Origin of the sequence: Ancylobacter sp. VNQ12 (genome assembly GCF_049445835.1) — a bacterium.
Lineage (GTDB): Bacteria > Pseudomonadota > Alphaproteobacteria > Rhizobiales > Xanthobacteraceae > Ancylobacter.
In genome coordinates, this window is the sequence record NZ_JBMSDU010000008.1 from 55,627 (window position 1) to 167,205 (window position 111,579).

Below are 111,579 nucleotides of genomic sequence, written 5' to 3' on the forward strand. Positions count from 1 at the left end.
AGCGTCGCCGCCTCGCCGGCCCTGGGCAGCGCCTGCAAGGTGCGGGCGGAGCAGTGCACGAGATAGCCGACGCCCTGCACGTCGAGGATCACATGGTCGTCGCCATAGCTGTCGACGAGGCCCTTCAGTTTGCCGATCACTGCGCTGCCACCCGTGCCCTAAGCGCCGCCATGCCCCTATGCTGGGCGTGGGTGACGGCGACCGCAAGCGCGTCCGCCGCATCGTCGGTGGTAAAGTCGGCCTGCGGCAGCAGCACCTTCATCATCATGCGGATCTGCCCCTTCTCGGCCCGTCCGGCGCCGACCACGGTCTTCTTGACCAGCAGCGCCGCATATTCGGAAACCGGCACCCCGGCCAGCGCCGGGGTCAGCATCACCACGCCCCTCGCCTGGCCGAGCTTCAGCGTCGAGGCCGGGTTCATGTTGACGAAGGTCTCCTCCACCGCCGCCTCATCCGGCAGATGCGCGCGCAGCACGCGCGCCAGCTCGTCGTGCAGCACGGCGAGGCGCACCGCCAGCGCCTCGTCCTCCGGCGGCATGACGGTGCCGCACGCGATGAAGGACAGCTTGGTGCCCATGGCCTCGATCACCCCCCAGCCGGTGCGGCGGAGGCCGGGATCGAGCCCGAGAATGCGAATCGGAGCGGAGGCCATGTCCTAGGGCGTAGCCGAACAAAGGACGAACGCCTAGTACGCAGGCCGTGTATCCGTCCCGGCTTCGCCACGGAGCGCGAACATGGTGAAGGAGGCGTTAACGCCCGCGACAACACCATGCGCATGTGTGCCAACCGCAACGCGGGCGTTCACGCGCCCGCCTTGCGCTCGCTGTCGAGGTCGGCCATGGCGAAGGCCGGATAGCGCTCGCCGGCCGCCGCGCCCTTCGGCACCGCCTGCTCGATGGCCGCGAGGTCGGCGGCGGTGAGGCGAGCCTCGGCCGCCCCCAGCGCCTCGTCGAGCCGGTCGCGGCGACGGGCGCCAACCAGCGGCACGATGTCCTTGCCCTGCGCCGCCACCCAGGCGATGGCCGCTTGCGCGACGGTGATCCCGCGCGCTTCCGCAACCTTGCGCAGCGCCTCGACGAGGGCGAGGTTCGCCTGCGCATTCTCGCCCTGGAAGCGCGGGCTCATGGCGCGGAAGTCGCCCGGCGCCTGCGTGCCGGCGAAATGGCCGCTGATCAGCCCGCGCGAGAGCACGCCATAGGCGGTGACGCCGATGCCCAGTTCCCGCAGCACGGGCAGGATCTCGTCCTCGATGCCGCGCGAGACCAGCGAATATTCGATCTGCAAGTCGCAGATTGCGTGCACGGCGGCGGCGCGGCGGATGGTGTCGACGCCCACCTCGGACAGGCCGATATGCCTGATGTAGCCGGCCTTCACCAGGTCGGCGAGAGTGCCGATCACCTCCTCGACGTCGGTGCCGGCGGGAAGCCGCGAGGGGCGGTAGATGTCGATGACGTCGACCCGCAGCTTCTGCAGCGACTGCGCCAGCGCGTTGCGGATCGCGGCGGGACGCAGGTCGTAGCCGCCCCAGCCGCCGGCGGGATCGCGCAGCGCGCCGAACTTGACGCTGATCTGGTAGGCATCGCGCGGCACCTCGCGCAGCGCGTCGCCGATCAGGATTTCATTGTGGCCGGCACCGTAGAAGTCGCCGGTATCGATCAGCGTCATGCCGGCATCGAGCGCGGCGTGCAGGGTGGCGAGGCTCTCCACGCGGTCGGCCGGCCCATACATGCCGGACATGCCCATGGCACCGAGGCCGAAGGCGGAGACCTCCGGACCGGTGGCGCCGAGGCGGGTGCGCGCGAGCGTGGTGCGGGACGCGGTCATGTCTGCCCTCCATTGGGAAACGCCGGGCTGCCCGGCGGCTGGGGAAGATATGACGCGAAAGCCGACGTTCGATAATATGGCCATATCGAAACAAACTGTTCGGCTATTCGTACAATGAGCACGCCCGACCTCTCGCTGCTCGACAGCTTCGTCGCCGTCGCCCGTCATCGCAGCTTCCGCCGCGCGGCGCTGGAACGCGGCGTCTCGGCCTCGACGCTCAGCGAGGCGCTGCGGCGGCTGGAGGCGCAGCTCGGCGTGCGGCTGATGAACCGCACCACCCGCAGCGTGACCCTGACCGAGCCGGGGCGGAAGCTGCTCGACCGACTTACGCCTATGCTGGCCGATCTCGGCGAGGCGCTGGACGAGGTGAACAGCTTCCGCGACACCCCGACCGGCACGCTGCGGCTCAATGTGCCGGCGCCGGTGGCCCGGCTGGTGCTGGCGCCCATGCTCGCCGACTTCTTCGCCACCCATCCCGGCCTGACGCTGGAGGTGCATCTGGACGAGCGGCTGATCGATGTCATCGAGGCCGGCTTCGATGCCGGCGCGCGCTATGGCGAGAGCCTGGCGCAGGACATGATCGCCGTGCCGCTCGGTCCGGCGCAGCGCTACGGCATTTACGCCTCGCCCGGCTATCTCGCGCGGAACGGCACGCCATCCGTGCCCGAGGACCTGCTGCATCACCGCTGCATCTGCCACCGTTTCGCCAGTGGCGCGGTGCTGCCATGGGAGTTCGAAAAGGACGGTCGCGTGCTGCGCATCCAGCCGCGCGGGCAGCTCATTACCAACAGCGCCGACCTCACCATCGATGCCGCGCGCGACGGCGTGGCTATCGCCATGACCTTCCAGGGCTTCGCGAAGCCGGCGGTGGAGCGCGGCGAACTGGTCTCGCTGCTGGAGGAGTGGTGCCCGCCCTTCGAGGGGCCCTTCCTGTATTATACCGGCCGCCGCCACATGCCCGCGCCGCTGCGGGCCTTCGTCGACTTCGTCCGCACCCGCCATGCGCGGGCCGCTAGCACCCGCGGTTGAACGCCCCGCTCGCCAGCGCCACGCCGAAGCCGGTCGCCACCACGCCGATCATCGCCGCCGTGTCGGGGTGCTCGCCCAGCACCGGTACGGCGATGAGCGCCGCCAGCGCCGGTACCAGCCCGGTGAAGGCGGCGGCACGCGAGGAGCCGAGCTTCTCGATGGCAATGCCGAAGGCGACCAGCGCCACCACGCCCGACAGCAGGCCCTGCACGAAAAGCTGGATCAGCACCTCGCGGCCGTAGCCGGCGGACACCGCGTCGATGACACCCGGCAGGCCTGCCGGCGTCAGGATGATGGTGGACCACAGGCCGATCATGCCGACCGTCTCGGTCGCCCGCATGCCGGTGCGGCGGAAGGCGAGCGTGTAGGCCGCCCACATCGCCGCCCCGCACAGCAGCAGCAAATGGCCGCGCCAGGCGCCGTCCTCGGGAAACAGCACGCCGCGTCCGCCCAGCGTGACGACGCCGAGCGCGATGAAGCCGAAGCCGATGGCGCGTCCAATGCCCAGCCATTCCTTCAGGAAAAGCACCGAGATCAGCGCCACGATCAGCGGCATGGTGCCGGGCAGCAATGGGCCGACATCCGCCGCCGGCACGAAGCGCATGGCGTTGGCGACGACGAGGAAGAAGATCCCGCCCGCCCCGAGGAAACAGGCGAGGAAGGGCCAGACGCTCTCCCGCCGCGGCCAGAAGCCGATCCTGAACCAGGCGGGGGCGAGAACGGTCGCCGGCACGACGAAGCGCAGCCAGCCGACCGTGGCCGGCGTCAGATGGCCATGCACGGCATGGCGGGTGGAGACGATCCACGCCCCCCAGATGGAGATGGCGAGCAGGGCGCAGCCGATGCCGATCAGGCGATCGCTGACGGCGCCCTCCGCCGTGGCACCTGCCGCGGCGGGAGTGGGACAGTTGGACATGTGCTTTTCCGGCCGCCGCGGCGGCAATGGTCGAACGCCGCCGCGAGGACACCCGTCCGGCAGCTCAGTTGCCGCCAATCTGGTGGGTGCACGCCATGCATGCAAACGAGTTTTGCCGATGGGCACGTTCACCAAACGCGATGGAACCCGCGTTGACGCGGCATCGCGCGGGGTCTAGAGCGCGGGCTCGCGCCGCTTCCGCGCGCCTCTTCCGCGCGCAGTCTCCAGCGGTGCCCCAGGATTTTCCGATGTCGTTCGATGTGGCCCTGGTCTGGGCCGTCTTCACCGCCCTCGTCGCCGGCGTCACCCGTGGCTTCTCGGGTTTCGGCGGTGCGCTCATCTTCGTGCCGCTGATCAGCGCACTGTTCGGCCCGAAGGTGGCAGCGCCGACGCTGCTGGTCATCGATACGGTGCTGACCCTGCCCTTCGTCGCCACGGCGCTGCGCGCCTGCATCTGGCGGCAGGTGGCGCCGCTGGCGGTCGGCGCTGTGGTCGCCGTGCCCTTCGGCGTGGCGGTGTTGCAGCATGTCGATGCGATCGCGCTGCGCTGGTCGCTGGCCGGGCTGAGCATCGCGCTGCTGGCGCTGCTGGTCTCGGGCTGGCGCCATTCCGGTCGGCAGGGGCTGCCGGCCACCCTCGCGGTTGGCGCGCTGGCCGGCACGCTCGGCGGCGCGGCGCAGATGTCCGGCCCGCCTGTGGTGGCCTACTGGCTCGGCAGCGGCCAGCCGGCGGCGCTGGTGCGGGCCAATCTGTTCGGCTTCTTCGCGGTGGTGACGCTGGCGAGCGGCTCGGCCTATTTCCTCAACGGCCTCGTCACCGCCGAGGTCGGCCAATTGTCGCTGATCCTCGGCCCGGCCTATGCCATCGGCCTGTTCGCCGGCGCGCGCGCCTTCAAGGGCGCCAGCGACCGGCATTTCCGCCTGGCCGCCTACTGGATCATCGCGCTGGCCGCCGTCATCAGCCTGCCGCTGTTCGATCCGCTGCTGGGGCGGTAGGGCCGCCGCGATCCCGGATCGGCCCTGAGCGGCTGTCCGGGATGACGACGTCTGGAAGACGAATCCTCAGTCGCTCATCTTGGCGACGAAGGCATCCGACAGCTCGAAATTGGCATAGACGTTCTGCACGTCGTCATTGTCGTTCAGCGTGTCGACGAGGCGGATCAGCTTTTCCGCCACCTCGTCATCCACCGCGATGGTGTTCTGTGGGCGCCAGACGAGACCCGACTTGCGCGGCTCGCCGAACTTGGCTTCCAGCGCGCGGGCGACCTCGTGCAGGTTCTCGATCGAGGTGGTGACCTCGTGGCCATTCTCGTCGGACGTCACGTCGTCGGCGCCGGCATCGATGGCGGCTTCCAGCATGTCGTCCGCGGACGCCTTCGCCGCGTCGAACTCGACGGTGCCGATGCGGTCGAACATGAACGACACCGCGCCGGTCTCGGCCAGCGAGCCGCCCGACTTGGTGAAGTAGGAACGCACTTCCGACGCGGTACGGTTGCGGTTATCGGTCAGCGCCTCGACGATGACGGCGACGCCACCGGGGCCGTAGCCCTCATAGCGGATCTCGTCATAGTTCTCCGCATCGCCGCCCGACGCCTTCTTGATCGCGCGGTCGATATTGTCCTTGGGCATGTTCTCCGCGCGAGCCGCGAGGATGGCGGCGCGCAGGCGCGGGTTCATGTTGGGGTCGGGCATGCCGAGCTTGGCGGCCACGGTGATTTCGCGCGCCAGCTTGGAGAACAGCTTGGAGCGCACCGCGTCCTGCTTGCCCTTGCGGTGCATGATGTTCTTGAACTGCGAATGCCCGGCCATGGCCGCCTCCACGTCGTGCCGGCGAGCGGTGCCGCGCGGCATCTCAATTCTGAAGATTGGTGCGCGGCTTATAGGCGAGAGGGCATGCGCGCGTAAAGCGGGGCGTCGGCCTACCAGAAAGCCGGCACCACCTGTTCCAGCACCCCGCCCAGGCGCACCGGCGCCACCCGCAGCGCGCGCCCATTGGCATCCGTCTCCACCGCGAGGCCCGACAGCGTTCCCGGCCCCGCCGCAGGCTCGAAGCGCGAGGAGCCGATCTTGCGGGTGAAGCGGCGCAGCGGCTCTTCCTTGTCCATGCCGATCACCCCGTCATAGCTGCCGCACATACCGACATCGGTCATGTAGGCGGTGCCGCCGGGCAGGATACGGTGGTCTGCGGTCGGCACATGGGTGTGCGTGCCGATGACCAGGCTCGCGCGCCCGTCGCACCAATGGCCGAAGGCCTGCTTCTCGCTGGTGGTCTCGGCATGGAAATCGACGATCACCGCATCCGAGACGAGGCCCAGCGGGCCGGCGTCGAGCTCGCGGTCGATCGCGGCGAAGGGATCGTCCATCGGGTCCATGAAGGTGCGGCCCATCATGTTGACCACCAGCACCCGTGCGGCGTTCTGCGCCTCGATCAGCGCCGCGCCGCGTCCCGGCGTGCCGGGCGGATAATTGGCCGGGCGGATCAGCCGCGGGGCACGCTCGATGAACACCAGCGCCTCGCGCTGGTCGAAAGCGTGGTTGCCGAGCGTCACCGCATCGGCGCCGGCCTCGAGGAACTCGTCATGGATCGCCTCGGTGATGCCGAAGCCGCCGGCGGCGTTCTCACCGTTCACCACGACGAAATCGAGCGCCCATTCGCGCCTCAGCCGGGGCAGATGTTCGAGCACGACCTGCCGGCCGGGCCGGCCGACCACATCGCCGAGAAACAGCAGCCGCATCGATTACTCCTCCACCGGCCGCACGATACCGGCATCAGTGGCGATGGCGTCAAGCCGCTCGTCATGGGATTCGGCGGGCACGGCGGGCAGTTCCTGCACGGCGAAGGCGTAGCCGATGGCCTCGATGCGCTTGGCCCCGCGCAGCAGCGCCAGCGTGCGGTCGTAGAAGCCCGCGCCATAGCCGAGCCGGTTGCCGCGCGCATCGAACGCCGCCAGCGGCACGACCAGCACGTCCGGCACCACCGCCGGCGCGGTCTCCGGCGGGGCCGGTATCTTGATGTTCCCCGGCCCGGCCGAGGGCACCAGTTCCTCGCCCGGCTCCCACAGCCGGAAGGTCAGCGGCTTGCCGCAGTCGACGACGACCGGCAGCGCGATCTGCGCCCCCGCGGCGCGCAGCAGTCGCACCAGCGGTGTGGTGGAAATCTCCGAACCGATCGGCGCGAAGACGGAAACCACCTCGCCGCCGACCTCGCCCAGCCATTTCAGCGCCTGGATCGCGGCGGCCTCGGCCGCCTGCTCTCGCGCGACGGCGTCAAGCGTCGCCCGCCGCGCGAGCGCGAGGGAGCGGAGGCTGGCTTTCTCGGAGGCGCGTTCGGAAGAATGGGACATGATGATGAGTGCGGAGCCGCGATGGCCGTTGGAGGATCGATCCCGGGAACCTACAACGTAGGTGGGCGCCGTGTGTCCGAGCCCAGGGGCAAGGTCAGGGACAGCTCCCTTTGAGATCGATAAGGCCCCGGGGAATATGTTCTCCTGACGAACCTCACAGCCCCGCGTGACAAATCTAGGACGCCGCGCGGCAGATTGCCAGAGGCGACTCACCGAAGGTGAACAGCTTTCCGCGAGCAAGTCCCATTCGCCGTCCCGGACGGCCGACAGGCCGATCCGGGATGAGGCCGAGGTGGCCGGGGCGCCCTCAGCCCACCTTCAGCATGATCTTGCCGATGTGCGCGCTGGTTTCTATGCGGGCATGCGCCTCACCGGCCTTCTCCAGCGGGAAGGTCTGGTCCAGCACCGGCTTCACCTTGCCCGCCTCGATCAGCGGCCAGACCTTCTCGCGCAGCGAGGCGGCGATGGCGGCCTTCTCCGCCTTCGGGCGCGAGCGCAGCGTCGAACCCATATGCGACAGCCGCTTCAGCATCAGCCGCATGAAGTCGATCTGGAGCTTGGAGCCTTCCATGAAGGCGATCTGCACGATGCGCCCGAGCGGGGCGGCCGCCTCGTAATTGCGGGCGATGTAGGAGCCGCCGACCATGTCGAGGATCACATTCACCCCCTTGCCGCCGGTCTTCTCCTTGATGACCGCGACGAAATCCTCCGTCTTGTAGTCGATGGCGTAGTCGGCGCCGAGATCGCGGCAGACCTTGCACTTCTCGGCGCTGCCGGCGGTCGCGAAGACCGTGGCGCCATACGCCTTGGCCAGCTGGATCGCCGTCGTGCCGATGCCGGACGTACCCCCATGCACGAGAAAGCTCTCGCCCGCCTTCAGCCCGGCGAGGTCGAACACATTGGTCCATACGGTGAAGAAGGTTTCCGGCAGCGCCGCCGCCTCGACCAGCGACAGTCCCGCAGGCACCGGCAGCGCAGAGCCGGCGTCCGCCAGGCAATATTGCGCATAGCCGCCGCCCGAGACCAGCGCGCAGGCCTTGTCGCCCAGCTTCCAGCCGGTGACGCCCTCGCCCAGCGCGACCACCTCGCCGGCGATTTCCAGACCGGGGATGTCCGGGGCGCCGGGCGGCGGCGGATAGAGCCCCTTGCGCTGCATCACATCCGGGCGATTGACGCCGGCGGCCGCGACCTTGACCAGAATTTCGCCCGCACCAGGCATGGGCACCGCACGCTGCTCGGGAACCAGGGCTTCCGGTCCGCCGGGGGTCGGCAGGCCGATGGCGGTCATGCTGGCGGGCAGGTCGGTCACGGGCGTTTCCTCTTCCTTCGGACGGGTCGATGCTTCGTAGGTCATGCCGCCCGCACTGGCAACCGGCACGGCACCGACCTAGATTGACAAGCACGTGCAGCCACTTGCTGCTCGCCACTTGCCGCTTCATCGGAAATGGAGGAACCGCCCATGGCCATCGACGACGATCCCTTCGGCACTGCGCCGGTCAGGAAGCCCGCCGGCCACGAGGTGGGCGGCGATATCTCGATCCTGTCGGAGACCGAGATCGAGGAGCGCATCGAACTGCTCGGCGCCGAGATCGAGCGCCTGCGCGGCGCACTGGCGGCCAAACGCGCCTCCCGCCAGGCGGCGGAGAATTTCTTCAAGCGATAGGGAGCGCAGGCGGATTTAACCCCGCGTTAAGCTTTCCAGACTATTACTGACGGCGGTCAATTTGACCGTGAGTGGCCCCTGTCCACTCTGTTTGACGCATCCCTGTCTATGACTTTTGAGCCGCCCTTGGGCGGCTCTTTTTTCATTGGGCCGGGACTTCGCCCCTCCCCCGCCATCATCCACTGCCAATCCGCCAGGCAGGCATGTTCCCCCTTGCGCCGGCCGTCATGGCCGCGAGGGAGGGCATCGGAATTGGACGAATCGCGTACCGGGTCGGGACGATGGGATCTTCGGGCAAAGGCAATGACCGCGACGACGGTCCTCGGCATGAGCGGCGGGACGACCGGCCGATCAACCTCGCCGAGCGCCGGATCGCCTCGCAGGTTTTCGCGGAGCTGTTCCGCGAGGGGATGGAGCTGGTCGACGAGACCGCCGCCTATCTCGACGGCGCCGGTCGCGGCGACAGCCACACCCTGTCGCGCCCCGCGCTCGCCGCCTATGCCCAGCAGAGCATGCGCCTGTCGACCCGGCTGATGCAGCTGGCCTCCTGGCTGCTGCTGCAACGCGCGGTGACCGAGGGCGAGATGTCGGCCGAGACGGCGCAGCGCGAGCGGGGTCGGATCGACCTGCAGGGCCCGGCGCCCGATGAGGAGCAGGAAGCGCTGCTGCCGGAGCCGCTCGTCGCCCTGATCCGCCGCAGCTACGTGCTCCAGCGGCTGATCGGACAGCTCAACACCGCGCTCGACACCCCCGCCGAAACGCCGCCCAATGCGGTCGCCGGCCAGATCGGCCGTCTACGCACCGCCTTCGAGCGCCACTGAGCGCCGCCGTTCGGCTGCCGCACGGCAAATCGCCGCGCCCTTCGACGGCACGGCACGCAAACGAAAACCCTCGCGCGGGACGGTCTGCCCCAGGCGAGGGTCTCGAAACATCGCAGTCGCAGAAGGCGGGCGACGCCCGCACTCCGCCAAGACCAGCAGGCGGGCGCAAACCCGCCCGGCATCAGGCCTTGAGGAAGCCCGCGAACTTCTTCTGGAACTTCGACACGCGGCCCGCGCGGTCGAGCAGCTGCCCGGTGCCGCCGGTCCAGGCCGGGTGAACCTTCGAATCGATATCGAGCTGGAGGACGTCGCCGTCCTTGCCCCAAGTCGTCCGGGTCGTGTACTCGGTGCCGTCCGTCATCACCACCTTGATGAAGTGGTAGTCGGGATGGATGTTGCTCTTCATGGGTAGCATCCTCGCCGCCGCACGGTCGGCCCCTCGCGGGAACCACGCGGCGATCTACAAAACGATCCTGCCGGAAATCCGAGCGGCTCTATAACCGAGACATGCCTGTGACACAAGCCGCCCAGAACCAATCCTCCACGAGCCTCGAACTGCCCGCCCCCCGCCGCCCGCGCCTCAGCCCGCTGAAGGCGCTGTGGCCGCATATAAGCCGCTACCGGGGCCGGGCAAGCGCGGCGCTCGTGGCCCTGCTGGTCGCTGCCCTCGCGACGCTGGTGGTGCCGATCGCGGTGCGGCGGATGATCGACTTCGGCTTCGACGTGCAGCATGCCGGCTTCATCGACCGCTATTTCGGCGTGATGATCGGCGTGGTGGCGGTGCTGGCGGCCGCCTCGGCGGCGCGCTACTACCTCGTCATGACGCTCGGCGAGCGCATCGTCGCCGACCTGCGCGCACAGGTCTTCGAGCATCTGCTCACCCTCGACGGCGGCTTCTACGACCGGGCGAAGTCCGGCGAGCTGATTTCCCGTCTCACCGCCGATACCACGCAGATCAAGTCGGCGGTCGGCGCTTCCGCGTCCATCGCGCTGCGCAACATCGTGCTGTTCATCGGCGCGACCATCATGATGGTCATCACCAGCCCGTGGCTCTCCGCCATCCTGCTGATCGCGATTCCCGTCATCGTCGCCGCGCTGATCGGCTCCGGGCGCGGCGTGCGCAAGCGCTCGCGCGGGGCGCAGGACACGCTGGCGGAGGCCTCCGCCTATGCCGCCGAGGCCATCGGCGCCATCCGCAGCCTGCAGGCCAACACCGCCGAACCGGCCGCCACGCGGCGCTTCGACGGCGAGGTCGAGCATGCCTTCGATGCCGCGAGCAACGCCGTGCGGGCGCGCGCCCTGCTCACCGGCGTCGGCATCTTCCTGGTCTTCGCCAGCGTCGTTGGCATCCTCTGGGCCGGCGCGAACGCCGTGCTCGCCGGGACGATGAGCGCGGGCACGCTCGGCCAGTTCGTGCTCTACGCGGTGCTCGCCGCCAGCGGTCTCGGCCAGCTGAGCGAGGTATGGGGCGAGATTTCGCAGGCCGCCGGCGCCACCGAGCGCATCGCCGAATTGCTGGCCGAGAAGCCGGAAGTGACGCCCCCGGCCGATCCCCTGCCGCTGCCCGCGCCGCGCGGCGAGGTCCGCTTCGCCAATGTCGCCTTCACCTATCCCACGCGCCGCGATATCCCGGTGCTGTCCGGTGTCAGCTTCGCCATCAAGCCCGGCGAGCGCGTCGCCATCGTCGGCCCGTCGGGTGCCGGCAAGAGCACACTGTTCCAGTTGCTGCTGCGCTTCTACGACCCGATTTCAGGTCGCGTGGAGGTCGACGGCGTCGACATCGCCAAGGCGTCGCCGCAGGCGGTGCGTGCCCGCATCGCGCTGGTGCCGCAGGACGTGGCGATCTTCGCCAGCTCGATCCGCGAGAACATCCGCCTTGGCCGGCCCGATGCGACCGATGCAGAAGTGGAGGAGGCCGGCCGTCTCGCCGTCGCCGACGAGTTCGTCGCCCGCCTGCCGGAGGGCTGGGACACGCCGGTCGGCGAGCGCGGCGTCACCCTGTCCGGCGGCCAGCGCCAGCGTATCGCCATCGCCCGCGCCATATTGCGCCGCGCGCCGATCCTCCTGCTGGACGAGGCCACCTCCGCGCTCGATGCCGAAAGCGAGACGCTGGTGCAGCAGGCGCTCGACCGCTCGATGGAAGGGCGCACCACGCTGGTCATCGCCCACCGCCTCGCCACCGTACTCTCCGCCGACCGCATTCTCGTCATGGAGCATGGCCGGGTGGTGGAGGAAGGCACGCATCAGAGCCTCGTCGCGCAGGGCGGTCTCTATGCCCGCCTCGCGGCGCTTCAGTTCGGCGCGACCAACGGGGGCTGACGGGACGCCGCTTCAGCCGCCCGCGCGCCGCTCCATCCGCAGCGTCGGCCGGCCGGAGGTGGGGTTTGTCCCATGCGCGACAACGGCGAAGCCGGCCTTCTCGTAGAAGTGCACCGCCCGCCGGTTCTCCTCGTTCACGTCGAGCACCAGCGGATGGCGCGTGCACGCCGCCGCCACGTCCAGCAGGCGATGCGCGACGCCTTCGCCCCAATGATCGGGATGCACCACCAGCTGGTCGACATAGCCGGTGCGCGGATGCACGCAGACGAAGCCGAGCAGCGTGCCGGCGCCGGGCTCGACCGCCAGCTCGATCACCGCGCCCTCGTCCAGCAGCGCCTCGACGCGATGGCAGAGCCAGCCGCGCCGCGCCTCGAAATCGATCTCCGGCATGGCTTCCTGCCAGGCCTCGACCCAAAGGTCGGCCATGGCGGGCATTCGTCCCCACACGAAGCCTTCGAGCTCGGCGGGCGGGCGCTGGGTCATCGCCGTGCGGTCATCTCTCAGTCAGCTTCAGCTCGATGCGGCGATTGCGCGCCCGTGCATCGTCGCTGTCGGCCGTGTCGAGCGGCTGGTATTCGCCGAAGCCGGCGGCGACGAGATGACGGGGCGCGATCCCCCTGCCCGCCAGATACTGCACCACGGCGATCGAACGCGCGGCGGACAGCTCCCAGTTGGAGGGGAATTGCGGCGTCTGGATCGGCCGGTCGTCGGTGTGGCCGTCGACCCGCAGCACCCAGGCGATGTCGTCGGGTATCTCCTTCTCCAGCGTCGCCAGCGCCGTGGCGATGTCGTCGAGCGCGGGAAGCGCCTCGGGCCGCAGCTCCGCCGAGGCGCGGTCGAAGAAGATTTCCGACTGGAAGACGAAGCGGTCGCCGACCTGCCTTATCCCCGGCCGGTTGCCGAGAATGGCGCTGAGCCGGCCGAAGAACTCGGAGCGGTAGCGCGTCAGCTCCTGCACCCGCTGGGCCAGCGCCACATTGAGCCGGCGCCCGAGATCGGCGAGGCGCGACTGGCTCTCCTTGTCCTTCTGGTCGGAAATATTGAGCGCCTCCTCCAGCGCGGCGATCTGCCGGCGCAACGCGGCGATCTGCTGGTTCAGTATGGCGATCTGCGCCGCCGCCTGCGCGGCCGCGTCCTGCTCGTTGCCGAGCTGGCGCGCCAGTGCGCTGGCGCGGCGCTCGGCCTCGGCGATCTCCTCGGGGCTCGCCGTGGCGATTGCCGCCTCGCGCAGCACGTCGCGCTCCTGCTCCATGGCCAGCAGGCTGGCGCGCAGCGAGCCGATCTGGCTCTCCGATTCCGCCTCGCTGGCGCGTTCCAGGGCAAGAAGGTCGGTCAGTTCCCGGATCTGCGCCTGCAGCCGGGACATGGCGTCGTCCTTGTTGCCGATCTCCTGCGTCAGCACGAACTGCGCGAGCACGAACACCGACAGCAGGAAGACGAAGACCAGCAGCAGCGTCGACAGCGCGTCGACGAAGCCGGGCCAGTAGTCGATATGGCGATCACCGCGGCGCGAGCGTCCGAGAGCCATCACGCACGCTCGCGGTCGGCGGGCGTCGACGCGGCCCCTTGGGCGGCGATGCGCTCAAGCAGCTTCTTGATGTCCTTCTGCTGCTCGGCCTGCGCCTCCACCCAGTCGCGCACCATCTGCTGCTCGCCGCGCATGTGCTGGACAAGGCCCTGAAGGCTCTCGGCCAGATGCGCCATGGCAGTAGTCACGCGCTGCGAGCCGGCCTCGGTCATGGTGCGGTCAAGCCGGCTGACCGCCTCGGTGAGCTGGGCGAGGTCGGGCGGCGGCAGCAGTCCCGCGGGACCGATCGGAGACGCCGGCGCGGGCGCGGCGGCAGCGGCGGCATAGGTCGGCGGCACCGGCACGGGACGCGGGCGCTGCTGCGCTTCGTGGCTGAGGTCCTCCACCGTGGTCGACAGCCAGTCCTCGAGGTCGGTGTAGAAGCGGTTCTGCGCCTGGCCGGCCTGCAAATCGAGGAAGCCAAGCACCAGCGAGCCGGCAAGGCCGAACAGCGAGGACGAGAAGGCGATGCCCATGCCGCCGAGCGGCGCGGCAAGGCCGGATTTCATGGTCTCCAGCACCGAGGCGGATTCGGGGCCGACATCGAGCGCGCCGATCACCCCGGCGATCGAGGACACCGTGTCGAGCAGGCCCCAGAAGGTGCCGAGCAGGCCGAGGAAGATGAGCAGGCCGGTGAGATAGCGCAGCAGGTCGCGCGCCTCGTCGAGGCGGGTGCCGATCGATTCAAGGATGCCCCGCATCGTCGCCTGCGAGATGGACATGCGGCCGACGCGGTCGCCCAGCAGCGATGCCATCGGCGCCAGCAGGCGCGGTGCGCGGCGCACTTCGAGGCCGGGATCGGCCACGCGGAAGCTGTTGACCCACTCCACCTCGGGCAGCAGCCGCACCACCTGGCGGAAGGCGAAGATGGTGCCGATCAGCAGGACGCCGAAGATGACGCCGTTGAGGCCGGGATTGTTGAGGAAGGCGCGCCAGATCTGTTCATGCAGCACGGAAGCGAGCGCGATGCCGAGCAGGAGGAAGATGAACATCCGCACCAGAAAGATGCGCGGGGATGAGAGTTTGTGAAAAGGATCCGACGCGTCCATGCCCCAAGCCGTCTCGATGATGTGGCGGATTCTCCCGGCGCAGGGAGCCGCCCTGCGCCGGACTATGCCACAGACGGGGGGAAATGAAACCTTCGGTAGTGCCTAATCTTAGGGGCGTCCTAGGCCTTCCGCAGCACGGTCAGCAGATCGCGGCGAATTACCTCGTTACCGACGATGATGTCGCCCTTGGCGAGCATCTTGTCGCCGTCGTCGAGGTCGCTGACATAGCCGCCGGCCTCGCGCACCAGCACGATGCCCGCCGCCATGTCCCACGGGCTCAGGCCCCGCTCCCAAAAGGCGTCGAAGCGTCCGGCGGCGACCCAGGCGAGATCGAGCGCGGCCGCGCCGGTGCGCCGCAGGCCGGAGACCTTCGGCCCGATGGCAAGATATTCGCGGGCGAACTGGCCGAGATCGCCGCGCCCCATATGCGGCACGCCGCAGGAGATGACGCTGTCGGCAAGGCTGCGGCGGGCGGCGACGCGGATGCGCCGGTCGTTCATGAAGGCGCCGGCGCCCTTCTCGGCGATGAACAGCTCGTCGGTGACCGGGTTGAAGATCAGCCCGGCGATCGGCACGCCGTCGCGCACCAGGCCGATGGAGATGGCGAACAGCGGGATGCCGTGCAGGAAATTGGTGGTGCCGTCGAGCGGATCGATGATCCAGCGATGGCTCTCGTCAGTGCCGTCGATCTCGCCGCTCTCTTCGAGGATGAAGCCGAAGCCGGGCCGCGCCTTGGCGAGTTCCTCGTGCAGGATCTTCTCCGCCTTGCGGTCAGCGTTGGAGACGAAGTTCGCCGGGCCCTTCAGCGAGACCTGCAGGTTCTCGACCTCGCCGAAATCGCGGACGAGGGAGCGGCCGGCCTTGCGGGCGGCCTGGACCATGACGGTCATGAGCGGGGAGCGGATCATGCGGGAGGTCTCGACGAAGGCGTGAAGGGCGTACAGCGGAAGGGACGTGCGGCGGGAAAGCCTGCACCTGTGCCCGTGGCAGCCCGCGCCGTCAAGTCGGGACGTCGGCGCGCGGCGCGGGCGATGCCCCCGCTACCGCCGGCCGCAACCCCGTTTTCAGCCCATGCCGACGCCGCCGGAAGGGCTGGGGCCGAGCTCGCGCGCCAGCCGCTCCAGCCGCTCGGCGGCACCCGCCACCGTGCCGGCAAGCTCGCTCTCGACCTCGCCGAGCCGGCGCACCGCCGCATCGCGCCCGCTCCGGTCGGCAGCAGCCTCCTGTTCGAGCGCACGAATTTTCCGGCGCGCCTCGCTCAGCTCGTCGGCGATGGTGATCGCCGCCATGACGCTGAGCCGCTGGTCGCCGATCTCGCCAAAGGCGGCGCGCAGCTGGTCGATGCGCGCGTCGACCTCCTCGCCGAGACGGGTGAGGTGCTCCTCCTGCCCGTCGTCGCAGGCCATGCGATAAGCCCGCCCGGCGATGGTGACGGTAACATGTGCCATGGCCGAGCCTCTCAGCGCTGCTGCGCGGCGAGGACCGCGCGTATGGTCTCCATCGCGCTGCCGAGCCGGCGCGACACCTCTTCATTGGCGGTTTCCAGCCGGTCGGCCCGCGACTGCGCGCCGTCGAGCGCGTCGGCAAGGCGCGAGCGATCCGCTCCCAGGACGTGCAGCTGCTGCGCCAGCGCCGCCTCCTGGCGCTCGACCTCCAGCCGGCGCTGGATCGCCGCCTCGAGCGCCTCCACGGCGCTGTCGAAACGCCGCAAGGCCGCGTGAAGGGCCGAGGATTCGCCGGATGGCGGGTTCATGACACCATCGCTCCGCTCGCGGATGAATAAATCGGGCCGGCTCTGCCGGCGGGTCGTGCGAATGCCGTTTTGCATGTGATTCCGGCCACATTGAGCCTATCGCGGCTGCCAGCGTCAACCGAGCCTGCCCTTGGTGATCCGGTTGGCGGACAGAACCGGCGCGCCTGCGCCTTTGACAGGTCACAGCGTGGTGCTATCACTCGCGCCGGCCGGATCCCGCACTGCGGCAGGCCCAACAGCCTTGTGCCGCCCGAACCGGCGCGCAAGGTGCACGCCAAGAGCACATACACCTAGGACAACGTGTTCCCCTCGGAGACATCAGCCCTCATGTCGAACCGCGAAAAGCATGATCGCATGGCCAACGCCATCCGCGCGCTGGCGATGGACGCCGTCGAAGCCGCCAAGTCGGGCCATCCCGGCATGCCCATGGGCATGGCGGATGTCGCCACGGTGCTGTTCGGCAAGGTGCTGAAGTATGACCCGGCCGACCCGCACTGGCCGGACCGCGACCGCTTCATCCTTTCCGCCGGCCACGGCTCGATGCTGATCTACGCGCTGCTCTACCTCACCGGCTATGAGGGGATGACGCTCGACGACATCAAGAACTTCCGCCAGCTCGGCTCGCGCACGCCCGGCCATCCGGAATATGGCCACACGGTCGGCATCGAGACCACCACCGGCCCGCTCGGCCAGGGCCTCGCCAACTCCGTCGGCTTCGCGCTCGCCGAGCGCATGCTGGCGGCGCAGTTCGGCGCGGACCTCGTCGACCACCACACCTATGTCATCTGCGGCGACGGCTGCCTGATGGAAGGCATCTCGGAAGAGGCGATCGAGATCGCCGGCCGCCAGAAGCTCAACAAGCTCATCGTGCTGTGGGACGACAACCACATCACCATCGACGGCCCGACCTCGCTCTCCGTCGCTACCGACCAGCTTGCCCGCTTCGAGGCCTCCGGCTGGGCCGCGACCCGTGTCGACGGCCATGACCCGGACGCCATCCTTGCCGCCATCGAGCGTGCCAAGACGTCCGACAAGCCCTCGCTGATCGCCTGCCGCACCACCATCGGCTATGGTGCGCCCAACAAGGGCGGCACCAACGGCGTGCACGGCGCCCCGCTCGGCGCCGCCGAGATCGCCGCCACCCGCGCCTTCCTGAACTGGGAATACGACCCCTTCGTCATTCCGAGCGACGTGCTCGATGCCTGGCGCCTCGCCGGCCTGCGCTCGCGGCAGGCGCACAAGAGCTGGTCGGAGCGGCTGAAGGCTGCCGATCTCGACAAGCGTACCGAGTTCGAGCGCCGCATCCGCGGCGAGCTGCCGTCCAAGACCGGCGAGGTGGTTTCCGGCGTGATCGCCAAGGCGCGCGCCGACGGCGGCGCGGTCGCCACCCGCAAGTCGTCGGAGATCGTGCTGGAGGCGCTCACCGCCGCCCTGCCGGAAATGCTGGGCGGCTCGGCCGACCTCACCCACTCCAACAACACCAAGACCAAGGCGACCTCGGTCTATGTCGAGCCGCCGAAATATGACGGTCGCTATGTGAACTGGGGCATCCGCGAGCACGGCATGGCGGCGGCGATGAACGGCATCGCTCTGCATGGCGGCTTCATCCCCTATGGCGGCACCTTCCTGGTGTTCTCCGACTATTGCCGCCCCTCCATCCGCCTCGCGGCGCTGATGGGCGTGCGCGTCGTCTATGTGTTCACGCATGATTCCATCGGCGTGGGCGAGGACGGCCCAACCCACCAGCCGGTCGAGCAGATCGCCGCGCTGCGTGCCATCCCGAACCTTTTGGTGTTCCGCCCGTGCGACACGGTGGAGACCGCGGAAGCCTGGAAGCTGGCGCTGGAGCACAAGACCGGTCCGAGCGTGCTGGCGCTCACCCGCCAGAACCTGCCGCTGCTGCGCACCGACGCCAGCACCGAACGCTGCCTGTCTGCGCGCGGCGCCTATGAGCTGATCGCCGCCTCCGACGACGCGCAGGTCTCGCTCTTCGCCTCCGGCTCCGAGGTTTCGCTCGCCGCCGCGGCGCGCGAGCGGCTGGAAGCCCAGGGTGTGCCGACCCGCGTCGTCTCGGTGCCGAGCTTCGAGCTGTTCCTCAACCAGCCCGAGGAAAGCCGCAAGCAGGTGGTCGGCCAGGCGCCGGTGAAGATCGCCATCGAGGCCGCCATCCGCCAGGGCTGGGACGCCATCGTCGGCTCCGACGCGGCCTTCGTGGGCATGCACGGCTTCGGCGCCTCCGGCCCGGCGCCGGAAGTGTTCGCGCATTTCGGCATTACCGTCGAAGGCGTGGTCGCCACCGCCCTCGCCCGCCTGAAGCGCTGAGACTCAAGGCGAAAGCGACAAAGCCATGCAGCTGACGCATGAGAACTGCGTCAGCTGCGCACAGGACAGGCATCAGCCCTAAGAGCGACTGGTGTCGTAACGTCGACCGCGCTATGAGGCCCTTGGCGCGGTTTGGTTCGACATGAAGAAAGCTCATCTGGGGATAGACGCATGACGCTCAAGGTTGCCATCAACGGTTTCGGACGCATTGGCCGGAACGTGCTTCGCGCCATCATTGAATCGGGGCGCACCGACATCGAGGTCGTGGCGATCAACGATCTCGGCCCGGTGGAGACCAATGCCCACCTCTTCCGCTTCGACAGCGTCCACGGGAAGTTTCCGGGCACCGTCACCGTCGCCGGCGACACCATCGATGTGGGCCGCGGCCCGATCAAGGTGACGGCGGTCCGCAATCCCGCCGAGCTGCCGCATGCGGCGCTGGGCGTCGACATCGCGCTGGAATGCACCGGCATCTTCACCGCGAAGGACAAGGCGAGCGCGCATCTGACCGCCGGCGCCAAGCGCGTGCTGGTCTCCGCGCCGGCCGAGGGCGCCGACCTGACCGTCGTGTACGGCGTGAACCATGACAAGCTGACGAAGGACCATCTCGTCGTCTCCAACGCCTCCTGCACCACCAACTGCCTCGCGCCGGTGGCTAAGGTGCTCAACGACGCCGTCGGCATCGACCACGGCTTCATGACAACGATCCACTCCTATACGGGCGACCAGCCGACGCTCGACACCATGCACAAGGATCTCTACCGCGCCCGCGCCGCGGCGCTGTCGATGATCCCGACGACGACCGGCGCCGCCAAGGCGGTCGGCCTCGTGCTGCCGGAACTCGCCGGCCGGCTCGATGGCACCTCGATCCGCGTGCCGACCCCGAACGTCTCGGTGGTCGACTTCAAGTTCGTCGCCAAGAAGAAGGTGACGAAGGAAGAGATCAACGAGGCGATCAAGGCGGCGGCTTCGAGCGGCCCGCTCAAGGGTATCCTCGGGCTCACCGACCAGCCCAACGTCTCCACCGACTTCAACCACGACCCGCATTCCTCGATCTTCCACCTCGACCAGACCAAGGTGCTCGAAGGCAACTTCGTGCGGGTGCTGTCCTGGTACGACAATGAATGGGGCTTCTCGAACCGCATGTCCGACACGGCGGTCGCCCTCGGCAAGCTGATCTGAATGAGTTCCGGCCGGGCTCTCCCACAGGAGGTCCGGCCGTTTCGTATCAAGATCAACACTTCGAGGGAGAGAAACCCATGAGCGAGGAATCCGCCTTCCGCACGCTCGACGACGCCGATGTCTCGGCCAAGCGCGTGCTCGTCCGCGTCGACCTGAATGTTCCGGTCGACGGCGGCAAGGTCACTGACGACACCCGCATCCGCGCGGTGCTGCCCACCATCAGCGAAATCTCCGGCAAGGGCGGCAAGGTCATCCTGCTGGCCCATTTCGGCCGGCCCAAGGGCGAGGATCCGGCGCTGTCGCTGGCGCCCATCGCCGGCGAGGTCGCCTCCCGCCTCGGCAAGCCGGTCGCCTTCGCCCCCGCCACCATCGGCCCGGTCGCCGAAGCGGCCGTGGCGAAGCTCCAGCCCGGCGACGTGCTGCTGCTGGAGAACACCCGCTTCGACAAGCGCGAAGAGAAGAACGACCCCGACTTCGTGGCGGCGCTGGCCAGCCTCGGCGACCTCTATGTCAACGACGCCTTCGCCACCGCCCACCGCGCCCATGCCTCGACCGAGGGCCTCGCGCACAAGCTGCCGGCCTATGCCGGCCGCTGCATGCAGGAGGAGATCGAGGCGCTGGCCAAGGCGCTGGAGAAGCCGGAGCGGCCGGTGCTCGCCGTGGTCGGCGGCGCCAAGGTGTCCTCCAAGCTGGAACTGCTCGGCAATCTCGTCGCCAAGGTCGATATTCTGGTCATCGGCGGCGGCATGGCCAACACCTTCCTCGCCGCCCAGGGCAAGGCCGTCGGCAAGTCGCTGTGCGAGCACGACCTCGCCGGCACGGCGCTGGAGATCCTCGGCAAGGCCAGGGCCGCCGGCTGCGAGATCGTGCTGCCGGTCGATGCGCTGGCCGCGACCGAGTTCAAGGCTCATGCCCCGCACCGCGTCGCCTCGGTCGACGACATCAAGCCGGACGAGATGATGCTCGATGCCGGCCCGGTGTCTGTCGAGAACGTCATCGCCAAGCTGAAGACCGCGAAGACCGTGGTGTGGAACGGGCCGTTCGGCGCGTTCGAGCTGCCGCCCTTCGACACGGCCACGGTCGCGGTGGCGAAGGCGGCGGCGGATCTGACCGATGCGGGCAAGCTGCTCTCGGTCGCCGGCGGCGGCGACACGGTGGCAGCGCTGAACCATGCCGGCGTCGCGGACCACTTCACCTATGTATCGACGGCGGGCGGCGCCTTCCTGGAATGGCTGGAGGGCAAGGCCCTGCCGGGCGTCGAGGCGCTGCGGCGCTGAACTACCTCCGACCCGGCAAAGAAGCTCGATAATCGAGACAGCGCCGGGCCGGATGTTATAACTCAACCGGCTCGGCCCCGCGGACGAACCAAGTAGCGGGGCCGTGTCCATCTGTTTCGCGCGGGAGAGAGAGATGACGGCTAGCCTCGAAGAGGTTGCATTTAAACTGGCGGCAGGCGGCAAGGGCATCCTCGCCGCGGACGAGAGCACCAGCACCATCAAGAAGCGCTTCGACGCGATCGGCGTCGAATCCACCTTCGAGAACCGGCGCGACTATCGCGAGATGCTGTTCCGGTCCGACGAGGCCATGTCCAAGTACATCTCCGGCGTCATCCTGTTCGATGAGACCATCCGCCAGAAGGCCGTGGACGGCACGACGCTGGTCGAGCTGATCGAGAAGGCCGGCTCCATTCCCGGCATCAAGGTCGATGCCGGCGCCAGGCCGCAGCCGGGCTGCCCGGGCGAGACCATCACCGAGGGCCTCGACGGCCTCGGCGAGCGCTTCAAGGAATATTACGACCTCGGCGCGCGCTTCGCGAAGTGGCGCGCGGTGATCGATATCGGCGCCCACATCCCGAGCTACACCTCGATCCTCGCCAACGCCCAGGCGCTGGCCCGCTATGCGGCGCTGGCCCAGGCGGCCAACATCGTGCCGATCGTCGAGCCGGAAGTGCTGATGGACGGCGACCACGACATCGACCGCTGCTACGAAGTGACCGAGTGGGTGCTGAAGGAAGTCTTCCAGCAGCTGTTCTATGGCCGCGTGAAGCTCGAAGGCACCGTGCTGAAGCCGAACATGGTCATCGCCGGCAAGAAGTCGGCGAAGCAGGCCTCGGTCGAGGAAGTCGCGGAAAAGACCGTGCGCTGCCTGAAGAATTGCGTGCCGACCGCCATCCCCAGCGTCGCCTTCCTGTCCGGCGGCCAGTCGGACGAGGAGGCCACCGCCCATCTCGACGCCATGATCCGCGGCGGCGGGCTGCCGTGGAACCTCACCTTCTCCTATGGCCGCGCCCTGCAGGCCGCGCCGCAGAAGGCATGGTCGGGCAAGCCCGAGAACGTCGCCGCCGGCCAGGCCGCCTTTACCCACCGCGCCAAGATGAACTATCTCGCCGCGCTGGGTCAGTGGACGCCGGAAATCGAGCAGAAGAAGGCGGCCTGAGCCGCCTCTTCGAGAAGGCGGCATGAGCCGCCTCTTCCAAGCAGCGATGCTTCGCCGAGACTGAAAACGAGAACGCCGCCCCGAGGGGCGGCGTTTTTGTTTGCGTGGTGGCGCCGGAGCCGGGATCAGCGGCGGAAGCCGCCGCCGAAGCCCCCGCCGAAATGGCCGCCGCCAAAGCCGCCGCCAAAGTCGTGGCCACCGAAGTCGCCGCCGCCATAGCCGTGATAACCACCGAAATTGTCGGAATAGGCATGGTCGAAGCCGCTATAGCCGCCATAGCCGCCGGCGCGGGCGAAGCTGTCGACCCGCTGGTCGCCGTAGCTCTGGAACTGGCGCTGCTGGTCGAGACGGTTCACCTGCGCCTGGTCGGTATCCCCCTTCCAACCATCGATGGTCTGGTGCTGCCAGCCATTATTGGCGTCGTACTGGTGAATGCTGCCGTCGTGGTCGGTGTAGACGTTGCCGTTGTTCCAGGCGACGGCATTGCCGGTCTTGGCATTGCCGGCGACACCGCGGCTGTCGACGTTGACATGGCCGTTGGTGTCGGTGACGCCGGTTTCCGAGGCGTGGCCGATGCCGGTGGCGGGATTATAGGCTTCGGACTGCCGGCCGGCGGCGAAGTTGCCGGTATAGGCATTGCCGGTGATGCCCGCGCGCGCCGCCCCTTCTGCTCCCGTCGCCGGGTTGAAGAACGAGCCCTCGCGCCCACCGGCATAATTGCCGGTCCACGGGTTGAAGGCCGCGCCAGAACGGCCCTGGAACGCCGTGCCGTTCGCGGTCACCCCGTTCACCGCGCGGCCGGCCCATTCATTGCCGGTCCACGGATTGTAGCCATAGGCATGGTCGATCGTCGCGTAGTTGCCCCACTGGCCGTAGATGTTGGTCTGGTTGACGTTCACGCCGGCCCAGGGGCCGCCCCACGGACCGGGCCCCCAATAGGGCCCCCAGGCCGGCCCCCAGGCACCCCAGGGATAGCCCGCCGCGAAGCCGAAGGCGAAGCCGTCGGTCCAGCCGAAGGCGGCGTTGTAGCCGTAGGACGCCGGGCATCCGTACCAGTAGGTGCCGATATAGCCGGTGCAGTCATAGCCCGTGCCGTAGACCACGGTGCCGCCGGGCGCGACCACGACGCCGAGATAGCCGGGGGTGTAGCCGACCGTCACCGCGTCCGCCGTCGAGGCATAGACCTTCACATAGGTGACGTAGTGCAGCGGCGAGGAGGTGGGGATGGTGTAGATCGCCGCCGGCACGGTCGCGGTCACGTACCACGGCCCCTTCGGCGTGCTCGAGACGAACCACGCACCCTGCACGAGGGCATAGAAGCGCGTCGCATCGAGCTGGATCACCGGCGTGCGTGTGTTGATCGCGTAGGAAAGGACCGTGCCCTTGATGGGCTCCCACTTCGGCTCGCCGCCATCATACTGGATGGTCAGCTGGGTGTTGCGGGCGATGGTCGCCGTCTGCGGAATGGTGGCGGCAATGGCCGCCTCCTTCGCCTGCGGCGTGCCGGGCACGGCCACCAGCGCGTTGGCCACCGGATCGGTTGGCGCGATCTTCTTGAAGTCGGCCGGAAGGCTGGTGCCCGGCACGAAGCTCCACGGACCGGCGAAGCCGGGGCCGCGGAACCAGCGGCCGGAGATCAGCACGTAATACTGGTTACTGCCGGGATCGAGGATGATGGCGTGGTCGGCATTGCCCACGCGCAGCAGCGAGGTGCCGTTCACCGGCACCATCTGCGCCGCGCCATCGGTGATGACGAGTTCGGCCGGACCGGTGGAGACGACGATCGCCGGCGGCACCTTCGGCTTCTGGCCGTTCGCCGGCAGCAGCGAGGCGGCCTGCGCCTCATAGTTCGCCGTGCTGCCCGCCGCTTCCAGCGAGGGGTTGGGCGAAGCCGTGACGGTCCACGGCCCCTCGATCGTCTTGGCCTCGTACCAGGTTCCCGCCGCCTGCAGGTGATAGCCGCCCGCGGTGTCGACGAGGATGAGCGGGTGGGTGTTCACCACGCGCTGGAAGCCGGCGACGCCGTCGATCGGCTTGGCCACCGGCTGGCCGGCGATCAGCACCAGCAGCGTCGGCTTGTCGGCGAAGATGATGCGCGGCGGGGTATTGTCCACCGGCTGCGTCATTTCCTTGGTCAGCTCCTTGGACGCCGCGTAGCTGGTGAGGAGATGATCGAGCGCGAAAGTGATGCCGCTCGGCGGAATGTGCGCCTGCAGCGCGCTGAGCAGTGCCGTGTCCTGCGCCGGGTCGGTCGGCACGTCGACCTTGGTGATGACGACGTTGCTCAGCTGCGCGAGCTTGGCCGGCTTGTCGACCGCCACGCGCGCGGTGAAGCGGGCGATGCCGTAGGTCGGCGCGCCCCCTGCGGCATTCGAGCCGTCCGGCTTCGGTCCGATGGCGATGGCGGCGCGGCCGGAAAGCTGGTCGCCGTCCCAGGTCTCGACCAGCGGCTGGTAGATTTGCAGCAGCTTGTCGCCGAGGTCGAAACTGCGCGGCCAGGCAAGCGCCTGCGGAATGGCGGAGCCGGCGGCGGGTGCCGCGGCGGGCGTGGCAGGCGCCGGCTGCTGGGCGAGGACCGGCGACGCCACGAGCGTCGCGACGGCAAGCAGGGCAGCGATAGAAACGGAACGAAGGGCCATGTTTCCCCCAAAAGGCGGCGACAGCCGGGACGACAAGCCCGGCGCGGGTCGGCGCGAGCGAACTTCTAGCATTGCCGGGGGATGACGGTGAAGTCGGGTGGTCTACGAAGGACTGCCAATCCTGATCAACAAGGCAAAGGATGTATTGCCAGGTCGGGCGTCGCGCCATTTTTGCCGATACCGCCCGCGCTGGACCCGGACCGGACAGCCCGCTAGAGATGGCACCATACGGCAAGCACGCAACCGCCGCGCTTTCGCCGCCATCCTCCGACATGGCTTGCTCATGGCCCGCTCCGCCCCAGAACCCGCTCCCATCGCCCCCCGCCTCTATGTTCTCGTCAGGGCAACCGACGACCCGCAGGCGACGCGTGCCGCCGATGCGCTTCGCCACGCCGGCAACGTCGTCGACATCGCCGCCGTTCTCCTGCGGCCGGCCGGCAGCAATGGCGAGAAGCTGTCCGACCGCCTGCGTCCGCTGGTGGAAGCGAGCCACGCCATCGGCGCCGCCTGCCTGGTGGAAGGCAATACGGCGCTTGCCGCCGCGATCGAGGCCGACGGCGCGCATCTCGACGGCACCACCGCCCTGGCCGGCGCGCTGCCTCTGTTGCGGCCGCACGGCATCGCCGGAGCCGGCGGGCTGCGTACCAAGCACGACGCGATGACGGCGGCCGAGAGCGGCGCCGACTACCTGATGTTTGGGGAGCCCGACGCCAATGATCGGCGTCCGCCCTTCGACGCCACGCTGGAGCGTACCGAATGGTGGGTGCAGCTTTTCGAGCCGCCCTGCGTTGCCTATGCGCGCGACCTGGAGGAAGTGGCCGCGCTGGTGGCGATCGGCGCGGACTTCGTCGCCGTCGACAACCTGCTGCTAGACGACCCGGCGACGGGAGCGCCGGCGCTCGCCGCCTTGCTCGCGGGCGGGGCCGCCTGATGTCGTCGCCCCGCGCCGTCGCGCTGGCCACCTTCCTGCTCGCGCTCGGGAGCGCAGAAAACGCTGTCCGCGCACAGGACCAGGACGGAAGCCCTCCGCCCGGCCTTACGGCTCCGCCGCCGGCCACCCGCGCCACCCCCAGCAAGGCGCCGGCGTCGATCAAGCTGGATCCGAAGAAAGTCGCGGCCAAGCCGAAGCCGGATCCGGCATTCGCGGCGTTCCAGCGCGGCCGGTTCAAGACCGCCTTCGACCTCGCCGTCGCCAGGGCCAACGCTCAGGGCGATCCGGTCGCGATGGTGCTGGCCGCCGAACTGCTCTCGCAGGGCTACGGCGTGCGCCAGGATTCCGTCGCCGCCCGCAAATGGCTGGAGGCGGCAGCCGCCAAGGGCAATGCCGATGCGCTGTTCACTTTGGGCTCCATGGCGCTGATGTCGGGATCGGGCCAGGAGAAGAACCACTCGATCGAACTGCTGAAGCAGGCAGCCGGGAAGGGCAACACCGCCGCCGCCTACAATCTCGGCCTCGTCTACCTGCAAGGCACGGCAGCTCCCAAGGAGCCCGCCATCGCCGCCGAATGGTTCGCCAAGGCCGCCGACAAGGACCAGCCCGACGCGCTCTATGCCCTCGCCACGCTCTATCGCGACGGCAATGGTGTACCCAAGGACTTGGGTGAAGCCGCACGACTGCTCCAGCGGGCCGACGAGATCGGCAGCACGGTGGCCACGACCGAACTCGCCATCATGGTGTTCAACGGCACCGGCGTGCCGAGGAACGAGGCGCGCGCCGCCGCGCTGTTCCGCAAGGCCGCCCTCGCCGGCAATGCCATCGCGCAGAACCGCTACGCCCGCATCCTCTCGGCCGGGCGCGGCGTTGCGCAGGACAAGATCGCCGCCGCCACATGGCACGCCGCCGCCAAGGCACAGCAGCTGGACGATCCGATGCTCGACAAGATGGTCGCCGAACTGACACCGGCGCAGCGCGCGGAGGTCGATGCGCGGGTCAAATCGTGGCGTCTGGCAGCGATCCGGTAGCTTCGCCGCAAATGCTTCAAATTTGCCTCCGATTGTCGGCGCGCCGCGCGGCGCGGGCTTCCATCCCGGTCGCCGGAGCGCGCGCGGCACCGGCATCACGGCGGATTGTCCGCGCCGCCTTTCGGTCCAAGCCTTGCCCACGCCGCGCGGCGCCGCTACTCATCTGGGCGCGTCGCCAAGGGGAGCGGGCGGTGCGTGGCTAGAGTGCGATCCGACCGGACGAAACCACCCGTGTTTCATCCATCGGCAAATCGCCCTCTAATTGTTTGAGTGGAGCCGGATTGTCGACCCGGCCCCAACGCGAGAACCAGGGGTAGCCGTTTGGCCTGCAACCGTCGATTCCCACGGCTCCCGTCGGCCCGCAAGCCGACGATCGGGCAGTTGGTATTCGCCCTCCTCGCGCTCGTCCTGGCCAGCGCGTTCCCAACGTCCGGCGCCCGTGCACTGGAAGCGGTGGCGATCCGTCTCGACGCGCTGGTGGTGGACCTCGCTCCGGCAATCGAAAAGCACGACAGCGACACCGACCGTATCCAGGTCTCCACCGTGCCGGGCGCCGACGGCATCGTGCGCCGCATCGAGGTGCGCTCGGTGGCGCCGGGCCCGAACGGCAGCAAATGGGCGGTATTCGCGCTCGCCAACAACACCGACGAACAGGTCGACCGGCTGATCGTCGCACCGCATTACCGCATGGTGGGTTCCGGCGTGTTCTGGCCCGACCTCGGCAACCGCCGCATCCTCAACATCACCGCGAGCCAGGGTTTCCGCCCCGAGCGGCAGAACGACCCGGACGCGGACGTCTACCTCATCACGCTCGATCCCGGCACGACAGTGACGCTGGTGGCTGAGCTCGCCGATTCCGGCCTGCCGCAGCTCTATCTGTGGGAGCCGGAAGCCTACAAGGACAAGGTCAACAGCTTCACGCTCTACAACGGCATCGTCATTGGCATTGCCGGCCTGCTGGCGCTCTTCCTCACCATCCTCTTCGTGGTGAAGGGCAGCGCCATGTTCCCCGCCGCCGCGCTGCTGGCCTGGGCCGTGCTGGGCTATATCGGCCTCGACTTCGGCTTCTGGACCAAGGTGTTCGGCATCTCGCCATTGGCGCAGCAATTCTGGCGCGCCGCGGGCGAAGCCATCCTCGCCGCCACGCTGGTGGTGTTCCTATTCGCCTATCTCAACCTCAACCGCTGGCACGTGCGCTATGCGCACATCACCGCCGGCTGGTTGGTGTTCCTCGCCGCCATTGTCGGCCTGGCGCTGCTCGACCCTTCCGCCGCCGCCGGCATCGCCCGGCCCTCGCTGCTCGTGGTGTCCATCATGGGCTTCGCGGTGGTGCTCTGGCTGTCGTTCCATCGCTATGACCGCGCCGTACTCATCATCCCGACGCTGCTGCTGCTGGTGGTGTGGGTCATCACCGCCGGCATGGCGGTGTCGGGGCGCATCGGCAACGACCTCGTGGCGCCGGCCCTGCTGGGCGGGCTCGTGCTCATCGTCATGCTGATCGGCTTCACCGTGATGCAGCACGCCTTCGCCGGCATCGGCTCGGTCGCCGGCAGCGCGCAGGAACTGGAGCGGCGGGCACTGGCGGTGGCCGGTTCGGGCGACATCGTGTGGGACTGGGACGTCGACACCGACCGCATCCATGTGAGCCCGGAAGCCGAACACCTGCTCGGCCTGAAGCACGGCACGCTGGAGACCGAGGCGGCCGGCTGGCTCGACATCATCCACCCCGCCGACCGCGACCGCTTCCGCGCCACGCTGGACGGGCTGCTCGACCAGCGGCGCGGGCGCATCGACCAGGATTTCCGCCTGCGCGCGCATGACGGGCACTATCTCTGGTTCAACCTGCGCGCCCGCCCGGTGGTCGGCACCGATGGCGAAGTGGTGCGCTGCATCGGCACGCTGTCGGACGTGACGGACACGCGCACCGCCGAGGAGCGCATGCTGCACGACGCCGTGCACGACAACCTCACCGGCCTGCCCAACCGCGAACTGTTCCTCGACCGGCTGTCCTCGGCCAACGGCATGGCGCGCGTGGACGACACGCTGAAGCCGACCATCATGCTGATCGACATCGACCGCTTCCAGCAGGTCAATGCCAGCCTCGGCATGCCGGCGGGCGATTCCATCCTGCTCACCGTCGCCCGCCGGCTGATGCGCCTCACCAAGCAGCAGGACACCCTCGCCCGCCTCGGCAGCGACCATTTCGCGCTGATCCTGCTCTCCGAGCGCGATCCCGAGCGCATCACCGCCTTCGCCGACACGCTGCGCCGCACGCTGCGCGCGCCCATCACCTTCGGCGACCGCGAGATCTTCATCACCGCCTCTATCGGCCTGCTGCTGGCAGACGGGCAGAAGCGCGCGCCGAACGAGATGCTGCGCGACGCCGAGCTGGCGATGTATTTCGCCAAGCGCGTCGGCGGCGATCGCATCGAGGTGTTCCGCCCCTCGATGCGCACGCACAAGCTCGATCGGCTGACCATGGAAAGCGACCTGCGCCAGGCGCTGGAGCGCGGCGAGATCAGCATCGTCTACCAGCCGGTGGTCGACCTCGCGACACGCACCGTGGCGGGCTTCGAGGCGATGGCGCGCTGGCAGCACCCGACGCTCGGCACGCTGGCACCGGACGACTTCTTCGGCATCGCCGAGGATACCGGCCTCATCCTCGACATCGGTCTGTTCTCGCTCGATACCGCCGCCCGCCAGCTCGGCGGCTGGCAGCGCAGCATGCGCGGCGAGCCGATCTTCGTCTCGGTCAACATCTCCTCGCGCCAGATGCTGCGGCACGACCTGCTGCAGGAAATCAAGGCGATCCTCGCCCGCAATGTGGTGGCGCCCGGCACGCTCAAGCTGGAGCTCGCCGAATCGCTGGCGATGGAGAACCCGGAATATGCCGCGCAGATTCTCTTGCGCATGCGCGAGCTCGGCGCCGGACTGTCGCTGGACGATTTCGGCACCGGCTATTCCTCGCTGGCCTATCTCCAGCGCTTCCCATTCGACACCATCAAGGTCGACCGCACCTTCATGAAGGCGCTGGGGCGCAGCGGCAACAAGGCCCAGCGCCCGGTGATCCTGCGCACCATCATCAACATGGCGCACGATCTCGGCATGGACATCGTCGCCGAGGGCATCGAGAGCGAACAGGCCGCCGCGGCACTGGCCAAGCTCGGCTGCCGCTACGGGCAGGGCCATCTCTTCGGCGAGCCGGTATCGGCGGAGGAGGCGCGCAGGCTGCTGCAGCCGGAAGCGACGCCCGCCTCGCTGCTGGAGCGCGGCCGCGTGCTGGCGCGCGGCGGCCGTCCCTCCGCCAGGGATCAGAAGGACGCCCCGACCGCGCCGCCAAACGGCAATGGCGCGGCGGGCCATGCTCCGGCGGCGAGCAAGACCGCGACCGCCGAGAAGGCTCCCTCCCGGCCGGCCTCCGCGGCCAAGGCCACCGCGGCGGACGAAGCCGCGCGGCCGGCCGTCGCCCCGTCCAAGCCTGCCCCGAAGCCCACGCCAAAGCCCACGCCAAAGCCGGCGCCGCAGACATAAGGCCGTCGGGGCGGTCCCGATCGTCCCGGAGGTGAAGCGAAGGCTCAGGCGTGACCGGCGTCGGAGGAAAGCATGCCCGGATCGATGCCGATCTTGCGCAGGGCGAGGTCGTATTTCGCCGCCGCATCGGCATCGAACACCAGCGAGCTGTCGGCCGGGCAATGCAGCCAGCCATTCTGCTGGATCTCGTTCTCCAGCTGGCCCGGCGCCCAGCCGGCATAGCCCAGCGCCAGCAGCGCATTGGCCGGGCCACCGCCGGCCGCGATCGCCTTCAAGATGTCGAGCGTCGCGGTGAGGCAGATGCCGTCGTCGATCGGCAGCGTCGAATCCTGGATGAAGAAGTCGGAGGAGTGCAGCACGAAGCCACGCCCCGTCTCCACCGGCCCGCCCTTGAGCACCTTCACCCCGCCGGCGCTGCGCGGCAGATGGATGCGCTCCTCCTGCGGAATCACGTCCAGCTGGACGAGCAGGTCGGTGAATTTGATGTTACTGGCCGGCTGGTTGACGATGATCCCCATCGCCCCCTCGGGGGAATGGGCGCACAGATAGATCACCGCGCGAGCAAAGCGCTCGTCGCGCATGCCGGGCATGGCGACGAGCATCTGGCCTTCGAGAAATGTCCCGCCCGAGCCGCCGCCTGACCTGCCAGTACCTTCACGACCGATCCACATGAGAGAAAGCCTAGTCCTCGCAGGGTCATTTTCAAGCCCCCGCGGCACAGCGGAAGCCGGCGGCACCTGTGAAGCTCACACGAAAGTGCGAGCGGCACCGCTTCTCGCCGGACCCGCAAGAGGCTATCGGCAGAGCATGGTTCAACGCCTTCGCCTCGTCGTCGCCCTCGCCGGACTGGCCGCCGCCCCTTTTGCCGCAGTCCTGCCGGTCCATGCTGAAATCGGCTCGCCCTGGACCGCGCCGAGCGGCACGGCCGTGCGGCTCGTGGCCGGCGACAAGAACGGCGGCGATCTCACCGGCGGCGTGCAGATCCGCCTCTCCCCCGGCTGGAAGACCTATTGGCGCTATCCCGGCGACAGCGGCGTTCCGCCGCGCTTCGACTGGTCGGGCTCCGAGAACGTCGCCGCCCTAGAGGTGCTGTGGCCCGCGCCCGTGCGCTTCGACGACGGTGGCAGCTTCTCCATCGGCTACAAGAAGGATGTGACGCTGCCGTTCCGCGTCACCCCGCGCGACGCCGCCAAGCCGGTGGACCTCAAGCTCAGCCTGGATTTCGCCGTCTGCGAGAATATCTGCCAGCCGGCGACGGCATCGCTGACCCTCACCGTCCCGGCGGAAGGCGCCGGATCGGCCTCGCCCGCCCTCGCCGGTGCCCTCGCCGCCGTGCCGGCGCGGGATCGGCTCGGGGCGACGGGCACCACCGCCGTCGAGACCGCCGTGCTGGACAACCCGCCTGACGGCGGCAAGCAGCAGACGATCCGCGTGGTCGCCCGCGTGCAGGATCCGGCCAAGGCGGACCTCTTCGTCGAAGGGCCGACCGAGGATTGGGCGCTGCCCTTGCCCGAGCGCGAGACAGGGCCGGACGGACGCACCGTCTTCGTGCTGCCGGTCGACGGCATCCCCAAGGGCGCGGATGTCGGCGCGACGAAGCTGCGCTTCACGCTGGTGGATGGCGGCCACGCCGTCGAGGTCGACACCCTGCTTTCTGCACGCTGAAATCGCTTCCCGGTCAACGGGAAATGGCTATTCTACCGCCTGAACGGGCCGGCAGGTCGCGCGCGACTATGACTCGCACGTCCAAGGTCCGCTTCTCACACGCGTTTTCAGCGCATGAAAGGAAACACCCATGACGATCAAGGTCGGCGACCAGCTGCCGAGCGTCACCTTCCGCGTCGCCACCGAGGACGGCCCGGTGCCGAAGTCCACGGACGAAATCTTCAAGAACAAGAAGGTCGTGCTGTTCGCCGTTCCCGGCGCCTTCACGCCCACCTGCCACAAGAATCACCTGCCGAGCTTCATCGCCCGCGCCGATGACTTCTTCGCCAAGGGCGTCGACACCATCGCCGTCACCGCGGTGAACGATCCCTTCGTGCTCGCGGCGTGGGAAAAGGCGTCGAATGCCGGCGGCAAGATCGTCTTCCTGTCGGACGGCAATGGCGAGTTCGCCAAGGCGCTCGGCCTCGATTTCGATGCGTCCGCCGCGGGCCTCGGCCTGCGCTCCAAGCGCTACTCCGCGCTGGTCGATGACGGCGAGGTGCTGATCCTCAATGTCGAGCCGGTGCCGAGCAAGGCCGACACCACCAATGCCGACGTGCTGCTCACGCAGTTCTGATCGCTGACCGGCCGTTCCGGCACCGTGCCGGAATGGCCGCCCGGCCCTCGCCGCGACCTTAAGGCGCGGCCCGCCGCCCCGGCGTGGAACTCACGCGATGATATCGGGGCAGATCTGATCCTCGACATAGCCGATGCGGTCCTTCAGCAGCAGCTTGCGCTTCTTGAAGCGGGCCAGCTGAAGTTGGTCGTTGCCGGGCATTCCCTGCAACGCGGCAATGGCCACGTCGAGGTCCCGATGCTCCTGTTTCAGGCGCTCGAGGAGAGCCCTCAGCTCCTGTTCCTCATCCGCCATCATCTGTGTCAAACGCCTGATCCGCACCCCGACTCGCCCCTTTTTCCGAGGCTTGTGACGAAGTATCGCCGGGCTCGGCCTGCCCTGCAACATGCCGCACGACGACAGGCTCAATGCTGCGGCGCAGCGCATCGTTTCGTCGACAGCCGCGAGGCTTCGTGACACACTCATGACGTTCGCTTCCGAAGACAAGGAGAGATTGTCCATGTCCATGCAGGCGCATGTTGCGGAACTGGAACGTCGCCATCAGGCTCTCGAGAAAGAACTGCGTGAGGAAATAAGCCGCCCGTTGTCGAACGACGCGCGGGTCGCCGATCTCAAACGGCGAAAGCTTCATCTCAAGGACGAAATCACACGGCTAAGGGGCGCGACCGTCCACTAGGTCAGCCTCGCCAGCGAGCATCAGTCAATTTTTGTCCATGACCGGCAAAGCTTGTCCTGTTGCAGGAACGGCGCCGCCTTGTCAGGCAATGGTTGATTGATACCGGCAGGAAATGTGACGTGCGAAGCTATCCGCCGCCGGCTCGTCAGGGCCGGCGGTTCGCATTTGTGTGCCGCCGTTGCCGAACCGGAACAAGGAAGGCTCGACCAAGGTCGTAAGCATTTGAGCGTTCTTGAAATATCGGTGCAGAGCCGGGAAAGTCTTTCAAAACAAGAACAATATTATTCTCCTGGGAGACGCTCGACATGACCACCAGCCGCTACCCGTCCGCCTATGCTCGCTCGATCGAGGATCCCGAGGGGTTCTGGCGCGACGCCGCGCGCGCCATCGACTGGAGCGTCGAGCCGCAGACCATTTTCGATCCGGCGCAAGGCGTCTATGGGCGCTGGTTCACCGACGGCGTCACCAATGTCGCGCACAACGCGATCGATCGGCATGTCGCGGCCGGACGCGGCCCGCAGCCGGCGATCTACTATGACAGCCCGGTCGCCGGCGCCAAGCGCACCGTCACCTATGACGAATTGCTCGCGCAGGTGCGCACCCTTGCCGGCGTGCTGCGCGATTTCGGCGTGGAGAAGGGCGACCGCGTCGTCATCTACATGCCGATGATCCCCGAGGCAGTCTACGCCATGCTGGCCTGCGCCCGCATCGGCGCGGTGCATTCGGTGGTGTTCGGCGGCTTCGCCGCGGCGGAACTGGCCAGCCGCATCGACGATGCCCGGCCGAAGATCGTGCTTTCCGCCTCCTGCGGCATCGAGCCGAGCCGCATCGTCGCCTACAAGCCGCTGCTCGACCTTGCGCTGACCATGTCGAAGCACAAGCCGGAGGGCTGCATCGTCTTCCAGCGTCCGCAGCTGGAAGCCCAACTCCAGCCCGGCCGCGACCATGACTGGGCCAGCCTGCGCGACAAGGCGCTCGCTGAGAACCGTGGCGCCGACTGCGTTCCGCTGGCGGCGACCGATCCGCTCTACATCCTCTACACCTCGGGCACGACCGGCAAGCCGAAGGGCGTGGTGCGCGACACGGGCGGCTACATGGTGGCGCTGCGCTGGTCGATGGAGGGGCTTTACGGCGTCGAGCCGGGCGAGGTGTTCTGGTCGGCCTCCGACATCGGCTGGGTGGTCGGGCATTCCTACATCATCTACGCGCCGCTGCTCGCCGGCTGCACCACGGTGCTTTATGAGGGCAAGCCGGTCGGCACCCCGGATGCCGGCGCGTTCTGGCGGGTGATCGAGGAATACAAGGTGGCGGCGCTGTTCACCGCGCCCACCGCGCTGCGCGCCATCAAGAAGGAGGACCCGGAGGGCCTGCTGATGCAGCGCTACGACCGCTCGTCCTTGCGCACGCTGTTCCTCGCCGGCGAGCGCGCCGACCCCGATACGGTGGAATGGGCGCAGAAGAAGCTCGCCGTGCCGGTCGTCGATCACTGGTGGCAGACAGAAACCGGCTGGGCCATCGCCGGCAATCCGGTCGGCCTCGGTGCGCTCGCCATCAAGGTCGGCTCCACGGGCGTGCCTATGCCCGGCTACCGCGTCGACATTCTCGATGAGGCCGGCCACCCGGTCGGCGCCAACAAGATGGGTTCCATCGCCATCAAGCTGCCGCTGCCCCCCGGCTGCCTGCCGACGCTGTGGCAGCAGGATTTCCGCTTCACCGAGAGCTACCTCGCCGAGTTCCCTGGCTACTACAAGACCGCCGATGCGGGCTTCTGCGACGAGGACGGCCAGCTCTTCATCATGGGCCGCACCGACGACATCATCAATGTCGCCGGCCACCGGCTTTCCACCGGCGGCATGGAGGAAGTGCTCGCCGCGCATCAGGACGTCGCGGAATGCGCGGTGATCGGCATCCATGACGACCTGAAGGGCGAAGTACCCTGCGGTTTCGTGGTGCTGAAGGCCGGCGTCGAGCGCTCACCGGCGATCATCGAGGCGGAGATCGTGGCGCTGGTGCGCGAGCGCATCGGCCCGGTCGCGGCCTTCCGCCTCGCCATCACCGTCAACCGCCTGCCGAAGACGCGCTCCGGCAAGATCCTGCGCGGGACGATGAAGAAGATCGCCGACGCCGAAAGCTGGAACATGCCGGCGACGATCGACGACCCGGCCTCGCTGGACGAGATCGCCACGGCGCTGCACGCCCGCGGCCTCGCCAAGGTCTCGGCGGCCTAGCGCGAGGCGCTCTCAGGCGCGCGAGACCCAGCCGCGGAAGGTAAAGCCGGCATAGAACAGCGCGACGTCGCGGAAGCCGGCGTCGCGCAGCAACGTTTCGTCCTCGGCCGGCGAAAGCAGCGGCAGGCGATCCGCGATGGCGGCGCCCGCGCTCTCGGCCTGCTCGCGCGGAACGCCCGAGGAGGTTGCGAAGGCGGCATAGCGCGTGAGCCACAACGCCCGCTCCTTCTCATCGCCAGGAATGCTGTGATGGGCGGTGACGAAGGCCGCACCCGGCTTCAGCCGATCATGCACCGCCCGCAGCGTCGCGGCGCGCTCGGCCTTGCGAATGAAGTGAAGCGTGAGCAGGCACGCGGCACCGTCGAACGGGCCGAGCGGGGCCGTATCGATGTAGCCCTGGTGCAGACGGGCCCGCGACGCCTGCGCGCCCATCGTCGCCTCGGCGAGCCGCAGCATCTCGGCCGACGGATCGACGCCATCGAAGCGCCAGCCCGGCTGGGCGTCGGCGAATGCCTTCAGCTCCAGCCCGCCGCCGGCCCCCAGCACCAGGATGTGGGCGTCGTGAGGCGCGCGCTCGGCGAGCAGCAGCAGCGCCATGCGCTGAAGATCGAGAAAGCCGGGCACAAGACGACGCGGGCCTTCGGCATAGCGCGCCACCGCCGCCGGTTCGTCGAAAGAACTCATCGGAACCTCGCCGGGCAGAGGCGACGGACATTGCCGCCGCCGTGAAAGAAAAGGGGCGCCCGAGCGCCCCTGATCGTCACGTGAGAACGGTGCAGGCGCCGCTCACTCCTCCTCTTCGGCCGCGCCCTTGCGCGAGCCGCCGAGCTTGGCGAACACGGTTTCGAGGTCGATCGTCTCCTCGCGCGGCTTGCGCGCCGGGGCGAAGGGCTCGTCGAGCACGCCGGGGGCGGTGGTGACGTCCGCCGGAAGAAGGGTCGAGCCTTCCTCGGAGGTGAGCGCCGCCGGACGATCCTTCGAGGAACGCTGCACCTCGATGTCGAGGTCGATCTGCGAGCACAGGCCGAGCGTCACCGGATCCATCGGCGTCAGGTTCTGCGCGTTCCAGTGGGTGCGCTCCTTGATCGCCTCGATCGTCGTCTTGGTCGTGCCGACCAGACGCATGATCTGGCTATCCTTCAGCTCGGGATGGTTGCGCAGCAGCCAGAGAATCGCATTCGGCCGGTCCTGGCGCTTCGATACCGGCGTGTAGCGCGGACCGCGACGGCGCTTGGGCTCGGGCAGGCGCACCTTCGATTCCAGCAGCTTCAGCCGGTGGTTCGGGTTCTTCTCGGCGCGCTCGACCTCGTCGCGGGCGAGCTGGCCGGTGGTGACCGGGTCGAGCCCCTTGATGCCCTGAGCCACTTCGCCATCGGCGATGCCCTTCACCTCGAGCACGTGCAGCTTACAGAAATCGGCGATCTGGTCGAAGGTAAGCGCGGTGTTCTCCACCAGCCACACCGCGGTGGCCTTCGGCATGAGGGGGGCGTTGGCCATGGGGCGCGTCTCCATTCAATTGGTATGCGGCCGCGCAAACGCTCTCACGCGCTCCGCCGCCCTTCTGGAGCGGAGCCTCGGACCGTCTCGCGATGACCGGGATCAACTGAATATAGGCCCCCGCGCGCCGTCCTGCAAATCCAAAGAACGCGCGTGCGCTCCCGCCACCATCCGTGAGATTCCCAACCCAGCGGGATCGTCAGCCTCCAAGGCACCGTGATCGTGACCTGCACCCGCCGGCACGCGCTTGACAGCGCGGGCCGCTCCACCCATGACGATGGAAAGGCCCCGATGGATGAAGCGATGAGCGCCGCCGACAAGCCAGTTCTGCGCGTCCTGCTGTGCGCCCCGCGCGGCTTCTGCGCCGGCGTGGTGCGCGCCATCGATGCGGTGGAGCGGGCGCTGGAGATCTATGGCGCGCCGGTCTATGTGCGCCACGAGATCGTGCACAACAAATATGTCGTGGAAGGGTTGAAGACCAAGGGCGCCGTCTTCGTCAAGGAACTCCACGAAGTCCCGGCCGGCACCTCCGCCCCCGTCATATTCTCCGCCCACGGCGTCGCCCGTTCGGTGCCGGAGGACGCGGCGCGGCGCAACTTCTTCGCCATCGACGCCACCTGCCCGCTGGTCACCAAGGTGCACCGCGAGGCCACCGTCCATCACAAGAAGGGCCGCGAAGTCGTGCTGATCGGCCATGCCGGGCATCCGGAGGTCGTCGGCACCATGGGCCAGCTGCCCGAGGGCGCCGTGACGTTGGTCGAGACCGCCGAGCAGGCGCGCCACTTCACCCCGCGCGACCCTGTAAACCTCGCCTTCACCACCCAGACGACGCTTTCCATCGACGACACCGCCGAGATCGTGGCGGTGCTGAAGCAGCGCTTCCCCGCCATGGTGGCGCCGCACAAGGAAGACATCTGCTACGCCACCACCAACCGGCAGGAGGCGGTGAAGCGCGTCGCCCCGCAGGTGGACGCGATGATCGTCGTCGGCGCGCCGAACTCCTCCAATTCGCAGCGCCTGCGCGAGGCGGCCGAGCGCGAGGGCTGCCGCGTCGCCGCGCTACTGCAGCGGGCGAGCGAGATCGACTGGAACGCCTTCGGCGCCATTTCCTCGCTGGGCGTCAGCGCTGGCGCCTCCGCGCCGGAGGTGCTCGTCGAGGAAATCCTCGACGCCTTCGCCGAGCGCTACACGCTCCAGGTGGAGACCGTGCACACCGCGCACGAGGACGTGTTCTTCCCGCTGCCCCGGCAGCTTCGTCCAGACGCGGCCGAATAGGCCCGATACGGTTCCATGGCTGTCTATACCGATGTGTCGCCGGAAGAGCTCGAAGCCTTCCTCGAAACCTATGAAATCGGCCGCCTGCGCGCCTTCAAAGGCATCGCGGAGGGGGTCGAGAATTCCAACTACCTGCTGCAGACCGAGGCCGGCAGCTTCATCCTCACGCTCTATGAGAAGCGGGTGAATCCGGCCGACCTGCCCTTCTTCATCGGGCTGATGGAGCATCTGGCCAAGCGCGGCATCGACTGCCCGCAGCCGGTGCGCAATCGCGAGGGCGTGGCGCTCGGCATGCTGGCGGGCCGCCCGGCATTGATCGCCACCTTCCTGGTCGGCACCTCGGTGCGGCGCCCGACAGCGGCGAACTGCGCCGCGCTCGGCACCGCGCTGGCCGGGTTGCACAAGGCCGGCGCCGACTTCACGGCCCTCAACCGGGTCAATGCGCTCTCCGTCCCCGGCTGGCGCCCGCTGTTCGAAACCGCCGGCACGCGCGCCGACACGGTGGCGCCCGGCCTGCACGCGCTGATCGCCGACGAGCTGGCCGTGCTGGAGCCGAACTGGCCCAAGGGGCTGCCGGCCGGCGTGATCCATGCCGACCTGTTCCCGGATAATGTCTTCTTCACCGATGGGAAGCTGTCGGGGCTGATCGATTTCTACTTCGCCTGCAACGACCTGCTGGCCTACGACATCGCCATCTGCCTCAATGCCTGGTGCTTCGAGCAAAACGGCTCGTACAACCTCACCAAGGGCCGGGCGCTGCTCGCCGCCTATCAGGCCGAGCGGGCGCTCGACGCCGCCGAGATCGCCGCCTTACCGCTGCTGGCACGCGGGGCGGCGCTGCGTTTCCTGCTCACCCGTCTGGTCGACTGGCTGAACGTACCGCCCGGCGCGCTGGTGCGCCCGCACGACCCGCTGGACTATCTGCGGCGCCTGCGTTTCCACCGCTCGGTGCAGAGCCCGCGCGACTACGGGATCAGGCCGTGAAGAGCGCACCCGGTACCGCCCGCGTCTTCGGCGACGACGCGCCGAAAGCCGCGCCCAGGGGAGCATCCAAGGGCATTGTCGCGATCTGGACCGACGGCGCCTGCTCGGGCAATCCCGGCCCTGGCGGCTGGGGCGCGATCCTGCGCTATGCCGGCACGGAAAAGGAACTGTCGGGGGGAGAATCGCCCACCACCAACAATCGCATGGAGCTGATGGCGGCGATCTCGGCGCTGGAGGCGCTGAAGCGGCCCTGCACGGTCGACCTGCACACCGACAGCGAATATATGCGCAACGGCATCACCAAATGGATCGCCGGCTGGAAGCGCAATGGCTGGCGTACCGCCGATAAGAAGCCGGTGAAGAATGTCGACCTGTGGGAGCGGCTGGAGTCCGCCATCGAGCGCCACGACCTGCGCTGGCACTGGGTGAAGGGCCACGCCGGTGACGAGATGAACGAGCGCGCCGACGAACTCGCCCGCGCCGGCATGGCGCCGTTCAAGCGCGCGCGGGGCGAGGCCGCGGACTGACTGCTACGGGTGCGAAACCGCAGCCCTACGGGGAAAAACCCGCGCTGCAATTGACAAAGCCCCCTCCCCTCCGCTATCAGCCGGCCTCGAATTTAAAGCTCGCGGATCGGGGCGCGGCCATAGCGGCGCCGCCTCATGCGCAGGCGCAATCGATCCGAAGGTTACGTGTCATGAAGATCCGCAATTCGCTCAAGTCGCTGCTCGGCCGTCACCGCGACAACCGTCTGGTGCGCCGCAAGGGCCGCGTTTACATCATCAACAAGACCCAGAAGCGCTTCAAGGCCCGCCAGGGCTGAGCACGGATCGCCCGGTCTTTGCCGGGCTTTCCCGATGCAGCCGGCCGCGTTCACGTTTTCGCGGTCTGCTGCCCACGACGTTGACGAGGGCGCCATCGTTCCTAAACTGGGAACTATGCGCGCCCTTTTTGCTGCCGTGATCATCGCCGCCTCCCCCGCCGCCGCGCTGGCCCAGTCGTCGGCGCCGTTCAGTGTGAACCCGCCGGCCGCCAACGCTCCCGTCATCGAGCATGGCGGCAAGGGCGACCGGCAGGACGACAAGGCGGCGGCGGAGAAGCCGACCGGCCCGCGGCGGAGCCCGCTGGCGGACGCCGCCAACCCGGAGCCGGACCGTGCCAAGCGCCTCGACGCCCTGTTTGCCGCGTTGAAGGCCGCGCCGACCAAGGAGGCCGCCAAGGGCATCGCCGACCGCATCGAGATCGCCCTCACTCCGTCGGGCAGCGACACGACGGACGTGCTGATGAGCCGCGCCTCGCAGGCGCTGCAGGCCAAGGATTACGATCTCACCATCGAGCTGCTGGACGGCGTGCTGCGGGTCTCCCCCGACCATCTCGACGCCTGGAACAAGCGCGCCACCGTGTTCTACCTGCAGCAGGATTTCGCCGACGCGCTGGTCGACCTGCGCCAGGTCGTCGCCCGCGAGCCGCGCCATTATGGCGCCTGGGCCGGCATCGCCATCATCTGCAAAGAAATCGGCGACGAGAAGCACGCACTGGAAGCGGCGCGGCAGGCGCTGGCGATCTACCCGCACCTCGAATCGGTCGAGGACATGGAGAAGACGCTCACCATCAGCGTCGAGGGCCGGCCGATCTGACGGCGGGAAGGTTTACGCCCGCGCGTAATCGACGAGGCTGAAGGGATATTCGTCCTTCTGGCCCTGGAACGGGCCTTCGCGGCTGACCTCCTCCCACTCGCCCCGGTCGAAACTGGGGAAGTGCACATCGCCGGCCGGCGCGGCATGCACCTGCGTCAGCCGCAGCCGCCGGGCATGCGGGAAGGCCAGCGCATAGATCTGCGCACCGCCGATCACCGCCATCTCGTCCGCCCCCAGCCGCTCGGCCTCCTGCCCGCCCTTGCGCAGGGCCGCATCGAATGAGGGTACGACCAGCACCCCTTCCGGGGCGACGAAATCCGCATCGCGCGTGATGACGACGCTGGTGCGGCCCGGCAGCGGCTTGCCGATGGACTGGAAAGTACGCCGCCCCATCAGGATAGGCTTGCCCCAGGTAATAGCGCGGAAACGCTTGAGGTCGCCGGAGATGTGCCAGGGCAGTTCGTCGCCGCGCCCGATGACGCCGTTCTCCGCCACGGCCGCGACGAGGGTCAGCACCGTCACGCGGCCCTCCCGGCGAGCAGCGCCAGCGCGGCGTCGGCCGCGGCCTGCCCGGTGAGATGGGCGCCATGCGCGGTTGAATAGGCGTGCGCGGAGACCGCCTCACCGGCAAAGAATACGCGCTCGCCCAGCGGCTGCACAAGCGTCTGCGACAACCGCGCCCGCCTGTGGGCGAGACCCGGCAGCGCGCAGCTATACGCGCCGCCGATGAACGGATCGGCCACCCATGAGGTGGTGGCGACGCCGGTGACGTGGCGGGCGATGTCCGCCCCGAAGGCGTCCTTCAGCGCAGCGAGGCCGAAATCTTCCATCGCCTTCGGGCCTGCTCGGACCAGCCCCGCGGCATTGTCGCCGCCGAGCTGGCCGATCGCCATGTGGGCGCCGAACGGATTGAGCGTGAAATTGATCGGCCGGCGGTCGGGATCGCGCAAGTCGATGGTGTCAACATAGGTCGTCGCCGGCACGCCGAACACGTCACGGTCGAACTGGAAGGCGACCTTCTCCGCCGCGCCGAGCGGCAGCGCCTCGAACGCCTCGGCGAGCTCGACCGGAAGCAGCGGCGCGAAGGTCAGCGCACCGCGGGCGATGACGGTGGTGGGAACCGCGACAATGACGGCGCGGGCGGTGAGCCGGCCGCGCGGCGTCTCCAGCGCGACATCCGCGCCCGACCAGTCGATGCGCGTCACCGGGCAGCCGGTGACGACGGCGAGATTGGGGGCGGCCTTGTTCGCCACCGCCTGCACCAGCGCGCCATAGCCCTTCTCGACCGGATAGTTCTCCGCCGTGTCGGAATAAGCGGCATAGTCGAGTGTCGATACCTTCTCGATCTCCGCCGCCGTCATCAGCGTCGCCCAGTGGCGGATCAGCCGGATCCACGGGCTCGATGCGTCGATCGCCTCGCTGGCGGCGATGTCGCGGCCCTCGTCGCCGGCGCGATGGATCGCGGCGAACCCGCCATCGATCGCCCGCCAGACCTCCTCGCGCTCAGCCTCGTTCGCCCAGCGCTCGCCGAGATGCGTCGCGCGCGCCTGCCGTGAGCCGCGGGCGAGATAGGTAAGGCCAAGCTCGTCCGCCGCCGCGCGCAGCGGGTTGACCGAGGCGGAATGCAGCCAGTGGCAGCCCCGGTCCCAGGCAACGCCGAAGGTCGCGGTGTCGGTGAAGGCCCGCCCGCCGGTACGCTCGGCGGCCTCGATCACGAGAACATCGATGCCGGCATTGTGCAGCCGCACGCCGGCGGCGAGACCAGCGGCACCGGCCCCGACGACGATCACCTCATGATGGCTGTTCACGGGAGAACTCTTTCGCGGCTATTTCTTGCGGAAGGCGTCGAGCCGGACAACCTGCGCGCCGCCGGGAGCGTCGCTTTTGGCCTCGTCCCTGGCCTCACCCTTGCCGCCTTCCTTCGCGCCTTCCTTGGGCGCCGCCGCGGCGGCGGGCGCCGGCGGACGCTTGACCTCGACGGGCTTGGATGGTGCGGGCTTCGCCTCCGGCCGGGCCTCGGCTCCGGCCTCACCCTTCGGCTTGGCCTCCGTGCGGGCGGCTGGCTTGGTTTCCGATCTGGCGGGCGCGCTCGCCGCCGGCTTTGTCACCGGCACGGAGGTGTTGGGAACCGATGTCGGCACCGCGGTCGGCCGGGTCATCGCGATCGGTGCCACGGGGGCCGGCGAGGGGGCAGTCTCCGTCGCGTCGTCGTCCTCAGTACCAGCCGGCTCGAACTGCAGGCCGAACTTCACCGAGGGGTCGAAGAAACCCTTCAGGCTGGCGAAGGGAACGAACAGCCGCTCGGGAATGCCGTTGAACGACAGCCCGACCTCGAACGAGACCTCGGTGACGATCAGGTCCCAGAACTGATGCTGCAGGACGATGGTCATCTCCTCGGGGTACCGCTCCTTCAGCCGCGGCGAGAGGCGAACCCCCGGCGCGGTGGTGTCGAAAGAGATGTAGAGGTGATGATCGCCCGGCAGGCCGTCGCGCGCGACATCGGTGAGGACGCGGCGCACCACCGCGCGCAACGCGTCCTGAACAAGCAGGTCATAGCGAATAAGGTCGACGCTCATGGCGGCAATGAACCCGATTCCAGCCGAAACCGCCAGCCGGTCGAAGAATTAAGTGCAGGCTTCTGTTGCCAGGTGCCTGCGAACCCCGCCTCACGGTGCTACCCGTTTGGACTTATTTCCCAGAGATCAAACCGCTCACGCGGCCTGAGCAACCGGAGCATAGTTGTCGTTGGCAACTATATGTTTGGTCCGATGACGGCGGTACCATGCCGGGCGAAAGAAGACCCTTTACGCTCTCGTCGATCCTGTTTCGCCCCCGCCGCAAACCAACGCTGTCGATGGGTTCCGGTGGAGGCGCCGGGTACTGCCCCCGGGTCCGAAGAGTTTATTCCGATGTCCGTTTATCGCCATATCCGGCTTGCGCCGGCAGAACCAATATAGGGCCTCGCCGGCCCGGTTGGAAGAGGGCGCGGACCGCTCTCCCTCGCAAGCGTACCTCAGGCCTCCGTCTGGTCGCCATATTGCAGATGCTCGATCGGCAGATTGCCACCCTCGGTGCCGGCGAGCTTCTCGTCCAGTTCGGCGAGGCGGGAGCGCAGCGATTCGAGGAACACTTGCCGCATCAGCTCGTAATCCAGCCGCACGTCGGAATGGGCGCTGCGCAGCGCCTGTCCGGCGCGCAGCACCAGGTTCGGCGTGGCGTGCGAGCCCTCCACATGGAAATCGAGCGGGTGGGTAGCGTCCTTCTCCAGCAGGTTCAGGTGCATGGCGAGGCGGTGACGCTCCATCGCCAGGGCCTTGGTGCTGTCGGTGTGGGCTTGGGTCATCGGGGCTCCCTCCTCTGTCGCCGGTTTCCACGGCAAGACAAGCTGGGGGAGCCCTGCCCGGTTCCCATGTTACCGCCGCGACGGCACGTCGAACCGCCGGCGGCACCACTTCTGGGCAACCCTGCCGCGAAATGACCCCGAAAACGCCCTCGCCGGATGTGGAACGGTCGGGCGCCGGCGCCGTTGGCCTCCCCATCGGGGGGAGCAGACACGGAGCCAGACGATGAGATACGCGAAATTCACCCTAGGCGGCCTGGCCGCCACTGTCGGCCTTTGCGCCCTCTCGGCCAGCCCGGCGCTGTCGCAGGAATACTATGTCCGCTCGGCCGAGCCCGTCGGCCCGACGGTGATCCTGCGCGAAGACCCGAACTATGTTCCGCCCGGCTATGTCGTCGTGCCGCGGGAACAGGTGATCGTCCGCGAGGCGCCCGGGCGCGTCATCGTGACCGAACCGGCGGAAGGCCCCTACGCCGACGAGGTCTATGTCCGCGACGCGCCGCCCTTCCCGCCACCGGCCCCGCGCATGGTGCGCCGGGACACGGTGGGGCAGGACTGCCGCACGGTCGAGCAGGAGACCCGGTCGGGCCTGCTGCGTGTTGCGACCTATTGCGACTAAACTGTCGATGACCGTCCCCATTCCCGCCGGCGACGCTGCGCCGCCGGCGGGAATGCGCTATATGTAGTGGGTCATGTGCCAGCCAATGGGCGGCGACCTACGAGAGCGACCATGCGGCAATATCACGAGTTCCTCGAACGGGTACTGCGCGAGGGCACGCGCAAGGACGACCGCACCGGCACGGGCACGCTGTCCGTGTTCGGCCACCAGATGCGCTTCGATCTCTCCGAAGGCTTTCCGCTGGTCACCACCAAGCGGTTGCACCTCAAATCGATCGTCCACGAGTTGCTGTGGTTCCTCGCCGGCGACACCAACATCGCCTATCTCCGCGAGAACGGCGTTTCCATCTGGAACGAGTGGGCCGACGCCAATGGCGATCTCGGCCCGGTCTATGGCCATCAGTGGCGCTCCTGGCCGGATGGGCGCGGCGGCGTGATCGACCAGATCGCAGGCGTCATCGCCGATATCCGCCGCAATCCGGATTCGCGCCGACTGATCGTCTCGGCCTGGAACCCGGCCGACGTGCCGCAGATGGCGCTGCCGCCCTGCCACTGCCTGTTCCAGTTCTACGTGCTGGACGGCCGGCTGTCCTGCCAGCTCTACCAGCGCTCGGCCGACATCTTCCTCGGCGTGCCGTTCAACATCGCCTCCTACGCGCTGCTGACCCACATGGTGGCGCAGGTGAGCGGGCTGAAGGTCGGCGATTTCGTCCACACCTTCGGCGACGCGCACATCTATCTCAACCACCTCGAACAGGTGAACGAGCAGCTCTCGCGCGCGCCGCGGGCGCTGCCGAGCCTGACGCTCAACCCGGCGGTGGACGACATCTTCGCCTTCCGCTTTGAGGACATCACTATTGAGGGCTACGAGCCCCATCCCGCGATCAAGGCGCCGGTGGCGGTCTGAGATGAGCCTCGTCATCCGCGACGCTCGGCCCAACGAGGCCGGGCTGATCTTCGATTTCGTCTGCGAACTGGCCGAATACGAGAAGCTGCGCCACGAGGTGGAAGCCACCATCGCGGACATCGCGCGCGACATGTTCGGACCGAACCCGCGCGTGTTTTGCGACATCGCGGAATGGGACGGCGCACCGGCCGGGCTCGCGCTGTGGTTCTACAACTACTCGACCTTCCGCGGCCGGCACGGCATCTATCTGGAAGACCTGTATGTCCGCCCCGCCTTTCGCGGACAGGGCATCGCCCGTGGCCTGATGCGCCACGTCGCCCGGCGCTGCGTGGACGAGCAGCTGGGCCGCTTCGAATGGTCGGTGTTGAACTGGAACGAGCCGGCGATCCGCTTCTACCGCTCCATCGGCGCCGTGCCGATGGATGAGTGGACGGTGCAGCGCGTCTCCGGCGAGGCGCTGAGGAAGCTCGCGGAGGGATGAACGCTCCGGCGTCTGGCAGGCAGCCTCCCTTCCCCGTCGGGCGGAGGGGGAGGATTTCCGTCGCTCTCGCATTTGCACGTCTTCCCGGACGACGTTGCGGCCCTCCGGAAAGACGTTCATCGGCTAGCCCGCCTCACAGGCGCTCAGCGTCGTCCGGGGCCGGCGGGCGGTGCATTCCCGGGCCGGGCGGGCCGAAACGGTGCGGGCCGTGCCCCTCCCAGCGCCGCTCGCGCGGCCCGTCGCGGAAGGCCATGTGCGGACCTTGTGCCTCGCGGAATAGCCGGTTGAAGCGGTGCTGCTGAGCGGGATCAAGGGTGGCGTAGAGCGGTGCGGCCGCATCCGCGAGCCCCTTCAGCGCCGAACCACGCTCAAGCATATGATCGGCGCGCTGCTGCAGCCGGGCAACGACATCGCCCTGGGGACCAAAGGCCTGCGGTCCACCCGGCGCGCCGGGACCTTCATGATCCGGGCCGCCATGCATCGGCCCGCGACGCGCCTCGCGCTGCTCGCGCCATTCCTTGCGAGCCTCGATGCGCTGGTCGGCAGCGGCGCGCAGCGCCGTCTCCAGCGCCGGCCACAGCTTCTCCTGATCAGGGGTGAGCCGCAGGCCGGCCTTCAGCGCGGCGATGCGCGCATCGGTCATGGCCGAGGCGTTCTCGGCCATCTGCTCGGGCGAGGGGCGCGGGTGCTCGCCGCTGCGGAATTCCGGGGCGGCGAAGCCAAACGTGGCGCTGGCCAGCAGGGCGGCAGCTGTGGCGGCAATGATCGTGCGTTTCATCGGCGTCATCTCCTTGTCTGATGACGCCGATCTTGTCGCGATTACCGAGGCTTCTCAAATGAAACTTCGGTAATGATTTCAGATTACATTCAGAAACATAGATGAACAGCCATTCAGGTCCATCAGCAGCAATCAACCCGGAGAAATCATCTTCTCCGGGCGGACCACCGCATCAAACTCTTCATTGGTGACATAGCCGCCGCCGACGGCCTCCTCGCGCAGCGTGGTGCCGTTCTTGTGCGCGGTCTTGGCGATCTTCGCGGCGTTGTCGTAGCCGATCTTCGGCGCCAGCGCGGTGACCAGCATCAGCGAACGCTCCAGCGCAGCCTTGATGTTGTCGGTGCGCGGCTCGATACCAACGACGCAATTCTCGGTGAAGCTGATCGCCGCATCCGCCAGCAGGCGGACGGACTGGAGGAAATTATAGGCCATGACCGGATTGTAGACGTTCAGCTCGAAATGGCCCTGGCTGCCGGCGAAGCTGAGCGCGGCATTGTTGCCGAACACCTGCACGCAGACCTGCGTCAGCGCTTCGCACTGCGTCGGGTTCACTTTGCCCGGCATGATCGAGGAGCCTGGCTCGTTTTCCGGTAGGGAAAGTTCGCCAAGGCCCGAGCGCGGACCGGAGCCGAGCAAACGGATGTCGTTGGCAATCTTGAACAGCGAGACCGCCACCGTGTTGATCGCACCGTGCGAGAACACCATCGCGTCATGCGCCGCCAGCGCCTCGAACTTGTTCGGCGCGGAGGTGAAGGGCAGCCCGGTGATGGCGGCGATCTTCTCAGCGACCTTTTCGGCGAAGCCTACGGGCGCGTTGAGGCCGGTGCCGACCGCGGTGCCGCCCTGCGCCAGTTCCATCAGCGCCGGCAAGGTCTGCTCGATGCGGACGATGCCGTTGGTCACCTGCTGGGTGTAGCCGGAGAATTCCTGCCCGAGCGTGAGCGGCGTCGCATCCTGGGTGTGGGTGCGGCCGATCTTGATGATGTCGGCCCACGCCTCCGCTTTCGCGCCGAGCGCGTCGCGCAAGCCGGCCAGCGCCGGGATGAGCCGGTTGACGATCTCCTCGGCGGCGGCGACATGCATCGCCGTCGGGTAGGTGTCGTTCGACGACTGGCTCATATTGACGTGGTCGTTGGGATGCACCGGCTTCTTCGAGCCGAGGACGCCACCGAGCATCTCGATCGCGCGATTGGAGATGACCTCGTTGGCGTTCATGTTGGACTGGGTACCGGAGCCGGTCTGCCAGACGGCAAGGGGGAAATGCGCGTCGAGCTTGCCGTCGATCACTTCCTGGGCCGCCTCGACGATGACCGCGCCGATCTTGGGGTCGAGATGGCCGAGTTCCATGTTGGTCTCCGCCGCCGCCCGCTTGATGACGCCGAGCGCCCGGACGACCGGCAGCGGCTGCTTCTCCCAGCCGATCTTGAAATTGCCGAGCGAGCGCTGCGCCTGGGCGCCCCAGTACTTGTCGCTCTCCACCTCGATGGGACCGAATGTATCGGTTTCGATGCGGGTCTTGCTCATCGGTCAGTGCCTCTCGGATCGGCGTCGGAAAAGGAAGCGCGGCGAAGCCGGACGCTCCCGCGCGGGGTCCGTTTAGCACGGGCTCAAGGGTGGGGAAATCAGACCTCGGACGATAGGGCGGCCCCGATGCGGGCCGGTCGGCGCCGCCTTGCGGATCACGCTTTTGTGATCGACATCACACGACTTGCCCCTGCCCCTCAACGGATCACGTTACCTACGATCTCCGGAACGCGATGTGGGCCGGGAATCAAGAGTAGGACGTGCCGTTTATTCGCGAATTCAAACTAAATACTGTCGCTCAGACGTATCTAATTACCTATATTGCAGAAACCAAGTCGAGTCTTTCACCTCCAAGAACACAATGCGTCCAAGATCGGGCGGTATTTTCGGCACTTCGTCTGAAAGCGGCTCACCCGCCGTTTATGACGAAGCGACGAAAATTCATACGAGCGCAAACAGACATTGATGTCGGAAATCATCAATCTTCGCCGGTACCGGAAAAAGCAGGTGCGGGAAGCTGCGGAACAAACCGCCGCCGCTCGACGTTTGCATTTTGGCCGCACGAAGGCTCAGCGCGAGGCGGAGGCGGTCGCCGAGCAGAAGAAACAGGCGTCTCTGGACGGGCACAGGCGAGTACGAGAGGACGAGATATGAAGAGTCCCGTGGTCAAGCGATCGATTGTCATTGCGGGTCACAAGACGAGCGTCAGCCTTGAGGATCAATTCTGGGACGCGTTGAAGGAAATCGCCGGCAGCCGCCGGACGACCCTTTCGGACATCGTCGCCTCCATCGACGCCGGGCGGAATCAGGGAAATCTCTCATCCGCGATCCGGCTCTATGTGCTGGCTCACTTTCGCAACCCGCAAGGGGGACGCGACAGCGCGGAACATGCCGGCCAGGGCGCCGCGCTGCGCTCTACCGTTGCGTAACGTGACGGGCTTCTCCATATGACGACCTGCGACGGCGCGTTGTAACCGGGTGCCTCGTCACCTATAACCGCCTCGACGTGTCTCTCGACCGAGGGATCACGGGTTTCTTATGCACGGTGGCGTCTGACGGTTCTGCGCATGCGAGCCCGGACCGATCGGGCGCGCAAACGGAGTGGCCGCGGTATGTCGTGGAAGAACCAGAGCGGTGGACCATGGGGTGGTGGTCCACGCGGTCCCTGGGGTAATGGCCCGCAATCGTCGGGGCCGAACTCTCCCGATCTCGAAGATCTGATCCGCCGCGGTCAGGAAAAACTGCGCACCGCCCTGCCCGGAGGCTTCGGCAGCGGAAAGGGCATCATTGCCGTCATCGTCATTGCCATCCTTGCCTGGATGCTCTCCGGCTTCTACCGGGTGGAGCCCGACGAGCAGGGTGTGGTGCTGCGCTTCGGCAAGTTCGTCGGTACCACCAATCCGGGCCTGAACTACCACCTGCCCTATCCGATCGAGACCGTGCTGACCCCGCAGGTGACGCGCGTCAACCGCATCGACATCGGCATCCGCACCGGCGACGACCCGCGCCGCGGGGCCTCGATGCGCGACGTGGCCGAAGAGAGCCTGATGCTCACTGGCGACGAGAACATCGTCGACGTCGATTTCGCGGTGTTCTGGATGGTGAAGCCCGCTGCCCCGGGCTCGTCCGAGGACATCGGCGCGGCGAACTTCCTGTTCAACGTCCAGAACCCGGAAGGCACCATCAAGGCGGTCGCCGAGAGCGCGATGCGCGAAGTGGTCGGCCGCACCAACATCCAGCCGATCCTCACCGGCGCCCGCCAGGGCATCGAGACCTCCGTGCAGGAGCTGATGCAGCGCACGCTGGACAGCTACCGCTCCGGCATTCTCGTCACCCAGGTCCAGTTGCAGAAGGTCGACCCGCCCTCGCAGGTCATCGACGCCTTCCGCGACGTCCAGGCGGCGCGCGCCGACGCCGAGCGCCTGCAGAACGAAGCGCAGGCCTACGCCAACCGCGTGGTGCCGGAAGCCCGCGGCGATGCTGCCCGCATCACCCAGGGTGCGCAGGGCTACAAGGAGCGCGCCATCATCGAGGCGCGCGGCCAGACCTCGCGCTTCCTGAGCGTGCTGACCCAGTACCAGAAGGCGCCGGACGTCACCCGCCAGCGGCTTTATCTCGAAACCATGGAACGTGTCTTCGGCGGCATGGACAAGGTCATCATCGATCAATCGGCCACCGGCAGCTCGGGCGTCGTGCCCTATCTGCCGCTCGGCGCGCTCGACGGGCGCGGCGCCACCTCTCCCGCTGGCCAGGGAGCCGCAAAATGAAGAGCAGCCTTGGTCTCGTTCTCGCGGTCGTCGCCGCCGTCGCCGCCATCATCCTCTATTCCGCGCTGTTCACCGTCTACCAGACGCAGCAGGCGCTGGTGCTGCGCTTCGGCGAGCCGGTGCGCGTCATCGAGCAACCCGGCCTCAATGTGAAGATCCCGCTGGTCGACAGCGTGATCCTGGTCGACAAGCGCATCCTCGACCTCGAAAACCCCTCGCAGGAAGTGATCGCCGCCGACCAGAAGCGCCTCGTGGTCGACGCCTTCGCGCGCTACCGCATCGTCAATCCGCTGCGCTTCTACCAGTCGGTGGGGACGGTGGAGGCGGCCAACTCCCGCCTCGCCACCATCCTGAACTCGGCCCTGCGGCGCGTACTGGGCGAATCCACCTTCATCCAGGTCGTGCGCGACGAACGCGAAAACCTGATGGCGCGCATTCGCGATCAGGTGAACCGCGAGGCCGCCGGCTTCGGCATCAGCGTGATCGACGTACGCATCCGCCGCGCCGACCTGCCGGAAGCCAACAGCCAGGCGGTGTTCCAGCGCATGCAGACCGAGCGTCAGCGCGAAGCCTCGGAGATCCGCGCCCAGGGTGCCGAGGCGGGGCAGACCATCCGTGCCCGCGCCGACCGCGACTCGACGATCATCGTCGCCGAAGCCAACGCCGCGGCCGACAAGCTGCGCGGCGAAGGCGAAGCTCAGAGCAACGAGATCTTCGCCCAGGCCTATGGGCAGGACATGTCGTTCTTCGACTTCTACCGCACCATGCAGGCTTATGAAGCCTCGCTGAAGGCGGGCGACACGCGGATGCTGCTCACCCCCGATTCGAGCTTCTTCCGCTTCTTCAACACCCCCACCCCGGCGGCGCCGGTAAGCCCTGTGCCGGCCCCCACCGCGGGTATGCCGGCGCCGGCAAACTGATCCGGCGCGACGATGTCCGATCTCATCGTCGCGTTGGGGCTGGTGCTGGCGATCGAAGGCCTGATGTTGGCGGCGGTGCCTGGCGCCGTCCGCCGGGCCGCCGAAACGATCGAGCAGCTGCCGGACCCGCCGCTGCGCATCGCCGGTATCGTCGGTGCCGTCATCGGCGTCCTCATCGTCTGGGTCATCCGCGGCTGACCCGGCGCCTTCGGGGCCGTGTGCCCCGTTCCCGCTCGCGCGCTTTTGGCTTGCATCGGGCTTCCACGCGGTTAGCGTCGGCGGCGGTGGCGGCGCGCGGACGGCGCAATGCTGCCTGTTCGTGCGGCGGCTTCAGGAGGCACCATGATTCGTAGGCTTTTCGCCCAGGCGGACCGCGCCGGCGGCGCGCCGCGTCGGCTCCGCACAGATCGCGCCCTCTCCCCGCTCCCGCGCCTCGCCTCGCGCCTGCTGCTGGCAGGCGCGCTTGCCGCCGGCACGCTCGGCCTCATGGGCCCATCCGCTCACGCCGCCGCGACCAAAGGACCGGACACGGTGGCCGACACCGCCGAGCGGGTGATGGATGCAGTGGTCAACATCTCCACCTCGCAGACGGTCGCCCCCTCGCGCAGCGTGCCGACCCCGGACCTGCCACCGGGCTCGCCCTTCGAGGAGTTCTTCGAGGAATTCTTCAAGCGCCGCCAGCAGCAGGGCGAAGATAACGGCCCGCGCCGCGTCTCCTCACTGGGCTCCGGCTTCGTCATCGACCAGGCCGGCTTCATCGTCACCAACAACCACGTGATCGCCGACGCCGACGAGATCTACGCCAATTTCACCGACGGCTCGAAGCTGAAGGCCGAACTGGTCGGGCGCGACACCAAGATCGACCTCGCTCTGCTCAAGGTGACGCCGGAGGAAGGCAAGCCGCTCACCGCGGTGAAGTTCGGCAATTCGGACGCGCTGCGCGTGGGCGACTGGGTGATGGCCGTCGGCAACCCGTTCGGCCTCGGCGGCACGCTCACCGTGGGCGTCATCTCAGCACGCAACCGCGACATCAATAGCGGGCCCTACGACAATTTCCTGCAGACCGATGCCGCCATCAACCGCGGCAATTCCGGCGGTCCGCTGTTCAACATGGAAGGCGACGTGATCGGCATCAATACCGCCATCATCTCGCCTTCCGGTGGCTCGATCGGCATCGGCTTCGCCGTGCCCTCCAACACCGCCACCCCGATCATCGCCCAGTTGAAGGAGTTCGGCGAAGCCCGGCGCGGCTGGATCGGTGTGCGCATCCAGCAGGTCACCCCGGAGATCGCCGAGAGCCTTTCGCTCGGCAAGCCGCGCGGCGCGCTGGTCGGTTCCGTCACCGAGGACGGCCCGGCCGCCAAGGGCGGCCTCAAGGCCGGCGACGTGGTCATCACCTTCGACGGCAAGGAGGTGAAGGACATGCGCTCGCTGCCGATCATCGTCGCCGACACGCCGGTCGACAAGGAAGTAGACGTCGTCGTCGTCCGCAAGGGCGCGCAGGAAACGCTGAAGCTGACCGTCGGCCGCCTCAACGAGGCCGAGAGTACCGAGGCCGCCGCCGACACGACGGAGAAGAAGCCGGAGCCTCCGAAGGTCGATACGGTGAAGCTGATGGGTCTCGAGGTCGCCGAGCTGACCCCGGAGCTGCGCACCCGCTTCAAGATCAAGGACGAGCTCAAGGGCGTGGTGGTCATCAGCGTCGAAGCCGGCTCGCCGGCGGCGGACCGCGGCATCGCGCCGGGCAGCCTCATCGTCGAGGTCAACCAGGAAGCTACCGGCACGCCCGCCGACATCGAGAAGCGCCTCGCCGCGCTGAAGCAGGAAGGCCGCCGCTCCGCCCTGCTCATGGTGAGCGACCCGCAGGGGCAGGTGCGCTTCACCGCGCTGCCGATCGACTGAGGCGCGGCGCAGGGACACACAAGCGACGAGAGTCGCCTGAAGGGCCTCGCGCTAGGTCCCGGACAATTAACGCCGCTGGCGAAAGACGGCGCAAAACTCTTCGGCAACTTCCGACGACTGTCGGCCGGGATAACGCTGTCGACCCGAACGCGCCCTACGGCTTCTTCGGCGGTGCCGGATGGCTGACCGGGGCGCCACCCGGCTGCTGTGCGGCCGTCTTCTGCGCCGGCTCGGTCAGTTGCACGGTCCAGCTTTTCTGTTCCTGGGTGTCCACCTCGAAGAAGCCGGTGCGGTCATAGCCGCGCGCCAGGCAGTCCTCCATGCCGCGAATGGTGAACTCCTTCTCGCGGGTGCACATGAACGCCTTGCCGGACCATTCGCCGCCGAGGTCGTAGTCGATCGCGTAGACATAGTAGAAGCGGGCGACCAGATCGCCGCGCAGCAGCGTCTCGCAGCTGTTCGCGCCGATGTTCCACCAACCTTCGGTCGACCAGCTATTGCCGTCCTTGTAGCCAAGCGCGATGCCGACGCGGCTCGACGACCGGTTGCACAGGCGGAAATCCGCCGCCGCCGGCACCGGCGCCAGAACCAGGGCCGCCGACGCCAGCGCGACGCCGAACAGCAGCGCGCGCGGCCAGCCGGCCGCGAGCCCGCGCCAGGCGGTGGGCCTTTTCTCAGCTGTCGACGAATACGGCGCGGAAATCATTGACGTTGGTGCAAGTCGGGCCCGGCGTCAGCAGGTCGCCCAGGGGCTCGAAGAAACTCGTGGAGTCGTTATTGGCGAGAAAGGCGGCAGGATCGAGACCGGCCGCCCTGGCGCGGGCCAGCGTGTCCGGCTCGACGAAGGCACCGGCGGGATCGGAAGCATCGCCGCCGCCGCCATCAGTGCCGTCCGTGTCGCCGGCCACGGCGTGAATGCCGGCCGCGCCGTCCAGCGCCACGGCGAGCGCCAGAGCGAATTCCTGGTTCGGGCCGCCACGGCCCTGCCCGCGCATGGTGACGGTGAGTTCGCCGCCCGAGAGCAGGATGGTCCGCTTGCCGGCCGCCTTCAGCTCCTTCGCCTTGGCCGCCTGCGCGCCCGCCACCTCGCGCGCCTCGCCTTCCAGATTGTCACCGAGCAGGATCGGCTCGATCCCGGCCTCGCGCACCAGCCTCTCGGTAGCGACGAAGCTGTCCACCGGCCGGGCGATCAAATGGTATTCGGCATTGGCGAAGGCGGCGTCGCCTGGCTTCGGCGATTCATTGGCGGGATCGCGCAGCGCCACCGCGACGGAGGGCGGCGGGTCGATGCGGTAGCGCGCCAGCACGTCGCGCGCCTCGGCCAACGTCGAGGGATCGGGCACGGTGGGGCCGGAGCCGATCACCGCCGGGTCGTCGCCGGGCACGTCGGAAATCGCCAGCGTCACCACCCGTGCCGGCTGGGCCAGCGCGGCGAGCCGCCCGCCCTTGATGCGCGAGAGGTGCTTACGCACGGTGTTGATCTCGGTGATATTGGCGCCCGAGCGCAGCAGCGCCCGCGTCAGCGCCCGCTTGTCGTCGAGCTCGACGCCAAAGGCCGGCGCGATCCAGTTGGCCGAGGCGCCGCCCGAGAGCAGCACCAGCACGAGATCGTCCGCCGTGGCGGAAGCGGCAAGGTCGATCGACTTCTGCGCGCCGGCAAGGCCCGCCGCGTCCGGCACGGGATGGCCGGCCTCGACCATCTCCAGGAGCCGGGTGGGACGGCCATAGCCATGGCGGGCGACGCCGATGCCGGCGAGCCGGGCGGGATCGAAGCCGAGGTCATCGAGATAATGCCGCTCCGCCACTTCCAGCATGGAGCCGGCGGCCTTGCCGGCGGCGAGCAGGATCAGCCGGCCATTGGCCGGGGGGGGCGGCAGCGCGGGGGGAAGGCAGGTGTCGGGATGAGCGGCGGCGACCGCCGCGGCGAAGAGCTGGTCCAGAAAGGCACGCGCCGAAGAAACGGTCATCACAGTCCTACCCCGCCCCACCGGGCATTGTGCGGCGGGTTGTCCCCCGCCAGACTTCGATTATTGCGCGCGACCCGAATCCCCGTGAGCACGCGACCCGAAACGGGCGTATTCCTATGGCACCGAACACGCCACGTCACTATCCTCTGCATACTTAGTCGCACGACACGGGACAATATGCGCCGCCTCACGACGCAGGATCCGGCCGTGGCCGGAAGTACGGACGACCTCTTCAGCACGCCCGCCGGTGGGCCTCCCGCCTTCCAGCGCATCGCCGGCGACGCGCGGACCGGCGTCATCCTCATCTGCGATCACGCCTCCAACGCCATCCCTCCGGCCTATGGCTCGCTCGGCCTGCCGCCCGCCGAGCTGGAGCGCCATATCGGCTACGACATTGGCGCGGCCGGAGTGACGCGAAGGCTCGCCGCGCGGCTCGGCTGCCCTGCCGTGCTGTCCTGCTTCTCGCGCCTGCTGATCGATCCCAATCGCGGCGAGGACGACCCGACGCTGGTCATGCGCCTATCCGACGGCGCCATCGTGCCGGGTAATCGCCATGTCGATGCAGCGGAAGTGGAGCGGCGGCTCGCTCTATTCCACCGCCCCTACCATGCTGCCATCGACGCCGAGATCCGTGCGGCTCTGGAGATCGGCGCGGTGCCGGCCCTCTTCTCCATGCACAGCTTCACCCCGGTATGGCGCGGCATGCCGCGCCCCTGGCATGCGGCCGTACTGTGGGACACCGACCCGCGCCTCACCCGCGAGCTGATCGAGGCGCTGGAGGCGCCCGGCGACCTCATCGTCGGAGACAACGAGCCCTATGACGGGGCCCTGCGCAATGACTGCCTGTACCGGCACGCCATAAGGCGCGGCCTCGCCCATACGCTGCTGGAAGTCCGGCAGGACCTCATCGCCGACGAGACCGGACAGGAAGAATGGGCCGAGCGCCTTGCCGGCCTGCTCCCAGCCATCCTGGCAAAGCCGGAACTGCACGAGATCGCGTTCCACGGCTCGCGCACCGGCCCCGTCACGCCCATCTATCCGCCAGAAATGCGCCGCTAGGCGCGCACGGCCCGGAGACCACGCCATGACCAGCGAGACACCCGAACTCGACGACAAGGCCCGCACCGAACTGGAGGCCGCCGCCTTCCGGCGCCTCATCGCGCATCTGCGCGCGCGCACCGACGTGCAGAACATCGATCTGATGAACCTCGCCGGCTTCTGCCGTAACTGCCTCGCCAACTGGTATCTCGACGCCGCCAAGGAGCGCGACCTGCCGGTCAGCAAGGATGAAAGCCGCGTCGTCGTCTACGGCATGCCCTACGAGCAATGGAAGGCCGCCCACCAGAGCGAGGCGACGCCGGAGCAGAAAGCCGCCTTCCCAGGCCCCGGCCCGCATTGAACGCCCCCCCCGCGCAAAACGGCAGTGGATAGCGGGTGTAGCGCACCCGCGAATACCGGCCCCGCGCCCCGGCGCCTTGACGCATCGTGGCGCTTGCGCTCCTGATCCCCCGCTCATTTGAACGTCACGACGCCGGGCCTCGTCTGCCCGAGCCCTCCGGGAGACACCATGTCCGATATTCCGAACGACCAGCCGCTTTCCGACGCCGCCGCCGGCTTCGCCAAGGAGCAGCTCAAATCCTTCATCGAGCGCATCGAGCGGCTCGAGGAGGAGAAGAAGACCATTGCCGACGACATCAAGGACGTGTTCGCCGAGGCCAAGGGCACCGGCTTCGACGTCAAGGCGCTGCGCGAGATCCTGAAGATCCGCAAGCAGGATGCCGACCAGCGTGCCGAGCACGAGGCCATCGTCGACCTCTATCTGCAGGCGCTGGGCATGTACCCGTCGAACTGAGCGGGACCACCCGTCGCGTTCCACCGTCATGGCCGGGCTTGTCCCGGCCATTCGCGTCTCTGGAGCGGAGGGTGTGGAAAGGGGCCGCGCTCAGAGCGGCTTCTTGATCGGCGCCGCGCCCGAGATCATGGCGACGACCGGCACCGCGACGACGGCCGCGCCCTGGAACTGCGTCGTCGACAGCCCGTTCGAGCCGTCCTTGCTGAAGCCGCCGGCGACGACCGTGCGCGGCGGGGCGACGAAGGCGGCGAAGCGCCGAAGCTCGGGCGTGCGCAGGGCGACGTTCTTGGCGACTGTCGGCCCGCTGAACAGGCGACGAATCTCCGCCTGCATCTCCGCCGAATAGGCCGGCCCGCGCGGGGCACTGGCAAGCGCCGCGCCGCTCGCGTGAGCGGTGGCGCGCGGCGCGGCCGCGAGTGCAACGGCTGTCGGGTTCGGCGCGCGGCCGGGCTGCAGGCGCTCGGTCGGGAAGATGCCGGTGGCGGCGGAGGCATAGGCCAGCATCGGGCCGCCGCCTTCATCCTTGGCGCCGGGCACCACAAGTTCCGGCAGAGCGCCGGCCTCGGCCGGGCGCGCGGGAGGACGCGGCGCCGTCACGCCGGCAATCGCCGCGCTGGCGTCGGCGACGACCGGCGCGGTGCCGGCGTTCGGCTCCGCGAGTGAGGGCCGCGACTTCGGCAGCGGCACGGCCGCGGCGAGGGCGGCGAGCGCCTGCCGGTCCGCCGCGGGCGGCGGGGTAATGGCGGGAAGGGCGACGGACGCCGGGGCGGCCTGCGCCATCGCCACGCGGCCGATCGGATTGGGGGTTGGCAGTGGCACGGCGACGGGCTCGGCCGCCGCAACCGCCACAGGCGTGGGAGCCGGGGCGGCCTCGGTGTCGGTTTCCGTGGTCGACGCGACAGCGACCGGCGCGACCGCCGGCTTGGCCGGCGCCACCTTGGCGGGCGCCGCGCTCTCGTCGTCGTCCTCATCCTTGCCGAACAGGCTGGCAAAGATGTTCTTGTTGCTGGCGGCACTGCCGGTCGCGCGCTTGGGATTATTGCCGCCACCGAGGCCGGCAAAGGCCGCGCCGGCGCCGCCGGGCTCCGAGCCGCGCGATTCGACCTCGTTGAGCGCCAGCGCATAGCCCGCCATCGGCTTGCCGTCGGCGGGAATGTGCACCGTCTTGCCATCCGGGAACACGCGGGCGAGCTCGGGCCGGCTCATGCGCGGCCAATGCCGCACACCGCCGGTGTCGAGATGCACGAAGGGCGAGCCGGAGGTCGGGTAGAAGCCGACGCCGCCGCGCTGGAGACGCAGGCCCGCCTCGCGGATCTTCGATAGCGGCACGCCGGGAATGAAGAAGTCCATCGCCTTGCCCTGCATGTGCAGGCTGGTCTGGGCGACGCCGCGCGAGCGGGCGCGCAGCATGGAATTGGTCTCGGGCGAACGGTAGCCGCCGATCACCTGGATCGGCTGGGTGGCGTCGGTCTCCCGGTAGACCTCCCACACGATGTCGAACAGCTGCGGGTCCATGTTGGTCGGCTCCTTGCGGCGCCAATCCTGCAACAGGACGTTGAGCTGCTTCAGCGCGGCCGGGTCGTAGCGGCCATTGCGCTTGAAGGTGACGGTGGCGCTTTCGCCGGAATGCACATGGTGGAGGGTGATGGTGCGGGTGTCGCCATTGGCCACCGCGTCCTGCAGCATGTCAGCGCTGCCGAGCGTGACCGCCGCGGCGAGGGCGGCGGCCCTAATGAACGATCGTGAGTTGAAGGCGGAAATGATGCGCACGTAACTCGACCCGAAAAGGAACGTTTCCTTGAGACGACACGGTCAGGAGCGACCGGGCCGGACATGGTGAACATAGTCTTGTCGGGTTTGGTTAAGACCGCGTTACGCCCCAACCCCCACGCCTATTGAGCCGATGGCTAGGGGGCGACTGTGGCGAAAGAGTGCCAACCTGTCAAATTCGTAAGGTTGTACCGCACTGAACTGAATTTTTCAGTTCAACGTGGCTAACGGGCAACAAATACCCACATGACCGAACCGCTGATTCGGTCAGCGGGTGGCGGGCACGCCGCCGCGGTCGGCGAATCGGCGCGGCCCGTCGAGGCCGAGTATAGCCTTGGTGGCGGCGTTGATGCCGTAGAGGTCCTCGCGCGTCACCAGCTGGCCGCGACCGTCGACATAGGTGGTGAAGTAGACGAGGTGGACCGGGAAACGCTGCTTCAGGTTCAGGTATTTCTCGTTGCCGCCGATCAGGCCGTTGATGCGCTGCTGGCTCCAGCCGTCACCCGGCAGGCCGACACTGAACAGCACCTCGGCGAATTTGAGCGGCTCGTGGACACGCACGCAGCCATGGCTGAAGGCGCGGAAATCGCGCGAAAACAACGAGCGGCTCGGCGTGTCGTGCAGATAGACCGAATGCTTGTTGGGGAACATGAACTTCATGCGGCCCAGCGCGTTGCGCTCGCCCGGCGCCTGGCGGAACGAATAGCCCTGCGAGCCGCGCCGCCAGTCCACCGTGCCGGGATCGATAATGCGGCCATTGCGCACCACGTCGATGCCCTGCCGGTCGAGCGCATAGGGGTCGGCCTGAAGCTTGGGCAGCATCTCGTTCTTGATGATGCCCGGCGGCACGTTCCAGGACGGGTTGAACACCGCGTACTGCATTTCCTCCGACATGATCGGCGTCTGGTTCTCGGGCTTGCCGACCACGACGCGGGTCTCGTGGATGGTCTGCTCGTTGACGACGATGCGCACCATGAATTCCGGGATGTTCACCATGACATAGGTCGGCGCCACCTGATGCGGCAGCCAGCGCCAGCGCTCCATGTTGGCGACGATCTCCGCGACAGTGTCGCCTTGCCCGTCATTCAGCGCCGCCAGCGTGCCGCGCCCGACGATGCCATCCGGCTTCTGCCCGGAAATGCGCTGGAACTCGCGCACCGCGTCGGCGAGGAATTGGTCGTAGACGAGATCCTCCGGCGCGCCGCCGATGCCGAGCCGCGAGCGCAGCAGCGGCACGCGCGGATCACGGTCGCCGGGGCGCAGCGACGGGCCGCCGGGCACCGTCGCGTGGCTAACGCCCTGCCCTTCCGCCATCAGGCGGGCGAGCTGCATCTTGAGCAGGCGGTACTCGTCATATTGCGGAGCGAAAGATGCGTAGGCCGCGCGCGGGCTCGGCGCCGACGAGACCAGCGCCAGCACCGCCAGCGGGTCGGGCACGGTCGGCGAGGGGTCGACATCCCTGGAAATGCGCGCAGGATCGAAGCGCCCGCTCTGCGCGTGGCGCGCATAGAGCAGCGTGGTGGCGGCGATCCGCAATTCGTAATCGGCGAGATCAGCGTCGGAGGGGTGCGCGGCGAGCGGCGGCACGGCATAGTCAGCCGCGTTCAGCCCCTCGGAAGCGGCACCGGCAAACGCGCCGAGCGCGGCGATGCCGAGCGGCGTGACGCTGGTGCCGCCGGTGAACACAGGCTGGTAGGCGCGCGCACCATAGAAGGCGGTGATGGCCTGCTGGTCGGCCGGGCGGGCGGCGAAGCGCGCCAGATGGCCGCCGACGAGTTCATTGATGCGGGCGGCAACGGCGGAACCGGGCTGCGGCGCGGCCGGCGCGCTGGCGGCCGCCGGGGTCGCGGCGCCGGAGGCGGGCGCGGGCGGCGTGGCAAGATGCGGCGCGGCGCTGCCGGGCGTACCGGTCCCGGTCTCGGGAGCGCCCTGCCCGATGGCAGGCGTCACCGGATTGAACGGCGCGGGAGCCGTCGCGTTGATGGCCGACGCAGGAGCCTGCATGGCGAGCGCGGCGGAGGCCGCCGGGTTCGGCCGGCGCTTGCGGTTATCGTTGATATCGAAGGGTTCCGGACCCTGATGGAGATTGGTCAGCAGCGACGCGCCGTCGCCGGCCGACCCCATGCCCGCGCGCGCCGGATCGAAGGCGGTGACGCGATCGCCGGTGCCGTTGCCGGCGCGATCGGTGGCAATGGGAGCGCCGGAAAATTCCTGCGCCAGGGTGGGGGTGGCGGCAAGAACGGCTGTGGCCGCCATCAGCAGCGCGCCGGCCGTGCCCGACAGATGACGCTGCCTGCGCCCCATCAACGACGTCTTCACGCGACCCGGCATCGAACTCTCCGCTTGCTCTCGCCGATCCATCGCACGCTGGAGGCAGAACGCCCCTTTCTGCGCCAAGCTGCGACAGGTTCAACTCACGAACACGATAATGGTCGCATCCGCCTGCCGGCGTAGCGGCGGCGCCACAGCCTGCGAGCCTGCGGATCACGACCTTTGCCGCAACTCTGCCCGGCGCGAAGTAAAGGTCGTATTAAGCATGATCGCCCCGTCGCGGTTAAAATCAGACCGAAAAACGCGCTTCGGGATGCCGGCGATATCGCAATGCACGCGCGCACGCGTTCCGCCCTTGCCGGCGGGGCCGCGATTCCTATAATCCGCGCCTTCTTTCGCGGGGGTATGCAGGCGAGCATGAACGACCAGACGGCCAGAAGCGCGGCTACCGACACGCCGATCGCCATCATCATGGGCAGCCAGTCGGACTGGGAGACCATGCGCAACGCTGCCGAGACGCTGGAAGCGCTCGGCATCGGCCATGACTGCCTCATCGTCTCGGCCCACCGCACGCCCGAGCGCATGTTCGACTTCGCCAAGGGCGCGAAGGCAGCCGGCTACAAGATCATCATCGCCGGCGCCGGCGGCGCGGCGCATCTGCCGGGCATGGTCGCCTCGCTCACCACGCTCCCCGTCTTCGGCGTGCCGGTAGAATCCAAGGCGCTGTCGGGCGTCGACAGCCTGCATTCCATCGTGCAGATGCCGGCCGGCATTCCGGTCGGCACCCTTGCCATCGGCAAGCCCGGTGCGACCAATGCCGCGCTGCTGGCGGCCGCCGTACTCGCCATTTCCGACGAGGCGCTGTCCGGGCGGCTCGAAGCCTGGCGCGCCGCGCGCACCGCAGCCGTCGCGGAGCGCCCGGAATGAGCACGCCCCGCATCCTCAAGCCCGGCGACACTATCGGCATTCTCGGCGGCGGCCAGCTGGCGCGGATGATGGCGCTGGCCGCGGCCCCTCTCGGGCTGAAGACGCATATCTACGCTCCCGAGGCCGGCAGCCCGGCCTTCGACGTGGCAAGCGCCCACACGCAGGCCGCCTATGACGACCTCGACGCGCTCAGCGCCTTCGCGCGCGCCGTCGACGTCGTCACCTATGAATTCGAGAACGTGCCGGTCGACACCGCTGCCTTCCTCGCGTTGATCGTGCCGGTGCATCCCGGCGCGCAGGCGCTCGGCATCACGCAGGATAGGCTGGACGAGAAGACCTTCGTCGCTCGGCTCGGCATCGAGACCGCGCCGTTCGAGGCGGTGGACGACGAGGCCGGTCTTGTCGCCGCGCTGGAGACCATCGGCCGCCCGGCGGTGCTGAAGACGCGCCGCTTCGGCTATGACGGCAAGGGCCAGGTCATCATCCGCGAGGGCGACGATCCCGCCGCCGCCTTCGCCGCCATCGGAAAGCATCCGGCGATCCTGGAAGGCTTCGTGCCGTTCGAGCGCGAGGTTTCCGTCGTCGCCGCCCGCACCGAGGATGGGCGCTTCAAAGCCTATGAGGTGACGGAGAACGAGCACCGCCATCACATCCTTCACCGCTCCACCGTGCCGGCGGATGTGACGCCCGCCGTCGAAGCGGTCTCCGCCGAGATCGCCCGGCGCATCGGCGAGGCGCTCGGCTATGTCGGCGTGTTCGCGGTGGAAATGTTCCTCGTGGTCGAGGACGGCGCGCAGGGTGTCATCGTCAACGAGATCGCCCCGCGCGTGCACAATTCCGGCCACTGGACGCTGGACGGCGCCGTGACCAGCCAGTTCGAGCAGCATGTGCGCGCCATTGCCGGCTGGCCGCTCGGCGCGGTGGAACGCTACGGTCGGGTCGAGATGACCAACCTGATCGGCGACGAGGCCGACTCATGGCTCAGCGTACTGGAGGAGCCCGGCGCGCACCTGCATCTCTATGGCAAGGCGGAGGCCCGCCCCGGCCGCAAGATGGGCCATGTGACCCGCATCTTCGAGGAGTGAGGCGGGAACCTCGGCGCGGCTTCAGCCCCCGTGTCCCGGACCAGCGACACCGAAGCCGGTGCGCCGAGCCCGGATCCAGCGTAGGGCTCTCCTGCCGAATCCTGTCGTCTTCGCACGCTCTCACGCCATCGTGCGCCGGCGCGTTGAAATATTGCCGCCACTGCGGCCGTATAGACGGGCAGCCCTGTCTCTCAAGGTCCGTCCCATGCCCTTCCTGCGCGAGAATTCCGGCAAGTTCAGCCCCGAGAAGATCGGCGCGCTGATCATGGTGCTGTTTCCGCTCGCCTTGCTGCTCATCCGCGCGCTCAATGGCAGCTTCACCCCGCCGACGCCGTTCGGCGCGCCACCCGGTCTCGGTGCCGGGCCGGGACTTGGTGCAGGTCCAGGGCTGGGAGGCGTCGACCCGGCGCTGGGCGCGCGCCCTCTGGTCGAGGTGATCCGCTTCATCGGCGACTGGGCGATCCGCCTCTTGCTCATCACGCTGGCGGTGACGCCGGCACGCCGCCTGTTCAACTGGCCGAAGCTGCTCATCGCCCGGCGCACGCTCGGCCTCGGCGCGGCGCTGCTGGTCGGCATCCACTTCACCTTCTATCTCATCGACATCGGCAGTCTCGGCATGGCGGCGCGCGAGATCGTGCTGCGCATCTACCTCACCATCGGCTTCGTCGCGCTCGTCATCTTCGCCGCCATGGCCTCGACCTCGTGGGACGGGGCGGTGCGCCGGCTCGGCGGCGAGCGCTGGAAGCACCTGCATGCGCTCGTCTATCCCGCGACCGCGCTCGGCATCCTGCATTTCTTCATGCAGCAGAAGCTCGACGTCACTGAGCCGACCCTGATGGCCGGGCTGTTCGTCTGGCTGATGGGCTGGCGGGTGATGCAGCGCTATGGCCGCGGCACCGGCCTTGCCAACATGCTCGCACTGGCCGTCGCCGCCGGGGTGCTCACCGCCCTCATCGAGGCTGGCTGGTACGCCGTGGCTACCGGCGTCGACCCAACGCGGGTGCTCGCGGCGAACCTCGCCTTCGATTACAAGATCAGCCCGGCCTGGTGGGTCGCCGGCAGCGGCGCGGCGGTGGCGCTGGCGAGCGAAATCGTGCTGCGGCTGCGTCCGCTTCCCGTCCGGCGCGCAGCCCGCGCCTAGCCGACCGCGCGCCGCAACAGCTCCCCGGCAGCGTCCTTCGGCAGCGCGCTCCAGCCCTGCAGCTGGTGGCGAAACCAGGTGTCCTGCCGCTTGGCATAGTGGCGGGTGTCGCCAATGCCGCCCTCGATCGCCGCATCGAGCGAAATCTCGCCGGCGAGATGGCGCGCGAACCACGGCATGCCATGCGCCTTGAGGACGGTACGGTCGGCCGGCAGGCCGCGCGCGATCAGCGCCCGCGCCTCTTCCAGCGCGCCCTGCTCCATCATCACGTGAAATCGCTCGGCGATGCGGGCGCGCAGCGCCGTGCGGTCGGTGGCAAGGAAGATTCTCAGGGCGTCTTCCGCCGGCAGCGTGGGCGGGGAGGCACGCTCGGCCTGCCAGCGCGCCAGCGGACGGCCGGTCGCCTCGAACACTTCCAGCGCCCGCATCAGCCGCTGCGTGTCGGACGGCCGCAGCCTTGCCGCCGTCTCCGGGTCGACCGCTGTGAGCTGGGCATGCAGCGCCGAGGCGTCCTCATCGAGCGCGCGTATGCGGGCGCGCAACTCGGGCGGGATATCCGGCATCGGCGCGAGCCCCTGCGTCAGCGCCTTGAAATACAGCCCGGTGCCGCCGATGAAGATCGGCAGCCGGCCCGCCGCTTCCGCCTCGGCCAGCACGCTGCGCGCATCTTCCAGCCAGTGGGCGACGGAATAGTCGCTGGCCCCTTCGACATGGCCGTAGAGCCTATGCGGCGCGCGGGCTTCCTCTTCGACGCTCGGCCGCGCGGTCAGCACCCGCAGGTCACGATAGACCTGCATGGAATCGGCATTGATGACGACCCCATTGGCGCGCTGGGCCAATTCCAGCGCCAGCGCCGACTTGCCGCTCGCGGTCGGCCCTGCGATAAGCACCGCGCGCGGGCGTGAAGCAGTTTCCGTCACGCCCGTCTCCGCATTGAACGCACCTGTCAGCTCTTTTTGCCCGCCAGCATACCTGCGGCAAGGTCTCTCGCCACCAATGTCCGATTCCCGCTCCCGCGTCGCCGTCCTGATCTCCAACCCGGCTGCACCGGCCGTCGATGCAGCGCTCGTTGCAGCGGTGCGTGCAGCACTGCCGCAGCCGATGGCGGCACGCTGGCTCGCCGACGGCATCGCCGCCGAGATCGGCTTCGAAGGCGAGGCCGATCTCGCGTTCCTACGCGCCGCGATTGGCGGACAACCCGCTGATGTCGCGCTACTTCCCGCGTCCGGCCGACGCAAGAAGCTGTTCCTCGCCGACATGGATTCCACCATGATCGGGCAGGAGTGCATCGACGAGCTGGCCGACTATGCCGGCATGAAGGCACATGTCGCCGAAATCACCGAACGCGCCATGCGCGGCGAAATCGCCTTCGAGCCGGCGCTGCGCGAGCGCGTCGCTTTGCTCAAGGGACTGCCGCTGGCAGTGGTCGACGAGGTCATCGCCGAACGCATCGCCCTCACGCCCGGGGGCACCGAGCTGGTGCGTACCATGAAGGCGAACGGCGCCCATACGCTGCTGGTCTCGGGCGGCTTCACCCTGTTCACCGAGCGCGTCGCGGCGATGATCGGCTTCCACGCCCACCGCGCCAATATCCTGCTCGCCGATGGCGAGAGCTTCGCCGGCCTCGTCGAGGAGCCGATCCTCGGGCGCGAGGCCAAGCTCGCCGCGCTGATCGAGATGCGCGAGGCGCTCGGCCTGGCACCGGCCGACACGCTCGCCGTCGGCGACGGTGCCAACGACCTCGCCATGATCGGCGAGGCGGGGCTCGGCGTCGCCTATCACGCCAAGCCGGCGGTCGCCGCGAGCGCGCAGGTGCGCATCGATCATGGCGACCTCACCGCCCTGCTCTATCTGCAGGGCTACGCGGCGAGCGATTTCGTCACTGGCTGAGCCGATCAGGGCGCCAGCGGCGGCGCCATGATCGGGTTGCGCAGCGGATCGGCGGGAATCTCCACCGGGGGCGCCAGAGGCGGAGCCGCACTGCCGGGCGGCGGGTATTGATGGGGCAGGACCGGCGGCGGATTCGGCCGCGAGGGCTTCGGTTGCGGCGGACTCGCCAAGCGCTGCGGCGGCTGGGCCGGCTGGGCTTGAGGCTGCGCCGGCTGGGGCTGAGGCTGGGCCTGCTGCGGCGGCATGGCCATGGGTGCCGGCATCTCGTCCGTCGAATGGCCGCCATTGGTCAGCGGCGTACGGCCATATTCCGCTTCCAGCCGCTTGGTCTCGCGTTCCAGCGCACGCATGTTTATCGCGGCAGTCAGCGCCGTGAGGTCGAAGCGCCGTTCCGGCGCGGCGAGCGGCCCGCGCCATTGCACGCCCGCGCCGGGCGGCGCGCCGGACGCGCCCCCGGCCGAGACATCCTCGATCTCCAGCGTCGCCTCGAAGCTCAGCGCGGGAATGTCGAGCGAGCCGGTGAAGGCGAAGCGCTGGTCGCCGATCGCCGCGCGCGCCGTGGCGCTGCGGGCGACGCCATTGACCAGGCTGAGCGCGCTTTCCACCCGCTCCAGCTTCAGCGTGCCGCGCGACAGTCCCTCATTGAGCAGTTGCACCGTGCGCGCCTGATCGGGCGGCAGGTCGCGCTCGGTCGCCAGCATGACGTATTGCAGCGCGCGCGGGTCGGTATAGGCAACCTCCAGCCCGTCGACGACGAGGCTTCCCTGCCCTTGGAGCGCAGCGGCGATGGCGCGCGGCGAGCGTCCGCTCCCCGTCACGTCCAGCGCCAGCGTCACCCGGCCCTTGACGCCGGGCTTGGCGACGTTGGCCGCCTTGAGCAGCACTACGCTGTCGGCCTCGGTCAACGACAGATGGCCGTTGAGCAGCATCACCTCGCCGCGCCGCGTCAGGTCGAAGCGCCCGCTGAAGCGCCCGCCGGCGAGCTCGCCGGTGAGATCCTCGACCACCACACCGCCATCGGCGATGCGGGCCTGGACTTTCGCACCGTCCAGCGCCAGCCCGGCCGGCAGATCGAGCCGCTTGAGGGCGAGCTTCACCCGCGCGCCGATGCCGGCGAGAGCGGGCGTGCCGAAGCGCCCGTCCGGCCAGCCGGGGCCGGCACCAGGCACCGGCCCGACAGCAAGGCCGAGCCCGGCTGGCAGGCTCCAGCTGTCCATGGCGAGCTCGGCCTCGATGGGCTGCCGCTCGCCGGGGACATAGGCGGCACTGCCGGCGATCTTCTGCCCGCCGACCGTCCCCGCCAGCCCGCCGACGCGCCAGACATCGCCCTCGCGGGTAAGCGTGCCGGCAAGGCTGGCAGGCACGGCGGTGCTACCGCCAGCGGCGAAGGTCGGAAACAGCCGCGCCAGATCCGCGCCGTCCAGCTTGAGGGCGAGATCGGGACGAGCCCGCCCATCCGGGTCCCACTCCACCTTGCCCTGCGCATCGAGCGTGGCGCCGGCGAACATCAGCTCGCCGTCGAGCCGCGTGCCCAAGTCAAACGTCGCGCGTGCCGGGCCGAGACCCTGCCGCAGCCCCGGCACGCCCAGCGTCGTCAGCACGGCGCTGCCATCGGCCATGTCGAGCGCCAGCTTGCCGTCGAGCGGGCGCCCGGCGCCGAAATTGGCCTGACCTGACCCGCTCATCACGCCAAGCCGCCCCTTGGCGTCGAGCGCCATGCGGCCGGCTTCCGAATTCAGCACGAGCCCGACATCGAGCGGGGCGAGCCGTGCGCCCATCGTGCTCGCGAACGCCTCTAGCTGGGGCAGGCCGAAGGCGCGGGCGAGCGCCGGCAGGCCGTCCGCCTTCGCACCCACCAGCCGCGCCTCGAAGCGGCCGTCGGTCTCGGTGCCGCTCTGGCCGTCGCCCGAGGCGGCGAGCCGGCCGGAGCCGGTGAGGTCGAGCCCGCCGAAATTGGAAACGGCCAGCCGCTCGACGGAAAGCCCGCCGGCATCGCTCTTGACGATGATATCCGCCCCGGCCGCGCCGACCCCGGCGAGCCGCACATCGGTGCCGGAAAAGCTCAACCCCACATCCAGGCGCTGGCCGCTGAGGCCAAGCAACCGGCGCGCCGGCGGCAGCAGCGCGTCGAGATCGACCTTCTCTGTCGAGACCACTGCATCGACCCGCCCGCGCCCACCCGCTTGCGGGAAGACGTAGGCCGCCGTGCCGGACACACCGGTCTCGCCGACGCGCAGGCTCATATGGTCCAGCGCGACCCGGTCCTCGCCCAGCGCCACCGCCGCCCTCAGTTCCGCCGCGCCCGTCGGCAGGCCGGCAATCAGCGCCGTGGCGTCGGGAGAGGCCCAGCCGATGAAGGCCGGCAGGTCCTCGGCTGCAAGGGTGATGTCACCCGCGAAGAGCGCCGCATTGGCCGGCTTCTTGGCGCCGGAGGCCTGCGGCAGGCGACCGGCGAGCTTCACGCTGGCGCGGCCGGGCAGCCGCGCCTCGACCGTGCGGGCGCGCCAGCCGGCGGGCGACCAGTCGAGCCCGGCGCGCACCTCCCGCATCGCCGCGCCGCCGAGCAGCACGGTGTCGCTGGAAAGATCGAGCGTTCCGGAGGTGGCGATGCCGGTGAGTGGCGCGATGGTCTGGGCGAAGCGGTTCAGCACGCCCAGCGGCGCGGCGTCGCCCGTGGCGGCGTTGAGGTCGATCTGCCGGGCCGCGAGCGACAGCTCCAGCCGCGACGTCGGCGCATCCGGCGTGCCGGCGGCGACCAGCCGGGCACGGCCGGAAAGCTCCACCGGCCGGTCGCCGCTGCCCAGCGACAGGCTGAGATTGGCGGCGTCGATCGCCTGCGCGGTGGCATTGACGGTGCCGGCAAGGCTCCAGCTTGCGAGCGGGTCGCGCACCGGGGCGACACCCTCGGCATCGCGCAGGGGCGGCAGTTCGGCCCCCGCCGCCCGCATGGAGAGCGAGGCGCGGCCTTGGAACGCCGGCTTGCCGCCGGCCAGCGACAGCGTGCCGTCGGCGTCGATGGCGAAGGGCGAGCCGACATTCTGCAGCCCGAGGCGCAGGCGATTGCCGCCATCCGCCCCCGCGGCGCCGACCGAGAGCCGCAGCTTGCGGCGCACGCCGGCGCTTGAGACCTCGCCGTCGAGCTTGAGCGGGCCGAACACCCCGCCGAGATCGCCGGAAAGGTCGATGTCGTCCAGCTTCAGGCTGCGCCCACCGGCCCGGTCGATCACCTCGAGCGCCCCGTCGACGATGGTGAGTGCGGCGACAGATAAGCCGACCGGACGGGTAGTGCCGGTGGGCAGGGCGACCTTGCCGGCGGAGTCGATGACGAGGCGCCCGCGCGGGCCGGTCAAAGTGAGCTGGTCGGCGACGAACACGCCGCGGATCAGCTCGCCCAACTTGAGGCGTCCGCTCAACTCGGCCGCGACGAGGCCGGTGCCGGCGCCGTCGACGCCGACGGCGACATCGTGCAGCACGAATTTCGGCGAGGGCAGGATCTGCGCCTCGATCGGCCCGCGAATGAGCACCGGCGCGCCGAAGGCACGGGCAGCCTGCACCTCGAAGCCGGTACGCCACTGCGTCCAATCGACGACGAACGGCGCCGCGAAAGCGGCGGCCACGGCCAGTATGATGGCGCTCGCGATGGTGAGCAGCAGATTCTGCACGCGTCTCCTCCGGGTGGTCCGAGCGGTCCGCATCCCGTGCCGGGCGCGCGGCATCCGTCAGCCGGTCTTACTTCTAGATTATTGATATTTTTCGCATTCTCCACGCATCCCCGGCAATTGCTGGCATCGCCGGCACGGCAAGGTGCGCCGATGCCGCCGTCAGGGAAGTATCTTGCCCGGATTCATGATGTTCTGCGGGTCGAGCGCCGCCTTGATCGCGCGCATGGCATCGAGCGTCGCCTCTCCGTGCTCGGCCTCCATGTATTTGCGCTTGCCCTGGCCGACGCCATGCTCGCCGGTCGCGGTGCCGCCCATGGCGAGCGCGCGCTCCACCATGCGGGAGATGAAGTCCTTCGCCTTGGCGACGTCGTGCGGATCGTCCATGTCGACCAGCGTCACGGTGTGGAAGTTGCCGTCACCGACATGACCGACGATGGGCGCGATCATCCCCATCTCCTCAATGTCCCGTTTGGTCTCGTCGACGCACTCGGCGAGGCGCGAGAGCGGCACGCACACATCGGTGGCCAGTGCCTTGGCGCCGGGCTTCATCGGCAGGCAGGCCCAATAGGCGTCGTGCCGCGCCTGCCACAGCTTGGTGCGGTCCTCCGGCCGGGTCTCCCAGGTGAACGGGCCGCCGCCGAACTCGGTGGCGATCTCGCCGAAGCGCTCGGCCTGCTCGTGCACGCTCGCTTCGGTGCCGTGGAACTCGACAAACAGCGTCGGCTGCTCGGCAAGGTCGAGCTTGGAATAGGCGTTACAGGCCCGCACCTGCACCTCGTCCAGCAATTCGATGCGCGCCACCGGCAGGCCGGACTGGATGGTGAGGATCACCGCGTCGCAGGCCGAGCGAATGGTCGGGAAGGGGCACACCCCCGCCGAGATCGCCTCCGGCAGGCCGGAGAGCTTCAGCGTGAGGCTGGTGATGATGCCGAGCGTGCCCTCGGCGCCGACCAGCAGGCGCGTGAGGTCGTAGCCGGCCGCGGACTTCTTCGCCCGGCGCGCCGTGGTGATGACCTCGCCATTGGCCAGCACTGCGGTCAGGGCGACGACATTGTCCTTCATCGTGCCGTAGCGCACCGCATTGGTGCCGGAGGCACGGGTCGAGGCCATGCCGCCGAGCGAGGCGTCCGCACCGGGATCGATGGGGAAGAACAGGCCGACGTCACGCAGGTGTTCGTTGAGCTGCTTGCGGGTGACGCCCGGCTCGACCACGCAGTCGAGATCCTCGGTATGGACGGACAGCACGCGGTTCATCCGCGACAGGTCGAGCGAGATGCCGCCCTTGGGCGCGTTGATCTGGCCTTCCAGCGAGGAGCCGGTGCCGAAGGCGATGACCGGAACCCCCTTCGCGGCGCAGGCGCGCACGACAAATTGAACGTCCTCGGTGCTTTCGGCGAACACCACCGCGTCGGGCGCCTGGTTCGCCAGCCAGGTGATCGAGTTGGCGTGCTGCTCGCGGACCGCCCGGCCGGTCGACAGGCGATTGCCGAAGTGGTTGGCAAGACTGGCAATTACCTGTCGCACCGCGTCCTCAGCGCCGGCGTCGCGCGTGAGTTCCTCGACAAGTTCTACCATCGCTTTCTCCTGCTCGTGTTCCCGTTCGTCCACCGGGAAGGGATGCCGGCATATACCTTATCCCGGCCATTCGCGAGCCCGTCGACCACGCGTCGCATATCCCTGATTCAGAGAAACCCCGAGATTGCAAGATTTAAGTCACTCAATCGCCATCGAAACAGGTGACGACTGCACGGAAAGTCGGCACAATGCTTGTCAATAAGGCAGCGCGGCTCACGCGCTAACGGTCGGGATGGTGTCATGCTGGACGGGATCGACTTCGAACCCGTGTTTTTCGCACCTTTCGTGTCGTCCGTGATGACGGTCGAGTCGAGCTGGGTGGATTACAACGGGAAACTGCCTTCCGCCTATTATAGCCTCCTCTTCGACCGGGCGGTCGACGAGGCTGTCTATCTTGTAGGCTTGGGGCCGCTCGCGCTCGAGAGCCCCAGTGCCTCCTTCGTCACCGTGGAAGCCCATCAGCGCTTTCACCGTGAACTGCGTGCCGGCCAGGAGGTGCGGGTCACGCTGCGCCTCGTGAACTATGACGACAAGCGCATGCATCTGTTTCAGGAACTGCATCACGCTCGCGAGGGCTGGACGGCGGCGACCTGCGAGCAGATAGCCCAGCACGCGGAAGCCGGCAGCCGCCGCGCGGTGTCCTTCCCGGACGAGGTGCTTGAACGCCTCGCTCTGATGAAGGCCGCTCATGGCGCTCTGCCGCTGCCGGAAGGGCTCGGCCGGCCGGTCAACATGCCGATCCGGCTTTCCTGAGCCAAATCCTCGCGAAAGGGTGCCCACGCGCCCTTTCCGGATCACGCATGACGTGCGGTAAATGCAGGCCAGCCATGAGTCCGCGCGTCTTCTTGTGCGGTGCGAAAGGATTATGCTGCGAAGCATAAACTCTCGCTCCGCAGAAGGAGACACCTCATGGCTTCCGCCTCTTTCGCCATCACCTCCACGACCACCGCCCCGGCCGCGCACGACCTCCCTGAAAAGGGACTGTTCGGCCGCATGCTCGATAGGCTGATCGCCGCCCGCGAGGCACAGGCCCGCCGCGAGATCGCCCGCCATGCCCATATCGGCCGGTTCGAGCATTCGCCCGAGACGCTGGAACTGTTCGCCCGCGACTGAGGCGGTTCAGCGCTTCGGGCGACCGATGTCGCGGGAAAGCTCCAGCGTCGTCCAGCCCTCTATGGTGCGGCGACGCACCAGCCGGAGCCCCTGCGCGCGATAGGCGGCAAGCGCCGCATTGGCGTGCGAGGGCAGCAGGCCCGACAGCACGACCGTGCCGCCCGGCGCCACCAGCCGCGCCAGCGGTCGTGCGATGCCCTTCAGCGGCGCCAGCAATATGTTGGCGAGCACCAGGTCGTAGGGACCCCGGCGCAGGAACTCGCCCGCTCCCAACCCCGGCGCGTGCAGGAAATGGATTTCCGCCGCCGCGTGGTTGGCGCGCGCATTGGCGCGGGCGGTGGACACCGCCACCCGGTCGATGTCGCTCGCCAGCACCGGCTTGTGGAACAGCCGCGCCGCCGCCATGGCCAGCACGCCCGTGCCGGTGCCGATATCGAGCGTGCCCGCGGGCCGGCGCTGCTTGCCGAAGGCGACGATGGCGGCAAGGCATCCCTTGGTGGTGCCGTGATGGCCAGTGCCGAAAGCGAGCGCGGCCTCGATCTCGATGCCGATCTGGTTGGTCGCCACCACGCCGCGATCATGCGAGCCGTGGACCACGAAGGTGCCGATGGCGACCGGTGCCAGCCCTTCGAGCGATGCGGCGACCCAGTCTTTCTTGTCCAGCGTCGAGAATACCGCCGCCGCCGCGGCCTCGGGCGAGACCAGCGCGATCAGTTCGCGCACGCTGTCCTCGTCCGGCTCCTCGGCGAAATAGACTTCCACGGCCCAGCCCGAGCCTTCCGCGCGGTCCTCGATCTCGAAGGCGCTGGTGGCGACCTCGGCGGGATCAAAGGTCTCGCCAATGAACTCGGCGATCGCTCGCGCCGCGTCCTCGGGCGCGTCGACGCGCATCACATGCGTCGCGCCATTCGGCGGCAATCCTTCGAGCATGGCGTTCCTCGCATCGCGGATAAGACGCGAGGCTGTGTAAGGGAGGTGGCGGACGAATGCCAGAGGGCGGGAGGCCTATCGCCTCACGGCGCCTGCACGAAGCTGTCGACCACCTTCTTCTCGCCGGCCTTGTCGAACTGGACGGTAAGCTTGTTACCTTCCACCGAGACGACATCGCCATAGCCGAACTTCTGGTGGAACACCCGATCCCCCCGCGTATAGCGCGAGGCGGGGCCGCTCGACTTGGCGATCAGCTCGCCCTCGATCACCCGCCCGCGCGCGGCCTCGCTCGCGCCATAGCGCGAGGTGCCACCACCGGCGAAGTTCCCGCCCCCGAAATTCCCGCCTGAAGACCCGCCGCCGGATTTCGCCGCGTTCTGCGCCCGCTGCCAGCCCGGCGTGGAGTAGGAGGAGCCGAAGGTCTGCGCCTCGTCGAAACGGCTCGGCCCGTAGCCGTAGCGCCCGGCATAGCCCCCGCCCTGCCCGCCGCCCCAGCCCGAGCCGCCGCGCGATTCCGTCACCTCGACATCCTTCTCGGACAGCTCATCGAGGAAGCGGCTCGGCACGGCGGACTGCCACAGCCCGTGGATGCGCCGGTTGGAGGCGAAGAACACCTTGGCCCGGCGCCGCGCGCGGGTGATGCCGACATAGGCGAGGCGGCGCTCCTCCTCCAGCCCGGCGCGGCCCTGCTCGTCCAGCGCGCGCTGGTTGGGGAACACACCCTCTTCCCAGCCGGGCAGGAACACGGTGTCGAACTCCAGCCCCTTGGCCGAGTGCAGCGTCATGATGTTGACGGCGTCCTGGCCGGCGGCGCCCTCGGCGTCCATCACCAGCGAGATGTGCTCGAGGAAGCCGACGAGATTCTCGAATGGCTCCATCGAACGCACGAGTTCCTTGAGATTCTCCAGTCGCCCGGCGGCATCCGCAGAGCGGTCCTTCTGCCACATCTCGGTGTAGCCGCTCTCGTCCAGCACGATCTCGGCCAGCTCGTGATGCGGCATGCTCGCCATGCGCTCGCGCCAGCGGTCGAAACTGCCGACGAGATCGCGCAGGGTGAGCCGCACCTTGGGCTTCAACTCCTCACTGGCGACCAGCTCGCGCGCAGCCTCGACCAGCGGCAATTGCGCCGCGCGGGCATGATCGTGGATCTGCCGCAGCGCCGCGTCGCCGAGCCCGCGCTTGGGCACATTGACGATGCGCTCGAAGGCGAGGTCGTCGGAGGGCGAGGCAATGACCCTGAGATAAGCCAACGCGTCGCGGATTTCCGCCCGTTCATAGAAGCGCGGGCCGCCGATGACGCGGTAGTTCAGCCCCAGCGTGACGAAGCGGTCTTCGAATTCGCGCATCTGGAACGAGGCCCGCACGAGGATGGCAACCTGCGACAGCGCGTGGCCGTCGCGCTGCAACGCCTCGATCTCCTCGCCGATGGCCCGGGCTTCCTCCTGGCTGTCCCAGGCGCCGGTGACGGTCACCTTCTCGCCGGGCTCGTCCTCGGAGAACAGCGTCTTGCCGAGCCGGCCCTCATTATGGGTGATGAGATGGGCCGCCGCGCCGAGAATATGGCCGGTGGAGCGGTAGTTGCGCTCCAGCCGGATGACCGTGGCGCCGGGAAAATCGCTCTCGAAGCGCAGGATGTTGTCGACCTCGGCGCCGCGCCAGCCATAGATCGACTGGTCGTCGTCGCCGACGCAGCAGACATTGTGCGAGCCCTGCGCCAGCAGCCGAAGCCAGAGATATTGCGCGACGTTGGTGTCCTGATACTCGTCGACGAGGATGTAGCGGAAGCGGCGGTGATAATCCGCCAGCACGTCCGGATTCTCGCGCAGCAGGCGGATGCTTTCCAGCAGCAGGTCGCCGAAATCGACCGCGTTGAGCGCCTTCAGCCGCGCCTGATAGGCGGCATAGAGTTTCTGGCCGCGCCCATTGGCGAAGGCCGCGCCCTCGCCGGCCGAGACCTGGCTCGGGCTCAGGCCGCGATTCTTCCAGCCGTCTATGGTGTTGGCCAGAAGCCGCGCCGGCCAGCGCTTCTCGTCGATGCTTTCGGCCTGCAAAAGCTGCTTCAGCAGCCTGATCTGATCGTCGGTATCGAGAATGGTGAATCCGGACTTCAGGCCCACCAGTTCGGCGTGTCGGCGCAGCATGCGTACGCCGATGGAGTGGAAAGTGCCGAGCCACGGCATGCCCTCCACCTGCTCGCCGACGATGGAGCCGATGCGCTCCTTCATCTCGCGCGCGGCCTTGTTGGTGAAGGTCACGGCGAGAATCTGCGAGGGATAGGCAAGGCCGAGCGAGAGAATATGCGCGATGCGGGTGGTGAGCACGCGCGTCTTGCCGGTGCCGGCGCCGGCGAGCACCAGTACCGGGCCTTCCGTCGCCTCGACCGCCGCGCGCTGTTCCGGGTTCAGCCCACCGAGATAGCCGCCGGCTACCGGGGCACGACCGGGATTGGCCATCGCCGCGGCACGCGCGGCAATGCCCCCGGGGCGCGGCGCGGGAACGGAGACATCGGCATAAGGGTCGCTCGACGAGGTGGACGGCAGCTTCGAGGGAAGATCGAAGGGAATGTCGAACGCGTCGTCGCGCGGCTGTTTCCGGTGATCGGACAAGGGGCCGCTCGCAATCATTGCAGCATCAGGACGTCTGATTCTTGCAGGAACAAAATGGCATCGGCATGCCCGTTTGGCGAGGGCGGGTCGGTTATGCCCAGAATTCGGGACTTCAGGGGCGCGGCAGGACCGTCGTCACCGGCGAACCGGGCGGAGGCGCGGCACCGAACCAGCGCCGGTGAATGGCGGCGAGCGTACCGTCCGCCTTGAGTGCGGCGAGCGCGGCATCGACCCGCGCCGTCAGCGGAGAATTACGCGCCAACACGATGGCATAATGGTCGTCGGTCGTCAGGCGCTCGACGACTGCGAGATCGGGGCGCTTCAGCAGGCTGTACAGCAGCGCCGGAAGATCGCCGAAATAAGCGTCGACACCGCGGCTCTGCAGCAGCGTGAGGCCCTCTTCCAGCCCTTCGACCGACACGATCGGCCCGAGTGCATAGCGCATGCGGTTCTCGCGCAGCCACTGCTCGTTCGTCGTCCCCGCCACGGTACCGACGCTCTTGCCGGCGAGGTCGGCCAGCGAGCGGAAGCGCGATCCCTTCATCACCACGACGCCCTGCGACGTCTCGTAATAGGGCTGGGTGAAGTCGAACGTCTTGAGCCGCTCTGGCGTCACGGAGATCGAGCAGATGGCGAGATCGACGGTCCCCGCCCTCAGCGCCGGAAACAGTTCGCGAAACGGCATCGACGTGACGTCGATGCTGGCACCGAGCCGTGCCGCCACCGCGCGGACGAGATCGACGTCGAACCCGGTGAGATCGCCGCCCTCGCCGCGAAAGACCCAGGGCCGGTTTTCGGCGAACGTGCCGACCTTGAGCACCCGCGGGAAGGCACCGCCGGCATCGGACTGCGCCACAGCAGGGTAGTCCGCGAACAAGGCGAGCGTGAGGGCCAGCAGGACGAGGGGAAACGCCGCCAGTCTCCGCAATGCGTCGCTCAAGGCTCGCCACCGCCCCGGCGCCGATTGACGCCGTTCATGTTCGCCCCGATGCTGGGTCAATATCGATCCTCCGTCCAGCCGGTCGCACCCATGTCCTACGGTCTCTATCTCATGACCGCCCTCGCCGGGGCGCTATACGTGCTTTCCCCCGGTCCGGCGTTCCTGGCGCTCTTCTCGCTCTCCGCCACCCAGGGCCGCCCGGCGGGCGCGCGTTTCGTCAGCGGTCATCTGATCGGCGACCTGTTCTGGACGGCGCTGGCCTTCGCCGCGATCATCGGTGTTAACCAACTGGGTCCGACTCTGTTCGATCTCTTGGGTCTCGGCTGCGGCCTGTATCTCTGCTACCTCGGCGCCAAGGCGCTCATGGCGCGGGAAGGCGCCGTCGCGCCGGTCGGCGCGAACCGGCCGCTGATGACCGGCGTGCTGTTCGGCCTCACCAATCCGAAGGCCTATCCGGTCTCGGTGGCGATGTTCACCGCGCTCACCGCCAGCTATGCTTCGGCGCTGTCCTGGGACGCGGCGCCGTTTCTGCTGCTCGCGGCGCTGGTCGGCTTCGTCATCGCCGACATCTTCCTGGTCTGGGCCGCCGGTCTCGCCCCGATCCGCCGCTTCTTCCTGCGGCACGGCCTCGCCGTCACCCGCATCGTCGGCGTGATGTTCGTCGCCTTCGGCGCCAAGTCGCTCGTCGATGCCGGACGCGGCTTCGCCTCGCGCGCCTGAGGCGCCGTCATCCACACCTAACTGCCGCGCGCTCCGGCGCGCCTGCCGAGTGCCGTCATGTTCGAAGCCAAGTTCCAGACCTTTGCCGATTCCGCCGCTCCCGCGCTGGGAACGGAGCACCTGAAACTGCTGCGCGCCGAGCTGGAGCGACGCGGGCTCGACGGCTTCATCGTGCCCCGCGCCGACGCACACCAGAACGAATATGTCCCGCCCTGCGACGAGCGGCTGGCCTGGCTCACCGGCTTCACCGGCTCGGCCGGCGTCGCCCTCGTGCTGCGCGAGCGCGCGGCCATCGTGGTGGACGGGCGCTACACGCTGCAGGCCGCGGTGCAGACCGATCCCGCCTCCTTCGAGGTGGTCCCGCTGGCCGAGACGACCGCCGAGCGCTGGCTGGAGAAGAACCTGCCGGCTGGCGCGCATTTCGGCTACGATCCCTGGCTGATCACCATTGACGGGCTGGCCAAGCTGCGCCGCGCGGTGGCCGCCGCCGAGGGCACGCTAGTGGCGGTCGACACCAATCCGCTCGACGCGGTGTGGCAAGACCGCCCGCCCGCGCCGGCCGCGCCGGTGGTGCTGCGCGATCCGGCCCTGGCCGGCGAGACCACCGAGGAGAAACTCGCCCGCATCAGCGCCGCGCTCGCCGAGGAAAAGCTCGACGCGCTGGTGCTGTCCGACCCCCACGCGGTCGCCTGGACCTTCAACATTCGCGGCGGCGACGTCTCCTTCACCCCGCTGCCGCTCTCCTGGGCGATCCTGCCGCGCGAAGGTCGACCAACACTGTTCGTCGACGGCCGCAAGCTTTCCAACGCGACGCGCGACGCGCTTGCCCGCCACGCGGAAATCCTCGAACCGATGCTGCTAGAACGCGCGGTCGACCTCATCGCGGCTAGCGGCGCCACCATTAGGCTCGATCAGGCTACCGCTCCCGCGCTGCTCGCCTCGCGCGTCGAGGCGGCGGGCGGCAAGGTCTCCGCTGGCGCCAGCCCAGTCGCGCTCATGCAGGCGGCGAAGAACGTCGCCGAGCTCGAGGGCATGCGTGCCGCGCACCGACGCGACGGCGCCGCGCTCGCCCGCTTCCTCGCCTGGCTCGACGCCGAAGCGCCCACGGGCGCTCTCACCGAGATTGATGCGGTCTGCGCGCTGGAGAGCTTCCGCCGCGAGACCGGGGCCCTGAAGGACGTCTCCTTCCCCTCCATCGCCGGCGCCGGCCCGAACGCCGCGCTACCGCATTACCGGGTGAGCGAGACGACGAACCGCCGCATCGGTCTCAACGAACTGTTCCTCATCGATTCCGGCGGTCAGTACGAAGACGGCACCACCGACGTGACCCGCACCATCGCCGTCGGCGAAGTCGACGCCGAGCGGCGCGATCGCTTCACCCGCGTGCTGAAAGGCCATATCGCCATCGCCCGCGCGGTGTTTCCCGTCGGCACCTCGGGTGCGCAACTCGATCCCTTCGCGCGACAATTCCTCTGGTCGGCCGGGCTTGATTTCGACCATGGCACCGGCCACGGCGTCGGCGCTTATCTCTCCGTGCATGAAGGGCCGGCGCGCATTTCCAAGCTCGGCACCGTGCCGCTGGCCCGCGGCATGGTGCTCTCCAACGAGCCCGGCTACTACAAGACCGGCCATTTCGGCGTGCGGCTGGAGAACCTCGAAATCGTCACGCAGGCGCCGGCGATGGACGGTGCGGAGCGCCCTCTCCTCGCTTTCGAGACGCTGACGCTCGCCCCTTTCGATCGGCGGGCCATCGACCTTTCCCTGCTGACGCCCGACGAGATCGCCTGGCTCGACCGCTACCACGCCCGCGTCCTCGAGGAGATCAGCCCGCTGGTCGACACGGCGACGCGCGCCTGGCTCGCAGCCGCCACCGCGCCGCTGCGAGACTGATCGCACGTAGTGCATGAGGCTTCAAAGGTGGAGGTTCGATGGAACCTTCGCCGCACACGCGGCGTTGCTGTCCCGACCAATGTAACGGGGCAGATGGAGACGCCACAATGACCACGATCCTGATCGTCATTCTTATCCTGATACTGGTCGGCGCGCTGCCCAGCTGGGGCTACAGCCGCAGTTGGGGCTATGGGCCAAGCGGCATCGTCACCATTCTTCTCGTCGTGCTCATCGTAATGATGCTGACCGGCCGAATCTAATCGTGCCCGCTGGCCGGCACATCGCACCGGCCAGCACGTCGGCACGTTGCTGATCGCTTGGCATGAGACTACCATCGCGCATCAGATCTTGCGCGGAGTCGCCCCATGGCTGTTTCGGATTCGTTGAAGATCGCACTTGCACGCGTCATCGGAGTCCGAAGCAAGAAATACATCAAATACTATCGGCTTCGGCTCAAGGAACTTCTCGGCGTATCGCCCTATACCGGCGCTCACGGAATGGACCGGAAGCTCGACCAGTACCTCTCAGATCGCCCCACGGGTTTCTTCATCGAAGCCGGCGCGAATGATGGCATCGACCAGTCGAACACCTATTTCCTCGAACGCGTGCGCGGCTGGAACGGCCTTCTGATCGAGCCCAGTGAACCGCTGGTGAAGCTCGCGCGCAAATTCCGCAAGGCAAAGGTCGTTCATGCAGCACTGGGCGCTCCCGAGAGCGCCGGCACGACGATTTCCTTCCCGTTTCGCGATCACGTGAGCAGTATCCACAGCAACGGCAAGGCGTTTCACTGGGCCGGCTGGTTCGGCAAGAACATTCCCTTCGTCACGGCGCAGGTGCGTACCCTCTCCGACATACTTGAAGAAGCCGGCAATCCGCCCATCGACCTGTTCTCGCTGGATGTCGAAGGGTATGAACTGCCGGTTCTCAAGGGGCTCGACCTGGAACGGCATCGGCCGGACTTCATCCTTGTCGAGACGTCGGACGTGGAGAGTGTCGCCCTCGCGTTGGGCGACAAATACCGGCTCATCGAGCAGTTCTCGTATCAGGACTTCCTCTTCCAATCCGTCACCGCGAAGAGCAAAGGCGGCGAATAAACCCGGCAGGAGACGGCCTCCCGCCGGGGCAAAACTTCGCCCGCCTTCAGCGCGGCGACGACCAGTCCCCGGATATCTCCGCTACAGGCCGGAGCGTCGCGCCGGCGAATTCGAGCGCCGCCATCAGCGCTGCCTGCACGCTGACCGCCGGCACATCGACACCACCGAAGGAGAGATCACACGTGGCCGCCGCATCATGCGCCAGCGTCACCCCATAGCCGAGGTCGAGCGCCGCCCGCGTCGCCGCATCCACGCACATGTGGCTCATCGCGCCGGCGATGATGAGATCGCTCGCACCCGCCTGCTTGAGAACCGCGTCGAGGTCGGTTCCCAGAAACGCATTGATGTTGTGCTTGACGATAACCGGCTCGCCGGCCGCCGGCGCCACCACCGGATTGATCCGCGCGCCATCGGTGCCCGCGACGAAGAACGGCGCCTCGGCGGAGTCCTCCTCATGGCGCACATGCACCACCGGCAGCCCCTTCGCGCGCGCGGCGTTCAGCAGCCTGGCCGCCTGCTGCGTGGCCGCCTCGATACCGACCAGCGGAAACCGTCCTTCGGGGAAATAATCGTTCTGCAGGTCGATGATGAGCAGCGCGGTTCCGGCCATGTTCGGCTCCCATAGTGGCGGAGAACGATGCTGGCCGGAACGCGCCCGGCCGGGAAAAGAGCGAGCCGGGCTCAGCCGGCGCCCGCGAGGATAAGCCATTCATCCTCGCTCAGCACAGCGACGCCGAGCTCGCGCGCCTTGGCGAGCTTGGAGCCGGCATCCGCACCGGCGACGACATAATCCGTCTTCTTCGACACCGAACCCGCGACCTTGGCCCCCAGCCGTTCCGCCATCGCCTTGGCCTCGTCGCGCGTCATCTTCTCCAGCGCGCCGGTGAACACCACCGTCTTGCCGGCGACAGCGGTGGCGGCGGCGACCGCCTCCATCGGCTCGGGCGTCACCTCCCGTACCAGCGCGTCGAGCACGGCCTCGTTGTTCGGCTCCTGGAAGAAATCCACCACCGCCTCGGCCACCACCGCGCCGATCCCCTCGATGCCGGTCAACTCGGCCCAGGCCTCGTTGCCCTTGGGGTGCACCTCGCCCGGCATGACCGCCGCCCGTGCCGTTTCGCGCAATGCCTCGAGGGTAAGGAAGTGCCGCATCAGCCGCTTGGCGTTGGTTTCGCCGACATGGCGGATGCCCAGTGCATAAAGGAAGCGGTTCACCGGCACATGCCGGCGCTCCTCGATGGCGGCGAACAGGTTCTTCGCCGAGATCTCGCCCCAGCCGTCGCGATTCTTCAGCCGGGTGAGCGACGACGGATCGCTGTCACGGGCTTCGAGCGTGAAGATGTCGGCCGGCTGCTTCACCAGCCCCCAGTCGTGAAAGGCCTGCACCTGCTTCTCGCCCAGCCCCTCGATATCGAAGGCGTCGCGCGAGACGAAGTGGCGAATGCGCTCCACCGCCTGCGCCGGGCAGATCAGCCCACCGGTACAGCGGCGCACCACCTCTCCGTCCTCGCGCACGGCGTGCGAGCCGCAGGCGGGACACACGGTGGGGAAGGAATAGGGCCTCGCCTCCGGCGGGCGTCGCTCCAGCACCACGTCGACCACTTGCGGGATCACGTCGCCGGCGCGCTGGATCGTCACCCAGTCGCCCTCGCGTATGTCGACCGGCTGGTCCTCGAAGGTGCCGCGGATCGGCTCGCCGCTGCCGCCGATGCCCTTGATGTAGTCCTCATTGTGCAGAGAGGCGTTCGACACCACGACACCGCCAACGGTAATCGGCGTCAGCTTGGCGACCGGGGTCAGCGCGCCGGTGCGCCCGACCTGGATCTCGATTCGCTCCAGCTGGGTGATTGCCCGCTGCGCCGGGAATTTATGCGCGATCGCCCAGCGCGGCGAGCGCGAGACGAAGCCGAGCCGGCCCTGCAGCGCGAGGCTGTCCACCTTGTAGACCACGCCGTCAATGTCGTAGCCGAGGCCGGCGCGCCCGTCGCCGATACGCCGGTAATGCGCTAGCAGTTCAGCGGCGGAATGGCACAGCACGGTGAGCGGGTTGGTCGGCAGGCCCCAGCGCGCGAACGCCTTGATCACGCCGAACTGCGTGTCGGCGGGAAGCCCGCCTTCCCCAACCTCACCCCAGGCATAGGCGAAGAAGCGCAGCGGCCGGCTCGCGGTGATCGCCGGGTCGAGCTGGCGCAGGCTGCCCGCCGCCGCATTGCGGGGATTGGCGAAGAGCGGCCTGCCCGCCGCCGATTGCCGCTCGTTGATCGCGGCGAAATCGGCATGGCCCATATAGACCTCGCCGCGCACCTCGAAGACTGCGGGCACGTCCTCGCCAGTTAGCCGGCTCGGTATTTCGGAAATGGTGCGCACATTGGCAGTGACGTCCTCGCCCTCGAAGCCGTCGCCGCGCGTCGCTGCCTGCACGAACACCCCGTTCTCATAGCGCAACGAGCAGGACAGACCGTCGATCTTCGGCTCGGCGGTGAAGGTGACGTCCGCATCGGTCGGGAGTCCGAGGAAGCGGCGGATGCGGGCGACGAACTCCTCGACATCGTCGTCGGCAAAGGCATTGCCGAGCGAGAGCATCGGCACGCGGTGGCGCACCTTAGCAAATTTTGCGGCGGGAGCGGCGCCCACCTTGTCGGAGAGGCTGTCGATGCCGCGAAGCTCGGGATATGCGGCCTCGATCGCCTCATAGCGCCGGCGCAACGCATCATATTCCGCGTCGGAGACGGTCGGCGCGTCGTCCTGATAGTAGCGCCGGTCATGGCCGGCGATCTCCTCGCCAAGCCGGGCATGTTCCCTGGCCGCCTCGTCGGCGGTCAGCTTCTCGACGTCAGTCTCGGGAGTTCTCGCGCTCATGCCGCCTCATTTAGCGGATTCGGCGCTCTTGAGCAGCCTGTCGGCCGCCGCGCGCGCCTCGGACGTGACTTCAGCGCCCGACAGCATGCGGGCGATCTCCTCGCGGCGATGGTCGGCGGCGAGCGTGGCGACGCGCGTCGCCACGCGGTCATGCTCGGCGACCATCTCCTTGGCGATGCGGAAATGATTCTCAGCGCGGGCGGCCACTTGCGGGGCGTGCGTCACCGCCACTACCTGCACTCGCTCGCCGAGCCGGGCCAGCCGGCCGCCGATCGCGTCCGCCACCGCGCCGCCGACGCCGGTGTCGATCTCGTCGAACACCAGGGTCGGCGCCGAGCCCTTGTCGGCCAGCACCACCTTGAGCGCCAGCAGGAAACGGGCGAGTTCGCCACCCGAGGCGACCTTCATCATCGGGCCAGGGCGGGTGCCGGGATTGGTCTGCACCCAGAACTCGATGCGATCATAGCCGTCCGGCTGGGCCTCGTCCTCATTCGACTGGCAATCGGTGATGAAGCGCGCGCGCTCCAGCTTCAGCGGCGGCAGCTCGGCATTCACCGCCGCATCCAGCGCGGCGGCGGCCGTGTGCCGGCGAGTGGAGAGGTCACGGGCCGCACGGCGATACTCCGCCTCGGCCTCGGCGGCGCGCGCCTCCAGCACCCGCAGCGTCTCCGCGCCATGGTCCAGCGCATCGAGCTTGTCGGCAAAGCGTGTCGCAATCGCCGGCAAGGCGTCGACCGTGCAGGCATATTTGCGCGCGGCGGCGCGCAGGCCGAACAGCCGCTCCTCTATGCGCTCCAGCTCGCGCGGGTCGAAATCCGCCTCGCGCAGTGCGGCCTCCAGATGCGTGCTCGCGAGTTCCAGCGCGTTCAGCGCCGCGTCGATCGCCTCCACCGCCGGGCGAACCAGCGCCTCCACCTCGCCCGCGCGCCGCTCCAGCCGGCGCACGGCGGAAGCAAGGCCGGGAATCGGCGAGTTGGCGCCGCCCACGGCGTCCTGCGCGTCGGAAAGGTCGGTGGCGATCTTCTCGAAGCGCATCATCTCGGTGCGGCGCGTCGCGAGGCGTTCCTCCTCGCCCGGCTCGGGACTGAGCTTGGTGAGTTCATCCACCGCATGGCGGATAAAGTCCGCCTCCTGTGCCGCTTCGTCGAGACGCGCCTTCTCGCCGGCGGCCTCGGTGCGCGCGGCCCGCCAGCGCCGCCACAGCACGGCGGTTTCCTCGGCAAGGCCGGCAAGCCCGCCATAAGCGTCGAGCAGGGCGCGGTGCGAGGCGGGATCGACCAGCGCGCGGTCGTCATGCTGACCATGAATCTCGACGAGGCTCCGGCCCAGCGTGCGCAGCATCTGCGCGCTCACCGACTGGTCGTTGACGAAGGCGCGCGTGCGCCCATCCGCATGCTGCACCCGGCGCAGCACGAGCGCGCCGTCATCGTCGATGCCGGCCTCGGTGAGCAGCGCGCGCACGGGATGATCGGCGGGCAGGTCGAATTCGGCCGTCACCTGGCCCTGTCCGAGCCCCTGGCGCACCAGCGAGCCATCGCCGCGCCCGCCGAGCGCGAGGGTGAAAGCGTCGAGCAGGATCGACTTGCCCGCACCGGTCTCGCCGGTCAGCACGGTGAGGCCGGGCAGGAAGGAAAGATCGAGCCGCTCGATGAGGACGATATCCCTGATCGACAGGGCGGCCAGCATGCGTGACGCTCCAGAACGAATCCGCGAGGGCAGTACGGGTCAACCCCCGCCTTCTAGCAGGTCAGGCGCGATTGCGCACCGTTGTTCTTATTCTGTTCGCACAGCTTCGCGCGGAAACCGCAGGCTCGCGGCTTCCCGGAAGGCCCTAGACCTTCCCGCCGAGACCGAAGCCCTTGAACGCCTTGGAGATCCACGACTGCTCGTTCATCTGCGGGCTCACGCCGCGCGATTCGACCAGCTTGTAGGCGTCCTTGTACCAGCTGCTGTCGGGGAAATTGTAGCCGAGCACGGCGGCCGATGTCTGCGCCTCGCTGACGATGCCCAGCGACATGTAGGCTTCCGTCAGCCGGTACAGCGCTTCCTCGACATGGCGGGTCGTCTGGTACTTGGTGACGACCACCTTGAAGCGGTTGATGGCGCCGGCATAGTTGCGCTGCTCGAGATAGTAGCGCCCGACCATCATCTCCTTGCCGGCGAGCTGGTCGCGCGCGACCTCGATCTTCTTCTTCGCGCTGACGGCGTACTCCGTCTCCGGGTACTTGCGGACGATCTCCTCCAGCGCGTCGATAGCGCGCTGGGTGCGCTGCTGGTCGCGCGAGATGTCGGGGATCTGGTCGTAATAGGACGAGGCGATCAGGAACTGCGCATAGGCGGCATCGGCCGAGCCCGGATGCAGGGTGAGATAGCGGCGGGCGGCGCCGACGCACTCGTCATACTGGCCCTGGGTATAATTGATGTAGGCGATCATCAGCATCGCCTTGCGCGCCCAGTCCGAATAGGGGTGCTGGCGGTCGACGTCCTCGAAGCGACGGATCGCCTCGGCATAGTCTTCCTTCTGCATGAGGGTCAGCCCCTCATTGTAGCGCTGCTCGGCCGGAACGTCCGGGTAGATGACCTCTTCCTTGTTGGTATCGAAGATGCCGCCGGAGCAGGCGCCGAGCGAGGCGCCGATGAGCAGAAGCCCGGCAAGCCGCAGCGCGAGCGTGGGCTGGCGCAGGGCGCGGATCGCAGCCTCGGCGCGCTGGCTGGAACGGACGTGGTTGAGAAGACGCGTCACAAACTCAATCCCGATCTGGTCGCTGATCAGCCAAAGGCTAGGACTGTTGCGCTATAGGCGCTTTCCGACCGGATTATGGCGACCGGCCGCATGCTCGCAAGCCCCCCGCCGAATACGGGCGCGGCGTTGCCGACAGGCCGCAGTGGGAGAATGACGCCGCCCTGTTCCAGCGCGTCAGAATTCCGGCGCGAAGGCCGGCACCGCGACCGCGATGATACCGGCGTCGCTGCGCACGCTACGGCGCGCCGGCACGCGGGCCTCGACGATCTCATAGGCGGAGCGGTCGGAGAGCAGGGCGTCGACCACGGCGAAATTCAGCTTGTGGCCGCCCTTGTAGGAGCGGTAACGCGCCAGCATCGGCAGGCCGCCGAGCGAGAGGTCGCCCACTGCGTCGAGCGCCTTGTGGCGAACGAACTCGTCGGAGAAGCGCAGGCCGGTATCGTTCACGATGCCGTCCTCGCCGAGGCAGATCGTATTGTCGAGCGAGGCGCCCAGCGCATAGCCGGCCTGCCAGAGGCGCTCCACGTCGGACACGAAGCCGAAGGTGCGGGCCGGCGCCAGTTCCTTACGGAACACGCCCGGAGAAAGGGTCGCGGCATAACGCTGGCGACCAATGGCGGCATGGGCGAAGTCGATCTCGACCTCGAGCCGGAAGCCGGCATCATAGGGGGAAAGCTCGCCGAAACCCTGCTCGGTCTCGATGCGGATGGTCTTGAGCACACGCAGATAGCGGCGGGCGGCGTCGGTCTCGACAATGCCCGCCTCGTCGACCGCGGAAACGAACATGTCGGCGCTGCCGTCGAGGATCGGCACTTCCGGCCCGTCGATCTCGACATGGGCATTGTCGATGCCGAGGCCGGAGAAACAGGCGAGGAGATGCTCGACGGTGGAGACGGCCGGGCCGCTCTCGTCGCGCAGGACGGTGGCGAGGTCGCTGCCGCGCACGGCGCGACGGCCGACACGGACGGATTGGGAGGAGTCGGAACGGCGGAAGACGATGCCCGTATCGGCGGTGGCAGGAGCGATGCTCAACCGAGCTTCCTTGCCGGAATGAACGCCGACGCCCTGGAGCGTCACGACGTCGCCGATGGTGGTCTGTCTTACTGCATTCATTCCAGACCCAGCGAGCGGACCAAAAAGGTGCCGCCCTCCCCATTACCCCAAAACCAACAAAGTTAACCGTCAGTTACTGGGACCGGGAACCGAATCCGCGCCGACGGCTTATCGTTGGCAGGCAAGATATCGGTGCGTCCGGAGCGTGCCAAATCACGCTTGCTTACCGTCTGTTACCGTTGCACCGCAGACGCAGCAAATCAGATAATCCTTTACAATCAATGAATTACGCCCGAGCCGCGAGGCCCGGGCGCTGCGATGCGTTATCATCCGTGTAACAGAGGCGGCGAAGGGCTCCGCCGCCTCGTCCGCGATCAGCCCTGACGGCGCAGGAAAGCGGGGATGTCGAGGTGGTCGTCCTCGGACGGACGGGCGGCCACCGGGCGTCCGTGGGCATCGGTGCGGGCAGCCGGACGCTTGGCGAACTCGGACTGCTCCGGACGGCGCTCGGCCAGCGGACGGGCCTCGGGCTGCGGGGCGCGACGCACCACCGGACGCATCTCCGCCGGCGGATCGACCTCGTCCTCGTCGCTGTGGCGGCCGAGGCCGACATTGGCGAGGCGCTGGAGCAGCGTCATGCGCTTCTTCTCGGCCTGGTGCTGTTCGGTCGGCTCGCCGCGCGCGGCGCGGATCTGGTTCTGCGCCGGGATCGGGAGTTCGTCGACACGCGGCATGCGCGGCGAAGGACGCTCGGCCTGCGGCGGTATGAAGGGCTCGAACGGCTCGTCATCATAGACCGCCTCGTTCATCGGCGCCGGCTCCGGCTCGGCGTAGAGGGCCGGCTTGGGCGCCAGCTGACGGATGGTGACGTCGTCGATCGCGGTGGGCGCGTGATCGGCATAGTCCGGCTCGCCACCATAATTGTGGTCGCTCGCCGCTGCCGCCGCGAAGGTCGGCTCATAGGCATGGGCCGGCTCGTTGCCGTAGCTCAGCGTGTCCTCGCTCAGCGCGCTCGCCACCGAGCGCAGAGCGGCATCGCGGCGCGCCTCGACGGCGGCGCGGCCGGCATTGGAGACGCGGCGCCCGCCAATATCGGCGAGGTTGGCGAACTGATGCGGGATCTGCTCGGGAATGACCGCAGGGTCGATCCCGGTGGCGACCACCGACACGCGGATCAGGCCCTCCAATGTCTCGTCGAAGGTGGCGCCGAGGATGATGTTGGCGTCCGGATCGACTTCCTCGCGGATGCGGGTCGCCGCCTCGTCCACCTCGAACAGGGTGAGGTCCTTGCCGCCGGTGATCGAGATCAGCAAGCCGCGTGCACCGCGCATCGACACCTCGTCGAGCAGCGGATTGGCAATCGCCGCCTCGGCCGCGTGCAGCGCGCGCTTCTCGCCGGAGGCTTCGCCGGTGCCCATCATCGCCTTGCCCATCTCGCGCATCACGGCGCGGACGTCGGCGAAGTCGAGGTTGATCAGGCCTTCCTTCACCATCAGGTCGGTGATGCAGGCGACGCCGGAATAGAGCACCTGGTCCGCCATGGCGAAGGCGTCGGCGAAGGTGGTGCGCTCGTTGGCGACCCGGAACAGGTTCTGGTTCGGGATGACGATGAGGGTGTCGACGCCCTTCTGCAGCTCGGCGATGCCCATCTCGCCGATGCGCATACGGCGCTGGCCCTCGAAGTGGAAGGGCTTAGTCACCACACCGACGGTGAGGATGCCCAGCTCGCGGGCCGCACGGGCGATGACCGGCGCGGCGCCGGTGCCGGTGCCGCCGCCCATGCCAGCGGTGATGAACACCATATGCGCGCCGGCGAGGTGGTCGCGGATCTCGTCGAGCGCTTCCTCGGCGGCCGCGCGGCCGACTTCCGGCTGCGAGCCGGCGCCCAGGCCCTCGGTGACGGCCACGCCCATCTGAACGATGCGCTCTGCCTTGGAGAGGCTCAGTGCCTGCGCGTCGGTGTTGGCGACGACGAAGTCGACGCCCGACAGGCCGGCCGTGATCATGTTGTTGACGGCATTGCCGCCCGCGCCGCCGACGCCGAACACGGTGATCCGGGGACGCAGTTCGCGGATGTCAGGTACCTGGAGGTTGATGGTCATGGCTGTTGTCCCCAAACGCCGGCGGGCTCACGTCCCTGCTCGATCACGATAGTGCCGGTTCCGCCGGCGCGGATTGAATGGAACACGTCAGAAGGCCTCCCTCAGCCAATGCCCGACGCGCGAGAAATATCCGTCAGCCTCCGCTTGGGAGAGCCGACGGCGGCGCGCCTCGAAATGCTCGAGGCCCGCGACCTGCGGATAGACGAGAAGCCCGGTGGCGACGGCGAAGGGCGCTCCCCGTGCCGCCTCGGGAAGCCGGGAAATGCCGAGCGGGCGGCCGATGCGCACCTGTCCGCCCAGCACCTGGCCGACCAGTTCGGCATGGCCGGTGAGCTGCGCCGCACCGCCCGTGAGCACGATGCGCCGACCGGCACCGGCCGCATGGCCCGAGGCGATCAGCCGGTCGCGCACCAATTCGATGATCTCCTCCACCCGCGGGCGGATGATCTTGAGCAGGCGCGACTTCGGGATCGCCCGCGGCAGATCGTGGTGATCGTCGGCGATCGGCGGCACGGTGAGCATTTCGCGGTCATCCGCGCCGACAACCGTGACGCCGCCGTGCAGGCTCTTCAGCCGCTCGGCATCGGCGAGGCGGGTCGAGAGGCCGCGCGCCACATCGTTGGTCACATGCTGGCCGCCGATGGCGACGCCGTCGACATGCACGCAATGACCGTTCTCCACTACCGCGACCGTGGTGGTGCCGGCGCCGAAATCGATCAGCGTCACGCCGAGTTCGGCCTCGTCATCGGCCAGCGTGGCGAGCGAGGCCGCATAAGGCGCGGACACCATGGCCTCGACGCCGAGATGGCAGCGCTCGATGCACAGCAGCAGATTGCGCACCGCCGACGCCTCGGCGGTGATGACGTGCAGGTCGACGCCGAGCCGGCGCCCCAGCATGCCGCGCGGCTCGCCGATGCCGGACACGCCGTCGAGCGCGTAGCCCACGGGCAGCGCGTGCAGGATGGTGCGGCCCTCGCCGATGGCGAAGGTGGAGGCGGCGTCGAGCACACGGCGGATGTCGCCCTCGGCCACCGCCGGCTCCGGCAGGTCGACCTCGGCGGCGAAGTGATCCGACGACAGCCGGCCGCCCGCCATTGAGACGACGACCGAGGCGATCTGCGCGCCAGCCATGCGCTCGGCGGCATCGACCGCGCGGCGGATGGCGTGCTCGGCGCGCTCCATGTCGATCACCGCACCGCCCTTGATGCCGTGCGCGCTGGTATGGCCGATGCCGAGCACGTCCACCGAGTGGGTGCGCCGACGCAGGCTGTTGGACGAATCGCGCGGCTTCAGCCGGGCGATCATGCAGACGATCTTGGAGGTGCCGACCTCCAGCACGCCGACGACGCCGCTGCGACGTGGCGCGATGGGACGCATCTTCGGCGCGATCTCGAACGGAGCGCGGGGCTTCATGTATTGCCCCCCTTCTTTTTTGACTGGGCCTTGAGGTCCACTTGGCGCGCCTCGTAAGCGGCATCCGACAGGCGCACCGACACACGGTCGGCAATGCGCAGGTCGATGATGGTGACATCGCGGGTGAGCAGCTGCTTGTCGCGGTCGAGCACCGCGAGCTCCTGCAGCGCATCGACGAGGCCGTGCTCGGGCAGGCGCACATCGATGCCGTTGCGCATCTTCAGCGTCCAGCGGCGGTCGGCGACTCGGATGGCGGCCCGCACCTGGTCGCGCACGCCGGGCACGAGGCTCAGCGCTTCGACGATCTCGGTGACGCTCTTCTCCGCGCCGTCACCGACCACGATCGGCAGGCGGATGAAGCGCGGATCGTCGGAATAGGGGGCGATGATGGTGCCGTCGCGGGCGATGACGTTGATCTTGCCGTCCTTCTGCCAGAGCGCGAAGCCCTCGCGCTCGACCAGCTGGATATCGAGCCGGTCGGGATAGAGCTTCTGCACGGTGGCGCGCTTGATCCAGGGCAGTTCCTCAAGCCGCGTGCGGGCGGCCTCGGCGTCGAGGAACACCAGAGAGGACGTCGGCTTTACGCCGGCCGTGGCGAGGATGTCGCCCGGCGTGACGTGATTCTGGCCGGAGAGATTGACGTTGGCGATCCGGAAGCCGGCGAGGTTGGCCGCCGCATCCGCCATGTCGCGGGCGGTCTCGATGGCGACCGGCATGTGGCCGCCGCGCTGAAGGCCATAGGCCCCGGTGGCGGCGAACAGCAGCGCGACCAACCAGGTGCCGGCGCCGCAGGTGGCGGCGCGCGAGGCCGAGAGGCCGACGAAGAAGCGCCGGCCGCCGATGATCGCCCGGTCGAGAATGCGGACGCGTCCGCCATCGGCGCTCGCGGTGGGCGCGAGGCGCTTGGGCATGCGACGCGGGCTCTCGCTCCGCCGCGAATCACTAGCCGCGCCTTCGCGCCCGCCCCGCGCCTTGGGCGTCGGGGTCAGCGGTCGAGCGAAGCGTCCTCCACCATCCATCGTACAAGCTCACCGAACGAATGGCCCGCATGGGCAGCCAGTTCGGGCACAAGCGACGTCTCGGTCATTCCGGGCTGCGTGTTGACCTCCAGACAGACCAGACCGGATTCGTCCCCGGTCGTGTCGTCGTAGCGGAAATCCGACCTGCTGATGCCCCGACAGCCAAGCGCGTCATGCGCCTTGACCGCTAGCATCCGTACCTTTTGGTAAACATTCGGTAAAATTCGGGCCGGAAGAATGTGAACAGAACCGCCCGGGGCGTATTTTGCCTCGTAATCATAGAAGCTTACGGCGGATTGAATTTCGATGACATCGAGCGCCTTGCCGTCCATCACGGCACAGGTGAGCTCCAATCCGGGGATGTAGCGCTCGGCCAGAAGCAAATCACCATGCGCCCAGTCGGGGCGATTCAGCTCCTGCGGCGGGTGCTCGTGTTCCTCCGTCACGATGAACACGCCCACCGAGGAGCCATCGGCGACCGGCTTCAGCACATAGGGACGCGGCAACACATGCGTGCGCGCCGCCTCCGCCCGCGTCACCACGTTCCCCTCGGGCACGGGAATGCCGTGCGCAGCGAGAACGATCTTGGCCTGGGCCTTGTTCATGGCGAGCGCCGAAGCCAGCACGCCGGAGTGGGTGTAGGGGATGGCGAGCACTTCGAGGATGCCCTGTATGGTGCCATCCTCGCCCGGCCGCCCATGCAGCGCGTTGAGCACCACGTCTGGCCGGAGCTGCGTCATCACCTCGGCGATGTTGCGCCCCACATCGACGCGGGAGACGCGGTAGCCGACGCTCTCCGCCGCCCTGGCGCAGGCTTCGCCCGAGCGGAGCGACACCTCGCGCTCCGCCGACCAGCCGCCCATCAGGACGGCGACGTGCTTCGACATGCTCTTCTCCTCGCGCCCATCGGGCGCGTGTCTGCGCGCACCCCTGTTCAGGCGGCGACGCCGATGCGCTTGATTTCCCACTCCAGCTCCACGCCGGACTGGGCCTTCACGCGACGACGGACTTCCTCGCCCAGCCCCTCGATGTCGGCCGCGCTGGCGCCACCGGTATTGATCAGGAAATTGCAGTGCATCGGCGAGACCTGCGCGGCGCCTACCGTCAGCCCTCGGCAGCCGGCGGCATCGACCAGCTGCCACGCCTTGTGGCCGGGTGGATTCTTGAAGGTCGAGCCGCCGGTCTTCTCGCGGATCGGCTGGGACGCCTCGCGCGCCTGGGTGATGCGGTCCATCTCGGCGAGGATCGTCGCCGGATCGCCCGGCCGTCCCTGATAGAGCGCGCTGGTGAAGATGAAGTCGGCCGGTGCGTCGGAATGGCGGTAATGGAAGCCGAAGTCGGCATTGGCGAGCACATGGATATTGCCTGCCCGGTCGACCGCCCGCGCCTCGATCAGGCAATCGCGGGTCTCGCCGCCATGGGCGCCGGCGTTCATCCGCAAAGCGCCGCCGAGCCCGCCGGGAATGCCGCGATAGAAGGCCAGCCCGTCAATGCCCGCGTCCGCCGCCGCGCGGGCGAGCTTCACGTCCGGCACGGCGGTGCCGGCACGAAGCCTATGACCCTCCTCCACCGCGATGTCCGCGAAACCGCGCCCCAGCCGGATGACCACGCCCGGCACCCCGCCGTCACGCACGATGAGGTTCGAGCCGAGGCCGATCACGGTGACCGGAATGTCGGCCGGCAGGCCCTTGAGGAAATAGGCGAGGTCCGCCTCGTCCGCCGGGGTGAACAGCAGTTGCGCCGGTCCGCCGACACGGAACCAGGTGAGGTCCGCCAGTGGCTGGTTGGCGATCAGCCGCCCGCGCAGCGCCGGCAGGCGGGCGGAGAGGTCGGGAACGAGATCGGGGAAGCTCACGCCTACGCCTCCCGCCCAAGCTGCTCCGGCAGGGCATAAGCCCATTGGGTGATGTTGCCGGCGCCGAGGCAGATGACGTAGTCGCCGGGCTTGGCCAGCCCCTTCACGATGCCGGCCAGCGCGTCAGGGCCCGGCAGCGGCTGCACCGAGCGGTGGCCGCGCGCCCGCAGCGCCTCGACGAGATGGTCGCGGTCGACGCCGGGGATCGGCGCCTCGCCCGCCGCGTAGACGTCGGCGACGATGACATGGTCGGCGTCGTTGAAACAGGTGGCGAACTGGTCGAACAGCGACTGCAGGCGCGTGTAGCGGTGCGGTTGCACGATGGCGATTACCTGCCCCTCGGTGGAGGCGCGAGCGGCGCGGAGCACGGCGGCGATCTCCACCGGGTGGTGGCCGTAATCGTCGAAGATGGTCACGCCGCCCACCTCGCCGGTGAGGGTGAAGCGCCGCTTCACCCCGCCGAAGCCGGCCAACGCGGTGCGGATCTGCTCGTCGGTGGCACCCAGCTCATGCGCCACGGCGATGGCGGCGGTGGCGTTAAGCGCATTGTGCTTGCCCGGCATCGGCAGCACGAGGTGGCGCAGTTCGTGCACCGCATCGCCGACGCGATTGCGCAGGAGCACCGAAAAGCGCGAGCGCCCGCCGCGCAAATCGAGGTCGACGAGGCGCGCATCCGCCTGCGGGTTCTCGCCATAGGTGATGACCCGTCGGTCTTCCACGTGGCCGACCAGGTCGTGCACCACCGGATGGTCGGTGCACATGACCGCGAAACCGTAAAACGGCAGGTTGTCGACGAAGGAGCGGAACGCCGCCTGCACCGCCTCGAAGGTCTTGAAGTGATCGAGATGCTCGGGGTCGATATTGGTGACGATGGCGACCTCGACCGGCAGCTTCAGGAAGGTGCCGTCGCTCTCGTCCGCCTCGACCACCATCCACTCGCCATCGCCGAGGCGCGCATTGGTGCCGTAGGCGTTGATGATGCCGCCATTGATCACGGTCGGGTCGAAGCCACCGGCATCGAGCAGGGTGGCGACCAGAGAGGTGGTCGTGGTCTTGCCATGGGTGCCGGCAATGGCGACGCAGGACTTCAGCCGCATCAGCTCGGCCAGCATCTCGGCGCGGCGCACGACCGGCAGGCGGCCGGCGCGGGCGGCGACCAGCTCGGGATTGTCGCGCTTGATGGCGGAGGAGACGACCAGCACCTCGGCGCCGGCGATGTTCTCCGCGGCGTGGCCGATCAGTACCTTGATGCCCTTCTCCGCAAGGCGCTTCACATTGGCGCTCTCGGCGACATCGGAGCCCTGCACCGTGTAGCCGAGATTGTGCAGCACCTCGGCGATGCCGCTCATGCCGATGCCGCCGATGCCGACGAAGTGGATGGGGCCGAGTGAGAGCGGAAGTTTCATGCGTTGTTCCCTAGGCCTGCACGCAGGACGGGTGCAGGCGCAACTTGCCGGCGCGCAGGAATAGTCGAGGCGCCGCTCCGCGTCATCCCGCCTATGATACCGGGGCTACACATCGATCTTGGCAATTCGAACGACGAGGTCGGCCAGCCGCTCGGCGGCGTCGGCCCGGCCCATGTGGCGCGCGGCCTCCGCCATGGCGGCAAGACGCCCCGGCTCGGCCGCGTGGAGCGCGATCAGTTCGGCGAGGCGCTCCGGGGTGAACCGGCTCTGCGGCATCAGCACCGCCCCGCCGCCATCGGCCAGAGCGGTGGCGTTGGCGAGCTGGTCCTGGTCGATGGCGCCGGGCAGCGGCACCAGCACGGAAGGCCGGCCTATCACGCCGAGCTCGGCCACCGTCGAGGCGCCGGAGCGGGCGATGACGAGATGCGCGCCCGCCATGCGCGCCGGCAGGTCGTTGAAGAACGGCGCGAGCTCGGCCTGGACGCCCAGCCGGTCATAGACCGCGCGCACTGCGTCAATGTCCTCAGGACGCGCCTGCTGCACGATGGAAAGCCGTGTGCGCAGCGCCGGGGCGAGCGTCTCGACCAGATGCGCGATGGCCGGCGGGACGATCTCGCTCATCACCCGCGCGCCCTGACTGCCACCGAACACCAGCAGGTTCAGCCGCCCACCGACTGCCGGCGGCTCATAGGGCGCCACCGCCGCGATCACCGCCGGGCGGACCGGATTGCCGGTGTGATGCGCCTTGGCGGCCAGTTCCGGCCGGTCCTTGAAGATGTCGGGATAGCCGGTGGCGATGGCGGTGACGCGTCGGGCGAGCAGCGCGTTAGCGCGCCCCATCACGGCGTTGGCCTCATGTATCAGCGTCGTCTGCCCGGCAAGATGGGCAGCGAGCAGCGGAGGCACGGTGGGATAGCCGCCGAAGCCGACCACCGCCGCCGGCCGCAGGGCCCGCATCAGCCGGTAGCCTCGGACGATGCCCGAGCCCAGCGCCAGCACGGTCTTGCCCAGCTCCAGCGGCGAGCGCCCGCGCACCGTGTCGGCCGGCAGCACATGCAGCTTGCGCGCCGGGAAATGGCCTGCATAGCGCGCGGCGCGCGCGTCGGTCGCGAGGTCGACGGTGACGCCGCGCCGGGTCAGGGCGCCGGCCAGCGCCTCGGCCGGAAACAGGTGGCCGCCGGTTCCCCCGGCGGCGAGCAGGACCAGAGGCTTCTCGGCAGCGGCCATGATGCGTCCTCAGGCCGGCCGGGGCGCCGGGGCGCCGGAAGAACGACCAACGGGACTCCCGATCCGCGTGCCGAGACGTTCCAGCTCCGCAAGCGTCGCCGTGCGTGGGCGCCGCCGGGTCAGCGCCAGCAGCATGCCCATGCCATAGGCCAGCGAGAGCAGCGAGGAACCGCCATAGGAGACGAAGGGCAGCGTCATGCCCTTGGCCGGCATCATGTGCAGGTTGACCATCATGTTGATGCAGGACTGCAGCCCGAACAGGATGGTGAGCCCGGCAATGGCGAAGCGCACGAAGGGGTCCTCGTCGTTCATCGCCCGGTTGAGCGAGCGCAGCACGATGAAGGCGAACAGGCCGGCGATGATCATGCACAGCACCGCGCCGAATTCCTCGCCGGCGACGGCGAAGATGAAGTCGGTGTGGCCGTCCGGCAGCACCTTCTTGTAGGTGCCCTCGCCCGGTCCCTGTCCGAGCCAACCGCCATTGAGGAAGGAATCGATGGCAAGGTCAATCTGGTAGGTGTCGCCCGATTCCGGGTCGAGGAAGCGGTCGATGCGCTTGGTGACGTGCGGCACCAGCGTATAGGCGATGAACAGCCCGGTGGCGCCGACGCCGCCAAGGCCAATCACCCAGATCATCCTGAGCCCCGCGAGGAAGAACAGGCTGCCCCACACAAGCGAGACCAGCATGGTCTGGCCGAAGTCCGGCTGCATCACCAGTGGCGTCACCACCATGCCGAGCAGCCCGATGGCGAGGAACTGGCCCGGCATCTCCGGCCGCCGCACGCTCTCGGAGAACAGCCAGGCGGCGATGATGACGAAGCTGGGCTTCAGGAATTCGGAGGGCTGCACGGTGATGCCGGCGACGGTGAGCCAGCGCCGGGCGCCCTTTACCTCGGGACCGATCACCAGCGTGGCACAGACGAGGCCGAGGAACAGGATGAACAGCACCAGCGACAGCCGGCGGATGTTGCGCGGCGAGAGCAACGAGGTGGCGATCAGCACGATCAGGGCGGGGACGAGGAACATCACCTGCCGGTTCACGAAGTGAAACGGATCGGCGATGCCCAGGCGCGCCGCCACCGGGGGGCTTGCCGCCAGCGCCAGCACGATGCCGATGATCATCAAGGCGGCCAGCGCCCCGAGCAGCAGGCGATCGATGGTCCACCACCATTCGCCGACCACGGTCCGTTCGGCACGCGAAATCATGAAACGCCACTCCGGGAATACGCTGCCCGGACTATCGAACGATTAAGGTTGACGCCGGCTTAATGGAGAGCACGTCGCCTTCAATCCAAGGCCGTCATCCCGGTCGAGGTGCAGCGAAGAGCCGGGATCGTCACTCGGAAAGTCCACGGATCCCGGATCGGCCTTGCGGCCGTCCGGGATGACGTCGTGTGTGGATACCGGACGAGACGGCTTAGTGCGACTTGTACTCCGACGTGCCCTTGGAGAGCGCGAACTCCTCCTCGGGAGAGAGCACCAGCTTGTGGCGGCCCTTGAGCGCGAAATACACCACGCCGAGCGCGAACCAGATGGCGACGCCGATCACGCCCGCCCGGTAGACGGGGTCGGAGAGCTGGTAGAACAGCGTCACCACGGCGATGATAACGGTGAGGCCGGCGCCGACGATGCCGAACGGGCTGCGATAGGGCCGCTCGATATGCGGGGCGTTCCGACGCAGCAGGATGAAGGAAAGCGCCTGCATCACATAGGACAGCATGGCGCCGAACACCGCCATGTTCAGCAGCGTGCCGCCGATGACCAGCGCACCCTGCTCCGCCCCCACGCCGAACCAGATCGCCAGCATCAGCAGCAGCGCCACCACCGCGCCGACCAGCATGGCGAGGTGCGGGGTCTTGCGGGTGCCGTGGGTGATCGACATCCAGCGCGGGAAATAGCCCGCGCGTGACAGCGAATAGATCTGCCGGCCCTGCGCGTAGATGATGGTGTGGAACGAGGCGATCAGACCGATCACCGCCACCAGCGCCAGCACCTTGGCGAGACCGTCGCCATAGATGGCGCGGAAGCCGTCGAGCAGCGGCTCGCCCGACTTGCCGAGCGCGAAGGCGCCGTTGGCCACGGAGGAGTTCAGCCACAGGATCATGAAGGCGGAAACGATCAGCGTCGAAATGCCGAGGATGATGCCGCGCGGCAGGTCGCGCTTGGGGTCGACCGATTCTTCCGCCGCCAGCGGCAATTGCTCGATGGCGAGGAACAGCCACACCGCGAAGGGCAGCGAGGCCAGCACGCCATGGATGCCAAAGGGCAGGAACGGCCCGCCGCCTTCCGGCAGCTCGGCACCGTCCGCGCCGATATTCAGCGCCCAGCGGGTGAAGTCGATATTGGGCAGCGCGCTGACCCAGAAGGCCACCAGGCAGGCGAGCGCCGCGAGCGTGACGATCAGCGTCACCTTGAAGGACAATTCGACGCCGACGACGTTCAGCCCGACGAACACGATATAGCCGAACACCCAGTAGACCGGTTGGAACTCCGTCGGCGTGCCGAAAATCGAGCCGAGATAGGAGCCGATGAAGAACACCACCACGGCCGGCGTGATGACGTATTCGACGTTCTCGCACAGGCCGGTGATGAAGCCGCCCCACGGCCCCATGGCGGTGCGGGCGAAGGAATAGGCGGCGCCGGTGTGCGGCAGGGCGGAGGACATCTCGGCGATCGACAGCGTCAGGCCGAGATACATGATGGCGATGATGATGGCGGCGATAAACAGCCCGCCCCAGCCGCCGGTCGACAGGCCGAGATTCCAGCCGGAGAAATGGCCGGAGATGACGGCGCCGACGCCCAGCGCCCATAGCGAGGCGACTCCGGCGTAACGCTTGAGGCCGCGCGCCTCGAAATAGGCGATGTCGACGCTCGTGTAGGTGACGCCGCCGCCGCTCGCGGGCGGCGAGCCTTCATTCGCTTGAACGCTCATGACGCAAGTCCCCTGAAAAAGGGATCGGTGCCGCCGGCAACCGACCGCCGGTCGAACCCGCCACCTTGGTTAGCCGAACTCCGCGGACATCTGCCTCACGGTTGAGCATGCATGCTCTCAGTGCATCACGAAACCGTCAATGGGAATGTTGCGGCGCAGCAGCGTCATGCACCGCCGGCGGGAGGCGTTCAGACGGCACCCGGACGGGCCTCGTCCAGGCTTACCCGGTTCCGTCCCGCCCCCTTCGCCGCGTAGACGGCGCGGTCGGCGCGCGCCAGCAGCGAATCGATGTCGAAGGGCGCAGAGGCGACGGCGACGCCGATGCTGGCGGTCAGTGCCAGCCGGTGACTATCGAACAGCACCGGCGCGCTCGCCGTCAGCCGGCGCAATTCCTCCGCGCGGCGCAGCGCGGCGCCATGATCATGTCCCGGCAGCAGCGCCACGAACTCCTCGCCGCCGAGGCGCGCCAGAATGCCATCGCCGAGCGCGCCGGAACAGCGCAGGGCAAAGTCGCGCAGCACCGCATCTCCCACGGCGTGGCCGTAGCGATCGTTGATCACCTTGAAATAGTCGAGGTCGATCATCAGCACCGCGACCGGCTCCCCGGTTCCGGCCGCCTCTTCGAGCACCCGCGCCGCATCCGCGAAGAAGCGCCGCCGGTTGAGCAGGCCGGTGAGATCGTCGGTTTCGGCGAAACGGCGCAACTCCGCCTGAGCCTCCCGCTCCTCGGACACGTCCCAATAGATCACCACCTGATGGTCGGCGATCGAGCGGAAGCGGAAATGGACGAACTTCTGCGACCCGTCCTTGCAGGTCACCTTCCAGTCCGTCATCGAAACGGCCACGCCTTCGGAACGCGAGAGGATGAAGGCCTGGTCCCAGGCCGCCATGGCCAGCGCCCGATAATCCGGGTCGGGATAGGTGCGCTCCCACCACAGGTCGAGATCGGTGAGTTCATCCCGCTCCCAGCCGAACAGCCGCGCGCCGTGGCTGTTGGCGAACACGCCGCGCCCGCTCTCGTCATAGATCTCGATGCCGACCGGCAGCCATTCGAGAAAGGATTGCAGGTCCTCGAACACGTTCGAGATGGCGCTGCCGGCCTCGCGCTCGGTCACGCGATCGTGCACCGTGACCAGCCAGTGTCCGTCCGGTGCATCGACCACCGAGGCCTCCAGCGCGATGCGATGCGGCCGGCCGCCGATGCGCGCCTCGACTGTCGCGCCCTCGCCCCTGCCTTCCGGGGCGGCCAGAGACGCGGCGAAGACCTGCGCGGCCTCGGGGCCGATCATGAGGTCGAGCGGCGCGGGCAGGCCCGGCGGCGCGATGCTGGAGAAAAGCCGCCGCGCCGCGCCGTTGATCGCCACCACGGTGGTGCGGTCCGGCGCCAGCAACAGCAGGGGCGCTCCGACCCATTCCATCCATGCCGGAGACCACGTGTCAGGCATCAAGAGTTCCGATGGCGGCGCAGGCGCGAAAAGCCGACATCAACCTGCCGCGCCGCACAACTCATAATAGGACGCGCGCCGGGCAGGATGTCGAGAGCCTCATTCCGACAGCTGCCTGACGAGGTCGCGAAAGGCATCGCCCCGCACCTCGAAGTTGCGGAACTGGTCGAAGCTGGCGCAGGCTGGCGAGAGCAGGACCACGGGATGGGCCAGCCCGGACGCCGCCGCGTCGCGCGCTGCACTGGCGACCGCCACGTCGAGCGTGCCGCTCCTCTCGAAGGCAACCGCATCGCCCAGAGTGGCGGCAAACTCCTCGGCGGCCTCACCGATCAGATAGGCCTTCTTCACCCGTGGGAAACAGGGCGCAAGCGGCGCGATGCCGCCCGCCTTGGGCTTGCCGCCGGCGATCCAGAAGATCTCGTCGAACGAGACCAGCGCGCGCTCGGCCGCGTCGGCATTGGTCGCCTTGGAATCGTTGACGAACAGCACGTTGCCGATCGTACGCACCTGCTCCATGCGGTGTGCGAGGCCGGGGAAGCTCTTGATCCCGGTGGCGATCACTTCCGGCGCCAGCCCGAGGGCCCGCGCGGCGGCAAAGGCGGCGGCGGCGTTCTGCGCATTGTGCGCGCCGCGCAGCGAGCCGATGCCGGCGAGCGGAAGGCTGAATTCGGTGGAGGCGTCATTGGTGACGACGAGATGGTCCCCATCCAGCCAGATACCATCGCGAAGTCGCTCCCGCACGGAGATGCGCACGACATTCTTGCCCGCCGCCTCGGCACGGTCGGCGATCGCCCGGCTCCATTCGTCGTCGACGCCGATTACCGCCGTGCCGCCGGCCTCGACCCCGGCGATGAGCCACTCCTTCACCGCAGCGTAGTGCTCCATGGAGCCGTGGCGGTCGAGGTGATCGGGCGAGAGGTTGAGCAGGATGCCGACCGCCGGGTCGAGGCTGGGGGCGAGGTCGATCTGGTAGGACGAGCATTCGATCACATAGACCCGCCCCGGCTTCGGCGGTTCCAGCCCGAGGATGGCCGGGCCGAAATTGCCGCCGATCTGCGCATCGCGCCCGCCGACCTTCATGAGATGGGCGAGCAGCGCCGTCGTGGTCGACTTGCCATTGGTGCCGGTGATCGCCGCGAAGGGCGGGCGGCGCGTCGCCAGCCGGCGCTCGCGGCAGAACAGCTCGATGTCGCCGATCACCTCGACTCCGGCTTCCTGCGCCAGTTTTACGCTCCAATGTGGTACGGGATGGGTCAGCGGCACGCCCGGCGCCAGCACCAGCGCATCCGCCGCGCTCCAGTCGAGCGCACGTAGATCGCCGGTGGGAATGCCCTCCGCCGCCGCCTTTTCCACCGAGGCGGGCGAATCGTCCCACGCCGTGACGCGCGCACCGCCGGCGATCAGCGCGCGCGCGGTGGCAAGGCCGGAACCGCCGAGGCCGAACAGGGCCACGGCGCGGTCGTTGAAGGAACTGACGGGTATCATGAGAGGCGACCTGAGATGTGGCGGGGGCCGAACCGGGCACACCTTGGCTAGCGCATTTCCGGCACGGATGAAATGATCGCGCACCCTGCTTCGTCGCGCGAGAGCCTCATGACCGCACCCGCCTTGCTGCCGCTCGGCTCTACCCTGAACGTGCTGCGCCCGCACCCGAACGTCTTCGCCTTCTATGACGGGCGCATTCCCGGCGCGCGGGCGCATTCCGCCGCGCCGAACTGGCTCGACGACGGCGCCTATGCGCTGGGCGTGTGCGTCTATGCCGTGGTCGCCGGCCATGAGGCCATCGTCTACGACACCAATATCTCGCTCACCCATGCGCGGATGATGCGCGCCGCGCTGGCGGAGGCCGGCGTCACCTCGATCCGCGTCGTGCTGAGCCACTGGCATGACGACCACGTCGCCGGCAACGAGGTGTTCGCCGATTGCGAGATCATCGCGCTGGACCTGACGCAGAAGGCGCTAGCCGCCCATCGCGAGGAGATGGAAACCGCCAGCCCGCCGATCAAGCCGCTGGTCATGCCGAACCGCATCATCACCGGCCCGACGGAACTCTGGGTCGGCCCGATCAAGGTCGAGCTGGAGCCGGCGGAGATCCACAGCCATGACGGGCTGATCCTGCTGCTGCCGCAGCTCGGCATCATGCTGGCCGGCGACACGCTGGAGGAGCCGATCACCTATGTCGCCGAACCCGAGCGGCTCGGCGTGCATGTGGAGGAGCTGAAGCGCATCAGGGCGTGGGGCTATCCGCGCATCCTGCCCAATCACGGCGCGCGCGATGTCATCGCCGCGGGTGGCTACGGCCCTGAGCTGATCGACGCGACGATCCGCTATGTGAAGAAGCTGCTGCGCACCCGCACCGACATGTCGCTGGCCGACCAGGACCTGTCCACCTTCATCGCCGAGGACATCGCCTCCGGCACCCTCAGCTATTTCGCGCCCTATGAGGAAGTGCACGCCAACAATGTGAAGCAGGTGCTGGCGCTGCCTCCCTCATAAACGTCATCCCGCACGGCCGCAGGCCGATCCGGGATGACCAATAAAGGAAGCCGCCCTCACCGCAGCTTCAGCGTGGAAAGCCCGATCAGCGCCAGCACCACCGCGATGATCCAGAAGCGGATGACGATCTGCGGCTCGGTCCAGCCCAGCTGTTCGAAATGATGGTGGATCGGCGCCATCTTGAACACGCGCTTGCCGGTGAGCTTGAACGAGATCACCTGCACGATGACCGACACCGCCTCCAGCACGAACAGGCCGCCAATGATGGCGAGCACGATCTCGTGCTTGGTCGCCACCGCGATGGTGCCCAGCAGGCCGCCCAGCGCCAGCGAGCCGGTATCGCCCATGAAGATCTGCGCCGGTGGCGCGTTGAACCACAGAAAACCGATGCCCGCGCCGATGATGGCGCCGCAGATCACCGCCAGCTCGCCGACACCGGCGACATAGTGGATCTGCAGATAGTCCGCGAACAGCACGTTGCCCGAGAGATAGGCGATCAGCCCGAAGCTGCCGGCCGCCACCATCACCGGCACGATGGCGAGGCCGTCGAGCCCGTCCGTCAGGTTAACCGCATTGCCGGCAGCGACGATGACGAAGGCGCCGAAGATCACGAAAAACCAGGAGAGGTCGATCAGCAGGTCCTTGAAGAAGGGAAAGGCGAGCGAGGAGGAAAGCGGCTCGCGCCCGACATGCATGATGACCACGGCGGCGGTGCCGGCGATCAGCGCCTCGATGGCGAGCCGCGACTTGCCGGAGAGGCCGTTATGGGTCTGCTTCGTCACCTTGAGGTAGTCGTCATAGAAGCCGATCAGCCCGAAGCCGATGGTCACGAACAGCACCACCCAGACATAGGGGTTGGACAGGTTGCCCCAGAGCAGCGTGGCGACCATCAGGCCGGAGAAGATCATCAGCCCGCCCATGGTGGGCGTGCCCTTCTTGGTCAGCAGATGCGACTGCGGCCCGTCGGTGCGGATCGGCTGCCCCTTGCCCTGCTTCAGCCGCAGCAGGGCGATGATGGCCGGACCGAACATGAAGACGAAGAGCAAGGCGGTGATGATCGCCCCGCCCGTGCGGAAGGTGATGTAGCGGAACACATTCACCGCCGGGACGCTTCCCTGTAGCTCGGCAAGCCACTGCAACATCGGATCAACCTTCCGCAAAAGACGACGGCACGGCACCTGCGCGCAGGGTCGTCGCCGCGCGCAGGTCATCGGGCCGCTGGGGCCGCGACATCAGGAAAAAACGCCGGCGGGAAATAACACCGCTCATTCGAAGGCGTCCACGCCGAGCGTTTCGACTTCGGCGCGAAAGCGCTCGGCGAGCGCGCGGACCAGGGGCCCCATGCGGCTGCCATTCGAGCCCTTGACCATGATGACGTCGCCACCGCGCAGCCGCTCAGCCACGACCGGCAACAGCGCCGGCGCATCCGGTGCCCAGCCGCCGCGGCGGCTCTCGGGCAGCGCCTCGAACAGCGCGCGCATCAGCGGCCCGGCGCAGAAGACGAGATCGGCCGCGCCGGCCGCATCGGCGAGGTCGGCATGCATCTGCTCGCCAAAGGGTCCCAGCTCCAGCATGTCGCCGAGCACGGCGATCCGGCGCCCGCGCCCCGTCACCGGATTGGCGCAGAGCACGGCAAGCGCGGCGCGCATCGAGGCGGGATTGGCGTTGTAGCTCTCGTCGATCAGCAATGCCGGGCCGCCCTTCACCGCAAGCGGCGTGCGCACGCCGCGTCCGGGCGGGGGGCCGAGCGAGGAGAGCGCCAGCGCCGCGAGGCAGAGATCCGCGCCGGCGAGCTTTGCGGCGGCAAGCACCGCCAGCATGTTCTGCACGATGTGGCGGCCCGGCAGCCCGACCTTGAAGCTCACCGTCTCGCCCATGATGTCGGCCATCGCCGTCGAGCCGGATGGCTGCAAGGCAAGACTGACGAGGCGCGCCTGCGCGCCCGGCGTCTCGCCGAAGCCGATGACGATGCCGATGCCGGCCGCGCGCGCCGCCGCCGCCAGCCGCTCGAAATGCGGATTGTCGCGGTTGATCACCGTCGCCCCACCCGGTTCGACGCCGGTGAAGATCTCCGCCTTGGCGTCGGCGATCGCCTCGACATTGGGGAACTGGCCGATGTGCACCGGCTCGACCGTGGTGACGATCGCCACATGCGGCCGCACCATCCTGACCAGCGGCGCGATCTCGCCGGCATGGTTCATGCCGAGCTCGAACACACCATAGGTGCTGGCGCGCGGCATGCGCGCGAGCGACAGCGGCACACCCCAGTGATTGTTGTAGGAGGCTGCCGAGGCGTGGGTCGGTCCGTCGGCGCCGAGCGCCAGCAGCAGCGCCTCCTTGGTGGTCGTCTTGCCGACGGAACCGGTAACACCGATGATACGCGCATCACTGCGCCCCCGCGCCGCCCGGCCGAGCGCCTCCAGCGCGCCGAGCACGTCGTCCACCGCGACGAGCGCCGCGCCGGCGGGCATCTCAGGCACCCGGCCGCGCTCGACCACGCACACCGCCGCCTGCCGCTCAAGCGCGGAGGCCACATAGGCATGCCCGTCGCTGTTTTCGCCGCGAATGGCGAAGAAGGCGTCGCCCGGCTGCAGCGTGCGGGTGTCGATGGAAATGCCGCCGATTGCCCCCGCGTGAGCGCCCGCCAATGTCCCGCCCGTCGCCGCGGCCAGCGCCTGCGCCGTCCACAGCGGTTCCGTCTCGCCAGCCTGTTCGGGGGCCATGGGACTCATCCTTCCAGATTCGCCGCCGCCAGATTCGCCAGTGCGGCGTCGCGGTCGGAGAAAGGCAACGTCCGGTCGCCGACGATTTGGCCGGTTTCGTGACCCTTACCGGCAATGAGCACGACATCCCCCGCCTTCGCCATCGCGATGGCGGCCATGATCGCTTCAGCGCGATCGCCGATCTCGACGGCGCCGGGCGCGCTCGCCAAGATGGCAGCGCGGATCGCCGCGGGATCCTCGCTGCGCGGATTGTCGTCGGTCACGATGGCCACATCCGCCTTTTCAGCGGCGATTGCGCCCATGATGGGGCGCTTGCCACGATCCCGATCGCCCCCGCAGCCGAACACCACGATCAGCCGCCCTGTCGCATAGGGCCGCAGGGCGTCGAGAGCATTGGCCAGCGCGTCGGGCTTGTGCGCGTAGTCGACGAACACGCCGGCGCCGTCCTTGGTGCCGACCAGTTCCAGCCGGCCCGGCACGACCTCCAGCGTCTCGATCGCGCCCAGCGCCTCGCGCGCCGAGGCGCCGGTCAGCATGGCAAGCCCGGCCGCGACCAGCGCATTCGCGACCTGGAAAGCCCCGACCAGCGGCAGCCGAAGCGAGAAACGCGTCCCGTCGGCCTCGACCACGAGCCGCTGGCCGAGCCCGTCATCGTGGCGCTCCAGCAGCGAGATGCCCGCCCCCGCCACGCCGATACCGAGCAGGTTCAGCTCGTGCTCGGCGGCGACCTGCGCCACATGGCCGCCTTCCACGGTATCGACCCAGACCGCCGCGCCGCCGCCACGCGGAACAAGATCGCGGAACAGCCGCATCTTGGCGTCGAGATAGGCTTCCATGCTCGGATGGTAGTCGAGATGATCCCGCGACAGGTTGGTGAAGGCACCCGCCTGCAGCCGCACGCCGTCGAGCCGGAACTGGTCGAGCCCGTGCGAGGAAGCCTCCAGGCACAGATGCGTCACGCCCTGCTTAGCGAGCAGGTTCAGCGTGCGCTGGAGCTCGATCGGATCGGGCGTGGTCAGCGAACCGTAGACCGCGCCGGCAGGAGCCACCACGCCGAGCGTGCCGAGGCTCGCGCTGGCATGGCCGAGCCGCGCCCAGATCTGCCGGGTGAAGACGGCGACCGAGGTCTTGCCGGAGGTGCCGGTCACGGCGGCTATGGTGGCCGGCTGGCGCGGGAAGGCCCGTGCCGCCGCCAGCGAGACCGCCCGGCGGGCATTGCCCACGCGCACATAGGAGACGCCCGGCTCGATCCCGCCCGGCAGTTCCGCCTCGGCCACCACGGCGACGGCGCCGCGAGCGATGGCGTCGCGGGCGAAGCTCAGCCCGTCGGTCCGGGTGCCGGCAAGAGCGAAGAACACGTCGCCGGCGCGGGTCTTGCGGCTGTCGAGCGAGGGCTCGCCGACGATGAGCATGGGGTCGGCAGCGGTGTAGTCGGCGTCGTCCCCCACCAGCTCCCGCAGGGTGAGGGTGCGCGAACATTTGGCCGTGGGTCGGATCGGATCAGACATTCCCGTCGTCCTGTACGTCCTTCCGGATGGGCCCGCATCGGGTCCGCCCGGCCTTCCTGGGCCTGCTGTGTGGGCATAGCCGATTCCAATGCCCTTACGCATCGGAAATCGGCGCGCGCTGCGGCGCGGCCGCCCCTTATGGCGCCTGCGCCAGCGTGTAGTTGGTCAGGAGGCTCTCCACGGGCGGCAACTCCTTGCGCGGCATGATGCCGAGCAACGGCGCGATGCGGGAAATGATCTTTCCCGTGGTCGGGCCGGAATTCCAGCCGGCGGTCGCGAAACCATAGGTCCCCGGCGCCGCCTGCGGCTCGTCAAGCATGACGAGGACGAGGTAATGCGGGTCATCCATCGGGAACACGCCGGTAAAGGTGGTCAGCAGCTTGGTCTTGGAATAGCGCCCGCCGATCACCTTTTCCGCTGTGCCAGTCTTGCCGCCGGCATAATAGCCCGCCGCCTGCTCGTTCATCTTCGATGCCGAGCCCTTCTCGGCATTAAGCCGCAGCAGATAGCGCATCTTGGCGCTGGTCTCCGGCTTTATGAGCTGCGTCGCCAGCGCCCGTGCCTCTTCCGGCGTGCGCTTGAGGAAGGTGGGCGGAATGAGCAGGCCACCATTCATCAGCGCATCGACCGCCATCACCGCCTGAAGCGGGGCTACCGCGAGGCCGTGGCCGAAGGCGATGGTGGCGGTGTTCAGCTCGCCCCAGCGCTTGGGCACCAGCGGCATGGCGCTCTCGGGCAGTTCCGTGCGCAGCCGGGTGAGCTGGCCTGCCTTGCCGAGGAACGCCTTGTGGTAGTCGACGCCGAGCGACAGCGCCATCTTCGCCGTGCCGATGTTGGAAGAGACGAGAAACACTTCCGGCAGCGTCAGCACGCGATTTTCGGCGTGGTAATCGTGAATGCGGAACTTGCCGAACTGCAGGGCGCCACGCGCGTCAAGCGTCGAATTGATGTTGAAGCGGCCGCTGTCCAGCGCCATGGCGAAGGTCAGCGCCTTGAACGTCGAGCCCATCTCGAACACGCCGGTGGTCAGGCGGTTGAGGGTCTTCGGGTCGAGCGACTTCGCCTGGTCGTTCGCATCGAAATCCGGCAGCGAGGCCATGGCGATGATCTCGCCGGTGCGCACATCCACCACCGTGCCGGCGGCGGCGATGGCCTTGAACTTCTCCTTGGCGGCGGCCAGCTCGTCGCGCAGCACGTGCTGCACGCGCAGATCCATGGCGAGTTCGACCGGCTCCTGCTGGCGATCGGTGGCAAAGCCCGCGAGGTGCAGTTCGGAAAGCCCGCGCGTGTCGATCCATTTCTCGATGCCGGCAATGCCCTGATTGTCGATATTGGTCGAACCGAGCACATGCGCGCCAAGCGTGCCGCCGGGATAGACGCGCCGGTTCTCGGTCATGAAGCCGATGCCCGGCAGGCCGAGATTGTAGATCTCGCGCTGCTGCTGTGGGCTGATCTCGCGCTTCAGCCAGACGAAGCCGCGACTCGTAGAAAGCCGCTGGCGCATTTCCTCGCCATTAAGATCGGGCAGCACGGCGGTGACCGCCTCAACGGCCTCGTCGACATCGATGATGCGCTTGGGCTCACCGAAGAGGGACGACGAGCGCACGTCGCTCGCCAGCACCAGCCCGTTGCGATCCAGAATGTCCGGCCGGGCTGAGGCGACCGCGTCGGAGCCCATGCCGCGCCGCGCCAGCGCGCCATCGGGAGCGGAGGCGAACATGGCAAGGCGGCCGCAAATGGCGACATACACACAGCCGAAAACGAGCATGCACAGAAGGATGCGCGCCCGCGCCACCGCATGCGGCTCCGGGCGCCCGCGGCCGGCCGCCAGCTTTACCACGCCGATCAACCCGCGCAGCAGCCGCAGCGGCAGGCGCAGCAGCCAGCGCGGGAAACCGAGGATTCCCGACTTCAGGCGGCTCGCGAGGGAAGAGAAGAACGCTGCCATCGGACAACCTCCTGAAACTACTGGCCGACGGTACCGGGCGGAAGAAGCGGACTGGACGTGATCGGATTGATACCGCCGATCGAACCTTGCGGGCCGGCGAAATGTGGCCGCGTCGGCGCCATGTTGCCGGCGGCCGGCATGGCGGACAGCGGCAGCTTCTCACTGGCGCTGGAAGCCGGCGCGAGCGGCCCGTCGCCCGGCAGGCGGGCGGCGGCAACGGGCTTCGCCGCCGGCTTGGGCGCGGCGGCGGCCGGGGCCGGCTTGGTCTGCGGCGATGTCGGGTTGGGCCCGTCGACCAGCGCCTCGATCATGCCGGCCAGCGGGTCGCCATTGGCCTCGGGCTTGGCGGGCAGGCTGGCCAGCTTGTCCATGCGGGTGATGTCGAGCGGCTGCATGTCGAGATGGCGCTCGGCGAGCCCCTGGATGCGGTCCGGCGCGGTGCGGCGCGCCCATTCGGCGCTGAGCACGGCGATGCGGTCGCGCTCGTAGCGGATCTCGTCGCGCACCTTGGCGATCTTCTGCGCCTCGAACGCCGCCGAATATTTGACGTGATAGACCGCGCCGGCCGCAGCGAGCAGCGCGATGACCGAGACGGCATTGAGTACGCGGAACATGTCTCGTCCTCAGCGGCGGCGGCTGGTGTCCAGGGAAGGGATGGGGGGCAGGAGCGAGGAGAGGTCGCCGCGCGCATGCGCCGGGGCCTCGGTGCGCTCGGCCGAACGCAGCTTGGCGGAGCGCGCACGGGGATTGCGCGCAAGCTCGTCCTCGCCCGGATCGACCGCGCCGCGCGCCACCAGGCGGAAGCTGGTCGGCGCGGCCTCCAGCGTCGGTAGGTGGCGCGAACCGCCCGACACCTTGGCGCGATTGGCGATGAAGTTCTTCACGATGCGGTCTTCCAGCGAATGGAAGGTGACGACGACGAGCCGCCCGCCCGGCTTGAGCACGCGCTCGGCGGCCTCCAGCGCGCGGGCGAGTTCGCCCAGTTCGTCATTCACCGCGATGCGCAGCGCCTGAAAGGTGCGCGTCGCCGGATGCGGCTCGTGCGGCTTGGCCCACACCACCTTGGCGATGATGTCGGCGAGTTGCAGCGTCCGCTCGATCGGCGCCGCGGCCCGCGCCTCGACGATGGCCTTCGCCACAGCCCGCGAGCGGCGCTCCTCGCCGAAGCGATAGATCAGGTTGGCGAGATCGGTCTCCGACAGCTTGGCCACCAGATCGGCGGCCGAGGGGCCCTCATTCGACATGCGCATGTCGAGCGGCCCGTCGCGGCGAAAGGAGAAGCCGCGCTCGCCCTCGTCGATCTGCATGGAGGATACGCCGATATCCAGCACGACCCCGTCAACGCGGCCGACGCCCTGCGCCTCGACCACGGTGTCGAGTTCGCTGAAGCGCGCATGCACCAGCGCCAGCCGGCCACCACTCTCCGCGACCAATGGCTGACCGTTCTCGATGGCGGTCGGATCGCGGTCGATGGCGATCACGCGCGTATCGGCGGCATTGAGGATGGCACGCGTGTAGCCGCCGGCGCCGAAGGTGCCGTCGACATAGATGCCGCCGTCATGCAGGGCCAGATGTTCGATGACCTCGCCGAGCAGGACAGGCAGATGACGGGCCGGTCCGCCGGCAGCGTCCGTCTCCGGACCACCGCGACCCGCCATCATGCCCCATCGGCGCGGTTGTCCCGCGTCGCCCCCTGGGAGCCGATCTGCCGCTTCAGGGCACGCACCTTCGCAGTGGCCTCCGCGA

At 68.4% G+C, this 111,579-nt stretch carries 103 protein-coding genes and 2 other RNA genes (2 of these 105 cut by a window edge); 44 read left to right on the forward strand and 61 right to left on the reverse strand.

Annotated elements, in window-relative coordinates:
• From ruvA to ACO2RV_RS12935, 3 genes are all read right to left on the reverse strand, one after another.
• Positions 1-140, reverse strand: the start of a protein-coding gene (gene ruvA / locus ACO2RV_RS12925; protein WP_423293546.1) for a Holliday junction branch migration protein RuvA. The gene continues 478 nt to the left of window position 1, outside the view; only the first 140 of its 618 coding nucleotides appear in the window; it begins with the start codon at positions 138-140; the stop codon falls past the left edge of the window.
• Positions 137-652 carry a crossover junction endodeoxyribonuclease RuvC gene (ruvC, locus tag ACO2RV_RS12930; protein WP_423293548.1) on the reverse strand — a complete coding sequence of 172 codons (516 nt, stop codon included), beginning with the start codon at positions 650-652 and terminating at the stop codon, positions 137-139. Before ruvC ends, ruvA begins: the two co-directional genes overlap by 4 nt.
• A gap of 149 nt (positions 653-801) precedes the next feature.
• On the reverse strand, positions 802-1,824 hold the full coding sequence (locus ACO2RV_RS12935; RefSeq protein ID WP_423293550.1) for an aldo/keto reductase: 1,023 nt from the start codon (positions 1,822-1,824) through the stop codon (positions 802-804).
• A gap of 114 nt (positions 1,825-1,938) precedes the next feature.
• Between ACO2RV_RS12935 and ACO2RV_RS12940 the strand changes: the two genes are divergently transcribed.
• On the forward strand, positions 1,939-2,853 hold the full coding sequence (locus tag ACO2RV_RS12940; RefSeq protein WP_423293552.1) for a LysR substrate-binding domain-containing protein: 915 nt from the start codon (positions 1,939-1,941) through the stop codon (positions 2,851-2,853).
• Here the strand turns inward: ACO2RV_RS12940 and ACO2RV_RS12945 are convergent.
• Positions 2,837-3,769 carry a DMT family transporter gene (locus ACO2RV_RS12945; protein WP_423293554.1) on the reverse strand — a complete coding sequence of 311 codons (933 nt, stop codon included), beginning with the start codon at positions 3,767-3,769 and terminating at the stop codon, positions 2,837-2,839. The two genes, ACO2RV_RS12940 and ACO2RV_RS12945, sit on opposite strands and share 17 nt — an antisense overlap.
• Before the next feature lie 248 nt (positions 3,770-4,017).
• Between ACO2RV_RS12945 and ACO2RV_RS12950 the strand changes: the two genes are divergently transcribed.
• Positions 4,018-4,764: a sulfite exporter TauE/SafE family protein gene (locus tag ACO2RV_RS12950; protein ID WP_423293556.1), complete on the forward strand. Its 747-nt coding sequence runs from the start codon at positions 4,018-4,020 to the stop codon at positions 4,762-4,764.
• 66 nt (positions 4,765-4,830) lie between these two features.
• Here ACO2RV_RS12950 and ACO2RV_RS12955 read toward each other — a convergent pair whose 3' ends face one another.
• From ACO2RV_RS12955 to ACO2RV_RS12975, 5 genes are all read right to left on the reverse strand, one after another.
• Positions 4,831-5,577 carry a YebC/PmpR family DNA-binding transcriptional regulator gene (locus tag ACO2RV_RS12955; protein ID WP_423293558.1) on the reverse strand — a complete coding sequence of 249 codons (747 nt, stop codon included), beginning with the start codon at positions 5,575-5,577 and terminating at the stop codon, positions 4,831-4,833.
• Between the two features lie 110 nt (positions 5,578-5,687).
• Positions 5,688-6,503 (reverse strand): TIGR00282 family metallophosphoesterase, encoded by an 816-nt coding sequence (locus tag ACO2RV_RS12960; protein WP_423293560.1) that lies wholly within the window; start codon positions 6,501-6,503, stop codon positions 5,688-5,690.
• Between the two features lie 3 nt (positions 6,504-6,506).
• Positions 6,507-7,112 carry a 5-formyltetrahydrofolate cyclo-ligase gene (locus ACO2RV_RS12965; protein WP_423293562.1) on the reverse strand — a complete coding sequence of 202 codons (606 nt, stop codon included), beginning with the start codon at positions 7,110-7,112 and terminating at the stop codon, positions 6,507-6,509.
• Between the two features lie 9 nt (positions 7,113-7,121).
• Positions 7,122-7,278, reverse strand: a non-coding RNA gene (ssrS, locus tag ACO2RV_RS12970) — 6S RNA.
• A gap of 141 nt (positions 7,279-7,419) precedes the next feature.
• A complete protein-coding gene (locus ACO2RV_RS12975) occupies positions 7,420-8,421 on the reverse strand; it encodes an NAD(P)H-quinone oxidoreductase (protein ID WP_423293564.1) in 1,002 nt (333 codons plus the stop codon).
• Positions 8,422-8,571: 150 nt separating this feature from the next.
• Between ACO2RV_RS12975 and ACO2RV_RS12980 the strand changes: the two genes are divergently transcribed.
• Both ACO2RV_RS12980 and ACO2RV_RS12985 read left to right on the forward strand, forming a co-directional pair.
• Complete coding sequence (locus ACO2RV_RS12980; RefSeq protein ID WP_423293566.1) at positions 8,572-8,775, forward strand: DUF1192 domain-containing protein; 204 nt, start codon at positions 8,572-8,574, stop codon at positions 8,773-8,775.
• 281 nt (positions 8,776-9,056) lie between these two features.
• Complete coding sequence (locus tag ACO2RV_RS12985) at positions 9,057-9,596, forward strand: DUF1465 family protein (protein WP_423293568.1); 540 nt, start codon at positions 9,057-9,059, stop codon at positions 9,594-9,596.
• Positions 9,597-9,777: 181 nt separating this feature from the next.
• Here the strand turns inward: ACO2RV_RS12985 and rpmE are convergent, their stop codons facing one another.
• A complete protein-coding gene (rpmE, locus tag ACO2RV_RS12990; RefSeq protein ID WP_423293570.1) occupies positions 9,778-10,002 on the reverse strand; it encodes a 50S ribosomal protein L31 in 225 nt (74 codons plus the stop codon).
• A gap of 101 nt (positions 10,003-10,103) precedes the next feature.
• Here rpmE and ACO2RV_RS12995 point away from each other — a divergent pair, with 101 nt between their 5' ends.
• Positions 10,104-11,915 carry an ABC transporter transmembrane domain-containing protein gene (locus ACO2RV_RS12995; protein WP_423293572.1) on the forward strand — a complete coding sequence of 604 codons (1,812 nt, stop codon included), beginning with the start codon at positions 10,104-10,106 and terminating at the stop codon, positions 11,913-11,915.
• Between the two features lie 12 nt (positions 11,916-11,927).
• Here the strand turns inward: ACO2RV_RS12995 and ACO2RV_RS13000 are convergent, their stop codons facing one another.
• From ACO2RV_RS13000 to ACO2RV_RS13025, 6 genes are all read right to left on the reverse strand, one after another.
• Positions 11,928-12,398 carry a GNAT family N-acetyltransferase gene (locus tag ACO2RV_RS13000; RefSeq protein ID WP_423293574.1) on the reverse strand — a complete coding sequence of 157 codons (471 nt, stop codon included), beginning with the start codon at positions 12,396-12,398 and terminating at the stop codon, positions 11,928-11,930.
• A gap of 10 nt (positions 12,399-12,408) precedes the next feature.
• Entirely contained in the window at positions 12,409-13,443 is a 1,035-nt protein-coding gene (locus tag ACO2RV_RS13005) for a peptidoglycan -binding protein (RefSeq protein WP_423293576.1), read from the reverse strand.
• Positions 13,443-14,531 carry a flagellar motor protein MotA gene (locus ACO2RV_RS13010; protein WP_423293578.1) on the reverse strand — a complete coding sequence of 363 codons (1,089 nt, stop codon included), beginning with the start codon at positions 14,529-14,531 and terminating at the stop codon, positions 13,443-13,445. Before ACO2RV_RS13010 ends, ACO2RV_RS13005 begins: the two co-directional genes overlap by 1 nt.
• 119 nt (positions 14,532-14,650) lie before the next feature.
• Positions 14,651-15,439 (reverse strand): inositol monophosphatase family protein, encoded by a 789-nt coding sequence (locus tag ACO2RV_RS13015; RefSeq protein ID WP_423293580.1) that lies wholly within the window; start codon positions 15,437-15,439, stop codon positions 14,651-14,653.
• 156 nt (positions 15,440-15,595) lie between these two features.
• A complete protein-coding gene (locus ACO2RV_RS13020) occupies positions 15,596-15,979 on the reverse strand; it encodes a cell division protein ZapA (RefSeq protein ID WP_423293582.1) in 384 nt (127 codons plus the stop codon).
• A gap of 11 nt (positions 15,980-15,990) precedes the next feature.
• Complete coding sequence (locus tag ACO2RV_RS13025; RefSeq protein WP_423293584.1) at positions 15,991-16,284, reverse strand: DUF4164 domain-containing protein; 294 nt, start codon at positions 16,282-16,284, stop codon at positions 15,991-15,993.
• A 327-nt stretch (positions 16,285-16,611) separates the two neighbouring features.
• Here ACO2RV_RS13025 and tkt point away from each other — a divergent pair, with 327 nt between their 5' ends.
• The 4 genes from tkt (at position 16,612) to ACO2RV_RS13045 (ending at position 22,224) form a co-directional block, all read left to right on the forward strand.
• The gene (gene tkt, locus ACO2RV_RS13030) at positions 16,612-18,606 is read left to right on the forward strand and encodes a transketolase (protein WP_423293586.1); all 1,995 of its coding nucleotides are present in this window, start codon (positions 16,612-16,614) and stop codon (positions 18,604-18,606) included.
• 171 nt (positions 18,607-18,777) lie between these two features.
• Entirely contained in the window at positions 18,778-19,788 is a 1,011-nt protein-coding gene (gene gap / locus ACO2RV_RS13035; RefSeq protein WP_423293588.1) for a type I glyceraldehyde-3-phosphate dehydrogenase, read from the forward strand.
• A gap of 77 nt (positions 19,789-19,865) precedes the next feature.
• On the forward strand, positions 19,866-21,065 hold the full coding sequence (locus tag ACO2RV_RS13040; protein WP_423293590.1) for a phosphoglycerate kinase: 1,200 nt from the start codon (positions 19,866-19,868) through the stop codon (positions 21,063-21,065).
• A gap of 133 nt (positions 21,066-21,198) precedes the next feature.
• Positions 21,199-22,224 carry a class I fructose-bisphosphate aldolase gene (locus ACO2RV_RS13045; protein ID WP_423293592.1) on the forward strand — a complete coding sequence of 342 codons (1,026 nt, stop codon included), beginning with the start codon at positions 21,199-21,201 and terminating at the stop codon, positions 22,222-22,224.
• Positions 22,225-22,349: 125 nt separating this feature from the next.
• On the opposite strand, the gene ACO2RV_RS13050 is transcribed toward ACO2RV_RS13045, so the two are convergent.
• A complete protein-coding gene (locus tag ACO2RV_RS13050; protein ID WP_423293594.1) occupies positions 22,350-24,863 on the reverse strand; it encodes a carbohydrate-binding family V/XII in 2,514 nt (837 codons plus the stop codon).
• Between the two features lie 283 nt (positions 24,864-25,146).
• On the opposite strand from ACO2RV_RS13050, the gene ACO2RV_RS13055 reads away from it, so the two are divergent.
• The 3 genes from ACO2RV_RS13055 (at position 25,147) to ACO2RV_RS13065 (ending at position 30,356) form a co-directional block, all read left to right on the forward strand.
• Positions 25,147-25,794 carry a thiamine phosphate synthase gene (locus tag ACO2RV_RS13055; RefSeq protein ID WP_423293596.1) on the forward strand — a complete coding sequence of 216 codons (648 nt, stop codon included), beginning with the start codon at positions 25,147-25,149 and terminating at the stop codon, positions 25,792-25,794.
• Positions 25,794-26,825 carry a tetratricopeptide repeat protein gene (locus ACO2RV_RS13060; RefSeq protein ID WP_423293598.1) on the forward strand — a complete coding sequence of 344 codons (1,032 nt, stop codon included), beginning with the start codon at positions 25,794-25,796 and terminating at the stop codon, positions 26,823-26,825. The genes ACO2RV_RS13055 and ACO2RV_RS13060 overlap by 1 nt, the downstream gene beginning before the upstream one ends.
• 381 nt (positions 26,826-27,206) lie before the next feature.
• Positions 27,207-30,356, forward strand: a complete 3,150-nt coding sequence (locus ACO2RV_RS13065) for a putative bifunctional diguanylate cyclase/phosphodiesterase (protein WP_423293600.1) — start codon at positions 27,207-27,209, stop codon at positions 30,354-30,356.
• 44 nt (positions 30,357-30,400) lie between these two features.
• Here ACO2RV_RS13065 and ACO2RV_RS13070 read toward each other — a convergent pair whose 3' ends face one another.
• Positions 30,401-31,027, reverse strand: coding sequence for a YqgE/AlgH family protein (locus ACO2RV_RS13070; protein ID WP_423293602.1), 627 nt, complete (start codon positions 31,025-31,027; stop codon positions 30,401-30,403).
• Positions 31,028-31,163: 136 nt separating this feature from the next.
• On the opposite strand from ACO2RV_RS13070, the gene ACO2RV_RS13075 reads away from it, so the two are divergent.
• The gene (locus ACO2RV_RS13075; protein ID WP_423293604.1) at positions 31,164-32,021 is read left to right on the forward strand and encodes a protein-disulfide reductase DsbD domain-containing protein; all 858 of its coding nucleotides are present in this window, start codon (positions 31,164-31,166) and stop codon (positions 32,019-32,021) included.
• 130 nt (positions 32,022-32,151) lie between these two features.
• A complete protein-coding gene (locus tag ACO2RV_RS13080) occupies positions 32,152-32,637 on the forward strand; it encodes a peroxiredoxin (protein ID WP_423293606.1) in 486 nt (161 codons plus the stop codon).
• Between the two features lie 90 nt (positions 32,638-32,727).
• Here ACO2RV_RS13080 and ACO2RV_RS13085 read toward each other — a convergent pair whose 3' ends face one another.
• Positions 32,728-32,934, reverse strand: coding sequence for a YdcH family protein (locus ACO2RV_RS13085; protein WP_423293772.1), 207 nt, complete (start codon positions 32,932-32,934; stop codon positions 32,728-32,730).
• A gap of 202 nt (positions 32,935-33,136) precedes the next feature.
• On the opposite strand from ACO2RV_RS13085, the gene ACO2RV_RS13090 reads away from it, so the two are divergent.
• Together ACO2RV_RS13090 and ACO2RV_RS13095 are read left to right on the forward strand one after the other, a co-directional pair.
• A complete protein-coding gene (locus tag ACO2RV_RS13090; RefSeq protein WP_423293608.1) occupies positions 33,137-33,313 on the forward strand; it encodes a YdcH family protein in 177 nt (58 codons plus the stop codon).
• A gap of 305 nt (positions 33,314-33,618) precedes the next feature.
• The gene (locus tag ACO2RV_RS13095) at positions 33,619-35,541 is read left to right on the forward strand and encodes a propionyl-CoA synthetase (protein WP_423293609.1); all 1,923 of its coding nucleotides are present in this window, start codon (positions 33,619-33,621) and stop codon (positions 35,539-35,541) included.
• Positions 35,542-35,553: 12 nt separating this feature from the next.
• On the opposite strand, the gene ACO2RV_RS13100 is transcribed toward ACO2RV_RS13095, so the two are convergent.
• Entirely contained in the window at positions 35,554-36,225 is a 672-nt protein-coding gene (locus tag ACO2RV_RS13100) for a class I SAM-dependent methyltransferase (RefSeq protein WP_423293611.1), read from the reverse strand.
• A 102-nt stretch (positions 36,226-36,327) separates the two neighbouring features.
• The gene (locus tag ACO2RV_RS13105) at positions 36,328-37,038 is read right to left on the reverse strand and encodes a DUF1013 domain-containing protein (protein ID WP_423293612.1); all 711 of its coding nucleotides are present in this window, start codon (positions 37,036-37,038) and stop codon (positions 36,328-36,330) included.
• 303 nt (positions 37,039-37,341) lie between these two features.
• Between ACO2RV_RS13105 and ispH the strand changes: the two genes are divergently transcribed.
• The 5 genes from ispH (at position 37,342) to ACO2RV_RS13130 (ending at position 40,934) form a co-directional block, all read left to right on the forward strand.
• Positions 37,342-38,313 carry a 4-hydroxy-3-methylbut-2-enyl diphosphate reductase gene (ispH, locus tag ACO2RV_RS13110; RefSeq protein WP_423293614.1) on the forward strand — a complete coding sequence of 324 codons (972 nt, stop codon included), beginning with the start codon at positions 37,342-37,344 and terminating at the stop codon, positions 38,311-38,313.
• Positions 38,314-38,328: 15 nt separating this feature from the next.
• On the forward strand, positions 38,329-39,297 hold the full coding sequence (locus ACO2RV_RS13115; RefSeq protein WP_423293616.1) for a homoserine kinase: 969 nt from the start codon (positions 38,329-38,331) through the stop codon (positions 39,295-39,297).
• On the forward strand, positions 39,294-39,824 hold the full coding sequence (gene rnhA, locus ACO2RV_RS13120) for a ribonuclease HI (RefSeq protein WP_423293618.1): 531 nt from the start codon (positions 39,294-39,296) through the stop codon (positions 39,822-39,824). The genes ACO2RV_RS13115 and rnhA overlap by 4 nt, the downstream gene beginning before the upstream one ends.
• A gap of 170 nt (positions 39,825-39,994) precedes the next feature.
• A complete protein-coding gene (ykgO, locus tag ACO2RV_RS13125; RefSeq protein ID WP_013167868.1) occupies positions 39,995-40,120 on the forward strand; it encodes a type B 50S ribosomal protein L36 in 126 nt (41 codons plus the stop codon).
• Between the two features lie 115 nt (positions 40,121-40,235).
• Positions 40,236-40,934 (forward strand): tetratricopeptide repeat protein, encoded by a 699-nt coding sequence (locus ACO2RV_RS13130; RefSeq protein WP_423293621.1) that lies wholly within the window; start codon positions 40,236-40,238, stop codon positions 40,932-40,934.
• A gap of 12 nt (positions 40,935-40,946) precedes the next feature.
• Here the strand turns inward: ACO2RV_RS13130 and ACO2RV_RS13135 are convergent, their stop codons facing one another.
• The 5 genes from ACO2RV_RS13135 to ACO2RV_RS13155 form a co-directional block, all read right to left on the reverse strand.
• Positions 40,947-41,456 carry a dihydrofolate reductase gene (locus ACO2RV_RS13135; protein WP_423293622.1) on the reverse strand — a complete coding sequence of 170 codons (510 nt, stop codon included), beginning with the start codon at positions 41,454-41,456 and terminating at the stop codon, positions 40,947-40,949.
• Entirely contained in the window at positions 41,453-42,742 is a 1,290-nt protein-coding gene (locus tag ACO2RV_RS13140) for a flavin monoamine oxidase family protein (RefSeq protein ID WP_423293624.1), read from the reverse strand. Before ACO2RV_RS13140 ends, ACO2RV_RS13135 begins: the two co-directional genes overlap by 4 nt.
• 18 nt (positions 42,743-42,760) lie before the next feature.
• A complete protein-coding gene (locus ACO2RV_RS13145; RefSeq protein WP_423293626.1) occupies positions 42,761-43,510 on the reverse strand; it encodes a ClpXP protease specificity-enhancing factor SspB in 750 nt (249 codons plus the stop codon).
• Between the two features lie 51 nt (positions 43,511-43,561).
• Positions 43,562-43,917: a transfer-messenger RNA gene (gene ssrA, locus ACO2RV_RS13150) on the reverse strand.
• Positions 43,918-43,947: 30 nt separating this feature from the next.
• On the reverse strand, positions 43,948-44,277 hold the full coding sequence (locus ACO2RV_RS13155) for a hypothetical protein (protein ID WP_423293628.1): 330 nt from the start codon (positions 44,275-44,277) through the stop codon (positions 43,948-43,950).
• A gap of 223 nt (positions 44,278-44,500) precedes the next feature.
• Between ACO2RV_RS13155 and ACO2RV_RS13160 the strand changes: the two genes are divergently transcribed.
• The 3 genes from ACO2RV_RS13160 (at position 44,501) to ACO2RV_RS13170 (ending at position 46,280) form a co-directional block, all read left to right on the forward strand.
• Complete coding sequence (locus ACO2RV_RS13160) at positions 44,501-44,893, forward strand: hypothetical protein (protein WP_423293629.1); 393 nt, start codon at positions 44,501-44,503, stop codon at positions 44,891-44,893.
• Between the two features lie 111 nt (positions 44,894-45,004).
• A complete protein-coding gene (locus ACO2RV_RS13165; protein ID WP_423293631.1) occupies positions 45,005-45,799 on the forward strand; it encodes a thymidylate synthase in 795 nt (264 codons plus the stop codon).
• Position 45,800: 1 nt separating this feature from the next.
• Complete coding sequence (locus ACO2RV_RS13170; RefSeq protein WP_423293633.1) at positions 45,801-46,280, forward strand: GNAT family N-acetyltransferase; 480 nt, start codon at positions 45,801-45,803, stop codon at positions 46,278-46,280.
• Positions 46,281-46,413: 133 nt separating this feature from the next.
• Here ACO2RV_RS13170 and ACO2RV_RS13175 read toward each other — a convergent pair whose 3' ends face one another.
• The gene (locus tag ACO2RV_RS13175) at positions 46,414-47,058 is read right to left on the reverse strand and encodes a Spy/CpxP family protein refolding chaperone (RefSeq protein WP_423293635.1); all 645 of its coding nucleotides are present in this window, start codon (positions 47,056-47,058) and stop codon (positions 46,414-46,416) included.
• Between the two features lie 132 nt (positions 47,059-47,190).
• On the reverse strand, positions 47,191-48,582 hold the full coding sequence (gene fumC, locus ACO2RV_RS13180) for a class II fumarate hydratase (protein WP_423293637.1): 1,392 nt from the start codon (positions 48,580-48,582) through the stop codon (positions 47,191-47,193).
• Positions 48,583-49,047: 465 nt separating this feature from the next.
• Here fumC and ACO2RV_RS13185 point away from each other — a divergent pair, with 465 nt between their 5' ends.
• The 6 genes from ACO2RV_RS13185 to ACO2RV_RS13210 all read left to right on the forward strand — a co-directional run bounded on the left by ACO2RV_RS13185 (position 49,048) and on the right by ACO2RV_RS13210 (position 53,671).
• Complete coding sequence (locus ACO2RV_RS13185) at positions 49,048-49,236, forward strand: DUF4169 family protein (RefSeq protein WP_423293639.1); 189 nt, start codon at positions 49,048-49,050, stop codon at positions 49,234-49,236.
• Complete coding sequence (locus ACO2RV_RS13190; RefSeq protein ID WP_423293641.1) at positions 49,233-49,511, forward strand: ribbon-helix-helix domain-containing protein; 279 nt, start codon at positions 49,233-49,235, stop codon at positions 49,509-49,511. Before ACO2RV_RS13185 ends, ACO2RV_RS13190 begins: the two co-directional genes overlap by 4 nt.
• A 183-nt stretch (positions 49,512-49,694) precedes the next feature.
• Positions 49,695-50,849, forward strand: coding sequence for an FtsH protease activity modulator HflK (hflK, locus tag ACO2RV_RS13195; protein WP_423293643.1), 1,155 nt, complete (start codon positions 49,695-49,697; stop codon positions 50,847-50,849).
• Positions 50,846-51,769, forward strand: a complete 924-nt coding sequence (gene hflC, locus ACO2RV_RS13200) for a protease modulator HflC (RefSeq protein WP_423293645.1) — start codon at positions 50,846-50,848, stop codon at positions 51,767-51,769. Before hflK ends, hflC begins: the two co-directional genes overlap by 4 nt.
• A gap of 12 nt (positions 51,770-51,781) precedes the next feature.
• Complete coding sequence (locus tag ACO2RV_RS13205) at positions 51,782-51,967, forward strand: DUF2065 domain-containing protein (protein ID WP_423293647.1); 186 nt, start codon at positions 51,782-51,784, stop codon at positions 51,965-51,967.
• A 144-nt stretch (positions 51,968-52,111) separates the two neighbouring features.
• Entirely contained in the window at positions 52,112-53,671 is a 1,560-nt protein-coding gene (locus ACO2RV_RS13210) for a Do family serine endopeptidase (protein WP_423293649.1), read from the forward strand.
• A 154-nt stretch (positions 53,672-53,825) separates the two neighbouring features.
• Here the strand turns inward: ACO2RV_RS13210 and ACO2RV_RS13215 are convergent, their stop codons facing one another.
• Together ACO2RV_RS13215 and ACO2RV_RS13220 are read right to left on the reverse strand one after the other, a co-directional pair.
• Positions 53,826-54,377 carry a DUF1036 domain-containing protein gene (locus ACO2RV_RS13215; RefSeq protein ID WP_423293651.1) on the reverse strand — a complete coding sequence of 184 codons (552 nt, stop codon included), beginning with the start codon at positions 54,375-54,377 and terminating at the stop codon, positions 53,826-53,828.
• Positions 54,346-55,638 carry a glycerate kinase type-2 family protein gene (locus ACO2RV_RS13220; RefSeq protein ID WP_423293653.1) on the reverse strand — a complete coding sequence of 431 codons (1,293 nt, stop codon included), beginning with the start codon at positions 55,636-55,638 and terminating at the stop codon, positions 54,346-54,348. The genes ACO2RV_RS13215 and ACO2RV_RS13220 overlap by 32 nt, the downstream gene beginning before the upstream one ends.
• A 177-nt stretch (positions 55,639-55,815) precedes the next feature.
• Here ACO2RV_RS13220 and ACO2RV_RS13225 point away from each other — a divergent pair, with 177 nt between their 5' ends.
• From ACO2RV_RS13225 to ACO2RV_RS13235, 3 genes are all read left to right on the forward strand, one after another.
• Positions 55,816-56,697 carry an N-formylglutamate amidohydrolase gene (locus ACO2RV_RS13225; protein ID WP_423293655.1) on the forward strand — a complete coding sequence of 294 codons (882 nt, stop codon included), beginning with the start codon at positions 55,816-55,818 and terminating at the stop codon, positions 56,695-56,697.
• Positions 56,698-56,722: 25 nt separating this feature from the next.
• Positions 56,723-57,037, forward strand: coding sequence for a DUF1244 domain-containing protein (locus ACO2RV_RS13230; protein ID WP_423293657.1), 315 nt, complete (start codon positions 56,723-56,725; stop codon positions 57,035-57,037).
• A gap of 168 nt (positions 57,038-57,205) precedes the next feature.
• Entirely contained in the window at positions 57,206-57,490 is a 285-nt protein-coding gene (locus tag ACO2RV_RS13235) for a DUF2312 domain-containing protein (RefSeq protein ID WP_423293658.1), read from the forward strand.
• A gap of 90 nt (positions 57,491-57,580) precedes the next feature.
• On the opposite strand, the gene ACO2RV_RS13240 is transcribed toward ACO2RV_RS13235, so the two are convergent.
• Positions 57,581-59,260 (reverse strand): DUF882 domain-containing protein, encoded by a 1,680-nt coding sequence (locus ACO2RV_RS13240; protein ID WP_423293660.1) that lies wholly within the window; start codon positions 59,258-59,260, stop codon positions 57,581-57,583.
• Positions 59,261-59,527: 267 nt separating this feature from the next.
• Positions 59,528-61,591, reverse strand: a complete 2,064-nt coding sequence (locus ACO2RV_RS13245; RefSeq protein WP_423293662.1) for a L,D-transpeptidase family protein — start codon at positions 61,589-61,591, stop codon at positions 59,528-59,530.
• A gap of 357 nt (positions 61,592-61,948) precedes the next feature.
• Here ACO2RV_RS13245 and purE point away from each other — a divergent pair, with 357 nt between their 5' ends.
• The 3 genes from purE (at position 61,949) to ACO2RV_RS13260 (ending at position 64,684) form a co-directional block, all read left to right on the forward strand.
• Positions 61,949-62,458 carry a 5-(carboxyamino)imidazole ribonucleotide mutase gene (purE, locus tag ACO2RV_RS13250; RefSeq protein ID WP_423293664.1) on the forward strand — a complete coding sequence of 170 codons (510 nt, stop codon included), beginning with the start codon at positions 61,949-61,951 and terminating at the stop codon, positions 62,456-62,458.
• Positions 62,455-63,543 carry a 5-(carboxyamino)imidazole ribonucleotide synthase gene (locus ACO2RV_RS13255; RefSeq protein ID WP_423293666.1) on the forward strand — a complete coding sequence of 363 codons (1,089 nt, stop codon included), beginning with the start codon at positions 62,455-62,457 and terminating at the stop codon, positions 63,541-63,543. The genes purE and ACO2RV_RS13255 overlap by 4 nt, the downstream gene beginning before the upstream one ends.
• Before the next feature lie 205 nt (positions 63,544-63,748).
• Entirely contained in the window at positions 63,749-64,684 is a 936-nt protein-coding gene (locus ACO2RV_RS13260) for a sulfite oxidase heme-binding subunit YedZ (protein ID WP_423293668.1), read from the forward strand.
• Here the strand turns inward: ACO2RV_RS13260 and miaA are convergent.
• Positions 64,681-65,604: a tRNA (adenosine(37)-N6)-dimethylallyltransferase MiaA gene (miaA, locus tag ACO2RV_RS13265; protein ID WP_423293670.1), complete on the reverse strand. Its 924-nt coding sequence runs from the start codon at positions 65,602-65,604 to the stop codon at positions 64,681-64,683. The two genes, ACO2RV_RS13260 and miaA, sit on opposite strands and share 4 nt — an antisense overlap.
• Here miaA and serB point away from each other — a divergent pair.
• Positions 65,495-66,574, forward strand: a complete 1,080-nt coding sequence (gene serB, locus ACO2RV_RS13270; RefSeq protein WP_423293672.1) for a phosphoserine phosphatase SerB — start codon at positions 65,495-65,497, stop codon at positions 66,572-66,574. The two genes, miaA and serB, sit on opposite strands and share 110 nt — an antisense overlap.
• Positions 66,575-66,579: 5 nt before the next feature.
• On the opposite strand, the gene ACO2RV_RS13275 is transcribed toward serB, so the two are convergent.
• Complete coding sequence (locus tag ACO2RV_RS13275) at positions 66,580-70,236, reverse strand: AsmA family protein (protein ID WP_423293674.1); 3,657 nt, start codon at positions 70,234-70,236, stop codon at positions 66,580-66,582.
• Positions 70,237-70,395: 159 nt separating this feature from the next.
• Positions 70,396-71,811: an FAD-binding oxidoreductase gene (locus ACO2RV_RS13280; protein ID WP_423293676.1), complete on the reverse strand. Its 1,416-nt coding sequence runs from the start codon at positions 71,809-71,811 to the stop codon at positions 70,396-70,398.
• A 240-nt stretch (positions 71,812-72,051) separates the two neighbouring features.
• Between ACO2RV_RS13280 and ACO2RV_RS13285 the strand changes: the two genes are divergently transcribed.
• Both ACO2RV_RS13285 and ACO2RV_RS13290 read left to right on the forward strand, forming a co-directional pair.
• Complete coding sequence (locus ACO2RV_RS13285) at positions 72,052-72,564, forward strand: thioesterase family protein (RefSeq protein ID WP_423293678.1); 513 nt, start codon at positions 72,052-72,054, stop codon at positions 72,562-72,564.
• Between the two features lie 156 nt (positions 72,565-72,720).
• Entirely contained in the window at positions 72,721-72,924 is a 204-nt protein-coding gene (locus ACO2RV_RS13290; RefSeq protein WP_423293680.1) for a hypothetical protein, read from the forward strand.
• 6 nt (positions 72,925-72,930) lie between these two features.
• Here ACO2RV_RS13290 and ACO2RV_RS13295 read toward each other — a convergent pair whose 3' ends face one another.
• From ACO2RV_RS13295 to ACO2RV_RS13305, 3 genes are all read right to left on the reverse strand, one after another.
• On the reverse strand, positions 72,931-73,854 hold the full coding sequence (locus ACO2RV_RS13295) for a 50S ribosomal protein L11 methyltransferase (RefSeq protein WP_423293682.1): 924 nt from the start codon (positions 73,852-73,854) through the stop codon (positions 72,931-72,933).
• Positions 73,855-73,937: 83 nt separating this feature from the next.
• Positions 73,938-76,478 (reverse strand): ATP-dependent helicase, encoded by a 2,541-nt coding sequence (locus ACO2RV_RS13300; protein ID WP_423293684.1) that lies wholly within the window; start codon positions 76,476-76,478, stop codon positions 73,938-73,940.
• Positions 76,479-76,572: 94 nt separating this feature from the next.
• On the reverse strand, positions 76,573-77,400 hold the full coding sequence (locus ACO2RV_RS13305; protein ID WP_423293686.1) for a substrate-binding periplasmic protein: 828 nt from the start codon (positions 77,398-77,400) through the stop codon (positions 76,573-76,575).
• A gap of 90 nt (positions 77,401-77,490) precedes the next feature.
• Here ACO2RV_RS13305 and ACO2RV_RS13310 point away from each other — a divergent pair, with 90 nt between their 5' ends.
• The 4 genes from ACO2RV_RS13310 to ACO2RV_RS13325 all read left to right on the forward strand — a co-directional run bounded on the left by ACO2RV_RS13310 (position 77,491) and on the right by ACO2RV_RS13325 (position 81,104).
• Positions 77,491-78,120, forward strand: coding sequence for a LysE family translocator (locus ACO2RV_RS13310; protein ID WP_423293688.1), 630 nt, complete (start codon positions 77,491-77,493; stop codon positions 78,118-78,120).
• A gap of 57 nt (positions 78,121-78,177) precedes the next feature.
• Entirely contained in the window at positions 78,178-80,010 is a 1,833-nt protein-coding gene (locus tag ACO2RV_RS13315) for an aminopeptidase P family protein (RefSeq protein ID WP_423293690.1), read from the forward strand.
• A gap of 107 nt (positions 80,011-80,117) precedes the next feature.
• The gene (locus tag ACO2RV_RS13320) at positions 80,118-80,270 is read left to right on the forward strand and encodes a DUF3309 domain-containing protein (protein WP_423293692.1); all 153 of its coding nucleotides are present in this window, start codon (positions 80,118-80,120) and stop codon (positions 80,268-80,270) included.
• Positions 80,271-80,375: 105 nt separating this feature from the next.
• A complete protein-coding gene (locus ACO2RV_RS13325; RefSeq protein WP_423293694.1) occupies positions 80,376-81,104 on the forward strand; it encodes an FkbM family methyltransferase in 729 nt (242 codons plus the stop codon).
• A 46-nt stretch (positions 81,105-81,150) separates the two neighbouring features.
• On the opposite strand, the gene ACO2RV_RS13330 is transcribed toward ACO2RV_RS13325, so the two are convergent.
• The 16 genes from ACO2RV_RS13330 to murD form a co-directional block, all read right to left on the reverse strand.
• Positions 81,151-81,714 (reverse strand): cysteine hydrolase family protein, encoded by a 564-nt coding sequence (locus tag ACO2RV_RS13330; RefSeq protein WP_423293696.1) that lies wholly within the window; start codon positions 81,712-81,714, stop codon positions 81,151-81,153.
• A gap of 71 nt (positions 81,715-81,785) precedes the next feature.
• Entirely contained in the window at positions 81,786-83,963 is a 2,178-nt protein-coding gene (ligA, locus tag ACO2RV_RS13335) for an NAD-dependent DNA ligase LigA (RefSeq protein WP_423293698.1), read from the reverse strand.
• Positions 83,964-83,969: 6 nt separating this feature from the next.
• Complete coding sequence (gene recN / locus ACO2RV_RS13340; RefSeq protein ID WP_423293700.1) at positions 83,970-85,649, reverse strand: DNA repair protein RecN; 1,680 nt, start codon at positions 85,647-85,649, stop codon at positions 83,970-83,972.
• A gap of 145 nt (positions 85,650-85,794) precedes the next feature.
• Positions 85,795-86,625, reverse strand: a complete 831-nt coding sequence (locus ACO2RV_RS13345) for an outer membrane protein assembly factor BamD (RefSeq protein WP_423293774.1) — start codon at positions 86,623-86,625, stop codon at positions 85,795-85,797.
• A 255-nt stretch (positions 86,626-86,880) separates the two neighbouring features.
• Complete coding sequence (gene lpxC, locus ACO2RV_RS13350; protein WP_423293702.1) at positions 86,881-87,819, reverse strand: UDP-3-O-acyl-N-acetylglucosamine deacetylase; 939 nt, start codon at positions 87,817-87,819, stop codon at positions 86,881-86,883.
• A gap of 314 nt (positions 87,820-88,133) precedes the next feature.
• A complete protein-coding gene (gene ftsZ, locus ACO2RV_RS13355) occupies positions 88,134-89,861 on the reverse strand; it encodes a cell division protein FtsZ (RefSeq protein WP_423293704.1) in 1,728 nt (575 codons plus the stop codon).
• Between the two features lie 87 nt (positions 89,862-89,948).
• Positions 89,949-91,274 (reverse strand): cell division protein FtsA, encoded by a 1,326-nt coding sequence (gene ftsA / locus ACO2RV_RS13360; RefSeq protein ID WP_423293706.1) that lies wholly within the window; start codon positions 91,272-91,274, stop codon positions 89,949-89,951.
• A complete protein-coding gene (locus tag ACO2RV_RS13365; RefSeq protein WP_423293708.1) occupies positions 91,271-92,185 on the reverse strand; it encodes a cell division protein FtsQ/DivIB in 915 nt (304 codons plus the stop codon). Before ACO2RV_RS13365 ends, ftsA begins: the two co-directional genes overlap by 4 nt.
• 74 nt (positions 92,186-92,259) lie before the next feature.
• Positions 92,260-93,180 (reverse strand): D-alanine--D-alanine ligase, encoded by a 921-nt coding sequence (locus tag ACO2RV_RS13370; protein ID WP_423293710.1) that lies wholly within the window; start codon positions 93,178-93,180, stop codon positions 92,260-92,262.
• A 47-nt stretch (positions 93,181-93,227) separates the two neighbouring features.
• Positions 93,228-94,148, reverse strand: a complete 921-nt coding sequence (murB, locus tag ACO2RV_RS13375) for a UDP-N-acetylmuramate dehydrogenase (RefSeq protein ID WP_423293712.1) — start codon at positions 94,146-94,148, stop codon at positions 93,228-93,230.
• A gap of 2 nt (positions 94,149-94,150) precedes the next feature.
• Positions 94,151-95,554 carry a UDP-N-acetylmuramate--L-alanine ligase gene (gene murC, locus ACO2RV_RS13380; RefSeq protein ID WP_423293714.1) on the reverse strand — a complete coding sequence of 468 codons (1,404 nt, stop codon included), beginning with the start codon at positions 95,552-95,554 and terminating at the stop codon, positions 94,151-94,153.
• A 105-nt stretch (positions 95,555-95,659) separates the two neighbouring features.
• Positions 95,660-96,781 (reverse strand): undecaprenyldiphospho-muramoylpentapeptide beta-N-acetylglucosaminyltransferase, encoded by a 1,122-nt coding sequence (gene murG / locus ACO2RV_RS13385; protein WP_423293716.1) that lies wholly within the window; start codon positions 96,779-96,781, stop codon positions 95,660-95,662.
• A gap of 9 nt (positions 96,782-96,790) precedes the next feature.
• On the reverse strand, positions 96,791-97,987 hold the full coding sequence (gene ftsW, locus ACO2RV_RS13390; protein ID WP_423293718.1) for a putative lipid II flippase FtsW: 1,197 nt from the start codon (positions 97,985-97,987) through the stop codon (positions 96,791-96,793).
• 211 nt (positions 97,988-98,198) lie between these two features.
• Complete coding sequence (locus ACO2RV_RS13395) at positions 98,199-99,713, reverse strand: amino acid permease (protein WP_423293719.1); 1,515 nt, start codon at positions 99,711-99,713, stop codon at positions 98,199-98,201.
• 188 nt (positions 99,714-99,901) lie between these two features.
• The gene (locus ACO2RV_RS13400) at positions 99,902-101,158 is read right to left on the reverse strand and encodes a diguanylate cyclase (protein WP_423293720.1); all 1,257 of its coding nucleotides are present in this window, start codon (positions 101,156-101,158) and stop codon (positions 99,902-99,904) included.
• 99 nt (positions 101,159-101,257) lie between these two features.
• Complete coding sequence (gene murD / locus ACO2RV_RS13405) at positions 101,258-102,643, reverse strand: UDP-N-acetylmuramoyl-L-alanine--D-glutamate ligase (protein ID WP_423293722.1); 1,386 nt, start codon at positions 102,641-102,643, stop codon at positions 101,258-101,260.
• A gap of 108 nt (positions 102,644-102,751) precedes the next feature.
• Between murD and ACO2RV_RS13410 the strand changes: the two genes are divergently transcribed.
• A complete protein-coding gene (locus tag ACO2RV_RS13410) occupies positions 102,752-103,654 on the forward strand; it encodes an MBL fold metallo-hydrolase (RefSeq protein WP_423293724.1) in 903 nt (300 codons plus the stop codon).
• A 56-nt stretch (positions 103,655-103,710) separates the two neighbouring features.
• Here ACO2RV_RS13410 and mraY read toward each other — a convergent pair whose 3' ends face one another.
• The 7 genes from mraY to ACO2RV_RS13445 all read right to left on the reverse strand — a co-directional run.
• Positions 103,711-104,796 carry a phospho-N-acetylmuramoyl-pentapeptide-transferase gene (gene mraY / locus ACO2RV_RS13415; protein ID WP_423293726.1) on the reverse strand — a complete coding sequence of 362 codons (1,086 nt, stop codon included), beginning with the start codon at positions 104,794-104,796 and terminating at the stop codon, positions 103,711-103,713.
• Between the two features lie 123 nt (positions 104,797-104,919).
• Positions 104,920-106,377: a UDP-N-acetylmuramoylalanyl-D-glutamyl-2,6-diaminopimelate--D-alanyl-D-alanine ligase gene (locus ACO2RV_RS13420; RefSeq protein ID WP_423293728.1), complete on the reverse strand. Its 1,458-nt coding sequence runs from the start codon at positions 106,375-106,377 to the stop codon at positions 104,920-104,922.
• Between the two features lie 5 nt (positions 106,378-106,382).
• Positions 106,383-107,885, reverse strand: a complete 1,503-nt coding sequence (locus ACO2RV_RS13425; RefSeq protein WP_423293730.1) for a UDP-N-acetylmuramoyl-L-alanyl-D-glutamate--2,6-diaminopimelate ligase — start codon at positions 107,883-107,885, stop codon at positions 106,383-106,385.
• Between the two features lie 136 nt (positions 107,886-108,021).
• A complete protein-coding gene (locus ACO2RV_RS13430) occupies positions 108,022-109,833 on the reverse strand; it encodes a peptidoglycan D,D-transpeptidase FtsI family protein (protein ID WP_423293732.1) in 1,812 nt (603 codons plus the stop codon).
• Positions 109,834-109,850: 17 nt separating this feature from the next.
• Positions 109,851-110,447: a cell division protein FtsL gene (ftsL, locus tag ACO2RV_RS13435; RefSeq protein WP_423293734.1), complete on the reverse strand. Its 597-nt coding sequence runs from the start codon at positions 110,445-110,447 to the stop codon at positions 109,851-109,853.
• Positions 110,448-110,456: 9 nt separating this feature from the next.
• On the reverse strand, positions 110,457-111,494 hold the full coding sequence (gene rsmH / locus ACO2RV_RS13440; protein WP_423293736.1) for a 16S rRNA (cytosine(1402)-N(4))-methyltransferase RsmH: 1,038 nt from the start codon (positions 111,492-111,494) through the stop codon (positions 110,457-110,459).
• Positions 111,491-111,579, reverse strand: partial view of a division/cell wall cluster transcriptional repressor MraZ gene (locus tag ACO2RV_RS13445; protein WP_423293738.1) — the final stretch only. Its footprint extends 391 nt past the window's final position; 89 of the gene's 480 nt are visible here — the last part of the coding sequence; its start codon lies off the right edge, out of view — the gene reads right to left on this strand; its stop codon occupies positions 111,491-111,493. Before ACO2RV_RS13445 ends, rsmH begins: the two co-directional genes overlap by 4 nt.

Excerpts from the sequence above, each read along its gene's own strand:
- ruvC (WP_423293548.1), bottom strand. The coding sequence starts at position 652 with ATGGCCTCCGCTCCGATTCGCATTCTCGGGCTCGATCCCGGCCTCCGC.
- ACO2RV_RS12935 (WP_423293550.1), bottom strand. The coding sequence starts at position 1,824 with ATGACCGCGTCCCGCACCACGCTCGCGCGCACCCGCCTCGGCGCCACC.
- ACO2RV_RS12940 (WP_423293552.1), top strand. The coding sequence starts at position 1,939 with ATGAGCACGCCCGACCTCTCGCTGCTCGACAGCTTCGTCGCCGTCGCC.
- ACO2RV_RS12945 (WP_423293554.1), bottom strand. The coding sequence starts at position 3,769 with ATGTCCAACTGTCCCACTCCCGCCGCGGCAGGTGCCACGGCGGAGGGC.
- ACO2RV_RS12950 (WP_423293556.1), top strand. The coding sequence starts at position 4,018 with ATGTCGTTCGATGTGGCCCTGGTCTGGGCCGTCTTCACCGCCCTCGTC.
- ACO2RV_RS12955 (WP_423293558.1), bottom strand. The coding sequence starts at position 5,577 with ATGGCCGGGCATTCGCAGTTCAAGAACATCATGCACCGCAAGGGCAAG.
- ACO2RV_RS12960 (WP_423293560.1), bottom strand. The coding sequence starts at position 6,503 with ATGCGGCTGCTGTTTCTCGGCGATGTGGTCGGCCGGCCCGGCCGGCAG.
- ACO2RV_RS12965 (WP_423293562.1), bottom strand. The coding sequence starts at position 7,112 with ATGTCCCATTCTTCCGAACGCGCCTCCGAGAAAGCCAGCCTCCGCTCC.
- ACO2RV_RS12980 (WP_423293566.1), top strand. The coding sequence starts at position 8,572 with ATGGCCATCGACGACGATCCCTTCGGCACTGCGCCGGTCAGGAAGCCC.
- ACO2RV_RS12985 (WP_423293568.1), top strand. The coding sequence starts at position 9,057 with ATGGGATCTTCGGGCAAAGGCAATGACCGCGACGACGGTCCTCGGCAT.
- rpmE (WP_423293570.1), bottom strand. The coding sequence starts at position 10,002 with ATGAAGAGCAACATCCATCCCGACTACCACTTCATCAAGGTGGTGATG.
- ACO2RV_RS12995 (WP_423293572.1), top strand. The coding sequence starts at position 10,104 with ATGCCTGTGACACAAGCCGCCCAGAACCAATCCTCCACGAGCCTCGAA.
- ACO2RV_RS13000 (WP_423293574.1), bottom strand. The coding sequence starts at position 12,398 with ATGACCCAGCGCCCGCCCGCCGAGCTCGAAGGCTTCGTGTGGGGACGA.
- ACO2RV_RS13005 (WP_423293576.1), bottom strand. The coding sequence starts at position 13,443 with ATGGCTCTCGGACGCTCGCGCCGCGGTGATCGCCATATCGACTACTGG.
- ACO2RV_RS13010 (WP_423293578.1), bottom strand. The coding sequence starts at position 14,531 with ATGGACGCGTCGGATCCTTTTCACAAACTCTCATCCCCGCGCATCTTT.
- ACO2RV_RS13015 (WP_423293580.1), bottom strand. The coding sequence starts at position 15,439 with ATGATCCGCTCCCCGCTCATGACCGTCATGGTCCAGGCCGCCCGCAAG.
- ACO2RV_RS13020 (WP_423293582.1), bottom strand. The coding sequence starts at position 15,979 with ATGGCACATGTTACCGTCACCATCGCCGGGCGGGCTTATCGCATGGCC.
- ACO2RV_RS13025 (WP_423293584.1), bottom strand. The coding sequence starts at position 16,284 with ATGAACCCGCCATCCGGCGAATCCTCGGCCCTTCACGCGGCCTTGCGG.
- tkt (WP_423293586.1), top strand. The coding sequence starts at position 16,612 with ATGTCGAACCGCGAAAAGCATGATCGCATGGCCAACGCCATCCGCGCG.
- gap (WP_423293588.1), top strand. The coding sequence starts at position 18,778 with ATGACGCTCAAGGTTGCCATCAACGGTTTCGGACGCATTGGCCGGAAC.
- ACO2RV_RS13040 (WP_423293590.1), top strand. The coding sequence starts at position 19,866 with ATGAGCGAGGAATCCGCCTTCCGCACGCTCGACGACGCCGATGTCTCG.
- ACO2RV_RS13045 (WP_423293592.1), top strand. The coding sequence starts at position 21,199 with ATGACGGCTAGCCTCGAAGAGGTTGCATTTAAACTGGCGGCAGGCGGC.
- ACO2RV_RS13050 (WP_423293594.1), bottom strand. The coding sequence starts at position 24,863 with ATGGCCCTTCGTTCCGTTTCTATCGCTGCCCTGCTTGCCGTCGCGACG.
- ACO2RV_RS13055 (WP_423293596.1), top strand. The coding sequence starts at position 25,147 with ATGGCCCGCTCCGCCCCAGAACCCGCTCCCATCGCCCCCCGCCTCTAT.
- ACO2RV_RS13060 (WP_423293598.1), top strand. The coding sequence starts at position 25,794 with ATGTCGTCGCCCCGCGCCGTCGCGCTGGCCACCTTCCTGCTCGCGCTC.
- ACO2RV_RS13070 (WP_423293602.1), bottom strand. The coding sequence starts at position 31,027 with ATGTGGATCGGTCGTGAAGGTACTGGCAGGTCAGGCGGCGGCTCGGGC.
- ACO2RV_RS13075 (WP_423293604.1), top strand. The coding sequence starts at position 31,164 with ATGGTTCAACGCCTTCGCCTCGTCGTCGCCCTCGCCGGACTGGCCGCC.
- ACO2RV_RS13080 (WP_423293606.1), top strand. The coding sequence starts at position 32,152 with ATGACGATCAAGGTCGGCGACCAGCTGCCGAGCGTCACCTTCCGCGTC.
- ACO2RV_RS13085 (WP_423293772.1), bottom strand. The coding sequence starts at position 32,934 with ATGATGGCGGATGAGGAACAGGAGCTGAGGGCTCTCCTCGAGCGCCTG.
- ACO2RV_RS13090 (WP_423293608.1), top strand. The coding sequence starts at position 33,137 with ATGTCCATGCAGGCGCATGTTGCGGAACTGGAACGTCGCCATCAGGCT.
- ACO2RV_RS13095 (WP_423293609.1), top strand. The coding sequence starts at position 33,619 with ATGACCACCAGCCGCTACCCGTCCGCCTATGCTCGCTCGATCGAGGAT.
- ACO2RV_RS13100 (WP_423293611.1), bottom strand. The coding sequence starts at position 36,225 with ATGAGTTCTTTCGACGAACCGGCGGCGGTGGCGCGCTATGCCGAAGGC.
- ACO2RV_RS13105 (WP_423293612.1), bottom strand. The coding sequence starts at position 37,038 with ATGGCCAACGCCCCCCTCATGCCGAAGGCCACCGCGGTGTGGCTGGTG.
- ispH (WP_423293614.1), top strand. The coding sequence starts at position 37,342 with ATGAGCGCCGCCGACAAGCCAGTTCTGCGCGTCCTGCTGTGCGCCCCG.
- ACO2RV_RS13115 (WP_423293616.1), top strand. The coding sequence starts at position 38,329 with ATGGCTGTCTATACCGATGTGTCGCCGGAAGAGCTCGAAGCCTTCCTC.
- ykgO (WP_013167868.1), top strand. The coding sequence starts at position 39,995 with ATGAAGATCCGCAATTCGCTCAAGTCGCTGCTCGGCCGTCACCGCGAC.
- ACO2RV_RS13130 (WP_423293621.1), top strand. The coding sequence starts at position 40,236 with ATGCGCGCCCTTTTTGCTGCCGTGATCATCGCCGCCTCCCCCGCCGCC.
- ACO2RV_RS13145 (WP_423293626.1), bottom strand. The coding sequence starts at position 43,510 with ATGAGCGTCGACCTTATTCGCTATGACCTGCTTGTTCAGGACGCGTTG.
- ACO2RV_RS13155 (WP_423293628.1), bottom strand. The coding sequence starts at position 44,277 with ATGACCCAAGCCCACACCGACAGCACCAAGGCCCTGGCGATGGAGCGT.
- ACO2RV_RS13160 (WP_423293629.1), top strand. The coding sequence starts at position 44,501 with ATGAGATACGCGAAATTCACCCTAGGCGGCCTGGCCGCCACTGTCGGC.
- ACO2RV_RS13165 (WP_423293631.1), top strand. The coding sequence starts at position 45,005 with ATGCGGCAATATCACGAGTTCCTCGAACGGGTACTGCGCGAGGGCACG.
- ACO2RV_RS13170 (WP_423293633.1), top strand. The coding sequence starts at position 45,801 with ATGAGCCTCGTCATCCGCGACGCTCGGCCCAACGAGGCCGGGCTGATC.
- ACO2RV_RS13175 (WP_423293635.1), bottom strand. The coding sequence starts at position 47,058 with ATGAAACGCACGATCATTGCCGCCACAGCTGCCGCCCTGCTGGCCAGC.
- fumC (WP_423293637.1), bottom strand. The coding sequence starts at position 48,582 with ATGAGCAAGACCCGCATCGAAACCGATACATTCGGTCCCATCGAGGTG.
- ACO2RV_RS13185 (WP_423293639.1), top strand. The coding sequence starts at position 49,048 with ATGTCGGAAATCATCAATCTTCGCCGGTACCGGAAAAAGCAGGTGCGG.
- ACO2RV_RS13190 (WP_423293641.1), top strand. The coding sequence starts at position 49,233 with ATGAAGAGTCCCGTGGTCAAGCGATCGATTGTCATTGCGGGTCACAAG.
- hflK (WP_423293643.1), top strand. The coding sequence starts at position 49,695 with ATGTCGTGGAAGAACCAGAGCGGTGGACCATGGGGTGGTGGTCCACGC.
- hflC (WP_423293645.1), top strand. The coding sequence starts at position 50,846 with ATGAAGAGCAGCCTTGGTCTCGTTCTCGCGGTCGTCGCCGCCGTCGCC.
- ACO2RV_RS13205 (WP_423293647.1), top strand. The coding sequence starts at position 51,782 with ATGTCCGATCTCATCGTCGCGTTGGGGCTGGTGCTGGCGATCGAAGGC.
- ACO2RV_RS13210 (WP_423293649.1), top strand. The coding sequence starts at position 52,112 with ATGATTCGTAGGCTTTTCGCCCAGGCGGACCGCGCCGGCGGCGCGCCG.
- ACO2RV_RS13215 (WP_423293651.1), bottom strand. The coding sequence starts at position 54,377 with ATGATTTCCGCGCCGTATTCGTCGACAGCTGAGAAAAGGCCCACCGCC.
- ACO2RV_RS13220 (WP_423293653.1), bottom strand. The coding sequence starts at position 55,638 with ATGACCGTTTCTTCGGCGCGTGCCTTTCTGGACCAGCTCTTCGCCGCG.
- ACO2RV_RS13225 (WP_423293655.1), top strand. The coding sequence starts at position 55,816 with ATGCGCCGCCTCACGACGCAGGATCCGGCCGTGGCCGGAAGTACGGAC.
- ACO2RV_RS13230 (WP_423293657.1), top strand. The coding sequence starts at position 56,723 with ATGACCAGCGAGACACCCGAACTCGACGACAAGGCCCGCACCGAACTG.
- ACO2RV_RS13235 (WP_423293658.1), top strand. The coding sequence starts at position 57,206 with ATGTCCGATATTCCGAACGACCAGCCGCTTTCCGACGCCGCCGCCGGC.
- ACO2RV_RS13245 (WP_423293662.1), bottom strand. The coding sequence starts at position 61,591 with ATGCCGGGTCGCGTGAAGACGTCGTTGATGGGGCGCAGGCAGCGTCAT.
- purE (WP_423293664.1), top strand. The coding sequence starts at position 61,949 with ATGAACGACCAGACGGCCAGAAGCGCGGCTACCGACACGCCGATCGCC.
- ACO2RV_RS13255 (WP_423293666.1), top strand. The coding sequence starts at position 62,455 with ATGAGCACGCCCCGCATCCTCAAGCCCGGCGACACTATCGGCATTCTC.
- ACO2RV_RS13260 (WP_423293668.1), top strand. The coding sequence starts at position 63,749 with ATGCCCTTCCTGCGCGAGAATTCCGGCAAGTTCAGCCCCGAGAAGATC.
- serB (WP_423293672.1), top strand. The coding sequence starts at position 65,495 with ATGACGACCCCATTGGCGCGCTGGGCCAATTCCAGCGCCAGCGCCGAC.
- ACO2RV_RS13280 (WP_423293676.1), bottom strand. The coding sequence starts at position 71,811 with ATGGTAGAACTTGTCGAGGAACTCACGCGCGACGCCGGCGCTGAGGAC.
- ACO2RV_RS13285 (WP_423293678.1), top strand. The coding sequence starts at position 72,052 with ATGCTGGACGGGATCGACTTCGAACCCGTGTTTTTCGCACCTTTCGTG.
- ACO2RV_RS13290 (WP_423293680.1), top strand. The coding sequence starts at position 72,721 with ATGGCTTCCGCCTCTTTCGCCATCACCTCCACGACCACCGCCCCGGCC.
- ACO2RV_RS13295 (WP_423293682.1), bottom strand. The coding sequence starts at position 73,854 with ATGCTCGAAGGATTGCCGCCGAATGGCGCGACGCATGTGATGCGCGTC.
- ACO2RV_RS13300 (WP_423293684.1), bottom strand. The coding sequence starts at position 76,478 with ATGATTGCGAGCGGCCCCTTGTCCGATCACCGGAAACAGCCGCGCGAC.
- ACO2RV_RS13310 (WP_423293688.1), top strand. The coding sequence starts at position 77,491 with ATGTCCTACGGTCTCTATCTCATGACCGCCCTCGCCGGGGCGCTATAC.
- ACO2RV_RS13315 (WP_423293690.1), top strand. The coding sequence starts at position 78,178 with ATGTTCGAAGCCAAGTTCCAGACCTTTGCCGATTCCGCCGCTCCCGCG.
- ACO2RV_RS13320 (WP_423293692.1), top strand. The coding sequence starts at position 80,118 with ATGACCACGATCCTGATCGTCATTCTTATCCTGATACTGGTCGGCGCG.
- ACO2RV_RS13325 (WP_423293694.1), top strand. The coding sequence starts at position 80,376 with ATGGCTGTTTCGGATTCGTTGAAGATCGCACTTGCACGCGTCATCGGA.
- ACO2RV_RS13330 (WP_423293696.1), bottom strand. The coding sequence starts at position 81,714 with ATGGCCGGAACCGCGCTGCTCATCATCGACCTGCAGAACGATTATTTC.
- ligA (WP_423293698.1), bottom strand. The coding sequence starts at position 83,963 with ATGAGCGCGAGAACTCCCGAGACTGACGTCGAGAAGCTGACCGCCGAC.
- recN (WP_423293700.1), bottom strand. The coding sequence starts at position 85,649 with ATGCTGGCCGCCCTGTCGATCAGGGATATCGTCCTCATCGAGCGGCTC.
- lpxC (WP_423293702.1), bottom strand. The coding sequence starts at position 87,819 with ATGAATGCAGTAAGACAGACCACCATCGGCGACGTCGTGACGCTCCAG.
- ftsZ (WP_423293704.1), bottom strand. The coding sequence starts at position 89,861 with ATGACCATCAACCTCCAGGTACCTGACATCCGCGAACTGCGTCCCCGG.
- ftsA (WP_423293706.1), bottom strand. The coding sequence starts at position 91,274 with ATGAAGCCCCGCGCTCCGTTCGAGATCGCGCCGAAGATGCGTCCCATC.
- ACO2RV_RS13365 (WP_423293708.1), bottom strand. The coding sequence starts at position 92,185 with ATGCCCAAGCGCCTCGCGCCCACCGCGAGCGCCGATGGCGGACGCGTC.
- ACO2RV_RS13370 (WP_423293710.1), bottom strand. The coding sequence starts at position 93,180 with ATGTCGAAGCACGTCGCCGTCCTGATGGGCGGCTGGTCGGCGGAGCGC.
- murC (WP_423293714.1), bottom strand. The coding sequence starts at position 95,554 with ATGAAACTTCCGCTCTCACTCGGCCCCATCCACTTCGTCGGCATCGGC.
- murG (WP_423293716.1), bottom strand. The coding sequence starts at position 96,781 with ATGGCCGCTGCCGAGAAGCCTCTGGTCCTGCTCGCCGCCGGGGGAACC.
- ftsW (WP_423293718.1), bottom strand. The coding sequence starts at position 97,987 with ATGATTTCGCGTGCCGAACGGACCGTGGTCGGCGAATGGTGGTGGACC.
- ACO2RV_RS13395 (WP_423293719.1), bottom strand. The coding sequence starts at position 99,713 with ATGAGCGTTCAAGCGAATGAAGGCTCGCCGCCCGCGAGCGGCGGCGGC.
- ACO2RV_RS13400 (WP_423293720.1), bottom strand. The coding sequence starts at position 101,158 with ATGCCTGACACGTGGTCTCCGGCATGGATGGAATGGGTCGGAGCGCCC.
- murD (WP_423293722.1), bottom strand. The coding sequence starts at position 102,643 with ATGATACCCGTCAGTTCCTTCAACGACCGCGCCGTGGCCCTGTTCGGC.
- ACO2RV_RS13410 (WP_423293724.1), top strand. The coding sequence starts at position 102,752 with ATGACCGCACCCGCCTTGCTGCCGCTCGGCTCTACCCTGAACGTGCTG.
- mraY (WP_423293726.1), bottom strand. The coding sequence starts at position 104,796 with ATGTTGCAGTGGCTTGCCGAGCTACAGGGAAGCGTCCCGGCGGTGAAT.
- ACO2RV_RS13420 (WP_423293728.1), bottom strand. The coding sequence starts at position 106,377 with ATGGCCCCCGAACAGGCTGGCGAGACGGAACCGCTGTGGACGGCGCAG.
- ACO2RV_RS13425 (WP_423293730.1), bottom strand. The coding sequence starts at position 107,885 with ATGTCTGATCCGATCCGACCCACGGCCAAATGTTCGCGCACCCTCACC.
- ACO2RV_RS13430 (WP_423293732.1), bottom strand. The coding sequence starts at position 109,833 with ATGGCAGCGTTCTTCTCTTCCCTCGCGAGCCGCCTGAAGTCGGGAATC.
- ftsL (WP_423293734.1), bottom strand. The coding sequence starts at position 110,447 with ATGTTCCGCGTACTCAATGCCGTCTCGGTCATCGCGCTGCTCGCTGCG.
- rsmH (WP_423293736.1), bottom strand. The coding sequence starts at position 111,494 with ATGATGGCGGGTCGCGGTGGTCCGGAGACGGACGCTGCCGGCGGACCG.